At 33.9% G+C, this 115,343-nt stretch carries 88 protein-coding genes, 2 tRNA genes and 2 pseudogenes (1 of these 92 only partly in view); 49 read left to right on the top strand and 43 right to left on the bottom strand.

Annotated elements, in window-relative coordinates:
- The 6 genes from IRZ99_RS13600 to IRZ99_RS13575 form a co-directional block, all read left to right on the top strand.
- Positions 1–3,968, top strand: the 3' portion of a protein-coding gene (locus IRZ99_RS13600) for a S8 family serine peptidase (protein WP_194657778.1). 3,799 nt of this gene lie to the left of the window's left edge; only the last 3,968 of its 7,767 coding nucleotides appear in the window; the start codon falls outside the window, past its left edge; the stop codon is at positions 3,966–3,968.
- Positions 3,969–4,106: 138 nt separating this feature from the next.
- Entirely contained in the window at positions 4,107–5,264 is a 1,158-nt protein-coding gene (gene porV / locus IRZ99_RS13595) for a type IX secretion system outer membrane channel protein PorV (protein WP_194657777.1), read from the top strand.
- A 341-nt stretch (positions 5,265–5,605) separates the two neighbouring features.
- Positions 5,606–6,742 (top strand): helix-turn-helix domain-containing protein, encoded by a 1,137-nt coding sequence (locus IRZ99_RS13590; RefSeq protein WP_194657776.1) that lies wholly within the window; start codon positions 5,606–5,608, stop codon positions 6,740–6,742.
- A 95-nt stretch (positions 6,743–6,837) separates the two neighbouring features.
- Complete coding sequence (locus tag IRZ99_RS13585) at positions 6,838–7,377, top strand: DUF3575 domain-containing protein (protein ID WP_194657775.1); 540 nt, start codon at positions 6,838–6,840, stop codon at positions 7,375–7,377.
- A gap of 371 nt (positions 7,378–7,748) precedes the next feature.
- Positions 7,749–8,303 (top strand): porin family protein, encoded by a 555-nt coding sequence (locus IRZ99_RS13580; RefSeq protein WP_194657774.1) that lies wholly within the window; start codon positions 7,749–7,751, stop codon positions 8,301–8,303.
- 263 nt (positions 8,304–8,566) lie between these two features.
- Positions 8,567–9,265, top strand: coding sequence for a DUF1826 domain-containing protein (locus IRZ99_RS13575; protein WP_194657773.1), 699 nt, complete (start codon positions 8,567–8,569; stop codon positions 9,263–9,265).
- A 799-nt stretch (positions 9,266–10,064) separates the two neighbouring features.
- On the opposite strand, the gene IRZ99_RS13570 is transcribed toward IRZ99_RS13575, so the two are convergent.
- Positions 10,065–12,143: a hypothetical protein gene (locus tag IRZ99_RS13570; protein ID WP_194657772.1), complete on the bottom strand. Its 2,079-nt coding sequence runs from the start codon at positions 12,141–12,143 to the stop codon at positions 10,065–10,067.
- A gap of 467 nt (positions 12,144–12,610) precedes the next feature.
- Between IRZ99_RS13570 and IRZ99_RS13565 the strand changes: the two genes are divergently transcribed.
- From IRZ99_RS13565 to IRZ99_RS13510, 12 genes are all read left to right on the top strand, one after another.
- Positions 12,611–15,781, top strand: a complete 3,171-nt coding sequence (locus tag IRZ99_RS13565) for a TonB-dependent receptor (protein ID WP_228519086.1) — start codon at positions 12,611–12,613, stop codon at positions 15,779–15,781.
- Positions 15,782–15,817: 36 nt separating this feature from the next.
- Positions 15,818–17,614, top strand: coding sequence for a RagB/SusD family nutrient uptake outer membrane protein (locus tag IRZ99_RS13560; RefSeq protein ID WP_194657771.1), 1,797 nt, complete (start codon positions 15,818–15,820; stop codon positions 17,612–17,614).
- Between the two features lie 76 nt (positions 17,615–17,690).
- Entirely contained in the window at positions 17,691–19,079 is a 1,389-nt protein-coding gene (locus IRZ99_RS13555; RefSeq protein ID WP_194657770.1) for a discoidin domain-containing protein, read from the top strand.
- A 143-nt stretch (positions 19,080–19,222) separates the two neighbouring features.
- Positions 19,223–21,691: a glutaminase family protein gene (locus IRZ99_RS13550; protein WP_194657769.1), complete on the top strand. Its 2,469-nt coding sequence runs from the start codon at positions 19,223–19,225 to the stop codon at positions 21,689–21,691.
- Positions 21,692–21,703: 12 nt separating this feature from the next.
- Positions 21,704–22,828 (top strand): glycoside hydrolase family 76 protein, encoded by a 1,125-nt coding sequence (locus IRZ99_RS13545; protein WP_194657768.1) that lies wholly within the window; start codon positions 21,704–21,706, stop codon positions 22,826–22,828.
- A gap of 10 nt (positions 22,829–22,838) precedes the next feature.
- A complete protein-coding gene (locus IRZ99_RS13540) occupies positions 22,839–25,007 on the top strand; it encodes a hypothetical protein (protein WP_194657767.1) in 2,169 nt (722 codons plus the stop codon).
- Positions 25,008–25,033: 26 nt separating this feature from the next.
- Positions 25,034–27,319, top strand: coding sequence for a GH92 family glycosyl hydrolase (locus IRZ99_RS13535; protein WP_194657766.1), 2,286 nt, complete (start codon positions 25,034–25,036; stop codon positions 27,317–27,319).
- Positions 27,320–27,461: 142 nt separating this feature from the next.
- Positions 27,462–28,388, top strand: a complete 927-nt coding sequence (locus IRZ99_RS13530; protein WP_194657765.1) for an ROK family protein — start codon at positions 27,462–27,464, stop codon at positions 28,386–28,388.
- Between the two features lie 203 nt (positions 28,389–28,591).
- Positions 28,592–29,575, top strand: a complete 984-nt coding sequence (locus tag IRZ99_RS13525; protein WP_194657764.1) for a glycoside hydrolase family 43 protein — start codon at positions 28,592–28,594, stop codon at positions 29,573–29,575.
- A 233-nt stretch (positions 29,576–29,808) separates the two neighbouring features.
- Positions 29,809–30,015 (top strand): hypothetical protein, encoded by a 207-nt coding sequence (locus IRZ99_RS13520; protein ID WP_194657763.1) that lies wholly within the window; start codon positions 29,809–29,811, stop codon positions 30,013–30,015.
- A gap of 221 nt (positions 30,016–30,236) precedes the next feature.
- Complete coding sequence (locus tag IRZ99_RS13515) at positions 30,237–32,534, top strand: GH92 family glycosyl hydrolase (protein WP_194657762.1); 2,298 nt, start codon at positions 30,237–30,239, stop codon at positions 32,532–32,534.
- A 135-nt stretch (positions 32,535–32,669) separates the two neighbouring features.
- Entirely contained in the window at positions 32,670–33,782 is a 1,113-nt protein-coding gene (locus IRZ99_RS13510; protein ID WP_194657761.1) for an acyltransferase, read from the top strand.
- Between the two features lie 535 nt (positions 33,783–34,317).
- Here the strand turns inward: IRZ99_RS13510 and IRZ99_RS13505 are convergent.
- The 20 genes from IRZ99_RS13505 to IRZ99_RS13410 form a co-directional block, all read right to left on the bottom strand.
- Positions 34,318–34,402 (bottom strand) — tRNA-Ser (locus IRZ99_RS13505).
- Between the two features lie 144 nt (positions 34,403–34,546).
- Positions 34,547–34,631: transfer RNA gene (locus IRZ99_RS13500), tRNA-Ser, on the bottom strand.
- A 149-nt stretch (positions 34,632–34,780) separates the two neighbouring features.
- Entirely contained in the window at positions 34,781–35,170 is a 390-nt protein-coding gene (locus IRZ99_RS13495) for an acyl-CoA thioesterase (protein ID WP_072975970.1), read from the bottom strand.
- A 1-nt stretch (position 35,171) separates the two neighbouring features.
- A complete protein-coding gene (gene ribB, locus IRZ99_RS13490; RefSeq protein ID WP_194657760.1) occupies positions 35,172–36,302 on the bottom strand; it encodes a 3,4-dihydroxy-2-butanone-4-phosphate synthase in 1,131 nt (376 codons plus the stop codon).
- A gap of 5 nt (positions 36,303–36,307) precedes the next feature.
- On the bottom strand, positions 36,308–37,759 hold the full coding sequence (locus IRZ99_RS13485) for an LptF/LptG family permease (RefSeq protein ID WP_194657759.1): 1,452 nt from the start codon (positions 37,757–37,759) through the stop codon (positions 36,308–36,310).
- Between the two features lie 7 nt (positions 37,760–37,766).
- Positions 37,767–38,459, bottom strand: a complete 693-nt coding sequence (locus tag IRZ99_RS13480; protein WP_228519085.1) for an outer membrane lipoprotein carrier protein LolA — start codon at positions 38,457–38,459, stop codon at positions 37,767–37,769.
- A 7-nt stretch (positions 38,460–38,466) separates the two neighbouring features.
- On the bottom strand, positions 38,467–40,920 hold the full coding sequence (locus IRZ99_RS13475) for a DNA translocase FtsK (RefSeq protein WP_194657758.1): 2,454 nt from the start codon (positions 40,918–40,920) through the stop codon (positions 38,467–38,469).
- Positions 40,921–40,935: 15 nt separating this feature from the next.
- Positions 40,936–41,310, bottom strand: coding sequence for a diacylglycerol kinase family protein (locus IRZ99_RS13470; protein WP_194657757.1), 375 nt, complete (start codon positions 41,308–41,310; stop codon positions 40,936–40,938).
- Between the two features lie 10 nt (positions 41,311–41,320).
- Complete coding sequence (gene tpx, locus IRZ99_RS13465; RefSeq protein ID WP_026985956.1) at positions 41,321–41,818, bottom strand: thiol peroxidase; 498 nt, start codon at positions 41,816–41,818, stop codon at positions 41,321–41,323.
- Positions 41,819–42,423: 605 nt separating this feature from the next.
- Positions 42,424–42,681, bottom strand: a complete 258-nt coding sequence (locus tag IRZ99_RS13460; protein WP_017495510.1) for a hypothetical protein — start codon at positions 42,679–42,681, stop codon at positions 42,424–42,426.
- An 83-nt stretch (positions 42,682–42,764) separates the two neighbouring features.
- Positions 42,765–43,073 (bottom strand): co-chaperone YbbN, encoded by a 309-nt coding sequence (locus IRZ99_RS13455; RefSeq protein ID WP_007805605.1) that lies wholly within the window; start codon positions 43,071–43,073, stop codon positions 42,765–42,767.
- A 215-nt stretch (positions 43,074–43,288) separates the two neighbouring features.
- Entirely contained in the window at positions 43,289–43,927 is a 639-nt protein-coding gene (locus IRZ99_RS13450) for a peroxiredoxin (protein WP_026985957.1), read from the bottom strand.
- Between the two features lie 137 nt (positions 43,928–44,064).
- Positions 44,065–45,672, bottom strand: a complete 1,608-nt coding sequence (locus IRZ99_RS13445; protein ID WP_370527665.1) for a glycoside hydrolase family 3 protein — start codon at positions 45,670–45,672, stop codon at positions 44,065–44,067.
- Between the two features lie 8 nt (positions 45,673–45,680).
- Positions 45,681–46,130, bottom strand: a complete 450-nt coding sequence (locus IRZ99_RS13440; RefSeq protein ID WP_194657755.1) for a GNAT family N-acetyltransferase — start codon at positions 46,128–46,130, stop codon at positions 45,681–45,683.
- A gap of 25 nt (positions 46,131–46,155) precedes the next feature.
- Entirely contained in the window at positions 46,156–46,497 is a 342-nt protein-coding gene (locus tag IRZ99_RS13435) for a hypothetical protein (protein ID WP_194657754.1), read from the bottom strand.
- 22 nt (positions 46,498–46,519) lie between these two features.
- Positions 46,520–47,842 (bottom strand): MFS transporter, encoded by a 1,323-nt coding sequence (locus IRZ99_RS13430; RefSeq protein WP_194657753.1) that lies wholly within the window; start codon positions 47,840–47,842, stop codon positions 46,520–46,522.
- On the bottom strand, positions 47,829–49,400 hold the full coding sequence (locus tag IRZ99_RS13425; RefSeq protein ID WP_194657752.1) for a glycoside hydrolase family 10 protein: 1,572 nt from the start codon (positions 49,398–49,400) through the stop codon (positions 47,829–47,831). Before IRZ99_RS13425 ends, IRZ99_RS13430 begins: the two co-directional genes overlap by 14 nt.
- A gap of 287 nt (positions 49,401–49,687) precedes the next feature.
- Complete coding sequence (locus IRZ99_RS13420) at positions 49,688–50,896, bottom strand: anhydro-N-acetylmuramic acid kinase (protein WP_194657751.1); 1,209 nt, start codon at positions 50,894–50,896, stop codon at positions 49,688–49,690.
- A gap of 97 nt (positions 50,897–50,993) precedes the next feature.
- Complete coding sequence (locus IRZ99_RS13415) at positions 50,994–53,312, bottom strand: hypothetical protein (RefSeq protein WP_194657750.1); 2,319 nt, start codon at positions 53,310–53,312, stop codon at positions 50,994–50,996.
- Positions 53,309–54,511, bottom strand: a complete 1,203-nt coding sequence (locus tag IRZ99_RS13410; protein WP_194657749.1) for a hypothetical protein — start codon at positions 54,509–54,511, stop codon at positions 53,309–53,311. Before IRZ99_RS13410 ends, IRZ99_RS13415 begins: the two co-directional genes overlap by 4 nt.
- Before the next feature lie 532 nt (positions 54,512–55,043).
- On the opposite strand from IRZ99_RS13410, the gene IRZ99_RS13405 reads away from it, so the two are divergent.
- Positions 55,044–56,186 carry a DUF3800 domain-containing protein gene (locus IRZ99_RS13405; protein WP_194657748.1) on the top strand — a complete coding sequence of 381 codons (1,143 nt, stop codon included), beginning with the start codon at positions 55,044–55,046 and terminating at the stop codon, positions 56,184–56,186.
- A 308-nt stretch (positions 56,187–56,494) separates the two neighbouring features.
- Positions 56,495–56,716 (top strand): hypothetical protein, encoded by a 222-nt coding sequence (locus IRZ99_RS13400; RefSeq protein ID WP_035684497.1) that lies wholly within the window; start codon positions 56,495–56,497, stop codon positions 56,714–56,716.
- A gap of 83 nt (positions 56,717–56,799) precedes the next feature.
- On the opposite strand, the gene IRZ99_RS13395 is transcribed toward IRZ99_RS13400, so the two are convergent.
- The 3 genes from IRZ99_RS13395 to IRZ99_RS13385 form a co-directional block, all read right to left on the bottom strand.
- Complete coding sequence (locus IRZ99_RS13395; RefSeq protein ID WP_194657747.1) at positions 56,800–57,741, bottom strand: hypothetical protein; 942 nt, start codon at positions 57,739–57,741, stop codon at positions 56,800–56,802.
- Positions 57,742–57,809: 68 nt separating this feature from the next.
- A complete protein-coding gene (locus tag IRZ99_RS13390) occupies positions 57,810–58,670 on the bottom strand; it encodes a hypothetical protein (protein ID WP_194657746.1) in 861 nt (286 codons plus the stop codon).
- Between the two features lies 1 nt (position 58,671).
- Entirely contained in the window at positions 58,672–60,795 is a 2,124-nt protein-coding gene (locus IRZ99_RS13385) for a glycoside hydrolase family 104 protein (protein ID WP_194657745.1), read from the bottom strand.
- A gap of 483 nt (positions 60,796–61,278) precedes the next feature.
- Here IRZ99_RS13385 and IRZ99_RS13380 point away from each other — a divergent pair, with 483 nt between their 5' ends.
- Together IRZ99_RS13380 and IRZ99_RS13375 are read left to right on the top strand one after the other, a co-directional pair.
- Positions 61,279–64,185 (top strand): FAD-binding and (Fe-S)-binding domain-containing protein, encoded by a 2,907-nt coding sequence (locus tag IRZ99_RS13380; RefSeq protein WP_194657744.1) that lies wholly within the window; start codon positions 61,279–61,281, stop codon positions 64,183–64,185.
- 328 nt (positions 64,186–64,513) lie between these two features.
- Complete coding sequence (locus IRZ99_RS13375) at positions 64,514–66,448, top strand: amino acid permease (protein WP_194657743.1); 1,935 nt, start codon at positions 64,514–64,516, stop codon at positions 66,446–66,448.
- A gap of 212 nt (positions 66,449–66,660) precedes the next feature.
- Here the strand turns inward: IRZ99_RS13375 and IRZ99_RS13370 are convergent, their stop codons facing one another.
- Positions 66,661–67,863, bottom strand: a complete 1,203-nt coding sequence (locus tag IRZ99_RS13370; protein ID WP_194657742.1) for an aminotransferase class I/II-fold pyridoxal phosphate-dependent enzyme — start codon at positions 67,861–67,863, stop codon at positions 66,661–66,663.
- Between the two features lie 429 nt (positions 67,864–68,292).
- Here IRZ99_RS13370 and IRZ99_RS13365 point away from each other — a divergent pair, with 429 nt between their 5' ends.
- From IRZ99_RS13365 to IRZ99_RS13355, 3 genes are all read left to right on the top strand, one after another.
- Entirely contained in the window at positions 68,293–68,748 is a 456-nt protein-coding gene (locus IRZ99_RS13365; protein WP_194657741.1) for an Lrp/AsnC family transcriptional regulator, read from the top strand.
- A gap of 325 nt (positions 68,749–69,073) precedes the next feature.
- Positions 69,074–70,477, top strand: coding sequence for a dihydrolipoyl dehydrogenase (gene lpdA, locus IRZ99_RS13360; RefSeq protein WP_194657740.1), 1,404 nt, complete (start codon positions 69,074–69,076; stop codon positions 70,475–70,477).
- 161 nt (positions 70,478–70,638) lie between these two features.
- Positions 70,639–71,181, top strand: a complete 543-nt coding sequence (locus IRZ99_RS13355) for a lipocalin family protein (protein ID WP_194657739.1) — start codon at positions 70,639–70,641, stop codon at positions 71,179–71,181.
- Between the two features lie 63 nt (positions 71,182–71,244).
- Here IRZ99_RS13355 and IRZ99_RS13350 read toward each other — a convergent pair whose 3' ends face one another.
- Together IRZ99_RS13350 and IRZ99_RS13345 are read right to left on the bottom strand one after the other, a co-directional pair.
- Positions 71,245–71,619: a DoxX family membrane protein gene (locus IRZ99_RS13350; protein WP_194657738.1), complete on the bottom strand. Its 375-nt coding sequence runs from the start codon at positions 71,617–71,619 to the stop codon at positions 71,245–71,247.
- Between the two features lie 209 nt (positions 71,620–71,828).
- A complete protein-coding gene (locus tag IRZ99_RS13345; RefSeq protein ID WP_194657737.1) occupies positions 71,829–72,725 on the bottom strand; it encodes a DUF4349 domain-containing protein in 897 nt (298 codons plus the stop codon).
- 219 nt (positions 72,726–72,944) lie between these two features.
- On the opposite strand from IRZ99_RS13345, the gene IRZ99_RS13340 reads away from it, so the two are divergent.
- The 3 genes from IRZ99_RS13340 (at position 72,945) to IRZ99_RS13330 (ending at position 77,775) form a co-directional block, all read left to right on the top strand.
- Entirely contained in the window at positions 72,945–74,231 is a 1,287-nt protein-coding gene (locus IRZ99_RS13340; RefSeq protein WP_194657736.1) for an anthranilate synthase component I family protein, read from the top strand.
- 134 nt (positions 74,232–74,365) lie between these two features.
- Entirely contained in the window at positions 74,366–75,676 is a 1,311-nt protein-coding gene (gene tilS, locus IRZ99_RS13335) for a tRNA lysidine(34) synthetase TilS (protein ID WP_194657735.1), read from the top strand.
- Entirely contained in the window at positions 75,676–77,775 is a 2,100-nt protein-coding gene (locus tag IRZ99_RS13330; RefSeq protein WP_194657734.1) for a cytochrome c biogenesis protein CcdA, read from the top strand. The genes tilS and IRZ99_RS13330 overlap by 1 nt, the downstream gene beginning before the upstream one ends.
- A 400-nt stretch (positions 77,776–78,175) precedes the next feature.
- Here IRZ99_RS13330 and IRZ99_RS13325 read toward each other — a convergent pair whose 3' ends face one another.
- A complete protein-coding gene (locus IRZ99_RS13325; RefSeq protein WP_194657733.1) occupies positions 78,176–79,492 on the bottom strand; it encodes an ammonium transporter in 1,317 nt (438 codons plus the stop codon).
- A gap of 324 nt (positions 79,493–79,816) precedes the next feature.
- Here IRZ99_RS13325 and IRZ99_RS13320 point away from each other — a divergent pair, with 324 nt between their 5' ends.
- Together IRZ99_RS13320 and IRZ99_RS13315 are read left to right on the top strand one after the other, a co-directional pair.
- Positions 79,817–80,791 (top strand): Gfo/Idh/MocA family protein, encoded by a 975-nt coding sequence (locus IRZ99_RS13320; protein WP_194657732.1) that lies wholly within the window; start codon positions 79,817–79,819, stop codon positions 80,789–80,791.
- 77 nt (positions 80,792–80,868) lie between these two features.
- Positions 80,869–81,717 (top strand): annotated as a pseudogene (locus IRZ99_RS13315) (YifB family Mg chelatase-like AAA ATPase); the annotation flags it as partial.
- A 294-nt stretch (positions 81,718–82,011) separates the two neighbouring features.
- On the opposite strand, the gene IRZ99_RS13310 reads toward IRZ99_RS13315, so the two are convergent.
- The 4 genes from IRZ99_RS13310 to IRZ99_RS13295 all read right to left on the bottom strand — a co-directional run bounded on the left by IRZ99_RS13310 (position 82,012) and on the right by IRZ99_RS13295 (position 84,670).
- Positions 82,012–82,290 carry a hypothetical protein gene (locus tag IRZ99_RS13310; RefSeq protein ID WP_194657731.1) on the bottom strand — a complete coding sequence of 93 codons (279 nt, stop codon included), beginning with the start codon at positions 82,288–82,290 and terminating at the stop codon, positions 82,012–82,014.
- Positions 82,291–82,300: 10 nt separating this feature from the next.
- Complete coding sequence (locus IRZ99_RS13305; RefSeq protein WP_194657730.1) at positions 82,301–82,573, bottom strand: hypothetical protein; 273 nt, start codon at positions 82,571–82,573, stop codon at positions 82,301–82,303.
- Complete coding sequence (locus IRZ99_RS13300) at positions 82,574–83,872, bottom strand: BT4734/BF3469 family protein (RefSeq protein ID WP_194657729.1); 1,299 nt, start codon at positions 83,870–83,872, stop codon at positions 82,574–82,576.
- Positions 83,873–84,391: 519 nt separating this feature from the next.
- Positions 84,392–84,670 (bottom strand): helix-turn-helix domain-containing protein, encoded by a 279-nt coding sequence (locus IRZ99_RS13295; RefSeq protein WP_194657728.1) that lies wholly within the window; start codon positions 84,668–84,670, stop codon positions 84,392–84,394.
- A gap of 139 nt (positions 84,671–84,809) precedes the next feature.
- Here IRZ99_RS13295 and IRZ99_RS13290 point away from each other — a divergent pair, with 139 nt between their 5' ends.
- From IRZ99_RS13290 to IRZ99_RS13280, 3 genes are all read left to right on the top strand, one after another.
- Positions 84,810–85,133 carry a hypothetical protein gene (locus IRZ99_RS13290; RefSeq protein ID WP_194657727.1) on the top strand — a complete coding sequence of 108 codons (324 nt, stop codon included), beginning with the start codon at positions 84,810–84,812 and terminating at the stop codon, positions 85,131–85,133.
- An 18-nt stretch (positions 85,134–85,151) separates the two neighbouring features.
- Positions 85,152–85,463, top strand: a complete 312-nt coding sequence (locus IRZ99_RS13285) for a hypothetical protein (protein WP_194657726.1) — start codon at positions 85,152–85,154, stop codon at positions 85,461–85,463.
- Positions 85,464–85,596: 133 nt separating this feature from the next.
- Positions 85,597–86,223 (top strand): recombinase family protein, encoded by a 627-nt coding sequence (locus IRZ99_RS13280; protein WP_194657725.1) that lies wholly within the window; start codon positions 85,597–85,599, stop codon positions 86,221–86,223.
- Between the two features lie 74 nt (positions 86,224–86,297).
- Here the strand turns inward: IRZ99_RS13280 and IRZ99_RS13275 are convergent, their stop codons facing one another.
- The gene (locus tag IRZ99_RS13275; RefSeq protein WP_194657724.1) at positions 86,298–87,077 is read right to left on the bottom strand and encodes a hypothetical protein; all 780 of its coding nucleotides are present in this window, start codon (positions 87,075–87,077) and stop codon (positions 86,298–86,300) included.
- A gap of 638 nt (positions 87,078–87,715) precedes the next feature.
- Here IRZ99_RS13275 and IRZ99_RS13270 point away from each other — a divergent pair.
- The 15 genes from IRZ99_RS13270 (at position 87,716) to IRZ99_RS13200 (ending at position 104,141) form a co-directional block, all read left to right on the top strand.
- Positions 87,716–88,714 carry a hypothetical protein gene (locus IRZ99_RS13270; RefSeq protein ID WP_194657723.1) on the top strand — a complete coding sequence of 333 codons (999 nt, stop codon included), beginning with the start codon at positions 87,716–87,718 and terminating at the stop codon, positions 88,712–88,714.
- Positions 88,715–88,933: 219 nt separating this feature from the next.
- On the top strand, positions 88,934–89,860 hold the full coding sequence (locus IRZ99_RS13265) for a hypothetical protein (RefSeq protein ID WP_194657722.1): 927 nt from the start codon (positions 88,934–88,936) through the stop codon (positions 89,858–89,860).
- The gene (locus IRZ99_RS13260; RefSeq protein ID WP_194657721.1) at positions 89,860–90,318 is read left to right on the top strand and encodes a type II toxin-antitoxin system VapC family toxin; all 459 of its coding nucleotides are present in this window, start codon (positions 89,860–89,862) and stop codon (positions 90,316–90,318) included. Before IRZ99_RS13265 ends, IRZ99_RS13260 begins: the two co-directional genes overlap by 1 nt.
- Positions 90,319–90,532: 214 nt before the next feature.
- Positions 90,533–92,125: an N-6 DNA methylase gene (locus IRZ99_RS13255; RefSeq protein ID WP_194657720.1), complete on the top strand. Its 1,593-nt coding sequence runs from the start codon at positions 90,533–90,535 to the stop codon at positions 92,123–92,125.
- Positions 92,112–93,236: a restriction endonuclease subunit S gene (locus IRZ99_RS13250; protein WP_194657719.1), complete on the top strand. Its 1,125-nt coding sequence runs from the start codon at positions 92,112–92,114 to the stop codon at positions 93,234–93,236. Before IRZ99_RS13255 ends, IRZ99_RS13250 begins: the two co-directional genes overlap by 14 nt.
- Entirely contained in the window at positions 93,237–93,839 is a 603-nt protein-coding gene (locus IRZ99_RS13245; RefSeq protein ID WP_194657718.1) for a GNAT family N-acetyltransferase, read from the top strand.
- A 7-nt stretch (positions 93,840–93,846) separates the two neighbouring features.
- Positions 93,847–97,161 carry a type I restriction endonuclease subunit R gene (locus IRZ99_RS13240; protein ID WP_194657717.1) on the top strand — a complete coding sequence of 1,105 codons (3,315 nt, stop codon included), beginning with the start codon at positions 93,847–93,849 and terminating at the stop codon, positions 97,159–97,161.
- A gap of 194 nt (positions 97,162–97,355) precedes the next feature.
- A complete protein-coding gene (locus IRZ99_RS13235) occupies positions 97,356–98,165 on the top strand; it encodes a hypothetical protein (protein WP_194657716.1) in 810 nt (269 codons plus the stop codon).
- A 168-nt stretch (positions 98,166–98,333) separates the two neighbouring features.
- Positions 98,334–99,689 (top strand): hypothetical protein, encoded by a 1,356-nt coding sequence (locus tag IRZ99_RS13230; protein WP_194657715.1) that lies wholly within the window; start codon positions 98,334–98,336, stop codon positions 99,687–99,689.
- 205 nt (positions 99,690–99,894) lie between these two features.
- Complete coding sequence (locus IRZ99_RS13225) at positions 99,895–100,770, top strand: HNH endonuclease (RefSeq protein ID WP_194657714.1); 876 nt, start codon at positions 99,895–99,897, stop codon at positions 100,768–100,770.
- A gap of 138 nt (positions 100,771–100,908) precedes the next feature.
- Positions 100,909–101,208 (top strand): hypothetical protein, encoded by a 300-nt coding sequence (locus IRZ99_RS13220; protein WP_194657713.1) that lies wholly within the window; start codon positions 100,909–100,911, stop codon positions 101,206–101,208.
- Between the two features lie 192 nt (positions 101,209–101,400).
- A complete protein-coding gene (locus IRZ99_RS13215) occupies positions 101,401–102,237 on the top strand; it encodes a competence protein CoiA (protein WP_194657712.1) in 837 nt (278 codons plus the stop codon).
- Between the two features lie 197 nt (positions 102,238–102,434).
- Complete coding sequence (locus IRZ99_RS13210) at positions 102,435–102,815, top strand: hypothetical protein (RefSeq protein WP_194657711.1); 381 nt, start codon at positions 102,435–102,437, stop codon at positions 102,813–102,815.
- A 44-nt stretch (positions 102,816–102,859) separates the two neighbouring features.
- Entirely contained in the window at positions 102,860–103,300 is a 441-nt protein-coding gene (locus IRZ99_RS13205) for a hypothetical protein (RefSeq protein WP_194657710.1), read from the top strand.
- 367 nt (positions 103,301–103,667) lie between these two features.
- Entirely contained in the window at positions 103,668–104,141 is a 474-nt protein-coding gene (locus tag IRZ99_RS13200) for a hypothetical protein (RefSeq protein WP_194657709.1), read from the top strand.
- Positions 104,142–104,211: 70 nt separating this feature from the next.
- On the opposite strand, the gene IRZ99_RS13195 is transcribed toward IRZ99_RS13200, so the two are convergent.
- Positions 104,212–105,990, bottom strand: a complete 1,779-nt coding sequence (locus IRZ99_RS13195) for a recombinase family protein (RefSeq protein WP_194657708.1) — start codon at positions 105,988–105,990, stop codon at positions 104,212–104,214.
- 57 nt (positions 105,991–106,047) lie between these two features.
- Between IRZ99_RS13195 and IRZ99_RS13190 the strand changes: the two are divergent.
- Positions 106,048–106,749, top strand: a pseudogene (locus tag IRZ99_RS13190) (YifB family Mg chelatase-like AAA ATPase); the annotation flags it as partial.
- Positions 106,750–107,003: 254 nt separating this feature from the next.
- On the opposite strand, the gene abc-f reads toward IRZ99_RS13190, so the two are convergent.
- The 9 genes from abc-f to IRZ99_RS13145 form a co-directional block, all read right to left on the bottom strand.
- Complete coding sequence (gene abc-f, locus IRZ99_RS13185; protein WP_194657707.1) at positions 107,004–108,593, bottom strand: ribosomal protection-like ABC-F family protein; 1,590 nt, start codon at positions 108,591–108,593, stop codon at positions 107,004–107,006.
- Positions 108,594–108,761: 168 nt separating this feature from the next.
- Positions 108,762–109,442 (bottom strand): GNAT family N-acetyltransferase, encoded by a 681-nt coding sequence (locus tag IRZ99_RS13180; RefSeq protein ID WP_194657706.1) that lies wholly within the window; start codon positions 109,440–109,442, stop codon positions 108,762–108,764.
- Positions 109,443–109,625: 183 nt separating this feature from the next.
- On the bottom strand, positions 109,626–110,147 hold the full coding sequence (locus IRZ99_RS13175) for a hypothetical protein (RefSeq protein ID WP_194657705.1): 522 nt from the start codon (positions 110,145–110,147) through the stop codon (positions 109,626–109,628).
- A 16-nt stretch (positions 110,148–110,163) separates the two neighbouring features.
- The gene (locus IRZ99_RS13170; protein WP_194657704.1) at positions 110,164–110,763 is read right to left on the bottom strand and encodes a hypothetical protein; all 600 of its coding nucleotides are present in this window, start codon (positions 110,761–110,763) and stop codon (positions 110,164–110,166) included.
- A gap of 200 nt (positions 110,764–110,963) precedes the next feature.
- Positions 110,964–112,190: a porin family protein gene (locus tag IRZ99_RS13165; RefSeq protein ID WP_194657703.1), complete on the bottom strand. Its 1,227-nt coding sequence runs from the start codon at positions 112,188–112,190 to the stop codon at positions 110,964–110,966.
- A 174-nt stretch (positions 112,191–112,364) separates the two neighbouring features.
- The gene (locus tag IRZ99_RS13160; RefSeq protein ID WP_194657702.1) at positions 112,365–112,862 is read right to left on the bottom strand and encodes an SRPBCC domain-containing protein; all 498 of its coding nucleotides are present in this window, start codon (positions 112,860–112,862) and stop codon (positions 112,365–112,367) included.
- Positions 112,852–113,178 carry a helix-turn-helix transcriptional regulator gene (locus IRZ99_RS13155; protein ID WP_194657701.1) on the bottom strand — a complete coding sequence of 109 codons (327 nt, stop codon included), beginning with the start codon at positions 113,176–113,178 and terminating at the stop codon, positions 112,852–112,854. Before IRZ99_RS13155 ends, IRZ99_RS13160 begins: the two co-directional genes overlap by 11 nt.
- 111 nt (positions 113,179–113,289) lie before the next feature.
- Positions 113,290–113,760, bottom strand: a complete 471-nt coding sequence (locus IRZ99_RS13150; protein WP_194657700.1) for a DUF1572 domain-containing protein — start codon at positions 113,758–113,760, stop codon at positions 113,290–113,292.
- 164 nt (positions 113,761–113,924) lie between these two features.
- Positions 113,925–115,112 carry a hypothetical protein gene (locus tag IRZ99_RS13145; protein ID WP_194657699.1) on the bottom strand — a complete coding sequence of 396 codons (1,188 nt, stop codon included), beginning with the start codon at positions 115,110–115,112 and terminating at the stop codon, positions 113,925–113,927.
- Positions 115,113–115,343: the final 231 nt, after the last annotated feature.

Here is a 115,343-nt window from a genome sequence, read left to right as displayed (position 1 = left end):
CTGATGGTATTTTAATTAACAATTATTCGCATCCAACAAAAATTTATAGTGGATTGGCTTTAGGTTTTGATTATCCTGGTCCAAACATGATTACATCTATCAGTAATGCTGGCGGAATTTTATTGCCTGGGGAATCGGCTAAAATGGATGTTGTTATGGAAACGGCTGCTTTGCACGAAGGGACCATCAACAGATATTTGAATATTGTATCTACAGATCCATTAAATGCACAAATAAATCCTTTAATTCAGATTAATATCACAAGTGGTGGTAAAGCTGAATTGGCTGTGTCTCACACAGAGATTAATTATGGCGATGTATTTCAAGGTGCTATTGCATTAAGAAAATTCAGCATTAAAAATAATGGTACAGCAGCTGTAACTTTAACAGGTTTTGCTTTAGACAATAATAAGTTTCAGGTAACAGGAGAAACAACTGCAACAATTGCGCCTGGACTTAGTAAAGTATACGAAGTCACTATGCCGACAGACGTTGTTGCTGATTTAGCAGATGTACTACGTATTACAGATAGTAAAGGAGAAACTTATACTATTACACTTTCTGGAAAAGTATTAGATCCTCCTGGGATTAATGTTACGGATTTAGATCCACTAACCACGACTTTACAACACGGTCAAACTGCCAAATTTCCTTTAAAAATAGAAAATACAGGTATAGCTGATCTTGAAGTAGTAGCAACGGGCACAAATTGGCTTACTGCATCAGTACCAGTAACTACTTCATCGACTATTCCGAATTATACTTATAATTATGAAATGTTTAATGACGGAACAAACTATCAATGGATTGATATCCGTAAAACAGGAACTCAGCTTCCGTTAGCTGATGATATATTTGATGCTGAACAATATTGGCATAAAATGACGTTGCCTTGGCCAATTAATTTTTATGGAAAAGATTATACGGATATTCAAATTGGGACTACCGGATTGTTAACATTTGATACACCAGATGCTAGTGCTGCAATGAATGATATGATTCCGACAGATTTGTTTAAAACTCTTATCGCTCCATATTGGACGTTTGGTGCATTTGATACAACAACATATCCGGCAGATGAAGTAGGTGTTTTCTATTACAGCGATGCTGAAAAGATTATTATTTCATGGGAGTATTTTTCAAATTTCTTTGGAGGATTGGGAGATCCAACTTCAGCTGAAGTTATCTTTTACAAAAATGGAACGATGAAGTTTCAATATAAAGTAAATGGAACTTTAGATCAAACTACTAATCTTACTGCTATTGGACTTCAAAATGGTGATCATTCCGATTTTGTAGCCATATCAAATTATGCAAATGTAAATCACGGAACAGGTCTAGCTTATGTAATTAACCCAGCAGAAAAACTAGTAATTCCGGCAGGAACTACTTTAAATGCTCAGATTGATATTGACGCTCGTAATATATATAGTGGAGAATATTCATCTAAATTTAAATTACGCACTAATGTTCCAGGCAAGGAATGGCTTGAAAAACCAATTAACTTAACTGTTACTGGAGCACCAATTATTACTTCAAATATAGAAGAAATAAATTATGGCGAAATAATGGTTAATACTGCTGCGAGCTATACTAAAGAATTTTTAGTTCAAAATACAGGTGCTGAAAAACTTACTATATCTAATATTTCTATAGAAAGTGGTTCTACTGAATATACAGTTGAAACCTATGCATTTTTTGAAGATTGGTTTGGTGGAGGTTACTGGAGCTGGGCAAATATAAATGACCTTGCTGGGAATTACCCTTCAATATTACCAGGCGAAAATTCTAAATTCAGAATTACGTATGCTCCAACGGCAGCTGGTTCTGTAAGTGATAATGTTGTAATTGAAAGCAATGCAACAGTAGCACAAATGAAACTTCCAATAAAAGCAGAGGTCATATTACCTCCGGCTTTAGCGGTGCAAAGTGAGGCAGTTAACAGTGTGGTTAATTATTTGACAGACACAGATACACAATTTGCAACTTTCGATAATAGCAATGGTGGTGGTACTTTAAAATATGAATTGAGTATTGACTATTTAAGAAAAGCTGCAACTGGAGTTACTTCACGTTCGGAAGTAATGGTAAAAAAAGCAAAAACAGCCAAAGTATCTTCTATAGTAAGATCTTCTCCTGCTCCTAAAGGAGGAACTGTAGCATACGCCGATCCTAGTTTTAATAGAGTTTTAGCTCACGAAGAAAACACGGCTGCAGATACCCATTTTGGTTATGATGGTGCAGAACCTTTCACAGCAGCAACGCGATTTAATGCTGGGAAAGATGGATTTACATTGTCGCATTTTCAAACCTTTATGTTTGGTATGGATAAACCATCAGGAACTCTTACTTATGAAATACGTGCAGGTGGTTCTTCTGTTGCAGAAGCAACAATAATAGCTCAGGGTTCTGTTGATTATGTCTATGAAGGTGGAAAAACGGGAGCGTGGGTAACATTACCTATTAAAGAGCCTAAAGGACTTTATCCAAATGAAGATTTTTATGTTGTAATCACTTATCCTTATGAATTGCCTTTTGTACAAGGTGCAGTTGCCAATATTACAAACACGCCTGGTAGATATACACTAGTTGATGGTGAAGGTAATTGGTATGATTTGCAAGATGCTGATTTATATCCTGGTTACGGCTGGATGGTTAGAGCAGGAGAAGAGAAATATACTTCAAATGCCTGGGTTGCCATGAATGGAATTGCAAGTGGAGAAGTTGCTCCTGGCGGAAAAAAAGAAGTTCAATTAGACTTTACAGCTGCCAATGGAGTTCGCGGAGATCAACATGCGGTTTTAAAAGTTAGAACCAATGATCCTGTAAATACAGTGGGCCAGATTCCGGTTAACCTACATATTAATGAAGCTCCTGTTTTCTCTAATGTTCCTGTAGAAGTTACTGTTGTAAACGAAGCTTCTGAAGTCGTGGTGAACATTGGCTTGACCGATAAAGAAAACAATGTAATTACAGTTGTATCTCCAAATGCGCCAACATGGGCAACATTTGAAGTGATTGCAGGAGAAATTGCAATAAAATTGGCTCCGGGTTACGAAACTGCAGGAACATACACATTGAATTATGCTGCTACTGATGAACTTGGTGCAGCAACAGAAATGTCTTTAGAAGTTAAGGTTTTGAAAACCAATAGAGCTCCAGTAGCTATTAATGCAGAAGATTTAGTGTACTCTAAATTGAACTATTTTGATGTGAGACAATTTGCTGATTACTTTACTGATCCAGATAATGATAAAATGACATTTAATGCAACCGTAGCAAACGAAAGCATTGTATCTGTAACAATAGGTCAGGAATTGGGTCAATTCGTAATTGAAACACATACTGCGGGTGAAACAATATTAACCTTGACAGCGACAGACATTTTTGGATTAAGTACTGTACAGCAAATAAAAGTTACAGTTGTAAATAATAAAGCTCCTTTAGCACTTGGTGCACAATCAATTATATTTAACAGATTGTCTGTTCAGGAAGCCTTTACTTTTGATAAATACTTCAAAGATCCAGATGGAGATGCGTTGACTTTTCAAGCAAGTATGGTAGATTCTTCAGTTGCATCAGTAGTAATGACTGCGGATGGATTTACAGTTGAAAGTCTTTCTAACGGAGAAACAGAATTAATATTGACAGCAACAGATGTTTATGGAGCTAGTGTTGAGCAACGTGTAACGGTTATTGTAAATCAATCAGAAGTTATGGAGCTTAACATATTTCCTAATCCGGTTGTAAATGCAATAAATATCAAATGGACAAGCCGCTGGGCAGGAGATGTTGTTGTAGAAGTAGTAGCCTTCAACGGTTCAACGGTTCGCAAGTTTACTGTTGCGGATGTACAGCTTCAAACCTATAGTCAGTTTGACTTGAGTGCGTTACCACCAGGAGCTTATTTCTTAAATGTGAGCGGAAAGGAAGGTACATCTTCAGTATTCAAATTTATAAAGAGGTAAAGGAGTAAAAATAAGATGAATTGAAAAATGCTTAGCGGTACAATCTTAAGTTTTAGAGATTCTACATCATTACAAACAATCAGGATTGTATCGCAAGCATATTGTAGTTTCAATCAAAAAAATAATCAACAGATACACATGAAAAAAATAATTCTTTTATTTTCACTTCTCTTTGGAGTTGGAAATTTACTCGCACAAGAACAAATCAGGCCTATTGTTACCGGAGTTCCTTTTTTGCAAATCTCTGCAGATGCAAGAGCATCTGGTATGGGAGATATGGGAGTGGCAACATCAGCAGATGTTTATTCACAGCAATGGAATGCCGCGAAATATCCTTTTTCTGAAAGTAAACTAGGTATAGGAATGAGTTATACGCCCTACATGACATCATTGTCGAACGATATTGGTTTATTAAATTTAAATTTCTTTAATAAAATCAACGAAAGAAGTGCTTATGCATTCAGTTTAAGATATTTTGGACTAGGAGAAACCGTATTCAAGCAAAATGAAGATGACCCAGGTCAAATTGTGAAACCAAATGAATTTTCGCTTGATGGGTCTTATTCCTTAAAATTAAGTGAAACATTCGCGATGTCCGTTGCAGGAAGATATATTCACTCTAATTTAGAAATTCAGGATGCTGATCCGGATGCTCGTGCTGCAAGTTCATTTGCTGTAGATATTTCAGGATTCTACCAATCACCGGAAATGGCTTTTAAAAAATTTAACGGTATTTGGAGAGGTGGATTTAATGTTTCGAATCTTGGCCCGAAATTAAAATACAATGGAGATGCATCTACTGAAAGTTTTTTACCTGCTAATTTGAAATGGGGTGGAGGATTTGACTTTATCTTTGATCAGGATAATACATTGGCAACTTCGATAGAGTTTAATAAGTTGCTGGTTCCGTCGCCACAGGATAATCAAACGAATGTTCAATATCAGGAAGCCAGTTTTGTAAAGGGAATATTTAGTTCTTTTACCGATGCGCAAGATGGTTTAAGTGAAGAATTTAAAGAAGTTACGTGGGCACTCGGAATGGAATATTCATATCAAAAAAGATTTGCATTTAGAACAGGATATTTTAATGAAAATAACGAAAAGGGAAATCGTAAATACCTTACTCTTGGCGCTGGATTTAAATACAAGAAAGCCAATTTTGATTTTTCATATCTAAGCTCTACATCTAAGCAAAATGGTCCATTAGATAATGTAATGCGATTTTCACTATCTTTTAACATCGATGAAAAAGTTGCAGATCCTATAGAAGAAAAGGAAAAAAGCGCAAATAATTAAAGCAATTGTTTTTTTCTTCTTATTTGAAATTATAACATAGAATCTCTAAAGAGATTCATATAATGAATTACCCCCAAAAAGCTAAAGACTATTTGGGGGTATTTTTTTTAAAATTGATGAACAACCCTGTAAACTGTTGTCGCAAAAGCAACCAACTCCATTATTTTTTTTATAAAATTAATTAATCATTTTAGTTAATCATTTCTTAATCCCCTAAGAAAGTCATCAGCATTAATATAAATTCGCCTTGTAAATTAGTATGAAATAAGCTATGTTTTAAAAACAGCTGATTATCGTTATATCCCAAAGTAAATCTTAAAAACAACTCTTATATTAAAAAATTGATATATACAACACTTTTAAATATTGCGGTTTTTCAGGGAATAGTCTTAGGCTTAATTATTTTAAAGTCTTCTTTATTCAATAGTAGTTCAAATAAATATCTGGCATACCTACTATTTACACTTTCAATTATTTTACTGAATCATGTTTTTGAAATTGAAAACGCCTTTACTCCATATCCTTTTCTTCGGTTTATTGATCACATCGAGTGGGTATTTCTAATTCCTGCTTTCATATTCCTGTTTGTCATAAACCGGATTGATGATATGGTAAAAAGCAAACAAAAATTGTATTTGTATTTTATTCCATTTGCCTATTCCGCTGTTCTTAATATTGTACAAGATCTTGATCATGTTGCAGGAATTTATACTATTTCTGATTCAGGCATTGGTCTCATCGAAATACTTGGTTTGATACATCTTGCTTTAGCCGTTACCTTCATTCCATTCCTGCTTATTTACTCTTATTTTATGATAAGGCATTTAAAAGATTCACAGGAAAAAAAATGGATAATTACCTTATTGACAATTGTTTCTTCATTGGTATTCGCTTTTCTTATTACCGCTCTAGCTGGCTTATTTCTTCAATATGACATTTCTTCTGCTATGAGCATTCTGGCTTTATCTGCAACATTCATAATTCACTGGACAGCTTATATAGGCATTTACAAATACAAACTTGCCAAAAACAAGGATGCTGTTTATAATTTTCTAAATACAGATTTAACTCTTTCATATAGCAATCTTCAAATTGTAGACAATAGTACGTTACAAGAATATAGGGAATCTATAACGGCAGACAATCTTTATTTTCAAAAACTGGAACTTCTTTGCAAAGAGCAGCACATTTATACTGACAGTGACTTAAACAGAGAAAAGGTTGCAGAAAAACTAGGTATAAGCGCAGGATATGTGTCGCAAATTATAAACATTATAACAGGAGACAATTTTGCCAATTACATTAATCAATACCGGGTTGAAGCTGTTAAGGGAATGATCTTAAATTCTGAATATGATAACTATAATTTGCTCGCGATGGGACTAGAATCTGGGTTTACTTCAAAAGCAACTTTTTACAAAGCCTTTAAAAAACATACAGGACAGACACCTAATGAGTATAAAAACACCAGTAAATAATAAATAAGTATTAATTTATCGATTTTTAAGCTTTTGAGACCTTTTCTAATTTTTCTTACATGAATTTTGGATTTAAATAATTCAAATCATTTTTTATGAGAAAAACCTTTTTACTACTCATCATTTTGTTTACTTTTTATTCTGTCAATGCTCAAAATGAAACTGATCCTTATCAGAAAAATAATGAAATTAAGTTAAATGCAATTGCTCCCTTATGGCAATCTTTTCAGGTTGGTTACGAAAGGCATTTAAATCATAATTCGTCATTAGGGCTTTCTTTTTATTATGTGTTTGACAATACAAAGAGTGAAAAAGATTTGAATTATTCAATATCTCCGTATTACAGAAGATATTTTGGTGAAAAATACGCATCAGGCTGGTTTGTTGAAGGATTTTTAATGCTGGCTTCAACAGATGGCAAAAAAATATACGCTTCAGAAGATCATTCAATATATACCGAAAATCCTGACGTTATTAATTTTGCTCTCGGTGCCGGCGGAGGCTGGAAATGGGTCAGTAAAAGCGGATTCCTTTTTGAAGCAAATGTTGGTTATGGCGGTATATTAATCAATGCAGATAAAACCGATCATACTATTGTTACAAAATTTGGACTAAGTGCCGGATATCGATTTTAGCAGAACTTATTATTCAATCAAAAAAAAATCGAATTCTTACTACAACATTATAAAAATCAGGCATAAAGTGGTTAGCTATTTTAATGCTTTCCGCTACTAAGATAAAGCTTCGGAGAAATCTGAAGCTTTTTTATTTTGGATAAATACCCCTCAAACAAATTCAACGGAACATTGCACCATTCGACGGATTAGAATGTGGGTTTACTTCAAAAATAATTTTTTATAAAACCTTTAAAAAAGTGATTGACAGACACTGAACTAATATAAAAACACCAATAAATAGGTACCGATTTATACAATTTTAAGCTTTTGAGACCTTTTGTAGTTTTTCTTAAACGAATTTTGGATTCAAATAATTCAAATCACTTTTTATGAAAAAAATTTTATTAATAGCTGTTGTTACAGTTTTAGGATTTGCAAATGTTACTGCCCAAGAGATTAAATTTGGTGCTAAAGGAGGTTTAAACTTTGCAACTATTAACGGAGATAATACCGAAGACATTGATATGGTAACATCTTTTAATTTTGGTGTTTTATCAGAAATTCCCATTTCAGACAAATTTTCTTTTCAACCTGAAATAATGTATTCCGGGCAGGGTTATAGTTTTAATGATAATACAATCGCTTTAAGTTATCTGAATGTTCCTTTAATGGGGAAATACTATGTAACTAAAGGCTTGAGTGTTGAAGCCGGACCACAAATAGGTTTTTTACTTGCTGCTAAAAATGAAAAGATAGATGTAAAAGATTCCTTTAATACTGTTGATTTTGGTGTTAATTTTGGCTTAGGTTATAAACTTGACAACGGAGTTAATTTCGGTGTACGATATAATGTGGGATTAACGGATATTAATAATGTCGAGGGTTATTTCGTTAAAAATAAAAATGGCGTACTTCAATTATCTGTTGGTTACTTCTTTTTCTAAATCATAATAATCTCATCGCTTAAAAAAATGTAAATATTTAAACTAAAAAAAAACTTATTCAAAAAAGAATAAGGTTTTTTTATGATCCATATTGGTTCTGTGATTAGATCATAAATTTTGTTATAAATACAAAAAAACACCTTAGCCTTTTTATGACAGAAAAGGAAGCAACTCCAAAAGTTTAAAGTCATAAAAATGCCGTAACTGGGTACTATTATATATTTTTGTAATACATTAATTAACTTGTCTCTTAATATTATACAATGAGTACTATATTTTCTGTCAGTAGCCAAATTAGCTCGGTGTCTACTTTTTCTGACCTTGTGAATACCGATTTCAGGGGAGAAATAAATGCGCTATGCTGGTACAGAGATTTAGATGGTGATTTTAACGAGATCGTAGGCAAACTGTATATAAAGGAAAATATAACGGAAGTTTATCCTGAAGATCTAATCGCACTCCAACTATCCGAAAAAGGAAATATAGCGAGGGATATAATCTTAAACGATATACAATTACTAGCTGATTTTGGTGCTTCACCCTCTCTTAATTTACTAAAGTGTTATGAGCGTGATGATGAATTTGATTTCATATCCACTGATGTATATTCTTTTCATGTTGACCGTTCGCCTATTGCAACAGATACTTTTTTATGTACCTATCACGGAGCGGCAAGTGATATTATTTCTAATTCGCAGGCGGAGCAAAAGATATTAATTCCAGAAATCCGGGCAAAGCTAAAAGAACTGCATAATGGAACAGAACAAGAATTCGAAAACTTTTTGAAGGAAAATTACTTTGATTTGCATTATCAGGCACATGCAGATGTAGAACCTATTAATTTAGGTTTAGGGCATCTTTGGCGACTGGCCGTCGATCACCCAAAACAACAAGTATTACCATGTATTCATAGAGCGCCATTAGAAAATGAAGGCGAATATCGGTTATTGTTGATTTGTTAAAGAAATTGTTGGGGCAATTCCGTAAGGGGAAACTTTTTTAAATCCCTGAAAACTGAATTGATTTGGTAATAAACCAATATTTAAAAACCTAAAGAAACTCGAAACACCGTCCTTCGAAGTATTGTTATGAAAAGCTATGCTTGCTCGTCTGATTGTGCATAATTTTTTTGCTTTTTAGAAATTGTAAACTTGATCCGTTACCTTTTAAAAGGATTCCCTTGGAATGCAATTCGATAAGTTATAAAAAGACAAAACCCTTAACTTTGTTAAGGGCTTAGAGTTTCGCGGAGAAAGAGGGATTCGAACTGTAAATCCAAGACCTCCCTTATATACCACATTTTAATATTTTACTCGAGTTCGAAATGTACTGCCCCACGATTCTGCCACGAAAATAAAAATAATTATCTTTTTATGTTAACTTGTTTAAAATGAGCGTTTTAGTTTAAAACGAATGAATTGCAAAAATAAAATATTTTAATATTTTTTAAATTGAAAATTTCGAAAAAACCGCCTTAAGTTTTTGTGGCAAATTAGAAGGCAACTCCAAACCTTCAGTATAGAAAAGTTTTGGGCGTTTTTTGTAAACCTTAATTAATGTTTTAGGAGCAGAAACCATAAGTTTTATAATAACCTTTAGTCCCGCTGCTCACTAAATCGGGAGATATCGCTCCCATCGCGGCTAGTGTAGAAACTCTATCATTTATGACAAATCCAATGCCCAGTTTGGTAGGGGATAGAACAGGAATTTTACATTAAACTGTCAAAACACTCCCTCATTCAAAATTTACTCTTCGTATTTTTACTCCAGCCAAATCATCTGTGTAAAAGCACCATTGGTGGCAATATCCCAAGCTTCTACTCTTACCCATTTTTTGCCTTTTAAATTTACAGACCAGCTAAAATTCTGCTTACCAAAGGCTAATGTATTATTTAGATTTATGTGTTCGCGATAAACTTTATTGCCATCACCAGAAATAATTTCGGCTAAACTTAAGGGGAAAGTCCAGTTAAGAGATATTTTAATTTTAGCATCGCCTTTTTCTGTAAGTTTTAATGTTTCGCCAGCTCCTTTTCCATTGATAGTAAATGCTGGAATTAGAATTTCTCCGGTACTTACAAAAAATTTACCGTTGCTTATAGCATCTAAAACGGGCTGCCAGCCATCTTCGTAATTAGGCAATTTATCTAACTGGAGATAGTTTACATTTAGATGAGCATACATTTCGTTTTGATGAGTAATGGTAAAAATATCGGCCTCAGAAATTACATGCTTTTTATAACCCCAATTGGCCATATCATCCATTAAATTAAGCACCCGCTTGCTCAAAGTTGGTAATGCCAAATCGCCGGGAATAGCTTTCCATGCCGCACCCATGTAGGTGTCAGATTTAAAAAAAGCTTCGTCTTTGTATTTATCAGGGTAACCTGTTGATGCTTTTGTACGGGCATGCGCTACCCAGGCTAAACCCTTCTCGGTTTCCAGGAGTTTAAGCATTTCGTTTTTATCGCCTACATGGTAAACTTTACCATATATAGGATCGTAGGTCATAAAAGGCATTTCGGCTTTTCGATCCATTATCCAATACACTGGTTTTGGAAAAAAGGCCAGCCAATGGCCACCATAAAAGTTATTGGCCTCTTCGCCCGGGAGTAATAAAAAATTAGAATCGGATAGGCGTTTAGTTTGCTCGAATAAAGAATTAAGTTCTTTTAGTCTGGTGGTATCCGGACCTTTCGGATGACCTGGGCCATGAAACTCTGCAAGTTTTACGATGTCAAGTCCCGCAGTTTTTAAAACATCTACAAATTCTGGTTTTTCTGGCACGGGTTTACCGCTCAGGACAACATCAGAAATAAACTCGTTATGAAAATGGGTAGCCATCGTTTTGTACCCAGGTATAGGCAAGTAAGAATCATCATGGGTGAATTTTTTTACTTCTGCCAAGGCCACTGCAGCATTATCGGTACTTAATAAACAGAAAAAATTAAGTCGCTGTTCTGTATTTGGTGGCGAATTAAACCATGGCACATATCGGTTATCTCCTTTTGGATCTTGACGAATACCTATTCCATATTCTGGAAACATGTCTAAATAATTACTTCCACACCAGGTAAATTTCAAATTAAAAGCCTCGTCTAAAGGATAAAAATATTGATGAGGTGCAGGAAAAACTGCCAAACTGCCCGATTTATTCTCTCCAATTACACTACGGTATTTCACTTCTAAATTTTTAGCCAAATTGGTTTTAGCAGGTTTTATGTATTGTATATTTTTTTGCACATCAGAAAATGCAATGTTTTGCCATAGTTCCTTTTTGTTTAGTAAGCCAGCATCGTATAAAATGGCGGTAGAATCTGTTTTTGTACTAAGCACCGATGCAACATTAAATAAAGGACTGCCATTATAAAGCGTGATTTCTAAAACTCCGCTAAAATTCGCTGCATTCATTTCTGAGATTCGAATTATTGTTTGGGCACCTGACGTACTTACACTTGTTTTACGCTTATCAAATGCTACTTTATAAGTTTGGTACGGGCTATTGGGTACTTTATCAAAAAAGACATCCCAACCGCCGCTATTTGGACTTAAAGTTCTCTTACCTATCCTAAGGATAAATGCTGGATCTAAATTATTGGCAATTTCTTTAAAACCATTTGCATTGCTTAATTGAATACTGTTGAATAATGGTTTCTGATTATCTAAATCTAAAATTAATTTACCAGTACTCGCTTTACCTGTAGGCCAGGTCGCGGTGAGGATTTTCGCTTTTACAGAAACTTTGGCGCCATTATTTTTAAAAGCTGATAAATTAACTGGCACTTGTGCCTTGAGCACCAGAAAGGATAAAATACAAAGGACGAGAATGATTTTTTTCATTTGGTTTGATTAGAAGTTTGAAAATGCAATATAGCAAATCTATTTAGTAAAACGATTTAGTAACACGATTTAGTTTAAAAAAAGATGTTCGTCAAAATAATATTTCTGCGATTTTGATATTTATTTAATAATGTATTCTGTCTTAAATTATCGATAGATAAATAATGTTTTATCAAGTAATTGCCAATAAACAAATGATAAATCATTTTAGTAATATTTTTACTATAAATTTTTATTTTTTTATAAATTTAAGACTTGTTTTTTTGTATTAAAAATCCTCTTTTTGGCTGTTAGTAAAACGATTTAGTAAATAATTATCATTAAAATAATGATTTATTTAAAAAATATAGAAAAAAACAGCATTATATGAAATTATATTTTTTTTACTAAAACGTTTTAGTATGTTTGCAATGTTAACGAAACTTTAACCTAGCTATAAACCAAAAAAATTAATAACACAAACATTTATGAAAACGAAAGATTTCTTGGAGACTGTTTTTAAAATGACATGTCATGTTCTTTTTAAGGTCAATTGTAAATTGAAATTGAATAAGATCGCGTTAATGTGTCTGCTCATTTCCTCTTGTATGATAAATACAGTTTCTGCTGCAAAATTATCCTTTCAACAGGATCCGATAACTATTACCGGAACAGTTACAGATTCTGATAAATTAACATTACCCTTAGTTTCTATTTTAGAAAAGGGAACAAAAAACGGAACTCAAACTGATATGGATGGAAATTATTCTATAAAAGTGAGTTCAAAAAATGCAATTTTAGTTTTTACTTATCAGGGATTAAAAACAGTTGAAGTTGAAGTTGGAAATAAACAAAATATAGACGTTCAATTACTTTCAGATTTAAATTCACTTAATGAGGTTGTAGTAGTTGGATACGGAAAACAGAAAAAAGTAAGTGTTGTTGGCGCTCAATCTTCCGTTGATGTAGACGAATTAAAACAGCCGGTGGCAAATGTAAGTACGATGTTGGCGGGAAGAATATCTGGTTTGACAGGCGTACAGCGTTCAGGTCTTCCGGGTGGAAACAGCGCTGATTTATGGATTCGCGGTCTTTCGACTTTTGGAAGTTCAAGCCCGCTTATTTTAGTAGATGGAGTTGAACGTACCATTGACGATTTGAATCCAATTGATATTGCTTCGTTTTCTATTTTAAAAGATGCTTCGGCAACTGCGGTATATGGTATTCGTGGTGCAAATGGAGTAATTCTTATTGAAACTAGAAAAGGAAAGGTTGGAAAACCACAAGTTATGGTTGATTACAATCAAGGAATTACCACGTTTACAAAAGTACCAGATCTCGTAAATGGTGTTACTTATATGCGTTTGGCAAATGAGGCTTTGGTTACCAGAGGACAACAACCTAAATATTCTGAAGAAACAATAAACCGTACAGAAACGAAATATGACCCGTTATTGTATCCAGATGTAGACTGGCTGGATTCAGTTTACGACAAATATGGGCAAAATCGTCAGGCAACTGTAAACGTAAGTGGTGGAGCTGAAGCTGCTAAATATTATGTTTCGTTAGGCTATTATGATGAAAAAGGATTATTCAAAACAAGTGATACTCAGAGTTACGATTCTGATACACGTTTCAAAAGATATAATTTCACAACAAATTTAAATGTAGATATTACCAAAACAACAAGTATGGTTCTTGGAGTTCGTGGTTATCTTTCTGAAGGAAATTATCCAGAAGTTGGAGCAGATGCTGTATATAGTGCGGCACTTGAAGCTTCTCCTGTTGATTTTCCAGTAATGTATCCAGGTGGATTTATTCCGGGAAAAGGACCGACTTCAGTATTTAACCCTTACGCACAAGTTGCTTTAAGAGGATATAAAACAAATACTAAAAACCAAATAAACTCGAACTTAAGAGTAACACAAAATTTAGATGTCTTGACAAAAGGCTTGACTTGGACAGGAATGTTTGCTTTTGATGCTTACAATGAGCAAAATGTGAACAGAGGAAAAAGACCAAGTACTTATTTTGTAGATCAAAATACGCCTTATACACAAGATGGTCAGCTGATTTTAAATCAAACATATGCTGGAACTGATTATTTAGGATACAGCAGATCAAACGGAGGTAATAGAAGAATTTATTTAGAAACTTCTTTCAATTACGATCAAACTTTTGGCAAACACACTTTTGGTGGATTATTATTGTTCAACAGATCTGATTTTGTTGATGCTTTTGCCAATGATTTTACAGCTTCTATTCCGTATAGAAATCAAGGACTTGCAGGTCGTATTACTTACGGTTATAATAATCGCTATTTTCTTGAGGTTAACGGTGGTTACAATGGTTCTGAGAACTTTGCTCCTGACAACAGATACGGATTCTTCCCTTCTTTTGCTGCTGGTTGGATCGTTTCAAACGAAGAGTTTTTTGCACCTCTTGCCTCAACAATCAATTATTTGAAATTTAGATATTCTGATGGTAAAGTTGGAGCTTCATCAGGTGCAGGGCGTTTTGCTTACTTAAGCCGTGTAGAAGATGGTCAGCCAGGATATGATTTTGGAGAAGATCCACAATATACTCCAGGTATTCGCGAAACATATTACGGTTCAGATGTGACTTGGGCTACTTCAAGAAAACGTGACTTAGGTATTGAGGTTAATGCTTTCAATAATAGTCTTAAAGTAATTTTTGATTTATTTAAGGATCGTTCTTCTGGAGCATTTTTACCAAGAGGAGATGTGCCTATTTATATTGGTCTTGCTGCTTCTCCTTACGGAAATATTGGAATTGTTGATAATAAAGGTTTTGACGGAAGTGTAAATTATACTCAAAACATTAGTGATTTAAAACTTTCGTTTAGAGGAACATTTACATATAATGAAAATAAAATTGTTGAAAACGGAGAGCCGGAACAACTTTACCCTTGGCAGGATAAAAGAGGTACACCTTTAAATTCTCGTTTTGGATATGTGGCAGAACGTTTATACACACTTGCGGATGATGTTAATAAAGATGGATTTATTTCGCCTGCAGATGGAAGCCAATATCCATCTCAATTTGGACAAATCATGCCTGGAGATATTAAATATACAGATTTAAATGGTGACGGTAAAATTGATTCTTATGATCAAAAATTAATTGGTAGAGGAGATGTTCCATCCTTTACATATGGTTTTGGTCTAACAGCAGAATACAAAGGTTTTGATTTGAGTATGTTTTTCCAAGGGCAGTCTGATGCTGACATTATGCTTAACGGACAATCTGTACAGCCTTTTGTAGGTGGTGGAGGTATTGGTAATTTATATACTTCGGCTATTGATCGTTGGACTCCGGATAGTGATGATCCTTATGCAATGTACCCTAGATTATCTTATGGAGATTCAGGAATTGGACAAAATAACAACACACAAATAAGTTCTTGGTGGTTAAGAGATGTTAGTTTCTTACGATTGAAAACAGCAGAGTTAGGATATAATCTTCCTTCTAGTATTTCAGATAAGGCAAGTATAAAAAATACCAGATTTTATATTAGAGGGGTTAACTTATTGACATTCTCAAAATTCAAATTGTGGGACCCTGAATTAAATACCAGCAATGGTAGAGCATATCCAAACATTACAACAGTAGCTGTTGGTGTTAACGTACAATTCTAATAAAAATAAATAGTATAATATTTAAATAATCAAGTGATGAAAAAATTAATATTAATATTTGCGGGACTTTTATTCTTTTCCTGTAATGATGATTTTTTAGATCAAGTACCAGACGATCGTTTGACTTTCGACGAAACTTTTTCTCAAAGAAGCACTGTAGAAAAATACCTTGCAAACATTTATTCACGTGTACCAAGTGAATTAGATCAGAGAGATACTAACTCTCATTCTGGTCCTTGGCTTGGTGCTTCTGATGAGGCAGAATATTGGGTATCCTTCCATTTTGGTAACTTTATGGACATAGGTGACTGGAATGCTGATAGCGGCGAAACGTATGATCAATGGTCTAACTTTTACGGAGGTATCAGAGATTGTTCGACTTTAATTCAAAATATAGGAAAATGTGCTGACTGTTCAGACGACAGAACCAATCAATATATTGCTGAAGCGAGAGTTTTAAGAGCATATTGGTACTATAATTTAATTAGAATTTACGGTCCGGTTATCCTTATGGGAGAAAAACCAGTTCCAGTTGATGCTGATTTAGTTGCACTGAATTTACGCAGAAACAGTATGCAGGAATGTGTGGATTATATTGTAAGTGAATTGAATATTGGAGCAGAAGCTTTGAAAACAGTTTCGTTTACAGATGACAATGCCGGTAGAATGAGCAGACCTTTTGCTTTAGCAATTAAAGAAAAAGCATTGTTGTTAAATGCAAGTCCGCTTTTTAACGGAAATACTGATTATTCAGGATTTGTTGATGAGGAAGGTAAACAATATATTTCGCAATCAGTTGATGTAAACAGATGGAAATTAGCTGCTGACGCTTCAAAAGCATTCATCGATGAATACGTTCCTACAACCTATGATTTGTTTAAAGAATACAATTCTGATGGATCTTACAATCCTTATTTATCAACGCGTGATGTAATGTTGAAAGATTGGAATAAAGAAATGATTTATGCACGACCTCGTGGTGGAATTTCATACCATTATGATGTAACGCCTTATCATTCAGGCTATCCAGATGAAGTGCATGGAGCAGGCGGACTAGCGGTAACGCAGGAAATGGTTGATGCTTATTTTACCGCAAACGGCCGTTCTATTGATGATCCGGCTTCAGGTTACCAAACAACAGGTTTCTCAAATTTTCAAGCACCGTTTGATTATCAGCAAAGACAAACTTACAACCAATGGGCAAACAGAGAACCTAGATTTTATGTTGGTGTTACTTATAATGAAAGCCTTTGGTTAAACCGTGATTTCGGAAATATTATTACAGCAACTTGGTACGGAGGTAACTCGGGACGTAAAGTTGGTGCAAACGATTATACGCCAACAGGATATATGGTTAGGAAAACCATGATTACGGGTAATAAGAACAATACAAACAGAAGTATTCCAATGTTGCGTCTTGCTGAGATTTACTTGGATTATGTTGAAGCCTTGAATGAATACGACGCATCAAATCCTGATATTTTGATTTATTTGAACAAAATCAGAGAGCGTGCTGGAATTCCGCAATACGGAGATGCTGGCTTGCCAGTTCCTGCTAGTCAATCGCAAATGCGTGATGCTATTCACAAGGAGCGTAGAGTAGAGCTTGCTTTTGAAAATGTACGTTATTTTGACGTTCGCAGATGGAAAGAAGCAGAGCAAAAATTTGGTGGGCCTTTCCACGGTATGGATATCAATGCAGTTGAAGAAGTTAACTTTTACAAACAAATAATTTTTGAACAAAGGGTTTTCAATCAAAGACATTATTTATGGCCAATACCACAAAAAGAATTGAACACTAATACTAAGTTGATTCAAAATCCTGGATGGTAATTTAAGTCTGGAACTATTTTACAGCGCTGTTTTTTACTAAAAAACGGCGCTTAAATAACCTTTAAAACGTAAACCTATGAATAAAAATATCGTAAAAATTATTTCATTAATTTTTGTTACAAGCTTACTTTGCTCTTGCAACGATGATGAGACTTCGCTTATTGAAGGACTTCCGGATGCAATTGTAAATACTGATCCTGCGGGAGCGCCTCCAAGAGAAATAAATGAAAACTGGGGCGATCATAAGGACAAATTATACCGTCAATTTTTTGATAAAAATGTCGCTGTATATTATGATAATGACGTAAAAAGACCTTTAGACTGGCCAAATGATTTTTTCAAAAATACATGGAAACAAGTAACGAATACTTACGGAGACTTTGGCGGAGACAACAGATTATATGTTGTTTTTCATGACAAAAGCAAAGGTACCACTTATGTAGGAACTACTTTTAACGACGAAAGCGGAAACAGAAGTATTTTTGACCTTGCGTTTGAAGGTTATGAAATGAAAGGAAACAATATTGACAATCCGCTTTTAGCAATCAGTCAAATTGTTGAGACTTCTTCTAGAGGAATAAACGGTTCTCCTGCACAAGCAGTTTGGGGAAATACTTTTGGAGAAATTTTTACTTATGACATTTACACGACATTGCAAATGCAGGCTGATGCTGATCGTATTGCTGCTGTTTACAATGCAAAAACAGAAAACTTTCCTAAAGAAAATACCTATTGGTTTAAAGATTGGTATTTGCCAATATACAAAGATCACGGTGGAAGTTTAGTACTTGGAAACTTCTTTAAACTAGCTGGTCAATTTTTTCCAACAAATGGGAACTCTTATGATCATCAAATGAATATGGGAGAGTTTGTACACTTTTTTAGCGGTGCAACTGGAGACGATTTACAACCGCTTGCAGAAGCTGCTTTTGGATGGAGCGATGAGTGGCAAGAACAATTATTAGATGCTCGAGCTGATTTCCCAACTTTAAATTACCCTTTTGAACCTGTTGTAAATATAACAGATCTAACTACAGGTGCTAAATTAACAGTAAGTAAAGACAACGGAAACGGAGCTGAAGGAGGAGAAGGATCTTTGAAATTAATTGATAATGACCTAAATACTAAGTTTTTAGTTGGTGGTTTAGATACTAATAATATCAATTTCTGGATGCAGCAAGAACTTACAGAAGCTGCCGTAGTAAATAAATATAATTTCACTTCAGGTAATGATGCGCCGGATCGTGACGCTAAAAATTGGGAATTGCTAGGTTCAAATGATGGTTCTGCATGGACTTCTTTGGACAAAAGAACTAATCAGGTTTTCAGCGGAAGAAATCAAACCAGAGAGTTTGTCGTAGAAAATGAAACTGCTTACAAATATTACAGAATTAACATCACAGCCAACTATGGTAGTGATGCAATTCAAATAAGTGAATGGAGACAGTATTACGTAAGAAAATAAAAGTTTGGATTAATTAAGCTTAGTAGTGATAATGGGGGCATTCTGAAATTGGTTAGTCAGAATGCTCCATTATTTAAAACTCGCAGAATTAATCTTCTGAATAATAATATTTCTTTTTTAAGTAAAATTTGAATAAACGAATAATGATAAAAAAATATCTATCGATCATGGCCCTTACTTTGGCCGTTGTCAATACAAGCAAAGCACAAGAATTAAGAGCACCATCTTACCCATTAATCACACATACGCCTTACCAAAGTGTTTGGTCTGCAGGAAATGAACTGAATACCGTAGCAACGCAACACTGGACAGGGGCAGAACAGTCTCTAACGGGATTAATAAAAATTGACGGCGAAGTGTATCGTTTTCTTGGAGTTGAATCAACAGCTTACAAAACAGTTTTGCCTACTGCTGATGAAGAAAATTATGCTGTAAAATATACAGAAGAATCTCCTTCATCAAATTGGAATAATGCTGATTTTAATGATGCTGCATGGAAAACCGGAAAAGCACCTTTTACTGATGACGATTCAAAAGCAAAAACAAGCTGGAAATCTAAAAATCTTTGGACAAGAAGAACATTCGATTTGAGCGATAAAAAATTCGATAAATTATTTTTAAAATTACGTCATGACGATAATATTCAGGTGTATTTAAATGGAGAGAAAATTTATGACGTAAGCGGTTGGAAACACCAATACAAATATATCGCAATTGACAAGTCAGTTATTAAAAAACTAAAGGCAAAAAATAATGTATTGGCTGTTCATATTGAAAACTCAGCGGGAGGACAATGGCTTGACGCAGGTTTAGTTACTGAAGATGTTTCAATGAAAAATGTTACTGTTCATCAAGCAGTTCAAACAAATGTAACGTTGGAAGCAACGAATACAAAATATGTTTTTGATTGTGGAAAAGCAGAGCTTAAAGTAACTTTTACTTCTCCTCTTTTACTGGATAATTTAAAAGTATTAAGCCGCCCGGTAACTTATATTTCATTGGCAGTAAATTCTAAAGATGGCAATAAACATGATGTTCAGGTTTATTTAGGTGCATCTAGTTCTTTAGCAGTTGATTCTCCTGCTCAGGAAGTTGAAGCATGGCATTATAACCAAAACGAATTGGCAATTTTAAAAGCAGGTACGACTGAGCAGCCAGTTCTTCAAAAGAAAGGTGATGATGTTCGTATTGACTGGGGATATGCTTATGTAGCAACTCCATCTTCTAAAAATGTAAAACAGTACATTTCTTCTGCCAATACTGGTTTTGAACCTTTTTTAACCAATAAACCCGCATCAGAAGCTGTAAATCAAAAAGGGAATAATTTAAATCTAAATACTATTGTTGATCTTGGTTCTGTAGGTAAAAAAGAAGCTAAACAGGTATTTATGATGGGTTATGACGAATTATTTGCCGTAAATTATTTTGACACTAATTTAAAACCTTGGTGGAAAAAAGACGGAAATACGATGGAAAATGCACTTTCAGAAGCAAAATCTGAGTATGAAAAATTAATGACAAAAACTGCTGCTTTTGATGAAAAATTAAAATCAGACGCAACAAAAGCAGGCGGAAAAAAATATGCTGATTTATGTATTTTAGCTTACAGACAAGCTATTGCAGCACATTCTATTACACAAGCTCCAAACGGTGATATTCTTTTCCTTTCTAAAGAAAACCACAGTAACGGATCTATAAATACAGTTGATTTAACGTATCCATCTGCGCCATTATTCTTGATTTACAATCCAAAATTAATGGAAGGAATGCTAAACGGAATCTTTTACTACAGTGAAAGCGGAAAGTGGAAAAAACCTTTCCCATCACACGATTTAGGAACTTATCCAATTGCAACTGGGCAAACTTACGGAGAAGATATGCCGGTTGAAGAGGCTGGAAATGCAATTGTTGTTGTAGCGGCAATAGCACAACAAGAAGGCAACGCAGATTATGCTAAAAAACACTGGGCAACTTTAACAGAATGGGCCAACTATTTGAAGAAAAGCGGATTTGATCCTGAAAACCAACTGTCAACAGATGATTTTGCCGGGCATTTAGCTAGAAATTCAAATCTTTCAATAAAAGCAATTGAAGCTTTGGCAGCATACGGAAAACTTGCAGGAATGTTAGGCGATAAAAAAACAGAGCAGGAATTTTCCTCTTCCGCAAAAGAAATGGCTTTGAAATGGATGGATTTAGCGAAAGATAAAGATCATTATAGTTTAGCTTTTGGAAAACCAGGAACTTGGAGTCAAAAATACAATTTGGCTTGGGATACAATTTTAGATTTGAATGCGTTCCCTGAAAGTGTGAGAAAAACAGAGGTTGCATATTACTTGACCAAACAAAATAAATACGGTATGCCACTAGACAGCCGCGAAAATTATACTAAATCAGATTGGATTATCTGGTCGGCGACTTTAACAGATAATCAAAAAGATTTTGAGTCAATTATTGACCCAGTTTGGTTGTATGCAAATGAAACACCAGATAGAGTTCCTTTAAGTGACTGGCACCAGACTGTAGATGGACACATGGTGAATTTTAAAGCAAGATCTGTCGTTGGAGGATATTATATGCAACTTTTAAAGTGGAAAACAACAAAAAAATAAAATACGATTAGTATGAAAAAATTTAAAATAATTTACCTGGTTTTAGCAAGTGTTCTTTTTTCATTCTGTAGCAATGACGAGCCTACAGGACCGCCTTTATGGACACCGGACACCTCTAATGTTGTTCCTTATACATCTGAAGATGCAACTGTTGCCTATGAAGCGTTTAACATGCAATTTTATAATAAAGATGCTAAATTATATTACAGTACTACTGAAAAAAGCGGGCTGGGATCTATTTGGACTCAGGCTATTTTTTGGGACATTTCAATGGATGCCTACAAGCGTACCAACGATGCAAAATACCTGACTTTGATCAATGATATTTACCAAGGTGCTTATAAAGAGTATGATGGCTTTAATTATAGCAACAAGGTAAAATGGTTCATTTATGATGATATGATGTGGTGGGTAATTTCACTAAGCAGAGCATATGAAATAACTAAAAATGACGAATATCTACAAAACTCGATAAAAGGTTTTGAATATGTTTGGAATGGTTCATACGATCCAATCAACGGCGGAATGTTCTGGGATTTTCAGCATTCGGGTAAAAATTCATGCATCAATTATCCAACCGTAATTGCAGCTATGGAATTGTATAAAATTACCGGCGATGCTGCTTATTTGGAAAAAGCAAAAAGTATTTATGACTGGTCTAAAAATAATTTATTTCAAAAAACAACAGGCCGTGTAGCAGATAATAAAATTGGAAATAATCCGGGCTGGTCCGATTATACTTATAATCAAGGAACTTGTATTGGCGCTGCAGTGGCACTTTACAAAGTAACAAAAGATGAATCATATCTAAATGACGCAAAATTAGCAGCTGATTATACTAAAAATGTAATGTCAAGCACTGAGGGAATTCTTCCTGCTGAAGGAGATTGGAATGAGCAAGGTGTTCTAAAAGCCATTTTTGCAAGATATACAATGGCATTGGTAAACGACGGAGGACAAGACCAATACCTGACATGGCTTCGTAAAAACGGAGATGTTGCATGGAGAAACAGGGATAAAAACAGAAACATCATGTTCCGTGACTATGATATTCCATGTCCGGTTTTAACAGTTCAGTCATTTGAGGCTTGTAGTGCGGTAGGTATTATGCAGATTGCACCTCCAGCTCAAAAATAAAAAACAAAGCATGAAAAGTTATTCTAAATTGATAATCCTTTCTGGTCTTTTTATTTTGCCAACGCAATTTTTCGCTCAGCAAAAAGAACCAAAAACAGTATTCCAGGTATCAGATGCCTGGAGCCCTGCTTATGATGTAAGAGCAGATGCCGCCATTGTTTATGGTATAAATGATGCCGGCGGAAACTTTAAGGAAAGGGCAAAAAGCTGGAAAGACAACGGATATACCATTCAGTTCATGACCGGTATTGCCTGGGGACAATACAAAGATTATTTTAAAGGAAAATACGACGGCAAACAACATTTTGACGAAGGGCAGAAAATGAAAAACGGAGACATTATCTGGCACGGTGAAGACGTGCCTTATACTGTTCCGACTGCCGGATATATTGAGTATATTAAAGGATTGGTCAAACAGGCAATTGATGCCGGATCAACTGCTATTTATCTTGAAGAACCTGAATTTTGGGCAAGAGCCGGTTATAGTGATGCCTTCAAAAAAGAGTGGCAAAAGTTTTATGGTTCGCCGTGGCAAGCTCAGGATGAATCTCCTGAAGCGACCTATTTGTCTTCAAAACTAAAGTATGATTTGTATTTCAATGCCTTGAAAAATGTATTTGAATATGTGCACACCTATAGTAAGAGTGTTGACAAAAAAGTAAAATGTTATGTACCAACACACTCGTTAATTAATTACGCTTCTTGGGAAATTGTTAGCCCTGAAGCAAGTCTGGCACAACTTCCACACATGGACGGCTATATTGCACAGGTTTGGACAGGAACTTCTAGAGAACGAGTTTATTTTAATGGAGAATTTAGAGAGAGAACTTTTGAGAATGCCTTTCTAGAATACGGTTCTATGGTTTCAATGACGGCACCTACAGGGCGCGAAATGTTTTTTCTGACAGATCCAATTGAGGATAGAAGCCAGACTTGGGCAGATTATAAAAAAAATTACCAAGCCACTTTTACCGCACAATTACTGTATCCAACAGTTGCAAATTATGAAGTGATGCCTTGGCCGCCACGAATTTATTTAGGTAAGTTTAAAATGGAAGAAGGGCAGGAAAGACAACCACTTTCTAAAGCTTACGGAACGCAAATGCAGGTTATGATTAATTCATTGAACAACATGCCGCTTTCAAAAAATGAAATCAATGGAACAAAAGGAATTAATGTCTTGCTTGCCAACTCTATTATGTTTCAGCGTTTTCCAATTCATGATGGCTATACAGATCCTTCGCTTTCTAATTTTTACGGGATGGCGTTGCCTTTGTTAAAAAGAGGAGTTCCCGTTGGAACCGTTCACATGGAGAATCTGGATCTAGTTTCCGGTTTAAAAGATACCAAAGTCCTGATCATGTCGTATGCGAATATGAAACCGCTTTCGCCTGAAAATCATGAGGTTTTGGCAAAATGGGTTAAAGAAGGCGGAATGCTGATTTATTACGGAAGAGATGATGATCCATTTCAAAAAGTAAGCGAATGGTGGAATAAGGACGGTAATAATTATGCAGCTCCATCAGCGCATCTTTTTGAATTGATGAACATTAAAGTGGAGAATTCAAAAACAAGCTATACGTACGGAAAAGGTAATGTATTTGTAGTTCGTGAAAATCCAAAAGAATTGGTTTTGAAAAAAGACAACGATAATTTCTTTTTGGATATGGTAGCAACAGCGTATCACAATATTGCTCCAAAAGAAGAATTGGAACTTAAAAATTACTATTATTTAGAAAGGGGACCCTATGATATTGTGGCAGTTTTAGATGAAAGTACAAGTAAAGAACCACTTCATATCAGTCGTGATGTAATTGATCTTTTTGATCCTGAATTGCCTGTTTTACATGAAAAAATAGTGTATCCGGGAGAACAAGCCTACTTGTACGATTTAGACCGAATTGAAAATAAAAATCAACCTCAGGTTTTATGTGCCGCTTCAAGGGTTTATAAAGAGAAAACGAGCAGAAAAAGTTATTCTTTTTTAACAAAAAGCCCTTCAAATACAAAAAATGCAATGCGTGTTCTTTTGCCTTCAAAACCAATTGAAATCGTATTAAAAAACGATGCAAATCAAATTATTAAAGAATTTACCAGCAGCTGGGACGAAGGAAGCAGAACCTGTCTTTTACAGTTTGAAAACAGCAGTAAAGGCGTTCAGGTAGAACTGAAATGGTAAATTAAAATAGGAATAAAACAAAAATCATGAAGTATAATAAGTATCTAATCTTTTTTCTTTTTGCGCAATTTTTCAGTCATGCTCAGGCACCAGGCACAAATGCCGATTTGGTGGAGTATGTCAACACATTACAGGGAACAAATTCAAAACATGAACTGACAAAAGGAAACACCTATCCAACAACTGCCTTGCCTTTTGGAATGAATACCTGGTCTCCTCAAACAGGAAATAATGGCGACGGCTGGAAGTATCAATATTTTAAGGAAACAATAAGAGGTTTTCAACAAGCACACCAATGTAGTTCATGGTCAAATGATTATGCTGTATTTTCTTTAATGCCAGTAACGGGAACATTAGAATTAAACGAAGATAAAAGACAGGCAAAATTCAGTCATGCTAATGAAATTGCAAAACCACACTATTATAAAGTGCAGTTTGAAAACAACATAACAACTGAAATGTCTCCAACAGAAAGAGGTGTTCACATGCGTTTTTCGTTCCCAAAAAATCAATCTTCCTTTATAGTATTGGATGGATATACCGGAATGAGTGGTGTAAAAATCGATATCAAAAACAAAAGAATAACCGGTTTTGTTCAAAACGGAAAAGGTTTTGATCAGGTAAAAGAATTGAAAAACTATTTTGTAATTCAATTTGATAAACCTTTTAAAACTCAGGGAACCTGGGAAAACAGAAATAACGAAAAATGGGACAATAAACTTTCTGCTGAAGGTAAAGGTGTAGGAGCATACCTTGAATTTAAAGCTGGAGAAACGGTCAACGTTAAAATTGCCTCTTCTTATATAAGTGATGAACAAGCTCAACTTACTTTAGATAAAGAATTAGGAAACTTCAAAAAGTTAGAAGATACAAAAGAAGCTGCCAGAAAAGTCTGGAACAAACAATTAGGAAAAGTGGTGGTTGAAGGTGGTACTGAAGAGCAGATGAAAACATTTTACTCTTGTTTGTTCAGAGCAAGTCTTTTTTCAAGAAAATTTTATGAAGAAAAGAAAGATGGAAGCCCAATTTATTTCAGCCCTTATGATGTAAAAGTACATGACGGATACATGTACACAGACACTGGTTTTTGGGATACTTTTAGAGCACAATTTCCTTTAAACGCATTATTGTCTCCGCAAATGCACGGCCGTTATGTTGGTGCTTTGGTTGATGCCTACGATCAAATGGGATGGCTGCCTTCATGGTCATTTCCTGCAGAAGCCGGAAGTATGATTGGAAATCATGGAATTTCACTTTTGACAGATGCCTGGGCAAAAGGTTTTAGAACTTTTGATCCTAAAAAAGCATTAAAAGCATATTATCACGAAGCAACTAATAAAGGTCCGCAAGGTCCATCAAACGGAAGACATGGCTGGAAAGAATATTTTACTTTGGGCTATGTGCCTTATCCTGAATATGGAGAAGCTACCGCCAAAACATTAGAATATGCATATGATGATTTCTGTGGATATCAATTGGCAAAAATGACCGATAATCAATTTTATCAGGACGTTTTTTCGAGACAAATGTACAATTACAAGAATGTGTACAATGCCAAAGATGGTTTCATGGAAGGACGAAATATCAATGGCGACTGGAAAACAAATTTTGATCCTTACGAATGGGGAGGTCCATTTACAGAAGGAAACGCTTGGCATTATCTATGGTCTGTTTTTCAGGACCCACAAGGTTTGATCAATTTATTGGGTGGAGAAGATAATTTTACTAAAAAATTAGATGCTGTTTTTTCAAGTCCAAATACGGTAAATGTTGGAACTTATGGTGGAAAAATTCACGAAATGACAGAAATGGAAGTAGGGAATATGGGACAATACGCTCACGGGAATCAGCCAATTCAGCACATGATTTACATGTACGATTATGCTGGACAACCTTGGAAAGCGCAATATCATGTACGTGATGTCATGGAAAAATTATACAACTCGACAGAAAATGGTTATCCAGGTGATGAAGATCAGGGTCAAACTTCTTCTTGGTATGTTTTAAGCGCACTTGGTTTTTACAGCGTTTGCCCAGGAACAGATCAATATGTTTTGGGAAGTCCGGTTTTTGCAAAGACAACCATCAATTTAGAAAACGGTAAAAAGTTTGTAATTGAAGCGAAGAACAACGACAAAAACAATGTTTATATTCAGTCGGCTACGTTGAACGGAAAAGAATATACACAAAACTTTTTGACGTACGGAGATTTAGTCAATGGGGGCGTTTTTAAGCTGGAGATGAAAAACACACCAAACGAAAAAAGAGGGATAAAAGATTCAGATCGCCCATTTTCGCTAACAAAAAAATAAATTTAAAAGATTATTTAATTCAATTTGCCAGTTGGAATACCCTAAAAAATATAGATTTAAGAAATGTGGATTTTGAAAAAAAATACAGCTTGAATTAACTAAAAAATGTAGCCAAAATATTTAAAATATAAATAATTTAAAAATGCCAATAATAATAGGAGTCGATATAGGCGGAAGTCATATAAGCAGTGCGGCAGTAAATCAGGAAAATCTGGAAATAGTTAACAAAAGTTATTTTAGAGGATTTGTTGACAGTAAAGCATCTAAAGAAATAATTTTACAAAAATGGGCAGAAATCATTAATAAAACTCTAGCCGAAATTGATGTTGATACCACAGTTGGAATTGCTTTTTCTATGCCTGGACCATTTCATTATGAAACTGGAATTGCTATGTTTGAAGGCAATGACAAATACGAATCGCTTTATAATGTAAATATCCCTTTGGAATTAGCACGTTATCTAAACAATGAAAATGTTGCCTTTCGTTTTTTAAACGATGCTACTTCGTTTGGGATTGGAAGTGCCTTGCATCAAAAAGATGGCGGAGTAGATCAAAAAGTAATTGCTATTACTCTTGGAACAGGTTTTGGAGCTTCATTTCTGAATGATATTATTCCAGTAATAAACGGCGATGATGTTCCGCAAAACGGCTGTCTTTGGGATAAACCTTTTAAAAGTAATATTGCTGATGATTACTTTTCGACAAGATGGTTTTTGAGAAAATATGAAGAGTACAGCGGTAAAAAAAGTTCTGATGGGGTAAAAGAGATTGCCAGTATCAAAAATGAATATTCTACTAAAATATTTGATGAATTCGCTGCAAATCTCAGTGAATTTCTGCTGCCTTATATTTTAGAATTTAAAGCTGATTCATTAGTTATAGGTGGTAATATAGCCAAATGCAGCGAACTCTTTTTACCAAAAGTACTTCAGAAATGGAAAGAAAACGGTGTGGAGCTTTCAGTAATAATTCTTGAAAACACAGAGGAATCAAGCATTATTGGTTCAAGCTACATGTTTAATGAAGTTTTTTGGAATAAAATAAAAGAACAGCTCCCTAATTTTTAAGAAGATAAAGAAAGATGTATAATCATGAAATTATACTCAAGAAGAGCAAATTATGCAAATAATCTGAGATTAAACCATTTGGTTTTTAGGGAATTACTCAGTTTGATAAGCAAAATTTCTTAATAATTACATTAGCCGAAACAAGACCTTAAGAAAGTGTTTTAATATGTCTGTTTTGCCTTTAATTTCAAAAAAATAAAAACATGAAACGATTTTTAATATGTCTATCTATTATTTTCTGCTCAAAAACCATTGCTCAAAATATTATTTCAGATCAGCAAAAAAATAATAACCCTATTTTTAAAGGTTGGTATGCCGATCCTGAAGCAATTGTTTTTGATAAAACCTATTGGGTGTATCCCACTTTTTCTGCTCCTTATGAAGATCAGGTTTTTTTTGATGCCTTTTCTTCTCCCGATTTAGTACATTGGACAAAACATGCCAAAATTTTAGATACTACAGCTGTAAAATGGGCTAAAATAGCGATGTGGGCGCCCTCAATTGTCAAAAATAAAAACAAATATTTCTTGTTTTTTGGAGCAAATGATATTCAGAATGACAATCAAGTTGGCGGAATTGGTGTTGCTATCGCATCAAAACCTGAAGGCCCGTACAAAGATTATTTAGGAAAACCATTAGTGGATAAATTTCATAATGGAGCACAACCCATCGATCAATTTGTTTTTAAAGATAAAAATGGAGAATACTACTTAATTTATGGTGGTTGGAGACATTGTAATATAGCAAAATTAAAACCGGATTTTACAGGTTTTATTCCTTTTAAAGATCAAACAGTATTCAAGGAAATTACTCCCGAAAATTATGTTGAAGGCCCTTTTATGTTTATCAGAAATGGCAAATATTATTTTATGTGGTCTGAAGGAGGCTGGACCGGACCCGACTATTGCGTAGCATATGGAATTGCAGATTCTCCGATGGGACCTTTCAAACGAATTGGAAAAATTTTACAACAAGATCCAAAAATTGCTACTGGAGCAGGTCATCATTCAGTTATAAAAACACCAAATTCTGAAAAGTATTACATTGTTTATCATAGAAGACCCATTACAGAAAACAAACGGGATTCTAGAGAAACTTGTATTGAAGAAATGCATTTTGACGAGAACGGTTTTATAAAGCCGGTTACCATAACAAATGAAGGTGTAAAAGCACATTTGCTTAAGTAATTAGAACGGAATCCGATGAATACATAACTTTGGTTCCGTTTGTTTCCGGAAGAATCCGATTGACTTATTTTTCTGGTTATTGGAAAACCAAAAGTTCAGAAACCAGTTATTTTTAAAAACGATTTTGTAACAAATGGTATGAATAATTGGGTTAAACTAGTTGGAAGCTGGCAACAGCAAAATGGAAAATATTAAGGGCATTCCACAGGAATTTAAAATAAAAATGAGTTGTAATGGCTACTGATTGTTCTAACCTGACTTTTGATGCAACTGTCAGAATTAAAAAAGCTGTTGCCTATCATTTGCCCGTTACTTTAAAAATATCAAAAATGCAGATTTTTGCTGATGACATGATTAATCCAAAATTAGAAACAACAGATAGAGCTTTAAAAAGCGGTTCGATAGGTTTGAGGTTATGGTGGAGACCGCATTATTTTTAAAAATGGTGCTATGCAGCCGTAATTTATTTAAATTTTTAATTATTGTTTTTTATGAGAATGGAAAGTCAAAATTATTATGGCAGCACTAAACGTTTTAGTTTGTTTACTTGGATTTATTTACATCAATATAAAATCATATCTAATTTAAAATACTAATTATCCACTTTAAGAGCTATTTGTGAGACAAAAGAGTTCTTAATTTTTTTATCAAAAAATAATTTATGAAAAATTTCTTTATTAATTCAATTGCATTTTTTTTGGTCTTTCAATGCTTATCGGCACAAGAAGGCATCATAAACAATATTGAAAACCCTATTGACTGGGTGAATCCTTTAATTGGCAGTGATTCCGATCATACACTTTCTAACGGGAATACATATCCTGCAATTGCTATGCCTTGGGCCATGAATTTCTGGACACCGCAAACCGGAAAAATGGGAGACGGGTGGGCATATACTTATTCCGCTAAAAAAATAAAAGGATTCAAAGAAACGCATCAGCCATCACCATGGATTAATGACTACGGACAATTCTCGATTATGCCTGTTACGGGTAAATTACGTTTTAAAGAAGCGGAAAGAGAAAGCTGGTTTTCACATAAATCAGAAACTGTGACGCCTTATTATTACAGTGTTTATTTAGCCGATCATGATGTAACTACTGAAATAGCTCCAACAGAAAGGGCTGCAAGATTTAGATTTACTTTCCCTGAGACAAATGATGCCTATATTGTAGTTGATGCTTTTGATAAAGGTTCATACGTGAAAATAATTCCTAGCGAAAATAAAATTATTGGTTACACCACTAAAAACAGTGGTGGTGTTCCTGAAAATTTCAAGAACTATTTTGTAATTGTTTTTGATAAAGGTTTTACAGTTACAAAAACTTTTGACGGAGATAAACTTTTGGATGTTATAGAAACTCAGGCTGATCATTCAGGAGCAGTAATTGGATTTAAAACATCTAAAGGAGAAAAAGTAAATGCAAAAGTAGCGTCCTCATTTATCAGTTATGAACAAGCTGAAAGAAACCTTAATGAACTTGGTAAAGATAATTTTGATCAAGTAAAAGAAAAAGGCAGAAATGTATGGAATACTGAATTAAGCCGAATCAAAGTAGGTGGAGGAACAGCAGGACAATTCACGACTTTTTATTCAAGCTTGTATCGTTCGCTTCTATTTCCAAGAAAATTTTATGAATTTGACGCCAAAGGAAAAGCAGTTCATTATAGTCCTTATAACGGAAAAGTTTTGCCGGGATATATGTTTACCGACACTGGTTTCTGGGATACTTTTAGAGCATTATATCCCTTCTTAAACTTAATGTATCCCGAATTAAATCAGCAAATGCAGGAAGGTTTATCAAATGCATATAACGAAAGTGGCTGGCTTCCTGAATGGGCAAGTCCGGGTTTAAGAGATTGTATGGTAGGAAATAATTCGGCATCAATTGTGGCAGAAGCTTATTTAAAAAGCGAAACTAAAAACAATAAGGAAATAGAAAACTTATATAAAGCTTTGATTCATGGTGCTAATAATGCAGGACCATTCGGGTCTATTGGGCGCTCAGGAGTTGATTATTATAATTCTTTAGGATATGTCCCTTATGATGCTGGCATCAATGAAAATGCTGCCAGAACATTAGAATACGCGTATGATGATTTTGCTATTTATAAATTAGGATTAGCCTTAAATAAGCCAAAAGCAGAAACCGATTTATACAAAAAACGCAGTTTAAATTATAAAAATCTTTTTGACCCAGAAAATAACTTAATGAGAGGGAAGAATAAAGATGGAAAATTTCAGACACCTTTTAGTCCTTTTAAATGGGGAGATGCTTTTACAGAAGGAAACAGCTGGCATTATTCATGGTCTGTTTTTCATGACATGCAAGGTTTGATTGATCTTATGGGCGGTAAGGATGTTTTTGTAAATCAATTAGATAAAGTATTTGCGTTAGCGCCAGTTTTTGACGAAAGTTATTACGGAAGCGTGATTCACGAAATCAGAGAAATGCAAATTGCCAACATGGGACAGTATGCACATGGAAATCAGCCTATTCAGCACATGACGTATTTATACGATTATGCCGGAGAACCTTGGAAAACGCAATATTGGGTAAGAGAAACAATGAACAGAATGTACAAGCCAACTCCGGATGGTTATTGTGGAGATGAGGATAACGGACAAACTTCTGCTTGGTATGTATTCTCTGCAATTGGGTTTTATCCTGTAACTCCTGCAAGTGATCAATACGTTATTGGTTCGCCATTATTCAAAACTGTGAAATTAAAATTGCAAAACGGAAAAGAAGTTTCTATCAATGCACCTCAAAATAATGCTGAAAATAAATATATCAAAAGCATGAAATTCAATGGAAAAGCAGATACCAATAACTGGTTAAGCCATTCAGAATTATTAAAAGGTGCTACAATTGATTTTGAAATGAGTAATACAGCAAATAAAAATCGAGGAACAGAAAAAAAAGATTTTCCATATTCACTTTCAAACGAAAAATAAAAATAAACTTGTTTTTCTTCAAATTATTTTATCAATCTAAAATTGTGATTCCATATAAAGATATTCCTTTCAAAGTTGAACAGAGTATGAAGAAAATTTAAAAACAGCAAGACCTGAATATAATAAATTAAAATAATGGACGATAATAAACTTTCCACAAAGCCGCATTATCAAATTTTAGATGGACTTCGGGGCGTAGCAGCTATTATCGTGGTATTTTTTCATCTGGCTGAGCCGCTTGCCAGCGGCCACTTTGACAATGTTGTAAACCATGGTTATCTGGCAGTTGATTTTTTCTTCCTGCTTTCTGGTTATGTAATTGGTTATGCGTATGACGACAGATGGAGCAAATTAACTATCGGCAGTTTTCTTAGGCGCCGGTTCGAGCGCTTACAGCCACTTGTAGTATTAGGCATGACGCTTGGCGCCATCGGTTTTTACTTTACCGACTCCACCATATGGCCGCTTATTCATACAGTTCCTGTATGGAAGTTGATTGTGGTGATGCTAATAGGTTATACGATTTTGCCCATACCACTTTCTATGGATATACGTGGTTGGGAAGAAATGCACCCGCTCAATAGTGTTGGCTGGTCGTTATTTTTCGAGTACATCGCCAATATTCTTTATGTACTTGGAATAAGGAAATTATCTAATAAAGGATTAACTTGTTTTGTAGTAGTGGCTGGTGCAGTGCTTTTGCATTTTGCTGTTACCAACCCTAACGGAGATGTGACAGGTGGCTGGACGCTGAATGCTGTACATATGCGCGTGGGGATCACGCGTACAATATTTCCATTTTTTGCTGGTTTGCTTTTATTGCGAATTGCACGGCCAACTTATATAAAAAAAGCTTTTTTATGGTGTAGCCTACTGGTTGCGGTGGTGTTGTTTATGCCAAGAATTGGTGGTGCAGAACATCTTTGGATGAATGGTTTGTACGAAGCTTTTTGTATTATCATTGTGTTTCCCCTAATTGTATATATTGGTGCTAGCGGTGTAGTGCATGACCAAATGGAAGATAAAATTTGTAAATTCCTGGGCAACATCTCCTATCCACTTTATATGACTCATTATGTGTTGGTCTATTTTTATGTGGCATGGGTAAGCAATCACAAGGGCATTACATTAGCACAGACTTGGCCTTATGCGCTGCTCACATTTTCAGGAGCCATCGTTTTAGCTTATGCAAGTTTGAAGTTGTACGACGAACCGGTAAGAGCTTGGTTGCGAAAAAAGCTGAAGTAGTGAAAAGTAAAATAATTATACACTGTCTCGTGTGACTATCGTCAGCATCCTGTTATTTGCAGGATGTGCTGAACGACAATCTACGCAACTACTGCTAGGCGCTTCATCGTGAAAAGTTTATGGAAATGCCTGCGCTAAGTGCACTTTCACCGGAAAATCAAAAAGCTACGTTTAGTAGGACTTTAGATAGCAGCAATTTTACGATCAAACTAAAAGGCATTAAATAATCTTTTTCCAATGATTTTTTAAATAGAAAATAAGTAAACTAACTGTAAGAGGTTTATTTTAAAAAATATTGAAATGACTACGTTTAATACACATTCGAATCTAAATTCGATAGGTATTGATTTTACTTGATTTATAGTTGTCAATAACGCCATGTGCCACAATTCTGGCACGAAAATTTTGTTCGATTTTATAAATATTGAAAAGCGGTATAAAAGAAAAAACCCTGAAAATCGTTTGATTTGCAGGGTTTACCGCTCTTTTTGGCCTTTTTTGAAAACTTTGAAAAGTCTCTTTTTTTAGCCTTCAGCGGAGAAAGAGGGATTCGAACCCCCGGACCTGTTACAGTCAACAGTTTTCAAGACTGCCGCATTCGACCGCTCTGCCATTTCTCCAGTATGTCGCTATCATTGGCTGATTGCGAGTGCAAATATAAGGGGTTTTTTCGATTGTGAAAATTTTTTTGGAACTATTTTACAAAGAAAATAATATAGTAAAAAAAAGAAACCCTTAACAAAAGTTAAGGGTTTCAAGTTAAGCGGAGAAAGAGGGATTCGAACCCCCGGACCTGTTACAGTCAACAGTTTTCAAGACTGCCGCATTCGACCGCTCTGCCATTTCTCCAGTATGTCGCCATCATTTGCTGATTGCGAGTGCAAATATAGTGCGCTTTTCCGATTATAAAAACTTTTTCCTTGATTTTTTTAACTTAATTTTCAAGTGTCTAATAATCAGTATTTACTAAAAGGATATTTTTGTGTTAAATAATATAATTAATCCAAAATAGGCATTGGTTTCTTGTTTTCATCGACTGCAACAAACGAAAAAGTTCCCGAAACTACGGTTTCGCGAAGTTCTGAATACATTTGTTCCATGAAAATATCAACGTGAATTTTACAACTTGTTCTTCCAACGCTAATCACTTTTGCAACTAATTCTATTAAAGTTCCAGCCGGAATTGCTTTTTTAAAATCAATTTGGCCTGTAGAAATGGTTACCACTTTCTTTCGGCTGAATCTTGTAGCACAAATAAAAGCGACTTCATCCATTAAATGAAGCGCAGTCCCTCCAAATAAGGTATCATAATGATTCGTTGTGCTTGGAAAAACTGCTTTAAATATATGAGTTTCGGATTTTGAAATTCGCTCTTCTAATGTACCCATATTAGTAGTTTACATATTCAGTTATTTCAAGCCCGTAGCCGATCATTCCGACACGCTTTGTTTGTTCTGTATTCGAAACTAACCTAATTTTTGAAATATCGATATCATGTAAGATTTGAGCACCAATTCCGTAGTCTTTACTGTCAATAATTACTTTTGGAGCTTTCATTGTTCCTTCTGACTGTAATGATTTAAGCTCAGAGATACGACTTAATAGATTTACTGCCTGCATATCCTGATTGATAAAAACTACAGCACCTTTTCCATTTTCATTAATAACTTTAAACATACCGTCCAATTGCTGTTCGGCATTGTTGGTTAGAGTTCCTAATAAATCATTATTTACCTGAGAAGAGTGAATTCTGGTTAAGATTGGCTCTCCAAGATTCCACGTTCCTTTGGTTAAAGCAATATGAATTTGTTTATTGGTAGTTTGCTCGTAAGCTCTTAATCTGAAAGTTCCAAAACGGGTTTCGATATCAAAATCTTCTTTTTTAACAATCAAACTATCGTGCTGCATTCTGTAGGCAACTAAGTCTTCAATTGAAACTAATTTTAAATTGAATTTCTTCGCCACTTTTACCAATTCAGGTAAACGAGACATAGTTCCGTCTTCATTTAAAATTTCGCAGATTACACCGGCAGATTTAAATCCTGCTAATCTCGCGAAATCAATTGCAGCTTCTGTATGACCAGTTCTTCTTAAAACACCACCTTGTTTTGCGATTAAAGGGAAAATGTGTCCTGGGCGTGCTAAATCATGTGGTTTTGTATTGCCATCAACTAAAGCCTGTACTGTTTTAGATCGGTCAGCTGCTGAGATTCCTGTTGTAACACCATGGCCTTTTAAATCTACAGAAACAGTAAAAGCGGTTTCCATATGATCGGTGTTATTGCTCACCATAGCGCGTAAATCAAGTTCCTTACAACGGCTTTCAGTAAGTGGTGTACAGATTAATCCGCGTCCGTGAGTAGCCATAAAATTGATCATTTCCGGAGTTACTTTTTCGGCTGCAGCCAAAAAATCACCTTCGTTTTCGCGATCTTCATCATCGACTACAATGATTACTTTACCTTGACGAATATCTTCTATAGCTTCTTCAATGGTATTCAGTTGTATTTTTGTTGACATAATTATTATTGTTTTTGAGCAGGAGTAAACCGCTCAGAAATTTTTTGAAATAGTTGTGAAATCGGAGTTGTAATTGCATCAAAGTTTATTAATCCGTTGTCGTTTGTAGCACGATACGTTAATAATACTGCTAATGGAAGTAATATAAAGGAGGACATCCATGATCCCATAAACGGAGTCATTCCGCCTTCCTGCGAAAGTCTTTTTCCAAAAGTATTGATGAAATGAAAAGTAATAAAAATTAATACCGCAAAGACAATAGGTAAGCCCAGTCCGCCTTTACGAATGATGGCACCTAATGGAGCACCAATGAAAAACATTAAAAAGCAGGCAAAAGCAATCACAAACTTTTCGTATAAAGCAGTTAAGTGTTTGTTGATATCTCTTTGTTTGTCTTTTAATTCTTTTTGAGTAGCTTCTATGGAATAAATGTTACTGGTAACGTTGCTGGTTGCCATTTTAAGTATGTCCAGCTTTTGTTTATTATCATAAAGAGATAAAAGATTGTTAGGTAAAGATTTTTTCTTTTTAAGGTTTTTGATTACTACCGGAGGTTGTTTTTTAAATCCAACACGCTGATTTATATTTTCTGAAAAGGATAAGATTTCATTATCCAAATTTTTATTTAAAGAGTCTAATGTATAACGAAGTTCGTTTACGTTCAGCATTCCGTTAGTACTGCTGATTTCCTGATTATCATCAACCTTATTAAGTTCAGATAAATCAATATTAATGATTTGTTTTTTGAAAGAGGCTTTTACAAATGGCAATTTAGCACGATCCTCATATTTTTTTGGTGTGACATCCTGATAATAATATCCGTCATTTAAAACGAGTTTTAAAATACTGGATTTCTCATTACTGATTAATTTACCGTTTTTAGCTTTAATTACCGTTTTATTTTCGCCAACGTTAGTAGCTTTTTCGTGAATCGTAACTCCGGTTAAGATATTGCCGTTTTCTCCCGATTTTTTATTTACTTTAATGTTGTAAGTTCCGACATCGTTAAACTGACCCTCAGCAATAGCCATGGCGGGTTTTGCCTGAGCGATGTTTTTTCGGAAATTAACAAACTTATATTCAGCGAACGGAATCACGTTATTGGCGAACCAAAAAGCTACAATACTCAAAACAAAAATAAATGCGATTAAAACACGCATTGCTCTTTGCAGTGATATTCCGGAAGATTTCATAGCTGCGAATTCATAATTCTCGGCCAAATTTCCGAAAGTCATAATGGAGGCCAATAAAACCGATAGTGGTAAAACCAACGGAATAATTCTCGGCATGGAGAAAAGAAGGAATTTTACAACCAATATCAAATCAAGGTCTTTACCTGCTAATTCAGAGATAAAAAGCCATACGGTTTGAAGTATGAATATAAAAAAAAGGATTACGAATACCGTAGTAAACGTAATCAGAAATGTTTTTAGTAAGTATTTGTCTAAAATTTTCAACCTTGGTTTAATCTAATTTGTTGATGTAGTATTTTGGATATTTGCTCGCTACAAAGGTAAATTGATTTTTTGATAAAGGCTGATTGGTTTTAAAAGAATTAACGGTTAAAGTGGTTTTTGTTCCATTTTTTCCAGTTTCAATCAAATTATAGATGTGTTTTGTTTGTACATCAATTCCTAAAAGAATCTCTTTTCTTTGATCCTTAGTGTTTGTTGGCGCTAATTTGATGTATTGAATTTTTCTTCCTTTAATATTTTGAACGATGTCCATATTATATTTGTATCCGGAATTGAAAAAAGTCAACATTTTTGAAGGGGTAATGGCATTGTCATCTTTCTCATTAACTTTAGAGATAGTAACTTCTTCGTCTTCAGGATTGATAGTGTAGCTTTTTTGCCCGTCAAATATTTTAGTAACACCCATGAAATTCAAAACATATTGATTGCCTTTCATGATCACGTTTCCTTTGCTGTCCTGATTAATGTTTTCTTTAGCGTTATTTAAAGAGTATTTAAAATCAATAGAAATATTATCGTAGCTTTTTATTTTTGCTGTTACCTGGTTCAATAAATCTTTGGCTTTTTTATCCTGTGCCTGAATAGAAGTAAAGCTCAAAAGCAATAAAATTGCCATTTGAAAACACTTTTTAGTCATGTTAGTGATAGAATTGTTGTTGATTTCCTGAATTTTCGTTTTCATGATGGGATTAATTTTGTTCATTGTTAAAAAATTGATCAAGAGCACTTAAGTCAGAAATGTTTACGCTTCTTGCCTTACTGCCTTCAAACGGACCAACAATTCCAGCTGCTTCCAGCTGATCGATCAAACGACCGGCTCTGTTGTAACCCAATTTTAATTTTCTTTGCAGTAATGAAGCGGAACCTTGTTGTGCATTAACAATAATCTCTGCAGCTTCTCTAAATAAAGTATCTCTTTCGGAAATATCCATATCAAGATTGATGCCAGTTTCTTCTCCAACGAACTCTGGAAGCAAATAAGCCGTGGCATATGCTTTTTGTGAACCAATAAAATCTGTAATTTTTTCAACCTCAGGAGTGTCAATGAAAGCACACTGAACACGAACGACATCATTTCCGTTTGTGTACAATAAATCTCCACGACCAATTAACTGATCAGCTCCTTGTGTATCTAAAATTGTTCTCGAGTCAATTTTTGAAGTAACTCTAAAAGCAATTCTCGCAGGGAAATTCGCTTTAATCAAACCTGTAATTACGTTAACAGATGGTCTCTGAGTCGCGATAATTAGGTGAATACCAATAGCACGGGCTAATTGTGCCAAACGCGCAATCGGAATCTCAACTTCTTTACCAGCCGTCATAATCAAATCGGCAAACTCATCGACAACCAGGATAATGTATGGTAAAAATCGGTGTCCGGCTTCGGGGTTTAATTTTCTTGCTCTGAACTTTTCGTTGTATTCTTTAATATTACGAACCATCGCGTCCTTCAATAAGGAATAACGATTGTCCATTTCGACACAAAGGGAGTTTAATGTATTAACTACTTTGGCATTGTCTGTAATAATGGCATCTTCAGTATCAGGAAGTTTGGCTAAATAATGTCTTTCGATTTTATTGAATAAAGTTAACTCTACTTTTTTAGGATCCACCAAAACGAATTTTACTTCGGCCGGATGTTTTTTGTATAAAAGCGAAGTTAAAACCGCATTCAAACCAACCGATTTTCCTTGTCCGGTAGCACCCGCCATCAAAAGGTGAGGCATTTTGGCTAAATCGACAACGAAAGTTTCGTTCGAAATGGTTTTTCCCAGAGCGATTGGCAGTTCCATTTCAGCTTCCTGAAACTTAGCGGATCCAATAACACTTTTCATAGAAACCATAGTTGGGTTCTTATTCGGAACCTCAATACCAATTGTTCCTTTACCAGGAATTGGCGCAATAATACGAATTCCTAAAGCGGATAATGACAATGCGATATCATCTTCTAAACTCTTAATTTTAGAGATTCTGATTCCGGCTTCCGGTACAATTTCGTATAAAGTTACCGACGGACCAACCGTTGCTTTAATCTGTGCAATTTCAATTTTGTAGTTACGAAGTGTGTCTACAATTTTGTTTTTATTTTCTTCTAATTCTTCCTGATTGATTGTAATTCCACCCGTCGAATATTCTTTTAATAAATCAATGGTTGGGAATTTATAATTCGATAAATCTAAAGTTGGGTCGAATAAACCAAAATCAGCAACAAGGCGAGAAGCCAGGTTTTCTTCGATGATATCTTCTTCTTCAGGTTTTTCAACAACAAATTCTTCGGTATGAACCGGAGCAGTTACTGTTGCAGGCTTGATATCCATTTGAACAGGTTTCAAAATCGGATTCAAATCAATTTCTGATGAATTTGAAATGGTTGGTTTTAAAGCCTCTTTGTTGATTTCGAATTGCGTGTCTTCTGTTTTTAAATGAATGTTGTCTAATTCAGGATCTTCTTCCTCAATAGCAAATTCTTCTAAATTGTAAGCACTTTCAGGTTGTTGCGGCGTTTTTAGAGCATCCAGTTCAGATTTGAATTCATTTTTGGTTGAATCAAAATAAGATTGAATTTTCTCCGGCGATAGTTTTATTTTGAAAATTAAATACACAATTAATCCAAAAAGCAAGGCCAGTAAAGTTCCTGTTTTTCCGATATAATCTTGTGAAAATAAATTCAGTTCGTACCCAATAGTTCCACCTAATTCTGGTGCTGAAGTGGCGAAAAAACCAAATAAGACAGAAACAATAATAATCGCAAATAAATCCCAGAACCAAATGCTTTTTAGTCTTTTGGTTGACATTTCTAAAGCCAGAAATAATCCGGTTAAGAAAAACAAACGAACTAAGATAAAAGAAGCAAGACCGAAACCTCTGTATACAAGCAGATCGGCAAGAAAAGCTCCGAATTTTCCGAGCCAGTTTTGCACTTCTTCAGAGCGATCGCCAAGATGGCTTACCGCGCTTTGATCTGTTTGCCATTGTCCGTTGACATAAAATGAAATAAATGCCACTAATAATGCAATAGAAAAGAGTACCAAAAGACAGCCTAAAACAAATTTTTGTTGTTTGGTTATCTTCCAAGATCTTTTATTCTCGGTGTTTGGTTCGTTTTTTTTATTTACAGTTTCTTTTTTGGTTGTTTTTGCCATTCTTGCGTTCCTTGCCTATATAAATTTGGGTAAATAAATAATCAAGCCTATTGCTATCGCTGTCATTGCAGCAAAAAATACTGCACCAGCTGCAATATCTTTAATAAATCCGATTCGTTTGCTGTAATCAGGATGAATAAAATCGGCAATTTTTTCAACTGCCGTATTCAATCCTTCAATACCTAAAACTAAACCGATTGCCAATGTTTGACAAAGCCATTCGGTTTGTGAAATATGAAAATAAAACCCAGCAATAGTCATTATGATTCCCAATGAGAACTGAACCATAATGCTATGCTCTGTTTTTATAAGTTTAACAGCTCCGTTAAAAGCATATGTCATGCTTTTTAACCGACCTGTTACAAAAGTATTATCTTTTTGAAATGCCATTTAATGGATATTATAGTGCTGCTAAAGCTGCTTCGTAATTTGGTTCGTTTGCAATTTCAGCAACTTGTTCTGTGTGTAAAACTTTACCGTCAGCATCAACAACAATGATTGCTCTTGAATGTAAACCTGCTAAAGGTCCGTCAACGATTTCTAAACCGTTTGTTTTACCAAAATCTCCAGCCTGGAAATCAGATAAGTTTACGACATTTTCTAATCCTTCAGCGCCACAAAAACGTTTTTGAGCAAATGGTAAATCTCTTGAAATACAAAGTACAGTAGTGTTTTCTAAGTTGCTTGCACTTTCGTTGAATTTTCTAACAGAAGTTGCACAAGTTCCTGTATCGATACTTGGGAAAATATTTAAAACTAATTTTTTACCAGCAAAATTACTTAATGAAGCAACTGATAAATCATTTTGTACTAATTTGAAATCAGCTAGTTGTGATCCAACTGTTGGTAATTCTCCTGAAGTATGAATAGGATTTCCTCCTAATGTTATTGAAGCCATGATATTTGTTTAAATTATGAGGTTCAAAAGTAAGGATTAATATTTGAATCTAAAAGTATTTGTTGTGGGTTGTAAGCACAATTAGGCGAGTTTTAAGAGTAACGGGAAATCCTATATTTTATTATTTGATTGGAGTACAATGGCACGCGGATGACACGGATTTTGGGGGGGTTTTTGTCATCCTGACGAAGGAAGGATCACACTAGGAGATCGACAAAGATTGGCAAATACTGTGCGGAGTTTCGAGTGTGGTCCTTCGTTTCTCAGGATGACAAGTTTGTGGTGATTACGTTATGCATAAAAGTTGAACTGAAATCGGGTCGCCGCGAGAGGGATAGGAGTTAACTGCCGAAGCAGTACGGATAGCCCGACAGCATTAGGGAAAGGGGCGAATAAGCGCAAAGTGAAGTAGCCCCTTTTTCTAATGCTGTCTCGCCCTAATAATTTTAGATTTTAGAGTAGAGATTTTAGATTTACTTTGCGGAAGAAAAAATTGTACAAAAATCTTAATACTTAATACATTGCGCATAAAAAAGCGTCTCTAAATATAGAAACGCTTCCTCTGTCTTTGTTTTTTGTTTGCTTTTGAAAATATAGTGGTATTCTTATTTATCAATTGAACCTAAAACACGTTTCATGAACGCATTCAAAGCTTCTTTTTTATCTGTGCCCTGAACTACCATTTTGTGTACTTCAAGCGCACCATACATGTTGGATATCAATTCGCCAATTACATCTAACTCCTCATCTTTTAGAGACGGAATTTCAGTCATCGCTTCCAGAACTTCAATCGTTTCAATGATATAATCCTGATCGTTTTCTTCGATAAATTGGGTCAATTGCTTTATTACGGGTAATTTCATTTTGTTGATTATTAGATTGTTGGATGATTGGATTTTTAGATAAAGATTCGAAAAATCTAACAGTCTAAAAATCTAAAATCTATTTACGCAATTGCGTTTACCAGGTCGATTAAAACTTCTTGTTTGTTGGTTTGAGTTTCACCAACCAATTGTCCGTTTACGAAAGTCGCGAAAGTAGGCAAGTTGCTTACATTGGCTAATTTTCTTGATTCCGGAGAATTTTCAGCATCAACCAAAACAAAAGTGATAGCTTCATTTTCTGTTGCTAATTTTTTGAATTTTGGTTTCATAATACGGCAATTTCCACACCATGAAGCTGAATATTGTACTACTACTTTTTCGTTTTTAGCAACTAAATCTGCTAACGTATCTTCGTTTAAGTCGATTAACATTTGTTTTGTTTTTAAGGTTCAAAGGGACAGAGGTTCAAAGGAACAAAGGTTTTGAAACTTCGTTTATTTTTTTCGCTCTTTCGCTTTGTATGTTTTTGAAAAATTTTAAAGTAGCAAAGGTTCAAAGGAACAAAGGTTTTAAAACCTTTGTAAAACATTCGCAGCAAAAACCTTTGCTACTCTGTACCTATGAACCTTTGTACCTTTATAAAAAATTAGTTTGCGCTCAAGTACTCAGCTGTACTTAATCTGTCTGCAGACATAGCTTCTTTACCAGCTTCCCAGTTTGCAGGACAAACTTCACCTTTAGTTTGAATGTGTGTGTAAGCGTCAACCATACGTAAGTACTCGTTTACGTTACGTCCTAATGGCATATCGTTAACACTTTCGTGGAAGATTTTTCCAGTTTCGTCAATTAAGTAAGTAGCTCTGTAAGTTACGTTTGAACCTTCGATGATAACTGAATCAGTTTCTTCGCTGTATTCTGTAGAATCAATATCTAAAATTCCTAAAATGTTAGATAAGTTACGGTTTGTATCCGCTAGGATTGGGTACGTTACACCTTCGATTCCACCGTTGTTTTTTGGAGTATTTAACCAGGCAAAGTGAACTTCGTTTGTGTCGCATGAAGCTCCAATTACGATAGTATTTCTTTTTTCAAATTCTGGTAATGCAGCTTGAAAGGCGTGTAATTCAGTTGGGCATACAAAAGTGAAATCTTTTGGGTACCAAAACAATAATACTTTTTTGTTGTTGTTTACTGCTTCTTCAAAAATGTTGATTTTTAAGTTATCACCCATTTCTGAGATAGCATCTACTGCAATACTTGGGAATTTTTTTCCTACTAAAGACATCTTATTCGTTTTAAAGTTAAAAATTTATTTGTGGTGCAAAAGTAGGGTATAAGTAGAGTTACTTACAATAAGATGTAATTATAAATATTTATTAAGTAATAGTATTTAGTTATAGTTATGAATTGTGTTTTTGTAAGTTATTGAAGGTCAATATTTACAGGAAGAATTCCGTTGCAGATTTTATTTTCTAAAAATTGAATTCCTGCATTTTTTTGAAATTCTTCAAAATCCTGATACACCTGAATTAGTCCTGAAGCCTTAGAAAGATTCGGAATAATAGGTAAAACATACGGATTTCCGAAAACGTAAACAATACATTTTTTGGTTTGAAGCAATTCTGAAAGCAATGCTAAAACTTCGTCATTTATTTCGAAATTGTTCATTGGTTTTGCCTTTGGTACGAATAAGGAAATCAAAATGGTTTCGAAATTTTCCAGCTCTTTTTTGATTTTGGAAATATCAGAAACTTCTAAATTTTCAAAAGCAAATTCCGGCGATTCTAATTTTGAATTTATAGTTTGGAAGAAAGTATTTTCGACATTTTTGTACAAACTTAATTTTGCTAACTGATTGTTTTTCTGCGCTTCAAAAGCCAATTCTGTATTTGAATTGTCAATGATTTTTGTGATGGAATCCTGAGCGATTTCTAAATTTAGTTCGGCTGCTTTTTTGAAGTTTAATTCTCCCGAAGTAAAGTTGTTTTCAGATAAGATTCCAACTTTTTTCTTGGCTTTCATGATTCTGTTGAAGCTTTCTTCAATTCTTTCCGGTGAAGCATTTTTAAGAATCGCCTCAATTCCTTCGGGAACATTTTCGGCGAAACACAAAACATCGTTTCCGGCGTTGAACGCTTCCCATTCTAAATCGCCTTTTGTTTCGTACAATTTAGAAACGCTGTGCATGTTCAAGGCATCAGAAATAACCAAACCATCATAACCCAATTTCTCACGCAAAAGATCCTGAATAACCGCTTTTGATAAAGTTGCCGAAGTATCTTTTCCGTCATTTAAACTCGGAACGGCCAAATGTCCAATCATAATCGAATCAACATTATTTTCGATTCCTTTGATGAACGGATATAACTCGTTTTCTAATAATTCTTCTAAAGTTTCTTTTAAAACCGGTAGTCCTAAATGCGAATCGACACTGGTATTTCCGTGTCCGGGAAAATGTTTCAGACAGCCTAAAACACCAACTTCTGACATTCCGTTTAAATATTCAACAGCAAAATTGGCTACTTTTTCTTTGTTTTCACCAAAAGAACGATAACCAATAACCGGATTATTCGGATTGTTGTTGATGTCTGCCAAAGGCGATAAATTATAATGAATTCCGGCTGCTTTTAAGTCTAAACCAATTTGTTTTCCAACTTCGTAAACCAACTCCGATTTACTTTCCGGCAAAGCGCCAAGTGTAATGGCGTACGGATATTGCGGTGTTTTTTCGATGCGCATGGCTAAACCCCATTCGGCATCAATGCTGATTAAAAGGGGAGTAGAAGCAGACTTTTGGTAACGAACAATAAGTTCTTTTATTTTTTGATAACTGTCATCATTAAAAACAACCTTTTTCTTGCTTTCATAATTTGTTGCCGCGCTCGCACGGCTGTGAAAAAAAGTCAGTCCGCCAATATTGTGTTCTTTTATTAAACGTTCGGTTTCCTGAATATTTTCTTCGGTATCGTTGATGAAAACTGCGGGAAAAAAGAATTGTCCCACTTTTTGTCTTAATGCTTCAGCTGTCATTTTCATTATTATAAAGTCTTTTTCATGCACACACTATTCTCCATTGCTTCGTACGGCGGATAATTTGGAATGATAGTATATTCTTGTTTTTGGTAGAGATTAATAGCTTCCGGCTGATTTTTCCCGGTTTCTAAAATCGTGTACGCGTAACCTATTTCTTTCGCCCAAATTTCTAATTCTTTTAGAATGGCGGATGCAAATCCCTTTTTTCGATGATCAGGATGAACGAACATACGTTTGATTTCGACTGTATCAATTTCTTTTTCTCTAAAAGCGCCACAGCCTACAGCGGTATCATTTTCATAAAAAACAATAACGTGTTTTATTTTATCGGTTTTATTAAACTGATTGTAAAAGGCGTGATCTTCTCCGTCTGTGATCGCTAAATCCTTGTCTAATAAAACCACCAGATTTTTGAAATCAGTATTGTCAGAGTTTGTTCTTTTTAGCGTAATCATGATAAAATGCGTAAAAGTTTAGGCTTTATTTCAACTTTGCTTTCTTTAGCTTAGCCAGTTGTTTTTTGGTTTCAATTGCTTTTTCTAAACGGTTTTTGAAACGGAAAAGTTTCGGTAAACCTTCTAGTCGGTCTTCGAGTGTGATTTCTTCAAAAACAATAATTGCTTTTTCGAGTACCCTAATTTCGTTGTCAATATCATTTTGGTTTTTGTAGATCGTAGCTAACCGATCATAAGGATGATTTCCTTTAAAGCTTTCCGCGACATTTTCTTCATATACTTCAATTGCTTTTTCAAAATCTCCTGTTTTCTCGAACTCAGCTCCTTTTAGGTTGCGTTCGGCTTGCAGATTTTCGTTGAATTCCATATTTAAGATGTTTGATTTGGGGTTAAACTTCTTCAGATTTTTTCCCAAAATCTTTCGGGAAAATTAAAAAACGTGATACAATAAGACCTGGAATTGTAGCTATGAGAACCCAGATAAAAAAGTTCTGATAGCCTAAAAATTGTTGTATATAACCACTTAACATTCCCGGCAGCATCATTCCTAAAGCCATGAATCCGGTTGCCAATGCGTAATGTGCTGTTTTTGATTCTCCTTCGGCAACATGAATTAAAAACATCATAAAGCCGGTAAATCCAAAACCGTATCCAAACTGTTCCAATATAACAGTGATACAGGTATAAAGGTTAAGCGGTGAATTTATTTCGAAAAAATAAAAGTTTAAATGCAGATGGAAAAGCTCTTCCGGCTGAAAATGAGCCAACCCAATAAAACCAATAATTGGTAAATGCATAGCCAAAAACATCGGAAACATCCATTTGGTAAGTCCTTGTTTAGAGATTGCAATACCTCCCAAAATGCCTCCAACGGTTAAAGCGAAAATCCCTAAAGTTCCATAAATGATTCCAACAGCTTCAGTGTCCAGTCCCATTCCGCCTATTTCTTTTTTGTCTAATAAAAACGGACTAAGCATTTTAAGCAATTGCGATTCGCCTAAACGAAATAACAAAATAAAAGCCAATACTAAACCGATTTGTTTTTTCTTAAAGAAACTGATAAAGATCGTGGCAAAATTTTGATGATGAATTTCTGCAGTATTTTCACCGGCATTGATTTCATTTTTTGGTGTAAAAACGAAATTATAAATGGTAATGAAAGTCATTAACAAACCAACAGCAATCATCGTGTATGACCAGGCTTTGGTATTGTCGCCATATTTATGTTCCAGATATCCCGCAAACAAAACAATTAATCCGTTTCCGGCTAAAAGTGAAAGTCGATAAAAAGTACTTCTGATTCCGAGGAAAAACGATTGTTGCTCTTTTGGCAAAACCAGCAAATAAAAACCATCGCTGGCAATATCGTTAGAAGCCGAAGCAAAAGCCGCAACCCAAAAGATCGCCAATGTCATAATGAAAAAGCCACTAGCCGGAATCGTGAAACCGACTAACAAAAATGCAATTGAAATAAGTAATTGCATCGATAAAAACCATTTTCTTTTGGTTCCGTTTAATTCAATAAATGGGCTCCAAAGTGGTTTGATAACCCAGGGCAGATATAATAAACTGGTGTAAACTCCAATGTCTTCATTAGAGATTCCGAGATTTTTGTACATGATAACCGAAACGGAAATGATGACAGCGTAAGGTAGTCCAGACGCAAAATTTAAAAGCGGAATCCAATACCAGGGTTTATTATCTGTTTTCATTTGGTTGATTAGGGTAAGCTATTTTAAATGGCTTTTTTAAGTCAATAATAGTAGGTGTACTTTCGTTTGCAAAATAATCAATAAATGTTACAGCGCAAGCTTTATAAGGATTCATTTTTGCAGCAGTAGCCGAAATTAAAATATCCCCGGTGTCCTGGCGTACTACCACTTTGTCTATGATTTGGCGGGCATCATTAATATCGATTTTCGAAATATGATCGGCACCATAAAGTACCATATAGCGCACTTTGGTATTCAACGGATCCTTAATAGTGAACCTGTATTTCAAACTGTCCTGTGCAAATTCTGTGACTACCGGAGTATCAATAATAACATGTTTTAAATTCGGAACCGGAGACGGAAGCGCAGGATATTTATATTGATTTTCTTCTAAAAGACGAACAATATCAAAGTTTTTGTCTGTAAACCATTTGGCACTGAAGTACGCACTTCCGCCTACTTTTTTGAAACTTCTGGCATAATCAATCTGGGTTGGAATTTCAGTCAAATAATTCCAGCTTTTATCAGCATCGCCTCTGATTTTGTAGGATGCGTGACCAATATAAAGAGCCGTGTTATTGGAGTTTTCAGACCACCATTTTACCAATTTAGAGTAAGAAGCTCTCGGATTATTCATACTCCAGTACAATTGCGGCATAATATAATCGATCCATTTTTGGTCCATCCATAAGACAGGATCTGCGTATAAATCGTCGTAGTTGGATGTCGATTGTGTTTCAGAACCTTTTGGATCCTGTGATTTGTTTCTCCAAACCCCAAACGGACTGATTCCGAATTGCACCCACGGTTTGCTTGCTTTTATAGTCGTAGAAATAGTATGTACAAAGTTGCTCACATTCGCACGACGCCAATCGGCAAGGCTTAAACCTGACCCGTATTTTTTGTATGAGGCGTTGTCGTTAAATGTTTTTCCCGGAACCGTATAAGGGTAGAAATAATCATCAAAATGAATCGCGTCGATATCATATTTATCCACGACTTCTTTTACGACTTTCGTTAAATGTTCCTGAACTTCAGGCAACGCAGGATCGTAATATATTTTTCCGGCGTATTCAATCATCCATTCCGGATGTTTGAAAATGTCGTGAGTTGGACTCAATTGTTGTTTGTTTAAATCGAAAGTGGCACGATATGGATTCAGCCAGGCGTGAAATTCGAAACCTCTGGTATGTGCTTCCTCAATCATCCAGGCTAATGCATCGTAATACGGATTTGGAGCCTGACCTTCTTTACCCGTTAAAAAACGCGACCAAGGAGCTAATTCTGAAGGATAAAAAGCATCTCCAACACTTCGAATCTGAACGATTACGGCGTTATAATTTAGTTTTTTATACGCTTCTAAAGTGGCAATGTAGTCTGCTTTTTCTTTGTTAACACCGTCTTGCGCTGTTTTTGGCCAGTCGATATTGACGACGGTAGCGATCCACACCCCTCTAAATTCGTTTTTAGGATGTAGTAGTTTTTCCTGCGCGTTGGATGTCAATCCTAAGAAAAGTAAGAATATGATAGAGAATAGTAGTGGCTGATTTTTATGCATTGCAATCTTTTTTAACAGAAACCAAAAATAGTTTTTTTAGCTGATTATAGTAAATAATTAATAGATTATAATTTTAACGGTATTTATTTGAATTTCATATGTGTGATTCAGGTTTTTGTTGAATAGTTTTTCCGCCACGAATTCACGAATTATTTTTTTTAAATACTTGCACATAATAAAATTGCTGACGATTTTTTTAAATCTTTTTTTTCCGCCACGAATTCACGAATTTTTTTTAAAATACTTTGCGAAAAAATAATTCGTGAATTCGTGGCTATTTTTTTCTCTCAATCTGGAAATGAAATTTTTCCCATTGTGACGGAGGGAATTCCTTTTTTTGTGCCGAAATTATAATCGCCGCCGGCAACCGTTTCGTTTGCTAAAACGGCAAATAAAACTGCTTCTTTGGCGTCGCCTGAAATGCCGATATCGTCACTTTTTTTGAACGGGCACGACAATAATTCCTTTAATCCCTTTACCAATAACGGATTACTTGCGCCTCCGCCCGACATATAAACCGTGAAATTTTCGATTGGCGTTCCTGTGTTTTTTACGACAAACAGAATCGCTTCGGCAATCGTTTCGGCGCTTAGTCTTGTTAAAGTGGCAAGCAAATCTGGTGCCGAAATGTTCTCGAGTTTGGTTTTTGCCAAAGCCGAATCGACAAAAGCTTTATTGAATAATTCCTGACCGATGGTTTTTGGGAAGCTTTTCTGGAAGAAAGCATTGCTTTTTAATTCCGTTAAAAGGGTTTGGTTTACGGTTCCGGTTTGGGCGATTTCGGCATCTTTATCGTAACTTTTTTCAGGAAAAAAGTGTTTCGTGAAAATGTCGATTAAGGTATTTGCAGTTCCGGTATCGGTTACAAAAACTTCCTCGGCGTTTTGAGAAGCGGGTAAATAAGTAAAATTCGCGATGCCGCCCATGTTGAGCATAATTCGGTTTTCGCCTTTTTTGCTGAACAATAAATAATCGCCATAAACCGCCAAAGGTGCGCCTTCGCCACCGCCAGCCACATGTTTTTGCCTGAAGTCTGATAACGTTATAATTCCGGTTTTTACCGCAATATGATCGCCATCGCCAATTTGTAAAGTCGCATTGGGGAATTTTTCCTGCTGATGCAAAAACTTCGGAGCGTGCAAAACTGTTTGTCCGTGCGAGGCAATTAAGTCGACTTCATGCGCGGGAATATTCCATTTTTGAAGACAATCGTTGACCATGCCGGCGTGCAAAAGACCGATCCATTCGTTTAATAAGGCCAAATGCTGAAAATCGATCGTTTTCTGGGCAAACACTTTACGGATTTCGGTTTTAATGTCTTCGGTATAATTGATAGTTTCGAATTCCAGAATTTTTACAGCGGTATTTTCGCCCGCGCCAGAAATAGCACAAAGCGCAATATCCAATCCGTCAAGCGAAGTTCCGGACATTAAACCTATTATTTTTCGGGTCTCTTTTTGAGCGATTTCAAAAAGGGCACTTATATTTTTATTCATTAAAATGCTGTTTTAAGGAAGTGTTGTATTTGGTAATGCTAAAATGAGATTTATTTGGGGATACTGCATCTGATGATTTATTAGTAAACTAAATAAGTTAAATTGTTTTTTTTATTAATATTTTATTTTCTATATATAATACAAAACACTCTAAAATTTGATAGTTAGTTTTGCTTTTTAGTAATTGTATAATTTCAGATAAATGGTCTTCTTTGAGAGATAGTTTGCCAATTGCAATGGCATATAAAAACTCGAGTATTGCTTCTCCTTGGTCTTCATCGTAGTATTTTATTATCGTTTCCAATAAATTTTTCATTTCTAATGATAAACCAAAATCTATAGAATAACTGAGTTCCCCGGGAAAAGCACTTCTAAGTATTGAAGCTTGAATAATCCCATCATTAAAGCGATTAAAATTATTTGGGGATAATAGATTACGAACAAACGATGTCTGAATTAATGATTTTTCAATTTTTTTAGAATTTCTTAAACTATTTATTACATTATTAAAGGTAAAATAGATATCCGATTGTGTTAACTCTTCAACATATTTGTCAAAATCAAAAAAAGCAAAATTATTTCTAATATGCATTTCCTCATTTAAATTAGTTTTTAATTTTGGGAAAAATAAATTAGTTGAAAGGCCCTTAACACTATCAGAATAACTGTGTTCTATATCTTTTTTTCTGGTTTTAAAAAAAATTATTGATTTGGAATATTTAGTATTATAATTATTAAGAAGATCGATCATTACATTAAGAAATTCTAATTCCTGTTGCCAGTTGTTATTTTTTGAAATACTTGTACAAAATATTTTATCAACTTCAATATAGGTGCTGGTTTCGGCACCAAAATTTCCTTGTTTTAAATTCGTTTTCAATCCTATAAGTGAATCTGAATTGCACATTCTCGAAATGCCGACAAAATAAATAATCCTCAATCCTTCGTAATTACGTAGTGCTCTGCTTAAATATAATAAATTTTTACCGTTTGAAATGCAAGATCCAACAACTAGTGTTGAACCTATAGTATCTTTGGGTATCTCTTTTGTAATTTCGTCTTGACTGATTTTTTTGGGTTCAAATCCAGAAGCATAATTGCTTATTATTTTTTCCATTATATAGTCAGCTAATTCAGAAGAAGATTGATCATTTAAATGGATTATAAATTTTAAGTTGCTTGGGACAAATTGATTAATATACGCATCTAACTTCTTTTTATAATCTTCAAATCTTCCTTCCGATAGACCTTTTAATAGTTCAGAATAATCAATATAAATGTCATATTTTGAATTTAAGGAATTTGACTCTTTATAGTTTGTTTTAAGAATGGATTTAGTTCTTTTTTGAGATTTGAACTGTTTAACGAATTTGGATAAGTTTTCGTCAGCATCTTTTATACCAATCAAAACAGAATTAATTTTAGGCTTTTCTAATAAAAACACATCCCCAGAAACTTCAACAGGATGAGAGCCTTTTTTACATAATTTACAATTTCTATCATCATAGGAATCGTATGGAATTATACCTTTCGGATTATCAGCTGTATAAGTTAAATTACACAGAACGTTATCTTTAATGTCATTATAATTATTTTTGATGTCTAAAAAATATAGAACTAAAATATTAGATCTACTAATTTGAGTATGTTTTGCGGTTATATAATTTAAAATATTACCTGAAGTGGATGCCGAAATTAATAAAAGAGCATTATTTTTATAACTAAGTTCATTGTTGTATAAACCATTATAAGAGCTAAAGCTTTCAATTGGAATAGCAATTTTTGTTTCCAGAAAACGGTTTTTGAGTTCGGACAATGCTATTGCAATTGAATTTATTGATGAGGTATCACAATAAATTTGATTGTGTCTTTCATTATCGTAATGTTTCATTAAAGTAAAAGCAATGAAATAAATTTCACTACTAAATAACAAAATGTTTCCAGTTCTTAAAAATTTATCACAATGCTTTCCGGATGGAAAGACATAATGATGTGATCCTTCAGTTTCAACTAATCCTCCTCTTAAAATAAAAATATTTTGCAACCCATGATTGAGAAAACTTTTAAAAAAGGAAGAAGAAATCTCTTTTGTATTACCATATAGAATATCCAATTCTCCTGAAATTCCAAACGTATAAATGTAAATGTTTTTAGAAAGCGAAGTCTCTTGACGTTTTGGGATTTTTTTGAATGTTGATTCAATGTTCGTTACAAAAATCTCAATCATCCTATCTTTCAAGTATAATCCACCAATTATAATTATTTTATCAGTTTGAGAGTGATTCTCGTAAAAAGAACCTATTTCACTAATTAAAGCATTCTCATTTATTATTGTATTGTCACAAAATATAATTGTCGATGAAATGTTTTTTGTTCTTTCTTTATATTCGAATTTGTATATGTAGAAGTTTCTCATAAACTTTGATTTATTGACAATGGATAAATAATTGTAATAACGGAACCTGAAACATTAGAAATATCTGAATATTTATTGTTGTCATTGAGGATCCAGTCGAATAATATCATTTGTTCAGTACTGTTTGATTCTACATTTTTATATTGATCATTAATTAAATTTCTATATAAAGATTTTGTTCCTGTTCTTATTCTTAAAAATCCTTTTCCATTTAATATTTTTAATATTCTATCCAATCCTAACCCTTTTTCATCTTTATCTAAACTTTTTGCTATAGTATTATGCTTAATCAAGCATCTTTTAATTATATCTACATCATTTGAATTTTCATAATTTTTATTAGAAGACCTAAATTTATTGACAAATCCAGCACCACTATCAAATACTGATATTTCTAAAAAACGAATTTGTTGTAGATTATTTTCTTTAAATAGACTTGAATTGAAATATTCAATAATTGCCTTAATATCTTTGTTCTCCTTAATTAATGCTGACCTTGTTTTTTTGTTATGCTTTACTAATAACCCCCTAATATTTGTTTCAAAAGGAACACCGTTTTGATCATCTCTTGCCCATTCAAAAGTATTCTTCATTAATTCATGTATAATTCCAATTAATTCGATTTCGATTTTTTTAAATTCTAATCGGCTTTCAAAATAATTACGAAATACCTCATTTTCGAGCGTGTCCTTTAAACTTTCCATCAGATCGGACTCATTTGAGACAAAAAGTCCATTTTTTTCGAAGCAAGGTAAGATGCCATTTTCTTTGGGCAAGTGATCTAGATTTGTTAATAATAATTTCTCTCCTCTGTAGGCTTCAACACGTTTCATTTTCGCAAAAACTTTATTTTGAGATTCAGATAATAAATTTCTCAAATTATTTCCTTCTCGATCAAAAATTCCGTTATGATTCCATACTAGTCCCGCAATAGGGAAAATAAATTCATTTTTATATAAATTAATAATTTTCTCAGAATCAGGTTTTACGAGATCTAACATTAACTTGCCAGATTTATTATATCGAATCCATGTAGATATAAATTGAATTAGTGCCGGAGTGATTCCTAAGTAATTAACAGTTAGCTCTATTGGAAATAATATGTCAATTTTTGCTTTTATAGAAATCCCGATTTCTAGTTGCTTATATAAATTTTCAACTCTAGTTAAATTGATGTTTTTGTGAATTTTTATTATCATGACTGAATTAATTTTTGTCGTCTATCAACTATTGTAGTTATACTAAAGATATTTAGAAATGAAATTTTTACTCGTAAGTAATTATAAAGATGTAAAATAACCGCGAAAATTTAAAAAATCTCAAATCTCAAATCTCAAATCTCAAATATACAAAACTAAAAACCTAAAAAAACGAGGACAATTCTAAAGAGATTAATTAATATCATAATTTTTAAATTATATATGAAAGAAATTTTAGCCAACTACGTCAATTTTATAACACATTTTGTAACTTTATTAGAAGCTAAATATAGACAGGATATAAATCCGTGTTCATTCACGCCCTGTATTGGCGCGAGCGTCTCAGTCGTGCCACCAAACTTTTAAACAAAAGACTTGAAGTGTTCACAAGAGAGATGCTATGGCTAGCTGTGTTATGTTTGCATTAAGAACTAAAATGCTTAAATTGCTAAATAATTTCATATTACAATGTTGATAAATTATATAGATTTTGAAACAGATATGAATAAAACACCTCATTTTAGGGAACAATATGCTACAAAGTATTACTGCTTTTGCCGATGAATTTGGAAATAATTCTTTTGAGTTTAAAACACAAGGGAGTCATTTTATAGTGGCAACAGTTATTTGCAAAAATGAGAATTTAGAAAAGCTTCATGATGGTATTGATTTTATAAGAAAGAAACATGGTTTTCAAACCGGCGAAATGAAATCAAGTGGCGTTGCTCAAAATCATTCAAGAAGAAAGAGGATTCTGGAAGATATTGCAAAACTCGATATTTCAATCTATGCAGTAATTGTAGATAAAACAAAACTAGCTGGAAAAGGATTTGCAATCAAAAAGTCTTTTTATAAATACTTGAATAACTTAGTTTATAAAGAACTCTATAGAACATTTCCAAGACTAGAACTTTATGTTGATGAACATGGGGGAAATGATTTTATGAGGGAATTCAAAAAATATGTTGAAAAGAATCATGAAATGAATTTATTTTCAGGTTCAGAGTTTAATATTCAAAATAGTCAACAAAGTTTTTATATACAATTAGCTGATTTTGTGGCTGGAACGTTAGGATATATTTTTGATGAAACAAAAAAATCAGAACACAGTGACGACTTTCAAAGATTGCTTGCACCAAAAATTGCAAGCTTAGACTTTTTTCCTAATAATTATTCTTTCGAAGAACTAGTTGCTACAAATTTAGATGAGAACTTTGATCCACAAATTGCTTCAGTTTGCCATCAAAGGATAAAAACATTTATTGAAACAGAAAAAGGAACTGATCAACAAAAAATTGATCAGATTAACTTGCTCAAATTACTTTTATTATTTCAACGTGCAAATATTAAAAATAGATATATAACGACTAAAGAAATCTTCAGCCACTTAAATCCAAGTCGTCATGAAATTTTGAGGCCAGAATATTTCCGTAGTAAAGTTATTGGGAATCTTCGAGACCAAGGAATCTTAATTGCTTCTGGTAGAGATGGATATAAAATCCCTTCCAGTTCTAAAGATCTTGATAGTTTTATAAACCATGGGAAAAGAATTGTTTTGCCGATGCTTAATAGAATAAGGGAGGCTAGAGAGGCTATTAAACTTGCTACTGGTAATGAATTAGACATATTAGAAAAAGAAGTATTTATAGAATTTAAAAAGTTATTGGATAAGTAAAGCTAGATATGATCTCTTGCTGTGTTCTACTTGATCAAGTGTATGGGTCGTACTGAAATCAAACAAAAAAACCTCGATCTTTTTAAAATCGAGGTTTTCTATTTATTATAAAATCATAATCTTATTCCAAACTCAAATTAAGGATTTAAAACTTCGGCTAATTCATTCAACCAAAAAAAGCTATTTTCCAAAGTGTTTATTTGGGATTGAAGGGTTTCATGTTCCCTCATCAATTAGGATAAAATGAATATTATCATCTGATTGAAAAATATTTTTCTTAAATTAGAGAAACAATTAAATTCAAAAACATGAATCCATCAAAAATAATAGGAATAATTCTAATCGTTATTAGTCTCGGTGTGGGATATATAGGTATCAACAAAATAGCTGATAATACAAAAGAAATTAATTTTTTGGGACTAAAAATTAATGCGTCCAACGAATCAGGTAAACAACAGGGATACCTTTATTTAGGGCTGGGCGTCATTTTACTTGTGGGAGGAATTTACACTGTCAACAAATCAAAGTAAAGTGCTGTAAGTAGGGAATGTAAATATTGCATGAGGGCTCCTGCTGGCGCGAGCGTCTCGCGCCAGTAGAGGGTTTAATAATTTTAATTTTTTAAAATCTCATAACCTAATTCTTTTGGTTTTGTTATGATATCACTGTCAATCCATTTTGTTTTAATAAAGTATTTTCCTTTATTTTCAATTAGTACAAATTCAGGATTCATTTTTGATCCTAAATTATAACCATTTAAGTTTTTGAAATGATTTAATAATAATTCATTCCCATTTTCTTTAGCAATTAATAAATCTGTAAAACCTATTTGATATCCATCTCCAGAAGCTATAATGCTATCATTTGAGATTTTTATATCTAAAGTCCAACCTGCATTTTCTCCTCCAATTTTTCCATAACTATAATAAGCACTATACGTTCCAAACCATTTATTTGAAGGTGTTACTTTTTGAAGAGATGAAAAATCTTTATTTTCATCTTTCTTGATATTGGATTGATCAATTATATCCTGAAGTTTTGTTTGTTTCCATGTGAAAGATTTAATTCTATCATCATCATCATTTTTTAGCGAATAACTGTCAATTTTTTGCCAAGTCTTTTCTCCCGATTTTAAATAGTATAATTCGATTATTCCTGGGATTTTAGGACCAAGACTTCCGTCTTCAAGTTCTGTTAAATAATTTTTGTCGGTATAAAATATCCAAATGTCAAAATCAGAACTAATTTTTTGAGGAGATAATTGATTAATTGCTTTCAAAGCAGAATCATAACTTTGTTTTTTAATTACGTTATTGTACCAATTTTTAGCACCAATTTTAGAAACTAAATATATTTCAAATCCTCCTTTTTTTAGATCTGAATTTCCAGTTTCTAATAATCCATCGTCGCCATATATTTTGGTAAATTGCTTAAAGAAATTGTTTGTAACTGATTTATCATCAATATTTATTGCCTGATTTTTTTCAGGGGTTTGTTGGCAACTTACAAGTTGTAGAGAAAATAAAAATATTACAAAGAGGGTTATTTTATTCATTTTTAATTTATTTTTTATAGAATAAAGTCAGGAGCGTATCTTCAAAAACAAATATTTATTATTAAAATTTAATTTTTACATTTTTCTAATAAAATAGGATTGTAATCACTAATAATTGGGTCTGTATATTGCCTTTCTTTGTTAACCTTATTATAAAAACCGAGCCAATTAAATTCTATTTTATCATTCTCCAAAATTTTGATAGTTGCAATTTCATTATCATTTAAATAGCTTTCTGAGTAAACATCCTTTGAGCTAACACCTTCAAGTCTATTCAATTTATATTTTAGGGTTTTGTCTCCTGTTTTTTCATTAACCTTAGTTAAATGAATATAATAGTTATTTGGTTCAACGCATATTATTAATTCATTTTCTTTTACTGTTATCCCTATTGGATTATTACAATTTGTTCCCCATTTTCCATTAATAGAACTAACTTTTGTCTCTTTTTCTTTACCCTCACAACCCTCATAACATTCTTTACACGACTGTTGCTTATGTATAATCGTATTAGCGTAAAGGCTGTCTATGAATAATTCATTGTTAATTTTCCAATATTTTTTGTTATTATCAATTGCTTCAAAAGTTATACTTTCTTTGCTGATTGCAGTCTTACCAAAAATATACTCGCCAGAATATTTGTATTTATTATTTTCATTCTTCTGTGATAAGACTTTAAACGTATAAAATTCTTGCCCTAAATCATGAAAGATACTATCATGATAAACTATATATTTTTCAATATTTGCATCACAAGGTTGATAAATTACCCTTTCTTTTCCATTTTGAGTTACACGATAGAATGTATGCTTTTCAATATTTGACAAAATCTGACTGTCGTTAATATTGTTTTTATTTGTTTGTTTTTTATCTTGACATGAGGATGCCAATAATATTAATATAAAATATAAAATTGTTGTTTTTCTCATTTTAATTGTTTCTTCTGACTTCTGTTACTGTATAATTATGGGTGTTTCCGTAGCTTTTGCCTACTAACATTAAATTATCTTGTAAGTATAATTTATTCTTTTCAGCTGTTCCTTCTTCACTAATTTTTGAACCTACATCAAAAAAGCGATAATATATATTCCCATCTTCACAACCTTTACCCACGATTACAAAAAAATGATCCGTGGCTTTATGAGTATTGTAAGTGCTCTTTCTTAAGTTATCATCTAGTCCAACAATTACAGGTTTACCAAGTTTAAGTTGAGAATCAATATAATCTAAACCAGCTTGAGCATTTTGTACGTTTAATTTATTTCCTTTTTGGTCAACAGTATAAATAGGATTAATATTAGTTCCTCCAATTATGCCATAATTTTTAAGTATTTTAACGCTTGCTGCCCAACATTCGTGAGGCTTCTGAGTAATCCAATGTTCAGTTTTTGCTACATCATAATGATTTTCATTGCACTTATCACAAGAACCGGATTGAAATTCTGTCTGTTCTGCACAGCAGCTATATCCAAATTCTTTTAAAAAACCTTCTTTTAAGTGTAATTTCCATGTTTGTTGATTGGTAAGTTCTTCTTTTAAAAATTTCTCATAATTTGCTTTACATTCCTGTATTGTTTTTGTAGGTTGACCATATGGAGAATCTGGTAAGCTAGCCCAACATAGACTTGATAGTAAGGTTGCTTTTTTGATATCGTTATCAATTATTAATTTAATGATATCAGCTTGTTGACCTTTAAATTTTTTTCTCCTATCTTTTATTTTAGTTTCCTTTTCTACATCCCGAATTGTTTTATCCTTATTTTTCCAATAAATAGGATTATAAAAACTATTTGGCCTATCAGTAGTATAATTATGTTTTAAAATTACAATGCATAATCTATCCTGTGATTCCTGATTAAAATTTAAAATATTATATTTAGTTCTGTATGTTTCCAATCCGTCATAAGTATCTGACATAATTTGATATGCTCCAGCAGCTGAAGAGAAATATCCATTTGCCGATATAATTTCATGAGGATGGTTGCTCATATTTGAAAATTGCTTTCCACTAAATTGTGTAGTGTAACCTCTTTCAGAATCTGTTCCTTCGCCAACACGTAACATTCTGAGAAATGCTTTTACTCTGGCTTCATATTCACAAATTTGATGTTTTTTTTCCTCTTTCGTTTTCCACCAATCAGGATCCACACTAACCGTCATCAAACTATTAATGGGATCCATATGATTAAATACAACTTTATTTTGCACAGTTACCTTCTGCTCATGATAGTCATGAACTTTTTGCTCAGATTTATTTATTCCTTTTTGCTCTTTTTTTGAAGGTTCTTTATTAGAGGCGGGAATTTGAGGTTTTGGTTTTTCAATTTCAGGTTTATAGTCGGGGTTGGGCACATTTGTATTCATGCTGGCAACTCTTTTTGGGATTTTTTCAAGAAATTCTGCCGTTACGTAATATTCATGAGTTGCACCTTCGTTTTTATCTCCGGGCGCTAATTTTGCATTGGCAAGCCAGACATGACTTGGGTTTAAATAAAATGAAACTTCAGCGGTTCCATTTAAAACATTGCCTTTTTTTACTTCTATTTTTACGTTGGTGGTATCTTGCTTAGCCTTATCTCCATCGTCTTCCCATAAAGTAACCGTAATGGGATATCTTTCCATCGCTACACAATGTACACGTGCAATAATCCAATCGCCATAGGCAAATGGTTTGTCAGGTGTTCTTTTATCATAATTTGAATCTAAGAGATCAATCTTTATTATTTTGGATTGTGATGTTTTTTGTGTTGTAATATCAAGAACAGCTTTTTCGCCATTAGCGTCCACCAGCATTCTTATACCTTTTCTATTGAGACTTTTTTGAGAAAAAGTATAATGTACAGTCTTTCCTGTCTTATTGTTTTCTGTTATTTTTAGCCATGAAACTCCATCTAAAATCCAAATGGACCATTTAATTTGCTCATCAGATAAACTTTGAAAGTGTGATGGATCCAATGAAGCAGGGTCGGAGCTACCAAAAAAATCATGAATTGAATAATATTCTTTTATACCGACTACAGGATTGGCTTTTCCAAATATTTTTAATTTCGACATATTGTATTTATTTGTAAATAAAATCTTATAATCAACGAATATAATATTTTTCTTAAAATAAAATAATTTTCTTACAAATTTTAACTTTAGATAAACTTTCTTATGAAAAAGAATGCCCTAGCCCTGATAGCAGTGGAAATCCTTTTTTGCCGGGGTTCGGTACAAAAGATTGAAACGGATAGCAGGAAATAGCTTCTAAAACTTCCAATAAAAAAAGTGCTGTGCCTGTTCGCTAGGGCTCAAGTCCAAATTCCAAACTTTTTCACGTATTAGTTAATATGAAGTGTAGTTTTCATAAGCCTTCGACTCCGTTCAGGGTGACATTTGGGGTAAATACCAATAAAAAAAATCCCAAATTCCAATTTTCAAAAGCCTTCGACTCCGCTCAGGATGACAATCGTGGAAAAAACCTCTGAACCTTTGTCCCTTTGCACCTCTGAACCTAAAAAAAAACTTATTTTTGTCAAATCATATTCAGCAAAAATGTCACTACTTAAGGATTTAGAACAATTATCAGCATCGTTGGAAGGAACACTTTTATACGATGATCTTCATAAAACACTTTATTCGACCGATGCTTCGGTGTACCGGATTAAACCAAAAGCGGTTGCCGTGCCTAAAACGATCGCAGATATTAGTAAACTGATTCGGTTTGCGGGGGAGCATCAAATTTCGATTACGCCAAGAACAGCGGGAACTTCGCTGGCCGGACAAACCGTGGGTGACGGAATTGTAGTCGATGTTTCGAAGAATTTTACCAAAATCCTGAATTTCGATCCGATTAAAAAAACAGTTACGGTCGAGCCCGGCGTGATTCGCGATGAACTGAATTTGTTTCTGAAACCACATGGCGTGTTTTTCGGCCCGAATACTTCTACATCCAACCGCTGTATGATTGGCGGAATGGTGGGGAATAATTCTTCGGGAACGACCTCGATTCGCTATGGCGTGACGCGCGATAAAATTGTGGAGATCAAAGCGATTTTGAGCGATGGATCGGAAGTGGTTTTTAAGGAACTGACTTCGGCGGAATTCATCGAGAAAACCAAAGGCGATACCTTAGAAAATAAAATATACAAAAGCGTTTACGACGAACTTTCGGTAAAAGCAACGCAGGATGAAATTGTAAAAGAGTTTCCGAAACCGGAGATTCACAGACGAAATACGGGTTATGCGGTTGATATTTTACTGAAATCGGATTTGTTTGGCGGAACGGAACCAACAATCAATCTAGGAAAATTACTTTGCGGAAGCGAAGGAACTTTGGCCTTTACTTATGAAATCACTTTAAAAGTAGACGATTTACCGCCGGCTAATAATATTATGGTGGTGGCGCATTATCATAGCATTCAGGAATCGCTGGAATCTGTTGTGGTAGCGATGAAACATCATTTGTACACCGCAGAAATGATCGATGACACGATTCTGGATTGTACGAAAACGAATCGCGAACACATTAAAAACCGTTTCTTTTTGGTTGGAGAACCGAAAGCGATTATGATGTTTGAAGTAGCTTCGCACGACGCGCAAGATGCGGAAAATCAGGCGAATGCTTTAGTTTCCGATTTAGAAAAAAATAACTTTGGCTACGCACTTGTAAAAATTTACGGAGCGGATATTGAAAAAGTAAACGAACTTAGAAAAGCCGGCCTTGGACTTTTAGGAAGTATAGTAGGAGACGACAAAGCAGCCGATTCTATTGAAGATACAGCGGTTGAATTGAGCGATTTACCAGCTTATATTGCGGAGTTTTCGGCGATGATGCTGCGTCACGGACAAGGTGCGATTTATTATGCACATGCGGGTGCGGGCGAACTGCATTTGCGTCCGGTTTTGAATTTGAAGAAAACATCTGACTTAAAACTCTTTAGAACCATCGCGACCGATGTGGCGATTTTGGTGAAGAAATATAGAGGTTCGTTAAGCGGGGAACACGGCGACGGAATTGTGCGCGGTGAATTTATTCCGTTTATGATTGGCGAAATGAATTATGAATTACTGAAACGTATTAAATTGGCTTTTGACCCGAATTCGGTTTTGAATATCGGTAAGATTGTGAACGCTTTAAAGATGGATGAAAACCATCGTGTGGTTTCGGGCAGGGTAGAACCGGATATTAAAACGTTTCAGGATTTCTCAGACAGTTTAGGGATTTTGCGTGCGGCCGAAAAATGCAACGGTTCCGGAGATTGCAGAAAATTGCCATCGGCTGGAGGAGCGATGTGTCCGAGTTATCGTGCGACCAAAAATGAAAAAGAAACCACGCGTGCAAGAGCGAATGCGCTACGTGAATATTTGACGTATTCTGAGAAAGAAAATAAATTCGACCAGAAAGAATTATACGAAGTTTTTGAGTTGTGTGTGAGCTGTAAAGCCTGCGCCAGCGAATGTCCGAGTAATGTGGATGTTGCTACTTTAAAAGCCGAATTTTTATACCAATACCAAAAAGCAAACGGTTTCTCAACCCGAAACAAAATTTTTGCACACAACGCAAAACTTAATAAGATGGGAAGTTTGTTTCCGTCGATCACCAACTTTATTTCGAATCAGTCGCTGGTTAAAAAAAGTATGGGAATTGCGCCGGAAAGACAAGTGCCGCTTTTGGCAAAAAAAACTTTCAGAAAATGGCACGAAAATCATAAACCTACAAGTATGAATTTTCCGAACGGAAGATTGTATTTGTTTGTAGATGAATTTACCAATTATTATGATGTAAATATCGGAATCGATGCTTTCGAATTATTAACCAAATTAGGTTATCAGGTTCTGGTTATCGACCACGAAGAAAGCGGAAGAGCTTATTTATCTAAAGGTTTTTTAGAAGAAGCAAAAAAAATAGCCAATCACAATGTCAACATTTTTAAAGATTTGGTTTTAGGCAATGCGCCTTTGGTTGGTATTGAACCTTCTGCTATTTTAACTTTCAGGGATGAATATCTTCGCCTGGTTGATGATAAGGAAGAAGCTGAGAAGTTATCCCGAAATGCTTTTACGATCGAAGAATTCTTTAAAAAGGAAATTATAGATGGTAAAATTAAACCGGATTCATTTTCGGATGAAAAGAAAGAAATCAAAATTCACGGACATTGTCATCAGAAATCATTGAGTTCTGTTGAAGCGACTTTCGCGATGCTGAATTTGCCAACCAATACTACGGTTACGATTTACAATTCGGGCTGTTGCGGAATGGCAGGATCTTTCGGTTACGAAAAAGAACATTATCAGGTAAGTATGCAAATGGGAGAAGATACTTTATTCCCAAAAGTGCGAGCTACGGCTGAAAATGTAAAAATCGCCGCTGCAGGAACCAGCTGTCGTCATCAAATTTATGATGGAACGAGTAGGGAAGCACAGCACCCGGTTAGTATTTTAAGAAGCTGTCTTAAATAATTTTAGATTTTAGAATGTAGATTTTAGATTTTTGTCTAGCCACAGATTAAAGGATTAAAAGGATTTTTTCACGCAGTCCCGATAGCCATCGGGAGGCATTTTAGCAGATTTTTTTAAGTTTAGCAAATAAATAATCTGCGCTCATCTGCTAAAATCTTTTTAAAATCTGCGTGAAACAAAAACTCGTGTCTTAGCGCCTTAGTGGCAAAAAATAATTCCCATTAAAACAAAATCGTTTTATATATTTGAAATCAGGATAATTTTTGCATTATTTGCAAAATAAAACCACAAAGACCGACATAAATTAATTTTAAAAGCAAAACCACATATGGCATTATCAGGTTTATTCCGAAAAAAAACGGTACAAGATATTCTCAAGCAAGTTGCAAAGAACGAAGCAGATGGTCATAATGCATTAGGAAAACATTTAACGACCAGAGATTTAACTGCATTTGGAATCGCAGCAATTGTTGGTGCGGGAATTTTTAGTACTATCGGAAAAGCAAGTGCCGATGGTGGACCAGCTGTTATTTTCTTGTTTTTATTTACCGCATTGGCCTGTAGTTTTGCTGCTTTTGCTTACGCCGAATTTGCGTCAATGGTTCCGGTTTCAGGAAGTGCTTATACCTACTCTTATGTAGCTTTTGGAGAAATTATTGCCTGGATTATTGGTTGGGCTTTAATCATGGAATATGCCGTCGGAAACATAACCGTGGCGATATCGTGGAGTGATTATTTTACAGGACTGCTCCAGAGTGGCGGAATACATCTTCCGCAATGGGTTCAGATGGATTATCTAACCGCTTCAAACGGATTTAATGATGCCACAGCTTTAATGCAAGGCGGAAAAACATACGAAAACTTAGGTGCAGGATTACAGGCCTCTTTTACCGCCTGGACAACAGCGCCAACCATTGGTTCTTTTCATTTTGTGGCAGATTTACCGGCATTATTCATCATTGTTTTGATTACAGCTTTGGTTTACAGAGGAATGAAAGAATCTCGTAACGCGAGTAATGCAATGGTTGTTGTAAAACTTTGCATCGTACTTTTAGTTATTGCAGTGGGTGTATTTTATGTAGATACAGCCAACTGGGATCCGTTTGCTCCAAATGGCGTTAGCGGTGTTTTAAAAGGAGTATCAGCCGTTTTCTTTGCTTATATTGGTTTTGACGCGATTTCTACCACGGCGGAAGAATGTAAAAATCCACAACGTGATTTACCTCGCGGAATGATGTGGGCGATTATTATCTGTACGATTTTATATATTGCCATTGCCTTGGTTTTAACCGGAATGGTGCGTTATAACGAATTAAATGTTGGAGATCCTCTTGCATTTGTTTTCGATAAATTAAATTTAAAATGGATGTCGGGAATTATTGCCGTTAGTGCAGTAGTTGCGATGGCGAGCGTTCTTTTGGTTTTCCAAATGGGACAGCCTCGTATCTGGATGAGTATGAGCCGTGACGGTTTGTTGCCAAAGAAATTTTCTACAGTGCATCCAAAATTCAAAACACCCTCTTTTGCAACTATTGTAACTGGTTTTGTCGTTGCCGTGCCTGCTTTGTTTTTAAACTTAACAATGGTTACGGATTTATGTAGTATCGGAACCTTATTTGCCTTTGTATTGGTTTGTGCAGGAGTTTTGGTTTTGCAAAATAAAACGGATATCCCAAGAGGAAAATTTAAAACACCTTATGTGAATTCGAAGTATATTTTACCGGTTTTAATGATTGCCGGAATCTATTATGCTTTTGCTTTTAACAACAAAGCGACAATGGCTTTTATTAATAATGAAGCACAAACAAACGACGCAACAACAATTATTACCTCTTTAGATAAAGAAGAATCGGCGAAAGTTTTCAATTATTTAGAAAGCCTCGATGTTAAAAATAAAACTGCCGAATCCTCAGATTTAGAACATTTATTAAGCCAATACCAGGACGACGACGCTAAATATGCCGAAGTTGTAAAAGGTTTACCAATTAATGATTCCCTAAAATACGAGTCAGGTTTCAGTTTATTCAAACACAAAATTCCAATGTGGATTTTCCTTTTTGTTTTAGTTGGATTAGCCGTTTGGTCATTCATACAAAATCTGTCCTTAATTCCGCTTTTGGGATTAATCTGCTGTCTGTACATGATGGCCGAATTAAGCGTTTGGAACTGGATTTACTTTACGATCTGGTTGTTAATCGGGTTGTTTATTTACTTTACTTATAGTAGAAAGAATAGTAAGCTAAACTTCGTTGAGAAAGCGTAGATAATTATTAATTGTGAATTATAAATTATAAATTATAAATTGGAAAGCCGTTCTGATCTCAGAACGGCTTTTTGTTTTTTTATCGCATTTTGTGTCATTTGACAAACTGGTGTGTATCGTAAAAAAAATCGCCACGAATTCACGAATTTTAAAACAAATTAATTCGTGAATTCGTGGCGAAAAAAAAATCTTTTTAATCTTTTAATCTGTGGCTAAAGAATCCCAAGCTCCATCATACAAGTCTTCATCATCTCATAAGTACGCTGAATATCATTATCCAAACCAATAGAAAAACGAATTAAACCGTCTGTCAATCCCATTTCAACTTGTTCCTCTAACGGAATTTCACTTGAAGTTGAGGTACCTGGTGCACTGAAAAGTGTTTTGTAAAAACCTAAACTTACCGCCAAATAACCTAAGTTTCTTGCCTGCATTAATTCCATTAATTCATTCGCCTTCTCTAAAGTTCCAACATCAATGGTCATCATTCCACCAAAACCATATTCCGGATTAATCATCGTTTTATAAAGCTCATGACTCGGATGGCTTTTCAATCCTGGATAAACGGTTTTCAAACCATCCGCTTCAAATTGATCTGCAAGAAAATGTGCATTATGGCTGTGTTGTTTGATACGAATATGAAGCGTACGAAGATTTTTCATTACCGAAGCCGAACGTAAACTGTCCATTGTTGGTCCCAAAAGCATGCTCGCGCCGGAGTTTACATTTTTCAGTGAATTGATAAATTCTTTAGAGGCACAAGTTACACCACCAACGGTATCACTGCTTCCGTTAATGTATTTTGTCAAACTGTGAATCACAATATCAGCACCTAATTTTGCAGGAGAAACAGATAAAGGCGAGAAGGTATTATCAACCACCAATTTCAAATTATGCTTTTTAGCAATTTTCGCCAAGCCGGCAATATCAGCAACTTCTAATAATGGATTACTTACTGTTTCACAATAAATAACTTTAGTATTTGGTGTAATCGCGGCTTCTACAATATCCAATTTTGTGATGTCTACAAAGCTCGTTTCAATTCCGAATCGAGGGGTGAAATTCTTCAAAAAAGCATACGTTCCGCCATAAATAGTTCGGCTTGACACAATATGATCGCCCGCACCACACAACTGCAATAGGGTAGGCGTAATGGCTCCCATTCCAGAAGCTGATACGTTTGCCGTTTCCGTTCCTTCCATTGCCGCCAAAGCCTGATCCAAATACAGGTTACTTGGAGAAGAATGGCGCGAATACAAATAACAACCTTCCATATTCCCTTCAAAAGTATCGAACATCGTTTTAGCCGAAAGGAACGTATAAGTAGAAGAGTCAGAAATCGAAGGATTCACACCTCCAAATTCCCCAAAGTATTGCAAATCCTGAATTTTATCTGCTGGATTAAAGTCTTTCATATGTTTTTTTGTTTCAAGTTTTTATTTGTTTCAAGTTTCAAGTTCTAGCGCGTATAATTTAAACCTTGATTTTGAGAAGCTATTCCAGCTTTCCGTTTCAAGTCCTCATAAAAAAGGCAAAGTTTCTAATGGTCTAAAAAGAGCTTCCGCTGGTCGCTTTTTTAGACCAGGAAACTTTTGCCTTTTTTACTCCGGGCTTTACTCTTCAATCTGGGCTAGGGCACTCGTTTTCAAAAGAAAATCAGTTCAAAATAACATATATTTAGAAAATTAATCAATGATTGTTTTAATAATTAGATTTTAAAACTATAAAGCATTCTTATGATAGATTTTTAATTTAAATTTGTTTGATAAAACCTAAATCACTAGATTTTTTTTCGTTACAACAACAAACAACAAACAACAAATAACAATCAACAATCAACAATCATGACCTTAGACGCCACTGATAAAAAACTCCTGGTTCTATTACAAACCGACAGTAAAAAAACAACCAAAGAATTATCTTTAAAACTGAATCTTTCGGTAACAGCAGTTTATGAAAGAATCAAAAAGCTAGAACGCGAAGGAATTATCAAAAACTACGTTGCACTTGTAGACAAAACCAAAATTGAAAAAGGCTTTGTGGTTTTCTGTCATTTAAAACTCATCCAACACACCAAAGAATTCCTAACCAAATTCGAAAGCGAAGTCATTAAACTAAACGAAGTTTTAGAATGCCACCACGTAAGCGGAGATTACGACTACATATTAAAAGTATTAGTAAAAGACATGGAAGCATACAGGGAATTTCTAGTAACCAAACTGACAACCTTACAGCATATTGGAAGCACGCAAAGCACTTTTATGATTAGTGAAGTGAAGAATTCGACAGTAATTTTTTAAAGGTTCTGAGGTACTAAGTTGCTGAGGTTCTAAGTTTAGGTTCAAAGGCTCAGAGGAGCAAAGGGACAAAGTTTTTTTTGTTTCAGGTTTCAAGTTTCAGGTTGCTCCGCCTTGTGGACTTAACTTTGCTTATCAAAAATCAAAAAAAAAACTTTGCGACTTCGCGAGATTAAAAAACAAAAAACTTAGCGAACCTTGCGTAAATCTTAGCGCTCTTTGCGGTTAAGCCCTCCCCGCAAATTTCACACAAAAAACATTGAAATTTAAACTTTAAACAAAACTTTATTCCTTAATTTTGTATCGCTAAAAATAAAATAGACAAACTATGAGTTCATTTGACGTAGTCATTATAGGTTCAGGTCCTGGCGGATATGTATCAGCAATTCGTTGCGCACAATTAGGTTTCAAAACAGCAATTGTAGAAAAGTATAACTCTTTGGGCGGAACTTGCCTTAACGTAGGTTGTATTCCTTCAAAAGCATTACTTTCTTCTTCTCATCATTATGCAGAAATTGCTCATTTCGCAGATCACGGAATCGAAGTTTCTGGTGATGTGAAAATCAATTTAGAGAAAATGATCGCGCGCAAACAAGCAGTTGTAGATCAAACCGTAGGTGGAATCAACTACTTAATGGATAAAAATAAAATCACTGTATTCAATGGTTTAGGTTCTTTCGTAGACGCAACGCACATTGTAGTTGCAAAAGCTGATGGAACTTCTGAAACTATCGAAGCAAAATATACTGTAATCGCTACAGGTTCAAAACCATCTTCTTTACCTTTCATTAAAATTGATAAAGAAAGAATCATCACTTCTACTGAAGCGTTGGCTTTAAAAGAAGTTCCAAAACACTTAGTAATTATTGGTGGGGGCGTTATCGGAATCGAGCTTGGACAAGTTTACCTTCGTTTAGGAGCGCAGGTTTCTGTAGTAGAATTCATGGACAGAATCATTCCTGGAATGGACGGAGCTTTGTCTAAAGAATTGACTAAAGTATTGAAAAAACAAGGAATGAAATTCTACGTTTCTCACAAAGTAAAATCAGTTGAAAGAAACGGTGATGCTGTTGTTGTTCAGGCTGAAAATGCAAAAGGAGAAACGATCACTTTAGAAGGAGATTATTCATTAGTTTCTGTTGGTCGTCGTCCTTACACAGACGGATTAAACGCTGACAAAGCAGGAGTAAAAATCTCAGACAGAGGACAAGTAGAAGTAAACGATCATTTACAAACTAACGTTCCAAACATTTACGCAATTGGAGATGTTGTTCGTGGAGCAATGTTGGCGCACAAAGCAGAGGAAGAAGGAACTATGGTTGCTGAAATCTTAGCAGGTCAAAAACCACATATCGATTATAACTTAATTCCTGGTGTAGTTTACACCTGGCCAGAAGTTGCTGCTGTTGGACAAACTGAAGAGCAGGTTAAAGCTTCAGGAACTGAATATAAAGTAGGAAGTTTTCCATTCAAAGCTTTAGGCCGTGCAAGAGCAAGTGGAGATTTAGACGGATTCGTAAAAATCATTGCTGATGCTAAAACGGATGAAGTTTTAGGAGTTCACATGATTGGAGCACGTACAGCTGATTTAATTGCTGAGGCGGTTACGGCAATGGAATTCAAAGCTTCTGCTGAGGATATTTCAAGAATGAGCCACGCGCATCCAACTTTCGCGGAAGCGGTAAAAGAAGCAGCTTTGGCAGCAACAGAAAATAGAGCTATACACGTATAATATACGTACAATCATAATTTTTAAACCCTTCAAAATTAGATTTTTGAAGGGTTTTTCTTTGCTGTAATTTTTTGGTTCATATAATATAAAATTCAAAAATAATTTTGTAAATTAGATGTGTAATTCAGATGTTACCTTTACAGTAATAAAAAGATAACATTATGAAAAGTAAATATATAGCTCCAATTCTAATAGGAGCAGGAATTGCATTTGTACTTACTTCGTGCAAATCAACTATTCCAAAAAAAGCGGTTGCAGTCACTAATTTTGACAAAGCAAAGTATCTTGGAAAATGGTTTGAAATTGCAAGATTAGATTATAAATGGGAGAAAAATTTAAACAACGTAACGGCCGAATATTCTCTTAAGGATGATGGCACGATTAAAGTTGATAACAGGGGCTATAATGTCAAAAAAGACAAGTGGGAAGAAAGCATCGGGAAAGCCAAGTTCGTCAAAAAGGACAATGTTGGTATGCTTAAGGTCTCATTTTTTGGTCCTTTTTATTCCGGTTATAACGTAATTGCCGTTGATCCGGATTATAAATATGCACTTGTAGCGGGAGAAAGTTTAAAATACATGTGGATTCTTTCCAGAGAAACTGCAATCCCTGAAAGTGTAAAAGCAGATTATCTTATAAAAGCACAGGAAATTGGCTATAATGTTACAGATCTAGTTTGGGTCGAACATAATAAAGCCAATTAAAAGCAAACCCGGCAAGTTTTTAATTTGCCGGGTTTGTTATTTACAGTTCTAAGGTGAAATTTTTTATGCTGTGAAGATACTTTTATAATTATCCCAATATCTGTAAATCAAAAATAAGTTAGCCAGGAATAATAATGCTGCAATTGGCAAACCTTCCGGCGCTAAGAAATAATTGATAAACAAAATGTTTACCGTAATGGGTAAGATCAAAATATTAGCCAATGTTACATAACGTCCTGTTACAAATGCAATTCCGCAAAGTAGTTCGATAGATTTAGCTAAAGGCATTAAATACGTCGAAGCCATTAAACCTACATTAAAGGCTTTGAAATTCCCTGTAGTTTCTGGTTCAGGCATTAGGTGGAAAAAATAACTGATCGAAGCAAAAAGCAGCAAAAGACCAATTAACACACGGACAATAATTGTAGCAATTTTCATAATACTTAGGATTTTTAAGAGGTTAAAAAATATAATTATCTGCTGGAAATCGTATCTATTGCATGTCCTTATAAAAATGAAATTCAATTTTAAAGATCATTTTATTGAGGATTTTGTAAACAAAACAATCCTATTTTAGGATTAATTGAATGCTATATCAAAGATAACGCTTTTTTCATTATGATATTGCTATTTTATTAACACTTTTCTTATTTCTTAAGGTATCTTTTATAAAGAAAAAATCCACCTAAACTAAGTAATATAAAAGGCCATAGATTAATAAAGAACACTAATATCGACTGTAGAATGTACCAGCCACTTTTTAGAGAATCAATAATTTGAATTCCTAAATTAGGTTTGTAATAAGCAGCATCTTTTTCGCCTGCTGTTATTTCCTGTTTGATCGTTTCGTTTTGATAAAGCTGTAAAGTAACGGTGCTGAAATTAACTTGATCCTGCATCGATAAATGCTCGATGGTTTTGTTGTCATTCGCTTCTTTTTGGCTTGCCAAAGCATTTTCGGCTTCCATAATGTCATTTATTTTTTTGCCTTTAGTATCGATTGCTTTTTCAACTCTTTTTTCATTTGTAGTACTTCTTTTTTGTGAAAGCTGATTGGCTAATAACTTTAAAGAAACATCATCAGCTTTGATCACTCTGAAATCCAGGAAGTCGATTTGTCTGGCAATGCTTTTAATTACGGTATCAAGCTGCGTGTTGGGAACGCGAATCGTAATGTTATTTTCTACTGAAAATTTAGTGGTTTCCAGTGTGCTGTCCTGGCTGATTTTAGTTTTAATCTGATCGTGAATGTTACTTTGAAGATTGGTGTACGTAACAAAACCTCCAAACTTTGCTACGGCGTTTTCAATTGCATAAGTAGATTTGACGACATTTTTAACCTTGAATTTAATATCAGCGGTTCGAATAAATTTCTGTTTGCTGTCTTTCTTTTCGACTGCTGCCGATGAGGAAACAGCCGTGCTGTCTGCCGTAGATTCGTAATTTGCAACATCTGCCGTACTGGTAGAATCTGCTTTTTTACAAGAAAATAGTAATGCGATAATCACCAAGGTAGTCAAACCTAATTGTGCAATTGTTTTCATAAAGGTTATAAAATTTGATTAATAAATAGACTATTTACGCGATGCAAATAGGATTTTGTACGTAATAAAAGCGCGAGTAATTTTTTAATCAAATGGCAAGAAAAGTTTTAATAATTAGCACTAATTCGATGTACTAAAAAGTGTGCCAATAATTTTTCGGGATAATTTTATTGAAGGATTTTTTTTGTCGTAATTTTGAAGTCTAAAATTTATACTTTTTTGAGAGTTTCCATTCATAAACCTATTTCAAACCCAAAGCAGTTTAAACAGCAGCTTTTAACCTGGTCACAGCAATTTCGTGAGGTTGTTTTTTTAGACAGCAATTCGCATACGCAGCAATATTCGAGTTTTGATTGTGTACTGGCGGTAGACGCTTTTACTTCTTTAAAAACCGATTACCAGAATGCTTTTGATGATTTAAAACAATACCAACAAACTACAAAAGACTGGCTTTTCGGTTATTTGACGTATGATTTAAAAAATGATGTTGAAGAGTTAAAATCAGCTAATTTTGATGGATTGAATTTTCCGGATTTGTTTTTCTTTCAGCCAAAAAAAATATTTTTATTGAAAGGAAATCAACTTGAAATTCGATATTTATTGCTGTGTGATGATGAGGTTGAAGAGGATTTTAATGAGATAGCCAAAAGTCAAAAGTCAAAAGTCGAAAGTGCGGCAGCTTTAAAGATTGAACAGCGTATTTCTAAAGAATTTTATATTGAAAAAGTAAATAAAATGCTTCATCATATTCAAGTTGGTGATATGTATGAAGCGAATTTCTGTATGGAATTTTATGCTGAAAATGCGGTTATTAATCCACTGGAAAAATTTCTGAAATTAAATGAAATTTCAAAAGCACCATTTTCGGTTTTCTTTAAAAATCGCAAACAATATTTACTTTCTGCTTCTCCGGAACGTTATCTGAAAAAAGTGGGTGAAATGATTATTTCCCAACCAATAAAAGGAACTTCAAAACGATCTTCTGATCCAATTGAAGACGAACAATCAAAGCAATTTCTGGAATCAGATTCAAAAGAACGCGCTGAGAATATCATGATAACCGACTTAGTCAGAAATGATTTGTCTCATACTGCACAAAAAGGTTCTGTAGAAGTTGAAGAGCTTTGCAAAATTTATTCGTTTCTGCAGGTGCACCAAATGATTTCGACTATAACATCAAAACTAGATCCACAATATGCTCCGGTTGATGTTTTAAAAACGACTTTCCCAATGGGAAGTATGACGGGAGCTCCGAAGGTTTCAGTAATGAAAATTATTGAAAACCTCGAGGAAACAAAACGTGGTTTATACAGTGGAGCAGTTGGTTATTTTACTCCTGAAGGCGATTTTGATTTTAATGTTGTCATCAGAAGTATTTTGTACAATCAGGAAAATCAATACGTTTCATTTTCAGTAGGAAGCGCCATTACAGCACAATCTGATCCTGAAAAAGAATATGAAGAATGTTTGTTGAAGGCGAAGGCAATGCATGAGGTTTTGCAGTAATTTTTTCCGCCACGAATTCACGAATTAATCTCCGGGACATATTAAAAATAATTCGTGAATTCGTGGCGGAAAAAAAATATCCACTTAACATTTCATTTAAAAATTGATAGAATTTAATTCTTTACATTTATCAAATGTTTTCAAAATTTCAAAATCACATCATTTCGAGGTTTCCATTTCTGGAAGATAAAAAACTATTTCTGGCGGTTAGCGGAGGTTTGGACAGTATGGTTTTATTGCATTTGCTGCAGCAGTTACCATATGAAATTGCTGTTTTGCATTGTAATTTCCAACTACGCGGATTAGAAAGTTTTGGTGATCAGAGTTTTATTCAAAACTATTGCGATCAGAATAATATTCAAATTTTTACTACTCAATTTGATACCGAAGCTTTTGCAAAAGATTATAAATTATCAACTCAAGTTGCGGCACGCGAGCTACGTTACAGTTGGTTTTATGAGCTTTTGGAAGCCGAAAATTTCGATTACATTCTAACAGCTCATCATGCTGATGATAATTTGGAAACTTTCATTATCAATTTAACCCGTGGAACAGGTTTGGATGGTTTAACTGGAATTCCAGAACAAAATGATAAAATTATCCGCCCACTTTTGCCTTTTTCAAGAGATGAAATCCTGAAATATGCAGAAGAACATAATATTGAATGGCGTGAAGACAGCAGTAATGGATCCAATAAATACCTGCGAAATAAAATTCGTCATGATTTAGTTCCGATGTTGAAGGAAATCAAACCTAACTTTTTGACTGCTTTTCAGAAAACGCAATCGTATTTACAGGAATCAAAAGAGATGGTTGAAGATGCTTCTATTATGATTTATCAGCAGGTTGCGAAAGAGGTCGGTGATGATATTCATTTTGATTTAAATCAGCTTCAAAAATTACCCAATTATAAATCGTATTTGTATCAATGGTTAAATGAATTTGGCTTTTTGGCATGGAATGATATTTATGATTTGGTTGATGGGCAATCCGGAAAACAAGTGTTTTCTGAGGTATTTAGATTGCTGAAAAACAGAAATACACTGATTTTAAGTCCACTTTCAGAAGAGGATGAGCAAGACGAATATCACATCAATAAAGAAGATCAAGACGTTAATTTTCCCTTAAAATTGAGGCTTTGTCAGGTAGACGACATTACAATAGATTCAAATAAAGCTATCTTTGTTGACGCTGAAAAAATCCAGTTTCCTTTGGTTTTGCGTAAATGGAATGAAGGTGATGTTTTTCATCCGTTTGGGATGAATGGGAAATCAAAAAAGGTCAGCAAGCTTTTTAAAGATGAAAAATTATCACTGATTGAAAAGGAAAAAACATGGATTTTGTGCTCTGATAATCAGATTGTCTGGGTTATCGGAATCAGGCAAGATGAACGTTTTAAAATAGAAAATACCACAAATAAAATACTTAAAATAGAACTACAATAATGAACTTTACTCAATCTTATCAAACGATAACTTCCAAAAGTATCTGGAATAAAACCATTGTTTTTTTGTTATTTTTCATTTTTGCTTTTGCAAAAGGTAATGCGCAGATTTTAGAGCCGGTAAAATGGACAGCTAAAATTGAAAAGAAATCAGGAACAAATGCTGTTTTAATTTTTGATGGAACAATTGAAAAAGACTGGCATATGTATTCACAATTTACGCCGGACGGAGGACCACTTCCGTTGGAAATTGTGTTTAAAAATCAAAAAGGAAATTACAATTTGGTTGGTAAAGCCAAAGAAGGAAAAACTAAAACAGCCTTTAACGATGTTTTTGGTGTAAACGAAACTTTCTTTGAAGGAAAAGCCCATATTGAACAGGAAATCACGATTACAAATCCGGATTTGAAAACGGTTGATGTCGATTTTGACTTTCAGGTATGTAAAGAGGTGTGTATCAATTCGAATAAAAAATTCTCTATTGTAATTCCGGCATCTTTCAAAATGGAAGCTGTTGCAACTGTTTCTGAGGCAAAAAAAGATGAAACAAAAGTAACGGGAATAGCTATTGATACTTTATCAACTGTAACAAATGAAGTTAAAAAAGAAACAGCAAAAGCTGAAGTTGCTGCGGTATCAGAAAATGATGAAATTCCGGCACCAGCACCAACAAGAAGTTTATGGTCGATCTTTTTTATTGCTTTTATTTCAGGATTCGCTGCTTTGTTAACACCTTGTGTTTTCCCAATGATCCCAATGACGGTAAGTTTCTTTACCAAACAAAGTAAAAGCAGAGCAAAAGGAATTCGTAATGCGGTTATTTACGGATTAGCAATTATCGCCATTTATGTAATTTTAGGTTTGATCGTAACAAAAATATTTGGGGCAGACGCATTGAATGCTTTGTCTACAGATGTTTGGTTTAATTTGATATTCTTCGTTTTATTGATTGTATTTGCTGTATCCTTTTTAGGAGCGTTCGAAATTATGCTTCCAAATTCATGGGCAAACAAAGCAGATCAACAAGCAGACAGAGGAGGGATAGTTGGGATATTGTTCATGGCATTAGCTTTGGCAATTGTATCGTTTTCTTGTACAGGACCAATTGTTGGAACCTTATTAGTTGAAGCCGCTTCAAATGGTGGAATCGCTCCGGTTATTGGAATGTTAGGATTTTCATCTGCTATGGCATTGCCGTTTATGTTGTTTGCTATGTTCCCGGGTTGGTTGAATTCTTTACCAAAATCAGGTGGCTGGTTGAATACGGTAAAAGTGGTTTTAGGATTTTTAGAACTGGCTTTGGCTTTCAAATTCTTATCAAATGCTGACTTGGTTTTACAATTGCATTTATTAGAAAGAGAAGTATTTTTAGCGATCTGGATTGCAATTTTCGGAACTTTAGCATTGTATTTATTTGGAAAAATTACATTGCCACACGATAGTCCGACGAATCATATTTCAGTTGGAAGATTATCATTTGGATTATTGGTTTTAAGTTTTACGGTTTATTTAATTCCGGGACTTTGGGGAGCGCCATTAAAATTAATTAGTGCTTTTCCGCCACCACCAACCTATAGCGAAAGTCCTTTAGGAGTTGGAGGTTCGACAAACTCAAATGTTGGAACAGGTGAAATAGAAGGCTTGCCAGAAGGAGCAGAATTAGGTCCTCATGGGATTATGATTTTTACTGATTACGAAGATGGACTAGCCTATGCGAAATCAATCAATAAGCCAATAATGCTTGATTTTACAGGTTATGCTTGTGTAAACTGTAGAAAGATGGAAAACAATGTTTGGTCTGATGAAAAAGTTTTGCCAATCTTAAAAAATGAAGTTGTTTTGATTTCGCTTTATGTAGATGACAAACGTGAATTACCAAAAAAAGAACAATTTGTTACCGCAAAAGGAGATAAAATTGAAACAGTTGGTGATAAATGGACAGACTTTATGATCTCAAAATACAAAACAAATACACAGCCTTTATATGTTATTACTGACTTGGAAGGAAAGAATTTAAACAGTTCAAAACCAACAATCAGTTATGTAGATGTGGAAGAGTATTTGACTTGGTTAAAAACCGGGATTTCGAATTTTAAGTAGATTCTTGAGAAAATAGAAAATAGAAAATAGAAAATAGAACATAGAAAATAGAACATAGAATAAGGAGGGTAGAAATCTAAAACCTACAGTCTAAAAATCTAAAATAATTCAGGGGAAAGTTAATTCAAAACAAAAAGCACTCTAAGTAAAACCTAGAGTGCTTTTTTATTGATTGAGCAAATCGGAATTAAATTCTTAAAGGTATTCTTCGTATTGAGAGATATCTAATCCTAATTCTTCTTTTCTTGATTGACTCTTGGAGAAGTAATTTTACCTACAACAAAGTGTTAGAGTAAAATCTATTCTCTTTGCTCTTTACTCTATATTCTTGATGAAAAATCCCTCTAAGTGTGAGCTTCTTAGAGGGATTTTTTTATTAAGGCAAAAGGGGGGTAAATTCTTATAGGTATTCTCCGTGTTGAGAGATATCTAATCCTAATTCTTCTTTTTCTTCAGTAACTCTTAGAGGAGTAATTTTATTTACAACGAAGAATAAAATATATGAAGCAACAAATGCGAAGATAGATACGATTACTAAGGCAATTAATTGGTTAATGAATAAAGTTGGAGTTCCGAAGATCAAACCTTGATTGTCACCAACTACAGGATTAACAGCTTTTGAAGCAAAAACTCCGGTTAACAACATACCTACCATACCACCAACACCGTGACAAGCAAAAACATCCAAAGCATCATCGATTTTTCCTTTAGGGAATTTACTTACTACTAAGTTACTTACGATAGCGGCAAAAGCTCCAATGAAAATTCCGTGAGGAATGCTTACGAAACCAGCAGCAGGAGTAATAGCAACAAGACCTACAACAGCTCCAATACAAGCTCCAAGTGCAGATAATTTGTGACCTAATATTTTGTCAAGGAAAACCCATGCCATTGCAGCAGCTGCAGCAGCTACAGTAGTAGTTCCTAAAGCTTGTACAGCTAAACCATTTGATCCTAAAGCAGAACCTGCATTGAAACCAAACCATCCGAACCATAATAAACCAGTTCCTAATAATACATAAGTAATTCTTGCAGGATTAACTTTTTGAATTTTTCTTTTTCCTAAGAAGATTGCTCCAGCCAATGCAGCCCACCCAGCACTCATGTGTACTACAGTTCCTCCAGCGAAGTCTAATACTCCCATTTTGAAGAAAACTCCATCAGGATGCCATGTCATGTGACATAACGGTGCGTATATTAATAATATAAATAAAACCATGAATAATAAATATGCCCAGAAACGTACACGCTCTGCAAAAGCACCTGTAATTAATGCCGGTGTAATGATGGCAAATTTTGCTTGAAATAATGCGAATAACATAAAAGGAATTGTAGGGGCAAGACTCCAGGCAGTATTTGTACCAACACCCTGAAAGAATAAATTAGAAGTTGGATCTCCAATGATTCCTCCAATAGTAGGGCCAAAAGCTAGACCAAAAGCAACAACAACCCATAAAATAGTAACAATTACCATTGCCATAAAACTTTGCAGCATGGTACTGATAACGTTTTTCTTACCTACCATACCTCCGTAGAAAAATCCTAAACCAGGTGTCATTAGCAATACAAATGCAGTTGCTACGATCATCCAAGCGGTATCTCCGGTATCAAACTTTACAGCTTCTGCTGGAATTGGGTTGTCTGATAAGATGAAATTTGATACAAAAGTCAGTACCAAAATAGTGATAAGAATCACACTTAAAATAATTTTTCGCATAGTTATTTAGTTTTTAAAATTTTTATAAAAATATAAAATCATTCGACACCCCTATTAAAAATAGAGTGTAATGTTTAATTTTTGTTAATTTTTAAATTTAACCCCCTATATTTTACGTGTATTTGTTAAAAAGAACTTAAATTTTACAATTTATTAAACTGAAATCAGAAATGTGTAGGTTTTTTCGGCTGTGTTATCAGAAAACAATGAAAATAATTCTAATTTTAAGAGTAATTATGGTCAGATATTTATAAAAATAGTCAAATCGCTTCATTTTTAATCTTTTTTTTTATTTTTAATTGATAGAAGTTTAAAAACAACATTATGAAAAATAAGGACAGAATAAATTGGGGAATTATTGGTTTAGGAAACATTGCAAATCAATTTGCAACCGATTTATTATTGATAGAAGAGGCTAATTTGATAGCCGTTGCTTCCAGAGATTTTGATAAGGCAAATGATTTTGCAAAACAATATAAATGTCCAAATGTATATGATTCGTATGAAGCACTTTTTGCCGATGATCAGGTGGATATTGTTTATATAGCAACTCTGCACGATTCGCATGCTGAATTATCAATTAAAGCATTAGAAAACGGTAAACATGTTTTATGCGAAAAACCCCTTTCACTTTCTTATAAAGATGCGGTTAGAATGACTGAAGCTTCTAAAAAATATAATAGATTTTTTATGGAAGCTTTCTGGACGCGTTTTATTCCGTCTGTGAAAGAAGTTTTAGAAAAAGTAAATCAAGGAATAATTGGCGATGTAAATTATGTAAAAGCTGATTTTGCTTTTTATGCAAATGAAACAGCAGGAGGAAGGCTTTTTGATAAAAAATTGGGTGGAGGAGCACTGTATGATATTGGCGTTTATCCCTTATTTCTCTCCTATATAATGCTCGGAATTCCAAAGGAAATTATAGCAAAATCGGTTTGTAATGAAAATGGAATTGATTTGCAGACTTCCATGATTTTAAATTACGAAAAAGCACAGGCAATTTTGAATGCTTCAATAGTTTCGGAGTCTGATATGAAAGCGGTGATCGGTGGAACTCAAGGACATATTCAATTGAGCGCTCCTTGGTTTATGGCTGATGGCTATTCGATTGTAAAAGATAATCAGGATGAAACATTTAATCTTCCAAATCTTGGAAAAGGCTATGCACATGAAGCAATTGAATGTCATCAATGTATTCGAAACAATCAGATTGAAAGTGAGCTTTGGTCACATCAAAATAGTTTAGACTTGAGTAAAATAACAGAAGAAATCAAGATCCAGATTAATTTATTTTTTTAAAAATATTTTTTTGTAGTAAAATAATTACAATATAATTATTTTCATTAGATTTAGAAACATTTAATGAAATTGAAATTATGTTAGTAAAAGTTTACGGAAGTGCCGTATTTGGAGTTGAAGCAACCACCATTACCATTGAAGTTCATATGGACAAAGGTATTGGTTTGCACTTAGTTGGTTTGCCGGATAGTGCGATTAAAGAAAGTAGTTTCAGGATTGCGGCCGCTCTTAAAAATAATGGATTAAATTTTCCCGGAAAAAAAATAACCATCAATATGGCACCGGCAGACCTTCGAAAAGAAGGTTCTGCCTACGATTTGCCTCTCGCTATGGGAATATTAGTAGGTTCGGATCAAATTAAAGCTCCGGAAATTGAACAATATATTATAATGGGTGAGCTTTCTTTAGATGGAAGTTTACAGCCTATTCGCGGTGCGTTACCAATTGCTATAAAAGCAAAAGAAGAAGGATATAAAGGTTTCTTTCTTCCGATTCAAAATGTAAAAGAAGCGGCAATTGTAACAGGTTTGGATGTTTATGGCGTAACTAATTTACAAGAAGTAATTAACTTTTTTAACGGAAAAGGAGAACTCCAACCGACCGTTATTGATACAAGAACAGAGTTTTATAAAACCTTAGATTTTCCTGAATTTGATTTTTCCGATGTTCGCGGACAGGAAAGTATTAAGCGTTGCATGGAAATCGCTGCGGCCGGAGGCCATAATATCATTTTAATTGGTCCGCCGGGAGCCGGAAAAACAATGTTAGCCAAAAGGGTTCCGAGTATTTTACCACCAATGACATTACGTGAAGCTCTTGAAACTACTAAAATTCATAGTGTTGCCGGGAAATTAAAAGAAGTTGGTTTAATGAATCAAAGACCGTTTCGCAGTCCGCATCATACGATTTCGAATGTTGTAGTTGTATAATTGGTGGTGCTTTAAATGAATTTTAATTGGCTAGTGTTTAATGTTTTAATACTATTTTTTAATCAATATTACCACCGTTCTTCGAACTACTATAAGGATTACAATCAGTTGTCGGATTCCACGAAACGTGCGTCCGCTCTATATTTTATTCAGTCATGATTTTATATTTTTTTTTCAAATATAAAATCATAATTCTTACTGAATTAATTTTGAATCTAAATCTTCAATTCAAGTTTGAAGCTTTGGCCAAATAGTCAAAGGTTATATTTGGTTTGTAAATTTACTTGATCCTTATTTTTTATTATTCATCAACAACATAAATTCTGGTGTTAATTCGGTTGTTCTTGAATAACATTCTGAAACTACTTTGCTTTTAATATATCCAACTACAAGTAAGTTATTTATCGCTTCAAGGATTATTTTTCTGTTACTTCCAAGCTCTTTTGCCACGTCTCCAGCTCTTAGATTGAATATTCCAATGGAAGGATAATCCATTATAAGCATGAGTATTAATTTTTCAGTACTTCCAATAGTTTTAAGTTTTAATAATTTTGAGTTCATTTTTTTCATCTTTAATTTATTATTTTAATAGTTGTAATTTTATGTAAGAACCATCTTCATTTGAATAGTCAATTTGTGAGTTGATAAAGCTTCTGATTTCTTCAGTAACATCACTCATGAATTTCAGGTTCCAAATTTCTTCTAGGTCTTTTTTAAGTGTATCAAATCTTCTATCTGCAACATAACTACCAAATTTGTACTTGCAATTGTATATGAATCTTTCAACACTTATTGTTGAGTTTACTACTCTTGGTACATCTTCGTTTATTGGTTCTTTATGATTAGGGGCCAATTACTGAATATTTTGAATTTGGTTGTCTATTGCTATTTTAGAATCGATTTTAAGCACTTCTAAAGAATCTCTTTTTGTTGGTATTATTAGTTTATCCATAATTACCAAGTCTTCTTTAGAACTATTATTTAGTTCTGAAACTAATTCTTTAAATGGGGACCAGTTACGTTTAATAGTAGCTAGACTTTTGTTAAGCTTTTTAGTGATTTTTTCTTGGGTTATTTTTCCATCCCTTTGAAAATTCCAATCGTCAATAATGTCATTGATGGACTTTTGTGTCATATCTGTTTTAATTTTTCCCATTAATACAGCAGTAGTTTTTTGTTTTTCCTCTTTTGTTATTTTTTTATCTGGATTGAAGATGATTCTTCTTTCCTTGTTCAAGTATGGTTCCAGTGTTCCTTCGTTACGTTTTTTAATAACCCCAGCTACTATTGATTTGATTTTATCTTCCTCATATTTTTGAGTAAAATGTCTATTGATTTCGTTGGCACATGCTGTTAGGAAACCATTTTCCATAGTTGGGTTCAATAGTGCATATTGAGACAATACACCAAACATGGTTCTGTTCCGTTGGCCGACTTCAATTCTTTTTGGTATAAATGGGATGCATAATTTTTTCTTATTATTAAATACAATACAATCATCATCACTACCATTAAAGTAATCATGAATGTTATTGAATCTTACTTTATCTGATGGTAAAAAGGTGTCATCTACTGTTATAAGTCTTTCTCTCTTCTCTCCCTCCTGTATAGGAGTAAATGATACCTTTTTATTAATTGCTTGAAATGTAAGTGAACCTTTGTTCTGGTAGAGATTAGCATCATAAGACAATATGTTCTGTTGTGTAGCTTTGCGTGCACCTACATCAGTCTGAACTCCTAGTAAGTCACCAATGGCTTGATATGTGTCTTTAAAGTTAGTAAGTGACAGACCATCGATTTTAACTAAGATGCCTAATCCTGTTTCTGAAAGTGATTTCCAACATGCAAATATGTAAGGATTGGTTAAATCAATATCAGTAGTATCGTCAACGTCAATGTATATTAAACCAGTAGGCATATCTATTGTTTCGTTTGAAGCTTTACCGCTGAATTTGAAGTTAAATCGGAAAGTTGGGAGCTTACTTGTTTTTATGTTTTGGTAAACTGGAGATGTTTTACCAAGTTTTCTGATGTCTAAAATTGCTTGCAAATTAGAGTCACCATGTTTGATTGTTGAAAGGGCCTCATCAATCGTTACGTTTTTGTCTATTAAAGGGTTTTTACCATTTTTAAACTTGTTAATAGTTAGCATTAAAAGTTAATATTATTCTCTCGTTATTGTTCTCTCATTTTTACTTGGTGAGAGAAGCTGGGAGATATGCCTATCTTTATCCCAGCACCCAAGGCAATCATTTCTGACTACTTTTATAAATATCTGAAGATTTATCCAAATCCAATTTTTTCTAATTTTTGATAAAAATTGGGATCTAAATGAGACAAAATCAAATATACCCTAATATACGAATAATTGCTAATCTTATCAAGTGTTAACTAATAAAAATCATTACTTTTTGTAATAAATTTTAACTTTTTGGCTATTTTATTTGTACCATTTTGCACTAGATGCTCCTGTATTTACTAGGTAACGAAAAGGGAAATTAGCTATTTATAGCTATCTAAAGATGGTTTATTTCAATGATCACCCAATTACATAGTACTGTGTTCAAACTATCTCCTATTTTGGTTTCATTTTTTGAGTAAATGACTTTCTTTGGACTTCGATGATCTGTTTTAATTAAAAATATCTGAAAGTGGCAAATGAAATTGACACTTAAATATTCCCTTTTAAAATATGAAGGCTTTTCTCTAATAAAGCTTTAGCTTCTTCTACTTCACTTTCTGTAATTATACTTCCTTTTGTTGGAATAAACATTTCCCTTATATCAACATCCAGCGCCTCTGCCAACTGAATCAGTAGACTTATAGTTGGCAGATTTTTCTCTGATGAAATATTGGATATTGTGGTCACGCTAACACCAACCTTATTAGAAAGCTCTTCTCTTGAAATTCCTTTCAAATTCATCAATTGTTTTAGTCTTAATATTTCCATTTTAGTTTTTTTTATTATCCAAAGATACATAAAAAGTAAGTTATACTTGCTTTTTTTAAATAATAAATCAAGTATTACTTGCTTGTTAATAAAATATAGCTTTACTTTGCAATGTAATAATAAAGCAATACTTGATTATATGACTGCAACAGACTTTAAAAAAGAATTAAAAGAAATCAAAGAAAACTTGAAAGGTCTAACACTTCAATTGGTCACCAACAATGGTTACAGACCGTATTTTAACTTGAAAGATTTTGGCACTGCTATTTTAAATGAAGAGTCAAAGGGAAATGATTTCAGAATAAATCAAATTTGGACAATTGGAGGAACTCGATCAGTAAAATCAATTAAGAACCTTGCGGAGCTAATCAAAACTGAAACTGTTACTGCGATTCAATTTGAGAGCTTTTACAATTATAAAACAACAGAAGGATTCATCAAAAGCTTTGGGGCATTGGACTAATACTTAATCATAAACAAAATGGAAACAACATCAAGATCAATGGAAATAGCTCAAATAATTTTAGACCAAATAAAATATGCTGACAGAAGCGCTTTAATGTCTTGGGGGGCTAATAACTTTTGTGCGTTAAGTGAAACTAAAGAATTTCAAGGTGGCTTATCATTCAAAGTTAATGGGCTTACTCACAAGGGGTGGGTAAAGGTTTGTCTAAGATGGGTTGATGACTATACAATAATATTCATCAACAAAAATCGTGAAGTAGTTAAAATTTCGGAAGGAGCTTATTGTGATATGCTAGTAGATGTCATAGATTGGATCGAAAAGAAGTAATCTCAATCCTGTGCAAAAAGTGTTATAAATAAAGGTTTACCTTTTTGTATAACAGCAAATGAACAACAAATAACCTTTGAGACCAGTAAAATGACCCCAAAATCCAGCAACCCTTTTTTTATAACAGTAAACCATGAAAACACCAGTAGCAATTTTCGGAAGAGTAAGTTTAGACTCTATGGATTTCCAAAGACAAATTAATGATTTAGAAAAAGTGGCCAATAAATTCGATTATGAAGTTGTAAGCATAATTACAGAAAAAATATCAGGAGTCAAATCAAATCAAGAACGATTGGGCATCCAACAATTATTAGAAGAAGCCAAGCAAGGAAAATTCAAAAAGGTGCTATGTACTGAGATTTCGAGATTAGGAAGGTCGAATATCCAAACATTAAGTCTTTTAGAGGAACTACATCAGCTAGGAATCAGTGTTTATTTTCAAGACTTAAATTCTGAAACTTTAAATGAAAAAGGAGAAGTGTCCTTTCAAACTGAAATATTAACAAATCTATTAAGTCTTTTTGCTAAAAATGAAAGACAAACTTTAATAACGAGGATCCGTTCAGGGATGCAACAAGCCAAAGCAAATAATATCCATTGCGGAAGGCCAAAGGGCCTCGAAGAGAAAGTTAACTTCTTATCAAAATACCCAAAAGTTGTTACTGGCCTAAAAAAAGGATACAGTGTAAGAGAATGTGTTAAACTGTATGATGTGTCACTGGGGACTGTTGCTAAGGTGAAGAAAATGGTAGATTTATAACAGGATTTTTATTTGTTTATTTTTCTTGTGATCTATGTTGAAATTTAAAAAAAAGGGGCTTTTAGCCCCCATTTTTATTCTACTATACTTTTAAATTGTCCCTGAGTATATTTAAACACTGTATCCTCCAATGAAAAATCAGGAATATATTTTGCTATTTCTTTGCCATCTTGCATAGCCCAAGTATAATCAATTTCATTTCCCCATTTATGAGTAATTGCTAACCATTCGTAATATTGTTCAATAAGTTTTAAATCAACTTGGTCAACAGAGTTTAAAAATGGTTTAGATTCAAAAATATGTGGAAAATTATTCTTTTCACGCACATACATTTCTAATCTAAGCTTAAATTTTTCTTCAAAATTGATACAGCTTGCATATACTTCATAAGGCTGAAGATTTGATACAATGCCTAATTTATTTACAAATTCCAGAAGTAGCTCCCTTAAAGGCTCTCTAATTTCATCGAATTCTTGTTGGTAATAAAAGTATTGTAAAGGGCCTTTAAAGTTTGTCCCATAAACCTTGTTTTTACGAGTTAAATCAATAACTCCAGCCTTTGGAAAATCTATTTGAAATTCATCATGTAATGAAAAGCATGCTCTTCGAAATTCTTTCGGGAACTCATTTAAGGTTTTTCCAAATTCATTATTTAAGAAGTTAAAATCAGATTGAAGTAAAATGTCTTCAAGCATGTTGTGGTCGATAATGCAATCTTTTAATTCATCAGGAAAGTTATTATTCGCAATAATAACATCTAAGATTAATGGTGCATATTTACTTTTTATCCCATCATAGGTGCGGTTTTTTAATTCTTTTAATATAACTGGGTTTAGATTTATTTTGTTTTTCATGTTTGCTTTTTTTATGTAATTGTTATGTGCAAGTAGTCAACTATTTGCAACCAATTTCAAAAAGACATAAATAGTTATTGCCAAATTCAAAATTGGATTTTTTAGACAATGGTAAATTGTCAGTTTAGGAACTAATGTTCCAACGATAAAATTTAATGTGTTGTTGACCTATTCTTTAAGACAGAATAGAAGGGTTTGTTATCTCAAATAGCAAATAGCCATCCCCCATGAAGTTCGGGGTATAATTATTAATGGAGCTGTTTTTAAGCAGTTTTTTCCAAAAAATAATTACTTAAAGCAAAGGTACTATTTTTTCATGAATTATACAAGTCCTCTGATGTAAAAAATTGGAAGAAAACCTGTTACAGTGCATTGGCTATTTCAAAGTTGTGCTATACATTTTTCAGAAATCTTAACAGATTTAAGGTACATTTAAGATTAGAACATAAGAGTAGCAAGATCACCGAAATTTTCACCAGAGTTAGTATGAAAAGCTTACAACAGATAAAGAATACTTTTGATGATTTGTAAGAAAAAAAAGAATATATTTGATAATATAAAAGCGAAACAAAACTTCGCCAATCTACCCATATTTGAGTCTGTAAGCGAAGCTTTGTTTCGCCTATATATGATATGTTATGAACTACGACCAAGAAATACAAAATTCCACAACAATTAAGCCTGCAGAACTTGCAGCAGTTTTCGATTACAGAGATACGCCTATGGAGGATATTTTCCATAATTATTATCTTTTCTGTCGAGAAAATTTAGATTTACATTCAACAAGGGAAAATATTAAGCCTAACGTATTTGCCTTTATAAGCGGACTTTCTTCAAATGCTGCCGCAGTGAGAACGTCTGAAAATGAATTCGGAATCTTTGTTAATACTGGACTAATCAAATATTGTTTAGACAACTTTTCAAATAACCCTGATTTAGATGATTATTTATTTGAAAGATTTCCAGAAACTGTAATTTTTTTTGACTTACCAGTCAGTGACTTGGCATTTCAACTTGCAACACAATTCACGTATTACCACGAACTTGCACATCTTGTACAGTATAGCAAAAAGGCTGAGAAACTAACACTACAAGAACGAAATGAGGATTGCAATACGTATAATGAATTAAAACACATTCTTGAAATCAATGCGGACACTTACGCATCAATTGCAATTACTAGTCACATACAACAATATATAGCGAATAGCTTTAAGGAGAATATTACTCAAGAACATGTTGAAAAAACGATAATTATAATGTGTTCTTGCTTATTAAATTATATTACTAGCTTTTACCACGACTTAACTAAGGTGTATTTTAAAGAATACTGTCATCCACATCCTGTTATTCGTTTGTTTAATGTTGTTCTTAACATTACCTACAATTTAAATCGATCTACTTTTTTCAAACAAAAAAATATTAAAGTAGATTCAAAAAATCTTTCAAAACAAATTATTGAATTCTATATAGAACTAGAACAACAAGTAATTTTCCATACCAAGTTCCAAACGGCTTTAGAATCATCATTCGATTTGAGAGATCAAATTGTAGCATATTTAGGAGAATTAATTCAGTTCAAAACGGAAGAATATTATAATGCAATGGATCGTTGGAATAATCAACACATCACATAACAGCCGTTTGGTGCGATTGGGGTTTTAGACTTAATTTAATGATGGTTTTGTATTTGGAAAAATGTGCTTAACCGAAAGATAAATCTTAATTCAGTTCCCAACCTCGCCAAGCATCAGGACGTTATACCTCACAAATTCAGAAACTGGGAGATTAAAATAGAATTCAACAAATTAGAAAATATTAAACTAAATTTGCGACACAACTCTTAATACAATGCAATGAATTATGATATAAAAATAATTGGTGAAGATGACGACAATGGCTTGTTAGAATTTGATAGGCTCGCAACTTTAACAAAGTCCACTAAAGACATTGCAATTAAGGCATTAATGTTAAAACTTCGAGGCTTTAGCGACATCACTCCTGATAAAAATTTAAAAAAAACCTTAGAATTAAGATTACAAAGTATAACAGGGAATAAATCAGAGGGAACTTCGTTGACGATTGATTGCGATTATTTTGGGGATACACTTAAAGGTCTGCAGTATGAATTATTTAAACCAAAAGAGGAAGTTTTGGCAATGACACCAATGGCACTTGTTATTGACTCTTTTCATAATGCTTTAGGAGAAGGTAGTGAAGCTGATTTAGACAAACCATTGCTAAAATCATTAATGGGGTTTAAAAAAAATTTTATAAGTAATAATGAAATTTTTTATTTAGCAAATCGCGGAAGTATACCAGAGGTAAAATTAACAAAAGATGTTTTCCATAAAATTAGTTTGCTTGAAGACAGCATTCCAGAATCGAAGAAAGTAATTGTGAATGGACAATTAGATGAAATGAAAGTTTCGAAAGGAAAGTTGGGTCTACAAACAGATCATGGATTTGTAAATGTTATTGCGCATGATGTTAACGTAATTAATGGTATTTTAGAATTTATGGGAAAAGAAGTGACTATTTCTGGAATGGCACATTTCAAACCTAACGGACAATTAAGTTTTATAGATATTCATGAATTTGGACCACCTAATTCGACTGACAAGTTCTTTTCAAAACAACCTAATGCAATGACAGCAAATCAACAATTAATGTTTGAGATAAAAGCTAGTAAAAAAAGAACTTCACTTAGAGAAATCTTAGGAAAATGGCCTGGTGACGAAACTGATGAAGAATTCAAAGAACTTTTAAAAGGAGTCAAATAATGAAACATATTGTACTTGACACCTGCATAATTTTACACATTTTGCGTGCAAATGAACTTGGAAAAAAATCTTTAGATATAATTGAAAACTTAGGAGATGATGTAATTATAATAATTTCTGTAGTTACTAAAGCAGAACTTGAATCTTTAAAAATTCAACAAGCTTGGGGAGCTAACAGAGTTCAAAAATTAAATGCATTTTTAGCAACAGCAATTTATATAGATATAAGCAGTTCAGATTCTATCTTGTTAGAATGTTATGCTAAAATAGATGCTTATTCAAAAAGAAAGGGAACAGATAAAAATGGTAATATATTGCATGGTTCTGCTCGTACCATGGGTAAAAACGATTTATGGATTGTTGCAACTGCATATTCTTTAAATCTAACTCTATTGACAGCCGATGGAGATTTTGATCACTTACACAATACTTTCTTAAACATTATAAAAATCGCATGATAAATATGTGGGCGAAGGCATAACACACACTACAAGCAATTTTGGTATTAGGCTTAATTTAAAAGTTAGTCTTATATCAAATAAATTTGTGCTTATCCGAAGATTAGTCTTCTTTAATCTCAAACCGCTTGTAGCGACAAAACGTAGGCAGGCAGTGTTAAAAGACAGCGACATCCTGATACGAAAATTATAAAATTGAATTGAAAAATTAAATATGGCCAAGAAACAAAAAACGACAGACACACTAAACTTAGAATCCATACTATTTAATTGCCGAGAGTATTTAAGAAGTAATGCATCACTAAACGATAAAAGAGACTTGCTTTTAACGCTGGTTTTTTTGCGATTTATAGGCGAGAAGTTTGAAAATACGCAAAATGATATGAGGCAAGAATGTCTCAATAATGGAATTACAGATGAGGAAGTAATAAGTTCGTTTCTTAATAGCCCAAGTCGTTACAAAGGGATAGCTTTTGTGCCAGAAAAAGCACTTTGGTCGATGATTATAGATCAGCCAGCTTCTAAATTAAATGCCACACTTGATGATGCAATTCAAGAGCTTGAAAACAGTGGAGATGAGTTAAAAGGTTGTATTCGTATAGGATTGTTTACCTCAATTAATCTCGAAGCTAACGTTATTAAGAAGGTTGTTGACGAGGTGAATAAGATATCGCACAAGACTTTTGGTGAGGAGAAAGATTTAATTGGTCGTGTGTATGAGTATTTCCTTAAGTCTTTTGCGGTAAATGCAACTAAGGAAGAAGGCGAGTTTTATACGCCACATGATGTAGTTGAGTTGATAGCTGCTTTTGTTGAGCCGTTTGATGGAACTCTTTATGACCCTTGTTGTGGTTCGGGAGGTATGTTTATTCAGTGTGCAAAGTATGTAGAAGCAAAGCAAGGTGATATCAAAATGGTAAATGTTTATGGCCAAGAGAGAGACCCTGCTACTTATCGTCTTGCAAAAATGAATCTTGCTATGCGAGGCATCTCACATCATTTAGGCGAAAAGAATGCCGATACATTTTCAAATGACTTGCATAAAGGTTTGACCTTCGATTACATTATGGCAAATCCGCCATTTAATCTTAAGAAATGGTATGATATTACACTAAGCAAGGATGCACGTTGGGCGGACTACTCCGTGCCACCCGAGGGCAACGCCAATTATGCATGGATATTACATATGCTTTCCAAGTTGAAGGCAGGTAAAGGCATAGCAGGATTTCTACTTGCTAATGGTGCTTTGGGCGATAGTGATGCCGTGGCAATTCGCAAAAAGTTAATTGAAAATGATAAAGTAGATGCAATTATAGTACTACCTCGCGAACTATTCTATACTACTGATATATCTGTAACTCTTTGGATATTGAACGAGAATAAAAAGGGCGGTATGTGGCACGGTCGAAAACTGCGTAATAGACAAAAAGAAATTCTGTTTATGGATCTACGCCAGTGGACTGAAAACCCAATTAAACCAGAGCAGAAAAAGAAAGTGGAATTGAAAGCTGATCAAATAAAGCGAGCTTCGGAAATATACTTCAAGTGGCAAAGTGAGGGAACGGATGGTGCAAAATATGCTAAACCTGAACTATATCGTTCTGTTGGCTTTGAAGAGTTAGATAAAAATGAATATACCTTTATACCAAGCCAATATATTGAGTTTGTTGACCGTGACTCAACAATCGATTATAATCAAGTATTGACCGAAACAGCAACAACCGTTTCGGAACTGTTGAATCGCCAACAACAAAATAACAAAACATTGCGTAACGCCCTAAAGAAACTTGGTTATGAGTGCAAATAGCAACACGACTAAATGGGTTCGATTGGGAGATTATATTCAACGTAGTATGGCGAATAATAATAATCTTGAATATGGAATTGAACTGATAGAAGGTGTTAACAATAAAGGCGAATTTTGCGCCCCAAAATCTGCTCTTAAAGGTATCAATTTAAAACCATACAAAATTGTGCAAAATGGTGATTTTGTCTATAACCCTTCACGTTTAAATATTGGGTCATTAGCTTATAGGCAAAAGGGGATGTGCATTGTTTCTCATCTATATGTCGTCTTTAGATTAAATGATATTGGCAAAAAGTTATTTATACCCGAATTTTTGTATTTATTTTTTAATAGAAATGACTTTTTAAGGCTAGTTACTTATCTCAACTTTGGTAGTCAGCGGCCTGAATTTAATTTCTATGATATGAGCGAGATCCAAATTCCACTTCCCGATATTAATATTCAGCAGGAATTAGTTGATACTTATAATGGACTCAAAGCATTAGCTGAACAGAACGAAGTTTTAATAAAACCTCTTTCTGAAGCTTGTCAAGCCTATATGGTAGATTGCAAAAAGAAGTATCCCGAAGTTGAACTAGGTGAATATATAGATGAATACGATAAAAGAAACTCTGACAAAAAAATAAAAGCAGTAAAAAGCGTATCGGTAACTAAGGAATTTAAAGAAACAAATGCAAAAGTGAACAAAGATGAATTGGGGGGATACAAATTAGTACCACCAAACCATTTATCGTATGTTCAAACCACTAAGAATGAAAAATGTTTTGCAAATGCACTTAACACTACTAACGAAACTTATGTAGTTACTCAGGTTAATAGAGTTATTCGTTCTAAAGATGAGTCTGTATTAAATATTGGTTTTTTACATCTGATTTTCAGAGGGGTTGAGTTTGATAGATATGCAATTTTTAACTCTTGGGGGAGTGCACGAGAAACTTTTGATTGGAGTGAACTACGTAGAGTTCGTATACCACTCCCTCCACCTGAAGTCCAGCAAGCGATAGTAAACATATACAACTGTGCCGAAGAGGCAAAAAATATTGCAAAAGAAGCTCGTGAAAAAATTAAAACACTGTGTCCTGCACTAGTGCAAAGAGCAATAAATGGATAAATGATGACAATTATAGAACAATTCAAAAATGATGTTACTTTTAATGCGAATAAAATTCTGTTCTCAATGACAGATGATCAGGTCATGGGAAAACGAGAGCAAGGATATTACATAAAAGACATTATTGATAATGGTCGCGATTGTCTTAACTACATCTTCGACAATGGTCATCACTATGTGCTTGATATAGAAGAACAGATACTATATATTTGTGAACCAATTCCAACTGAGTACTTTATCCATAAATATCTTGAAAAAATAGTGCGTGATTTTATAGATAAATGGTTAATTGATGAGTCAGATGACGAAGCATTCATTTTCTGCTCAAATGACGAAGTTGAAGTAGGTTCATTAATCAGATTGCTTCCTTATCGAGAAGATAGGATTGTTTACATCACTAATATTATGATACCGAAGAATCTTAAGCATAAAGGACTTGGGAAGTTACTAATTAAGCAGATTTTTGATATTTGTCAACGCTTAAAATACCGCCTGATCCTTCTTGATGTAATGGATTCTTTTAGCAAATCGTTAGAAAAAAGGAATGCAAAGTTCTTAGACTTCGACAAGATAGAAATAACTAAAGAAACTAATTTGACTTGATACAGATATGAATGGTAAGTATTATGAGAGTGACTATGAAAAATCCCTAGTCGAACTGCTTGTTCAGCAGGGCTGGGAGTATAAATATGGTGGTAGTATATCACGCAATAATAGAGAGGTGCTACTTACAGAAGATATAACACTATATCTTCAGCAGCGATATACCGATTTACAGCTCAGTGACATAGAAGAGGTTATCAACCGTTTGCGCCATATGAGCGGTCAAACCCATTTCGAACTCCTTCGCAATACCTATTATCTTTTACGTGATGGTTTTCGTTATACACGAAACCAAGATGGAAAAACATTTGATATAGAATTTATTGATTTTGAGGCGCAAAATAAAAATAATATTTATCGCTGTGTAAATCAGTTTGAAGTAGGATATGGACTAAAAGATGACATTCGCATACCTGACGTGTTACTCTTCGTCAATGGTGTTCCACTATGTATCTTCGAACTAAAAAACCCAACAGACTTCAATGCCACTATCGCAGATGCTTACGACCAAATTCATATTCGATACAAAAGAGATATTCCACATCTTTTGCGTTACTCTCCGCTCTCTTGCATTAGCGATGCCTCGATAAATAATACAAAACTTGGTACAACCTACACACCATACAATCATTACTATGTATGGAAAAAGGTTAATAATGAGGACGAATCTGCTAAGCGAGGTGCCGACCAGGTGAAAACCATAGTTGCAGGCGTGTATGAGCCTAACCGCTTTCTAGAGATTATTCGTGACTTCGTTTACTTCCCCGACAAAAAACACGACAAAGACGAAGAGGTGGTGTGTCGATATCCTCAATTTTTTGCTACCCGAATGCTTAGAGAAAGCATACTAAAGGCACACGCTACAAACAGTAGTAAGGGTGGTACTTACTTTGGCGCAACGGGTTGTGGTAAAACATATACTATGATGTTTTTGGCACGTCAACTATCATTGCGTTGCAAGGAGCTTGGCTCACCTACTATTGTGATGATTGTAGATAGAGATGATCTACAAACTCAAGCAGGCAAATTATTTCTTCGTTCAGAGGAGTTTTTATCATTGGGTATTTCAAAAATAATTGCTGATAGAGAAAATCTTAAAACAGAACTATCCATCAGAGAGTCTGGCGGATTTTTTATTTGTACTATCCAAAAATTCTGCGAAGCTATAGGCGAACTTAATACCCGTAAAAACATTATATGTTTCTCTGACGAGGCACATCGCAGTCAGATACGATTGAATACGCAGTTGAAAGTAAAGGATCAAAAAGCAGATAGTCAAGGCAAAAAAGAGACTTCTATCGGAGCTTTTATAACAAAGCCTTATGCTGAGCATCTGCGTAGCGCATTCCCCAATGCTACATTTGTTGGTTTTACAGGCACTCCTATCGAAGAGACTATTCAGGTCTTTGGTGAGGTAGTGGATAAATATACGATGCAACAATCTGTTGAAGATGATATCACAGTTGAACTAAAATATATACCTCGTATAGCAAATGTTACTCTCGATAGTGAGAAAGTAAAAGAGATAGACACCTACTACAAGCAATGTGCAGATGAGGGTGCAACGGAAGATGATGTGGCTACTAGCAAAAAAGCAATGAGTGCAATGGAGGTGATTCTTGGTGATGACGAACGTTTAGATCGCCTTGCCAAGGATATTATAGTACACTATACTAATGCTTGTGAAAACAAACCTGATATAGTACAAAAAGCAATGATTGTATGCAGCAAGCGTAAAATTGCATACAGATTACTCCAAAAGTTCAGAGAACAAAAGCCTGAATGGTTCGAAGAAAAGAAGTCACCTGACGATAGTGAATTAACTTCTGAAGAGTTAAAGAAACTATCTCCCTTGCCGACTATAGCAATGGTTGCTACACGTGGTCCAAATGATCTAGAAGAAATGTATAACTACATAGGCGATAAAGCTCGAAGTAAAAAGCTTGATGATGCGTTCAAAATGGAGTATTCAAATTTCCGCATAGTTATAGTTGTTGATATGTGGATTACGGGCTTTGACGTTCCTTGTCTATCATTCCTCTATAACGACAAACCACTGCAAAAACAAACGCTTATTCAAACAATTAGCCGTGTCAACAGGAAGTACGAGGGCAAAGAGTTCGGTTATATTATTGACTATATCGGTATTCGAAGTAATATGATGGAGGCAATGCGTAAATTTGGAGGTGATTCATTTGGTCCAAGTGAGGATGATGTTCAACAAGCATTAGAAGCTCTAATTATTGAGTTAAAATTACTCAATGATGTATTTGTCGATTTTGATATAATTCCATTCACTGATTCCAAAACAACTCCATTAGAAAGATTAGAGTGCTTGTCTTCGGCAGCCGATTATATAATCACATTGACTGAGAAACTGAATCTCAGCAATGAAAAATATAAGCCAAAAAACGTTAGTGCAAAAACATTTTTCTTGGCTCACGTTAAGCGAATGAGGACTGCTTATGACATTTGCCAGCCATCAAATGTGCTTACTAATGAGCAACTTTCCTTGTCGCAGTGCCTAATGGCGGTAGCATCTTACATAAGAAAAACTTCTGGTGAGAAACACGATGCAGAAAGTATGAATCGTGCGGTTGAAAAAATGGTTGCTGAAGCCTTGAAATGCAATTCTGTGGTAAGTATTCTACAAACCGATATAGAAGAGAGTATATTTAGTCCCGAGTTTGTTGCTCAGTTGGATAACATTAAATTACCAGCGACCAAACTCGAAGTCTTGATTAAGATGCTTCGTAAATCGATCATAGAGTACAAGGATACAAATAAAATAGCAGCTGAAAAATACGAAGAGTTGCTTAATAAAACACTTGAAGAATATCATAGTAGAAGAGAGAGTTTATCATCTGCAGAAGCCACTGCAACACAAGCAGAGGCAGTAAATGCAATTATCAGAAATGCGACTCAACAGGCATTGGATATACTGTCAAAATTAGGGGAAGACAAAGATAGTTTCAGAAAACTGGGGTTGACTTTTGAGGAAAAAGCTTTCTATGATATTCTTATGCATCTACGAGACAAGTATAACTTTGAGTTTGGTGAAGATAAAAGGGTGGGTAGTCTAATTATAAATGATAAATGTAAACTCTTAGCTCAGAAAATTAAAAAGCTAATAGATCTGCAATCGTCGTTTACGGATTGGCTCAACAATACAAATGTTAAAGCAGACCTGAATCAAAAAATATTCTTCTGTTTGATAAAAAACGGTTACCCACCACAACATAATGACGAAGTGTTCGATCAAGTAATGGAACAGGTAGAAAATTTCAAACACAAAAAATTAAAAACACACCACACAATCTGAAACAGACAGAAAATAAATAAACAATGGCACTAAAACCCAATACTGACAATGTTTTAGAAGAACGAACAACAGAATACCAGCTGCCAACAGCAGTTTGGCGTAATGGTGGGTTCAGTGCTTCGTATAAACATTTGTGGTGGAAATCTACTACTACGCCAAGTCGCAAGACGTTAGGCGATATTTGAAGCAAAATCATGACATTAGACGAACTGTTGCAAATTACAAATAATCATCAAGCAGAAGTTAGAGAATTAACTTGGCATGAAGATGACGTCCGTCATAGTTTTTTTGGGTTGTATTATTCAACACTCTACGATTTCTATTTAGGAAAATCTACCTTTCGACTAATGCAATTAATCGTTCAAGGTGATGTAATGTTTACCCAGAATATTATAGATTATCATCCTCATGCTCAACGACTCCATGAAATTCCAAGATCTATAATACTATCTACAGGATATCACGGAGATTTAAGCAGAAATATAATTTTAGGTAGTTGGACAACTTTCGAACTTTCTATTTCTTTAATTTTTGATTTTTTAGTCGATGATTTTGAATATGATAACATTGTAAAATCTCTAAACGCAAAACTCGTGAAAGCAATGTCATCGCTCGAGGAAAATAACAAAGCGGTAATAATGGAAATCTTAAGAAAATCTTCTTTTGTTCCATTAGTTAGAAAAATGAATTTTATAATTAAACATAATAAAGAAGCATATGGTGGTAATTTAGCTGAGGATCGTGAGTTTATCGAATTTGTAAACAAATTGCGAAACTGTATGGTTCATTCTAATGGTTATTATCACGGTCAAGAATATCACTATGAATTTAATGAAACCGTTTTTGAATTTAAAAACAAGCAAATTTTTTCGGAAGTAGGCGAAAACAGGGATGTTTATCTTGCTATTTCGTTAAGATTAAAGGAGATTTTCACTAATCTTTGCCTTTGCGTTTCTGATGTTGAATTCATTCCTTATCCTGATGATGGTGCAAACATCGTCTAACAGCAATTACAATAGATTTGGGCATTAGGGTGAATTTAAAGATGGTTTTGTATTTGGAAAATTTGTGTTTAATAGAAAACCTTGCATCTTTAATCCTAAACCTCATGTAGAGCCAAAACATTAGTGGTAACTTTCGTGATGTGACAAATAAAACGAGCATAAACAATAATGGATTCAGTATTATCTATCAATCAAAATGGGTATAAGGTTTTTGAATTAGTAAAATCAAGACCTATAATCAAAACCTCAAGAAGTTTAGAAGAAGAACGCAGAGATAATGAAGCAGGTATACCAACGCTTCAAATGGCTGACGATTCCATTTCTCAATTTTCAAACCTTGATATTTTCAATAATAATGTAAACATTGGAGCTAGATTACCGAATGAAGAAATCATAATTAATGAATCGGATTACAACCAGTTTAAATTTTTGGTTGAACAATTTTTATCTATTGACTTTATTAATCGTGTGGCAGATTATAAATTCATTGTAAAAGTTACATTTGATTGGATGATTGGGATTTATATCTCTAAGATTGCAACTGTCGAACTGTATGATTTTGTAGTTACTAAAATAGAGGAAAAAGCTAAACAACGCCATTATGACTTTATAATTAAAGCTCTAGAAATACAAACTTCTTTTCAAGTCGGTAATTGTCATTTTCATCAACTGTCCCAAAACGATAGTTTAAAAATCTTTGAAACAACAAGTGCAGAGGCTAAAAAAAACGGTAGAGATATGAAGGTAGAGGATTGGAATAAGATCTTTAATTCATTTGTAAGCACACCACTTGCTACAGTTACTGTTTTCGGAGTAGAAAGTAAATGTGTAGAACTTGCTAAAAAAGAGATTAGGTTATCCGTAAACTCTCTAAAATGTTTTCTTTTTCCGCAGATGCTGAGGACTGGCGTTGATACATTTAATGTAGATTTTGATTATAGAGTTGTCGACAAAGTAGAATATTTAAGTCATATTGGAAACTTTCAAAATATTGGATTCAATGTAGAATTTCCAACAAATACACAACCTATTTCCATTGGTCAAGCTGAACTTAACAAAGTAATGAAAGATGGATTATTCCTTTTTCACCAGTTCATAATATCAAAACGAAACGTAGAAATATATTACGACATGGAAAATGCAATTATTCAATTTGGCTCACTAAACAGCTTTTCAAATCTTTATGAACGAATAATAAACTTGATTTCGTTCTTTGAAACATTAATAATTCCAAAAAACAATTATAAAGCTAAAGGAGAAACGATATTAAAAAAAAATGTCATCCCGAAATTACACGTAGGAGATCAAGAAGTAATGCGTACAAACATCAGACGACTTTATGATATTCGGGATAAATATGTACATAATCGCATTGAGTTGGCAATTGATGTGGAAAGTTATTACAGTGTCACATTGTGCGGACTAGTTTTTTTAATACATTGTATCAATACAATTAGTACAATGAATACAATTGACGATTTGCACCGTCATTTCGATATTGTGAAGGATAAGAAACAAGAATAGCATTTAATATTGAAATTTGCGTGAGATAAAAAAGCTACCACTATTTGTTACTCGAGATTTAAGTATTTGGCTGAATTTAAAAATGGTTTTGTACTTGAAAAATTTGTGCATAATGGAAAAAGCGAGCATCTTTAATCCTAAACCTTTTGTGACGCTAGGAAGTTAGCGGAAATCGTAAAAAAAAACAGCAATAAAAACTAAATTTATGTATAAATCCTCAGACATAAAATGGATTAAAAGTGTCACTAGAGACAAAGGAAATTCTTGGGCATATATGGAATATAAATTGGGTGATACTTTTAATTTAAATTTTTCTAAAAACCCAAAATGGTACCCTACAAATTATGAAAAAGCGAAGCCTGGTGAATTAATGGTTATTTTTCAAACATTAAAATCAACTCCAACTTTTGGTGGCGGAACATTCATAACGCATCTGGTAACTCCATTAGATAATTTGATTGGGAAGGTTTCTAATCCTGACCATCCATATATAAGGCTGGTTGGCGTTGTAGGTATCCCAAAAGTTAATTTGCCACTTGATTCGACTTGGACATTGTTTAAAGCTAATCGTGGCCAAATTTGTTTTGTCGATACACTCGAAAGCCACAGAGGAGATAAAACAATTTTACAAAAACAAAATTTCCTTTTCGAACTTTTTAATATTGACAACAACCTGATTACAGAGATATATGATGAAAAAGATAATGATGAAGGTTTAGAAGAAGGTGCTGATAAATCTGTCTATAAATTACATAAATTTAAGGAGCGTAAACCTGAACTTATAGCCAAAGCGAAAGCAATAGCTAAAGAAGAAGATCGCTTATTTTGTGAAGCTTGTGGCTTTAATTTTGAAACAGAATATCCATTACTAGGTTTAGGTTTTATTGAATGTCACCACAGAGTTCCAATCTCAATTGGAGGGATTAGAAAAACGAAGTTTGAAGATTTGGCTTTGGTATGTTCAAACTGTCATAGAATGCTTCATAGAAAATATGTAAATGGAAATTATTTATTAGTTGAGGAACTCAGGAAACTTATATTGGAAAATAGAGCGACATCCGATAACATCCGTTTATCATGATTGGGCGTTAGTGAAATCAACTTTTTTATTTATATATTCGTTTAGCTGAAAATAGTCGGCTTCGAAATCCACAACAACACTAGCGCCAAAACGTTAGCAGTAACCGCGAACCAAAATCTAAACTTAAAAGTGAAAATAATGAGAATAAATCTGAATACAGGAGAATTTACAATTGAAAGTTTAAAGAAATTAATTGCCTCAGAAGACGATAGTGTAAATACTCAATTTCGCGTAACAAATGATGGGTATTTGTTCATTTCAAAAGTTGTTGATGATAACGAATTAGATGAAATAAAATTTAGGTATGACACAAATAGAAAGGGAAGAGGGTATGTTGGAAAAAAAGCATCAGAAGATGAAAATTGGGTAAATCTATTATTTAATTCTGTTAATGAAAATTGGCCAAATCCTTATTCACCACACATAGAAAGCTTATAATCGACTACTGCTAACAGCTAAAAGATATTTGGGTTTTAGGCTGAATTTGAAAATGGTTTGTACTTGGAAAATTTGTGTTTAATGAAAAGATCTCATATCTTTAACTCTCAACCTTTTGTAGTGCCAGAAAGTTAGTGGCAAGCATTGACCAAAGCTGTGAAAAAACAAGCAAACCTTAAAACAGTCTAAAATATGCGTTTTGCTTTAATAGGTAATAATCGGACAGAAGCTCAACCGAAACTTAACGGATTGTGTTGCTGTTGTTCTAAACCAGTTATTGCAAAATGTGGCACAAGAAAAATTTGGCATTGGTCACATAAAAGCAAAACAGATTGTGATAATTGGTGGGAACCAGAAACAGAATGGCACCGAAATTGGAAAAATAATTATCCCGCTGATTGGCAAGAAGTATCATTGCTTGATAAGAGAACAGGAGAAAAACATATTGCAGATGTTCTTACAGCTCATAATCTCGTTGTAGAATTTCAACATTCGCATATTAAACCTGAAGAACGAACTTCCAGAGAACAATTTTATAAAAATATGGTTTGGGTAGTCGACGGTACACGCCTGAAATATGATTATCCTCGTTTTCTCAAAGGTAAAAAGAACTGTTTTGAAAATACAATTTTTTATAATACAGACAATCCGAAAATATTTGGAGTTGATCTTGTAGATTGGTGTTTTCCGTCAGCTTGGCTCGAAAGTTCTGTACCTGTAATCTTTGATTTTCGTGGAGACGGTTCTATGGAGGACTCCGAAGGTTTGAGAAATACTCTTTATTGTTTATTCCCACAAGTTGGAACATATGCTAAAGTTGCAGAGATTTCACGTAAAGCATTTATAACAACAACCACTAACGGAGAATGGACATCAAGAGTTCAAGAGTTTATGAGCAACTTCCGAAAGCAAGATGAAATAAATCGACGACTAGAGCATCAACAAACCCTGTCTCGTAATGTAAATTTTAGACAATTTGGGAGTCCGCTAAACCGATTTATTTATAGAAATAGACGACGTAGATTTTAAAATATATCGTTGAAATAGTCGAAAATAATTCAAGTGGCTCATAAAATTGCCTGCATATAACAGCCACAACAACGGATTTACACAATTTGCTTAATGAAAGATAGTTTTGAATTTGAGATGATTTAGCAAATCCGAAAATTTACGTTACTTTAGGCCCAAGCCTCTTGTAGCAAGGGAACATTAGCACACATTTTAAAATGACATTAGTAATCGGAAAAATAGTTCAAGGCTCATTAAGAATTGACAGTGATTCAAAAATCACTGATCCAAATATTCCCTCTAATAGAAAAAATATTTTTTCAGGCTTATTAAAAACAATCATTTTGCATCCAAGACTTTGCTTTTCATATGCTGGCGGAGTTGACACCGCTCAAGAAGCAATTGAACAAGTTTATAAACTAGAAGAACTAACTATAGAAAAAGTAAAAAAGTTACTCCACGAAATAAATAAAAGTTCAAATTATGAAACTGACTTTTTAATTGGCGCATTAGAAAATCAACCTTTACTTTATAAAATTTCAAATGGTGAGATTGTACCTTCAAATCAAAATCATTGGATTGGGATGTTTCTGGGTTAAATTTATATCAACGAAACTTTTTACCAAATTTGAAAAGTACTGATATGAAACACATTCTTGACATCCATTCTAAAGCATTCGAAGAAGTTGTTTCAAGCAGAAGTATAGAAAGTATTGGAGGATTTCATATAACTGTACATACAACTCAAAGAGGATTAGAATATTTAATGAAAATGTCAATTTTCATTGGGCAACCAACTTCAATGACTATCCATGGAAATCAATCTATCCCTTTACCATTTGGAGATGCTAAAACAGGAGCTTATTCATATAGTTATTTAATATCCAATAATCCTTTTCAGCCAGCTATTGGAATACATTTTCCGATGGGTAATTTTGGAACATTATATTATCCTCGTTTAACAAGACAAATTTTAATATTAAAAGATGTTGATCCTTTTCAGTTTGCAAAAAGAGTTAAAGAAGATTTTAAAATAGACTTGACTGGAATGGTGAAAAATGGGGATCACATGACAATGATTTAGAAAAAACTTGTGCTAACTCTTGCTACAAGAGATTTGAGAAGTTGGTTTAATTTAAAAATGGTCTTGTATTTGTGATGATTTGGCAAATCCGAAGGCTTTGGTCCCAAACCATAGATATAGGAAAGAATCTCTTTCTCCAGAGAATCCATGACTCCACTTTTTAAACACTCATTTAAAAATGTACACCTACGATTAGGTGTTTGAACAATTTTTTGTTTTTAAATCACCATTTTAAAATTTAATTTTCTTTCCAGAATTTTCTAAGATCACTTCATAAAATTCAAATTTCCAAAATTTTTTTTTTGGATTTTTTTGAATAAAAAAACGGCTATTGTTTTCTTTTGAGATATTTATATTAAAGAGTAATATGGAACAAACTGATTTAATTACGATACCGCCAAGCGTAATAGACCAACTTAAAAAAAACGTAAACAAGTATATTTTAAAAGACAAAAAGCCAGAAGGCTTTGAAGAAGCTTTGAGATATATAGCCCTAGAAAAAGCCAGCAAATCACAATTGGCAAAGCTTAATTCATTTTCAAATCATCATTCTTTATCTAATGATGAAGACAAAGAGAAACTTGAGATTTTAGATAAAATGATTGTGTTTGCAAAGAATTGGACTAAACATGAAAACACGAAAAAGGAGTTTTCTAATAAAATAAGAGCAAATACGGACCATCCAACTGGAGCATCTACTAAAAAACAATCTGGACGAGAAGTTGACAGACTTCAGCCTAGTCTTTCATCAGTAAAGCCATATTCAACGGCACAATTAAAAGATTCAGCTTTAATGCGTGAATGTTTTCGAATTATCGCAATTATGAAAATGATGGATTAAAATTTATGAACAGGTTATTTAAATAAAGAGAATCATATGAGTGAAGTAATATGAATTCTTTTGTTTTGTTTTAAACAGTGATGGGGTAAGTGTTTTCAATAAGTATTAAATTTTCAGTTGGAATATTAATTATAAAAAAATCATAGTGATCATCTAAGGCATCGTAAACAGCTTTATTTTCTTCAACTTCTAATAATAATTTATGTGGATTATTAAGTAAAATATTGTTTCTATATATTGGTCTATAGTTCATTCCTGTAACTGATACATATTGATATTTCATTGGTCTAGACGCTAATCCCCTTATATTTAAAAATAATTTAAAAGGATGTCCAATCTCTTTACCGCCGTAAGTAATAAAAACGCTTGCTAGTACAGTTTTAGCATCTAATTTGTTTATTATGACCTTTGATATAAATTGATTAAAAAGTGTCTTTAGTTCAATTCTATTGTCTTTAGCATCAATAAGCATTTGAGTTGTGGCTTGCTTGTCGTTTTGTTTATCAAATATTTTTTTATTTTGAAATATTTCTTCTTTTAATAAATTAGCCTTGGTTGTAAGTTCAAATTCACTTTGATTAATTTCGGCCTGTTTTTTTTCAAATCCAATGGAATCAATTTTGTCAGCAAGATACAGGTCAAGCAAACGATTTTTTTCATTTTCTTTTTTTGCGAAATCGGTTTGAGCAATTTTTAATTCAATTTCAAGTCCGCTTATTTTTGTTTTTAATTCTTCAAAAATATCGAGCTTGTTCATGTGTATATATTTTGCTAGACGACCACTACTAATAAATTCTTCATATATTGCTGATTCCAGCAAGGAAATATTAACACCTACATTACCACAGTTTCCACCTTTGGTTAATCTTGATGAACAAATATAAACCTTGTCACCTCGTTCAACTGGTTTAAACTTTGCAAAGTAGTTGCGACCACAACACCCACAAATAAGCAAATCTTTCAGAAGATATGTGTACGTAGTGAGATAATTGCGATGTGTTTTAGTTGCTGTAATTTCATTGCATTCCCTGTAAAGCTGTTCTTCAATTATCGCTGGTGCTGGATAAAGATTACCTTTAAATCTTCTTTGTCCATAATATAAGGGATTTTTAATGATTTTATCAATTGTAACATCGGTCCAAGTAACTTTGTCAGCTGTTTTTTCTGTCTTGTATTTCATCAACTGGTTACCAAATGCCTTTTGGGTTCTAGTTGGTATTTCTCTATAATTGAAAATATTTGCTATTGCTTTAAATCCATTTCCTTTTTTATAAAGGTTAAAGATTTCCTTTATTATTTCAGCTTCTTCATCATCAACAATTAGCTTTTTGTTTTCATCTTTAGCATATCCGTACGGTAAATTTTTTGAACCGCCAGCATTTCCGTTGACCACACTTTGAAGTAAACCTGATCTAGACCTTTTTTTCATTGTTTTAGATTCACTATCTGCAAATTCCATAAGTACCTGCAAAACAATATTCATAATTGAATCACGCTCACCATTTTCATCAAGTGTTTGCCTATTGATTGATGTAATAAATACAGGGATTTGCTTATCTGTTAAGTCATCTAATAGTTTTCTGGTGCTTCTTGGGTCTCTTCCAAGGCGACTCAGTTCTGTGCAATATATCCTTGAAAAATACTTTGGGTCATTTTCAATTATTGAGAGTAGCTTGCTTAGTTGAGGTCTAGATTCATTTTCCTTATATCCAGAAATTTGCTCAGCAAAAATTTCAATGTTATTTTCCGTATATTCGTTTCCGATTGCTGTTTTACAATCTGAAATTTGCCTTTTATAATCTTGCTTTTCAAGCGTCGAGACCCTAGCATATATAGCAACTTTTCCCATTTACTTCTCTTAAATTAGATAGATCAAATATAGACCACATATTTTACATAAGCAAGAAATGTAGCATTAGTAGGCGGCGGAAGTTACCCGCAACCTGGCGAAATCTCGATGGCGCACAATGGCGTTTTGTTTTTAGATGAATTACCGGAGTTTAAACGCGATGTTTTAGAAGTAATGCGCCAACCGCTCGAAGATCGCGAAGTAACCATTTCACGTGCTAAATTCACGGTTACTTATCCGTCTTCTTTTATGTTGGTGGCGAGTATGAATCCGAGTCCGAGTGGATTTTTCAACGATCCAAGTCAGCCCAATACTTCTTCGCCACACGAAATGCAACGTTATTTGAGCAAAATTTCCGGACCCTTATTAGACCGAATCGACATTCATATTGAAGTAACACCTGTTCCGTTTGAAAAACTGGCCGACGACCGAAAAGCCGAAAGCAGTGTCGAAATCAGAAAACGTGTTACCGCAGCGAGAGAAATTCAAACCAAACGATTTGAAGAAGTCGAAAATATACATTACAATGCACAGATGAGCAGCAAATTAATTCGCGAATATTGCGCGTTAGATGAACAATCTAAGGAATTATTAAAAACTGCTATGGAACGACTAAACCTATCCGCAAGAGCCTACGACAGAATCCTAAAAGTAGCCCGCACCATAGCCGACTTAGATGCTGCACCAACTATAATCACCCAGCACATAGCCGAAGCCATTCAATACCGAAGTCTTGATCGTGACGGATGGCTGGGATAGAATTGTGAATTAAAATATGGAGCACATTATTCATTTTCAAAATACCTCTAGTCCCGCTGTCCACTATATCTTTTGTGCCTCCCGATAGCTATCGGGACCGGCACAAAAGGATATTGCTCATCAGGGCTAAATAAGAGGTTCATACTTCAAAATAATGTAAGAACTAAACTTTGCGCCGTTGCGACTTTGCGTGAATATTTCACACCAGCATAAAAAAATAACGAACTTTGCGTAAACCCTTGCGACCTTTGCGGTTAAGAAAGTTCAACGTAACGCCCAATATTAATTTGCTCCAAGAAAGTCTCATCATGCGAAACCACAATCAAAGTGCCCTGATATTCATTAACAGCCGCTGTAAGAATCTCAATATTCTGAATATCTAAATTATTCGTAGGTTCATCCAGAATAATAATATCTGGTGCGTGATTGTTAATCGTCAAACAACAAAGCATCAAACGCATTTTCTCACCACCACTCAAAGCACTGCAAGGTTTTTCCAATTCTTTTTGTGAAAACAAAAAACGATTCAATCGCATCCTGATATCATGTTCCTGCAAACCTAAAACATTGAATTTTTGCGCCTGTTCGTAAACGGTAAGTTGATTTTCGATTAACGAATAATCCTGATCGATATAAACAATTTTAGCTTCAGTTTTATAAATTTTCCCTTGTGTTGGAATCAATTTTCCTGTAATTATTTTTATTAAGGTCGTTTTCCCGGAACCATTTGATCCCTTCAAAACAAGGCGTTCACCACTTAAAATTTGGAAACTTAGATTTTCCCTCCAAAGCAATTTTTCATCATAACTAAAATTAATATCAGTAGCCGTAAAAAGTATTTTACCCTTGTGTAATTGGGTATTGTCAAAACCAAATTTCATTTTATCAATAGCTGGCAAACCCGAACGGAGCCCTTGTAATTCCTCCGAGATACCACCAATTTTTTCAGCATGCATACTTTTTGCTTTCGAAGTGCTGTTTTCGGCATTATTCCGTAAAGTATTCATCATGATTCGGGATACGCCTGCTTTTTCCTGTTTCTTTTTTCCGCGTGCGTCCAGTTTTTGCTGACGTTCCAGCGTTTCCCGTTCTTTTTCTTTAGCTTTTCGCAACGCTTTTTCCTTACTATGAATATCCTGCTGTAAAGTGTTGTTTTCTATTTGTTTTTGTTGGGCATAAAAATTATAATTGCCACCATAAATCGTAATAGCATGTTTACTTAATTCATAAACTACATTCAAAAGATTCAGTAGTTTGCGATCATGGCTAACGATTATCAAAGTGCCCGAAGTGTTTTGAATGAAATTGTATAACAATTTTCTCGCTGCCAAATCCAGATGATTACTTGGTTCATCGAGTAAAATAAGTTCAGGTTGGTGAATAGAAATTCCGGCAAGAAAAACTTTTGTTTTTTGGCCGCCACTTAAGTTTTCCAGTTTTTGTGATAAATCTAAATCGGTTAACTGCCAGTATTCCAGTGCTTCATTGCAGCGATCCTCAATAGTCCAGTCATCATTTAAGATTTCCAGATTTTCTTGGGTTACATTTCCTTCCAGTATATTTTTAAGTGCATTGAGTTTGTCTTCAACTCGCAAAGCTTCAGCAATAGTAAAATGATTGAATTGACCGAAAATCTGAGGCACATAATAAGGTGTTGCATCAGTTTTAAGCGATCCTGTGGAAGCTTGTACTTCACCAGCAATGATTTTTAAAAGTGTCGATTTTCCAACACCATTATTTCCAATTAAGGCAATTTTTTCCTGCTGATTCGCAGAAAAAGTAATTCTATCGAATAGCAAATCTCTATTCGTATGTAAATAGGATATATTTTGTAAAATAAGCATAATTTCTTTCTTTTGGGAATAAACAAATAAGCAAACTGTTTTGCAGCTGCCTTTATAATTGTCTGAAAGAAATTTTATTTCACATGGAATTTTCTAATTAGTTGTGGTTGCAAAGATAAAAAATATTTTTAACTCTATTTCATTGCTTACAAAATGGAGTTATACATTCTATTTGATGATATTCCAGAAACTCATTTTACGTCTCGTAGTAAACCCCAACTTTTCATATAAGGCAATAGCGCCAAGATTGTGTTCTGCGACATGCAAGAACGGAATTTTACCCTGATCAAAAATGGCATTTACAACATGCGCAATAAGTTGTTTGGCATATCCTTTTCCGGTATGTTCAGGATGTGTAATTATCGCGCTGACTTCTGTAAAAGCATTCATTTTCATGCGTTCTCCGGTGATAGCAATCAGCTGATGGTCTTTAAAGATTCCATAATAATTTCCGAGCAAAATGGTTTTGTTTTTAAAGTAACCTGGCTGTACCAAATTAACCAGATCACACAAAATTTCATTATGATCTATAGTCAACTTTACAATTTCAACATCGATTGGAAGCTGAATTTTTTTATAAATAACCATTTGAAGGCAAACTAGTTCTTTTACAATTTTTAAAGTACCAGCTATTTCAGGTTTTTCTCCAACAATAAAGAAATTATCTATTAAGGTTGAATATTCTTGGGTTGCCATTGCAGTTTTTTCCAAATCTGTAAAACTTCCAAACGGACCATAATCTGGATGGTAGAATTTAGTATTACCATAGTCCAAACTAAATTCCTGATGATTTTCAGATAATGAATGCCAAATAGGATTGTCTAATTTATTTTCTTCTGAGATTGTCATTCTGGTATTTTTTTAAATCTGGCAGAGCCCACAAGTTTTGAAATATAAAAGTAAGAATTTAAAAGAAATTAGTTAATTACGACGGATGCAAATCAAACATCTTTTCAACCAAATTGTCTAAAATGAAGAATGCTGTCAGTAGCAATAGAATTATGAATAACACAATTATAAAATTTCTATTTTTCATTCTTCAATCACTTTCGCCTGCAAAATTTCTTCTAAATCTTTTATACTTTTTTGACTTTCAGTTTTAAATCCAAAAGACACCATTGCAATTCCAAATAAAAGCATTGCAAAAGGAATAAATATAAAAGGGCCCGTTTCTGAATTTATTGCGTCTGCAAAAAACAAACTGTATATTCCTCCAATGCAAGCAACAGAAACACCACCTAGCCAAAGAATCATAAATGCTTTTATAAAATCAGGCAAACCCATATTTATATTTATTTTTGAGCCATTAATGTCATTTTTAATATCTCCTTTTATTATAGGCAAAAATGAATTTCGATAATTAATGGCTTTTTTAATTTCGAACCTGGCAGCATAAATTTTACCAATGTAAGGTTTTGAATATGATGTTCTGTGGGCACCAAAACCAAAAGATTTTTCAGGTTCAATTTCATTTTGAAGATGATTTATAAGTTCTTCTTTGCTTAATGTTGAATGATAAACTAATTTTTCAAATGGCAGTAGTTTTTTGATCATATGTTTTATGAATTTTTCAGGAATCAATTCCTAATGTTATTATAGTATTTCCCTTTTTGGTTTTGTAAACCTGGATTTCAGTTAAAACTAAATCAGCAATATCATGGCCCCATATACCATATTTTCCATTTGTTTCATTTCTATTATACATTGTTCTTTTTTCCATCGGAATGGTTTTTATTGTTGCTGTTTTTTCTTCTTCAGCATAAAGTTTAAAATAATGTTTGCTAATTTCAGTAAGAAGCATTTCTCTGCTAAATCCGTTTTCCGATTTCAAATCAAATTGATATCTGTTTAGAAGTGGATAATCAATAATTATGGTAATAAAATGTTCTGAAATTACAGTTTCAGTTTTATTAATAAGGCCTGGTAAATCTTTTTTTGGCTTTTCAACACTTGCCCATGGTTGAATTCCACCAGCAAAATCTTTGGCATTTGCTTTTACTTCAAATGTTATTGTTTTTTGTAAATCGCCAGCAACGGTTATTGGTGTTTCAGCAGCTTTATTTTCGCGTTCGACAAGAATTTTTTCATAATTGTCTCCTGTTTGTACTGGTTTATTTTTGCAACTAATACACACTAAAACAATGATAATGATAAATAAGTTTGATTTCATAGAGGGAATTTATGACTGTGGAGGTTTGTTGTTAGTACAATTGAAATTAAAAGCCCTAATTGAGTATAAATTCTTGCTAATTGAAATTTAAGAAGATTAAAAAATCCCGCTTAAAAAAAAACGGGATTTGTAAAAAGAATAATCGTATTAGGAATAAAATTTGCTTTAATCTTAACATAAAGAATCACTTAGGCAATTAATTAGAAAAATGAATACCCTACAATTAATGCAGTAGTTTGATAAGACGATCCCCAGTTTGGATTTTCGGCTAAAAGCCCTCTGGTTGTTTGGTATCTTAATTCTGCACTAAATTTATCCATGAATTTACAACCTATTCCAAATCCGAAGTTGGTACCAGATTTAATTTCTAATTCATTTAATGGTGAGCCATCTTTTCTAACAACACTTACTGATGAGTTTGTACTAAAATCTACTACAAATGAAGCATTTGCAAATATTTTTACTGCGTTATTTACAAAAAAGTAGCGTCTGACACCAATTGGTAATTCGATTGATGTATAATCTACTTTACCTGTTAAGGTGCCGCCTACAACATCTGAACTTTGTATAGTTTGTTCGCCTTTGTAATAATTATAAGTTGGTTCTACTATAATTGACCATCTGTTTTTGTTAAATGGTAAAATAAATTCGGCCTCAATCCCTAAGCTAAAAGCAGACTTCGCTCCATAATCAAAACTAAGTCCTTCAAAAAGTGAATTGTCTAAAGATAAAGAACTGTTATTATATCTTGGTCTAATAGTTAAATTGAATAAATCTTTCTTTTCTTTTACTTCAAAATCAACGACCTCAGAGTTATTGCATTTGTTATATTTTACAAAGAATCGCGTTAAGCTATTTTTGGTATAACTTAGTGTTTCGTATTCATTTTGTAAAATATCGTCACATTTTAAATCAATAAAAAGCTGCTCTCTAAAATAATTGTTTTTAGCAATATTGTCATCATCAGCGAGGTAGGTTTTATAAACCAGTTGTTTTATTTCCGAATTATCAATTTTGTAAAAAAAACGTCTTACAGTTCCATCATCAAATAAATATAAAGAAGCTTTTCCCTCTAAAAGAACCTGCAAGAATATTTTTTCCTGAGAAAAAACAGGGTCTTTACCCTTAGTCATATTCTGTAAATTTTTTGTTGAACGGTCTATTTTTACAATTGCTCTAATGAATTTGTTTTGTCCAGTTAAACCAAATTCTTTTATAGTTTTGACATCTGCATCGACTATTGATTGGCTATCAGTCAATTTGTATCTAAAGTTAGCAGGAGTGTTTTTCCAATCCATATTTTCAATTAAGCAATCAGTTTTGATATTGCTTTCAGTGATAATATAGCCATTTTCAAAAGTTATTTGAGAATAACTGTTAAAACCTAAGATTAGGGTTAAGGCAATAAATAAAATTTGTTTTCTCATCGAGATTAATTTGGGTTTTGTTAGTGTTTTTATTTTAGGAACCAAATATAGTTGATGATAAAATGACTGCATTACGTGAAACCGTAAAATTTTATTTTATTATCTGTTTTAATTAAGAAAGCGCAAAGTTGCTCACTTTGCGCTTTCTTTTTGGGTTAAAATTCTTTTAGCTTTTTATTTTGAAGCAAAAATAGCATCCAAACCTTCCATAGCGATTGTGAAACCTTCTTTGAAACCCATTTCGATTATTTTTTCCAAATCAGAAAGGTTTTCATGTTTAATCGCAATATCTACAATAGTTGAATCACCCTGCTCAGAGAAATTCAGATTCCAGTCAGAACGTGGAAAATCTTTGTTCAAATTACCTTCGCTATCGCTAAAAGCGTCCAGATATTTAAAGTTAGATTTTGGTGTAATCGAAGTAAAATCAGCAATAGCCCAATGTTCTTCACCCTGAGGTCCAACCATAGCATAGAGTCTTCGTCCCCCTTCTTTAAAAGCCATGCTTTTTGTTTTGGCTTTCCACGGAGCCGGGGCCCACCATTGGTCCAGTATTTCAGGCTCTGTCCAGGCTGACCAAACATTGTCAAGTGAGGCATTAAATTCGCGTTTTACATTTACCGTGCTATTTTCTTTGTCTACGGTAAAATTCATCAATAGATTAGATTTCATTTTCTTTAGATTTTAGATTCATTAATACTTGATCCAATTGACTGAAACGTGTTTCCCAGATTTCCTTAAACTGAGCTAACCATTTGTCAATTTCTTTCATTTTGTCAATTTTTAACTGGTAGTAGATTTCTCTACCCACTTTTTTTTCGTCTAGTAATTCACATTCGTTGAGAATTTTTATATGTTTAGAAACGGCTTGCCTGGTCGTGTTAAATTGCTCCGCAATAGCATTGGGTGTTAAAGCATTTGTAGCTACTAATACTAAAATAGCCCTGCGGGTCGGGTCGGCAATGGCCTGAAAAATATCTCGTTTCATTTTGATTTATGTAAATGCGCAACTAATCAGTTGCAAATATAGGCAACTTTTTGGTTGCGCAAAATGTTTTTATGAATTTTTTTTAAAATATTGTTGAAGTAGAGAAGAAGTTTATTGATCTGTTACGATTTTTTTTATCAAAACAATTTGCCCCAAATGATAATAACTATGTTCAATCATGGCTTCAATGTTTCTTTTGTAGGTTCCGTATTTTTCATCTGCAAAAGCGGCTTCCAATTTTTCATCGGGCATCTGTTCGGTCAAAACAGCAAACTCTTCGCTATCATGCCAGAATTTGTGCAAAAAAGTTTCCCATTCTTCCTGCGATTCAATAGGCGAGAAATCAAAACTATATTTGTCTTTAATATCTAGATTTCCACCTTTAAAAACAATATTTATACCGTTTATATAATAGTGAATGTGTTGTGCTAAAAGTGCAATAGTATTCAGATTTTTTATTGGAGTAATGGCAATTTTCCAATCTAAATTGGCTAACTGATCCTTGTAATTAGTATTCGCAACCCAAGTTCCATTCAGAATAATTTCTCTAAAACGATTTGCTATTTCAAGAGTATTTTTCATAAGTCAGTTCCAATTTTGTTTTGTAATTATTTGATTTTTAATATTTTGATATTACTAAAATACTGTTTTTTGGAAAATTTAGAAAAAGTATTTTTAAATTTTGCGCAAAAAAAAAAGACGCACTATTGTACGTCTTAAGATGTCGATTTTTTTAGAAATCTAAATTAACCTCTAAACCTGTTCTTGACAATAATATCCTTAAGTCTGGCCTTTAAGTCCTCACCAGTATCATAAACCATTTGTTCGTTATTCGGAAAAGGCACAGCACGTTTATTAAAATAAGTCATATAACTATCTTCACAAGCACTTTTATCGCCTTTGTAAGTAGAATAAATATTCTCAAAAATAAATTCACTAGTTATTGGGAACGTTTGTACTAAAGCATTTGTCTTGCTGTCTACATAGTCCACTTTTGCAGTTACCTGGCACGATTTAAATTGTCGAAACTCGTATATATTCGCACGAAGCGTTCTATAATTATCCACTTTTATTTCCTTGCCCAAACTATCTTTCACAGGTTTGCCTCTGCTGTCCAAAAGCGTTTTTACGCCATCTTTAACTTGTCTTTCTTTGATGAATTCTTTTTCTTTAATTTGCTCTGGCGAGATGTTTATCTGTACAAAATTCACAATCAGACTATAATCGTACTTTACATTTTTTTGTCTGACACTATGGTAAACCGTCCATTTATCATTTAATCCGTAAGTCTTAATATCCAATAAATCATCCTGAAGCTGTTTCGGAATCACCATATTGGTTTGATTTTTAGCATAAACATCTACAAAATCAGTTCCTTTAAATTGTGCATCATCCATCAGTTTTTTGGTATTCTGATATCCCGGATTAATACTTTCCAAATAAAATAGGTCATCGTATGCTTTTCTGAAATCCAGTTTGTTAGTCGATTTTAAAAGTGCTGAAGCATTTCCATATAAATATTTTGACAAGGCAATTTTGCTCTTCACAATCTGATCTGAGTAATTATCAAATGCAAAAGAAGCATTTTTCCCTTGCTTAAGTAGTGGCAAAGGCAATAAAGGCCTGATTTTTTCCTGACGATTATTCAATTGCAAATACGTGTTATAAACACGTTCCGCATTCGCCGGATTAGCCTCTTTCGTCATCAGATCCAGATCACGCAAATCCCTATCTTTCGCTTTTGCAAAAGCCTCTTCCAGCAAATACACATAATCCTGTTTTCCTTTCGAATCTTTTTTAGTTTTTAAAGCCTCTACAGCTTTATCAATTGCAGCATCATAATTTCCATCGCTAATTAAGGATTGTGTGGTTTTTACACCACAAGAAGAAAGCGTTAAAAATAATATTGAAAAGAAAACGGTAATTTTTTTCATTCTAAAGACCTGTTGATTTGAAGGCGTAAATATATTGGTTTTGAAATTGTATTACACCTTTTTTTGAATGAAAAACTTCGGATATTATATTTCCGATTTTAATTTTTAGAAGCAGAAATTTTCCTTTACATAAGAACGACCCGTCCCGCTGTTCCTTCCAATTTTTTGTGGTGAACCCCACCACAAAAAGATTTTCCCTCCCATCGGGGCTAGAGTAGAAATTTAGTATTT

The organism is Flavobacterium sp. LC2016-12 (assembly GCF_015351595.1).
GTDB lineage: Bacteria > Bacteroidota > Bacteroidia > Flavobacteriales > Flavobacteriaceae > Flavobacterium.
Note: the sequence above shows the minus strand (reverse complement) of the source record. Positions and strands in the feature narration are given on the sequence as shown.

Excerpts from the sequence above, each read along its gene's own strand:
- IRZ99_RS13405 (WP_194657748.1), top strand. The coding sequence starts at position 55,044 with ATGCTACAAAGTATTACTGCTTTTGCCGATGAATTTGGAAATAATTCT.
- IRZ99_RS13535 (WP_194657766.1), top strand. The coding sequence starts at position 25,034 with ATGAAGTATAATAAGTATCTAATCTTTTTTCTTTTTGCGCAATTTTTC.
- IRZ99_RS13475 (WP_194657758.1), bottom strand. The coding sequence starts at position 40,920 with ATGGCAAAAACAACCAAAAAAGAAACTGTAAATAAAAAAAACGAACCA.
- IRZ99_RS13255 (WP_194657720.1), top strand. The coding sequence starts at position 90,533 with ATGGCCAAGAAACAAAAAACGACAGACACACTAAACTTAGAATCCATA.
- IRZ99_RS13180 (WP_194657706.1), bottom strand. The coding sequence starts at position 109,442 with ATGACAATCTCAGAAGAAAATAAATTAGACAATCCTATTTGGCATTCA.
- IRZ99_RS13400 (WP_035684497.1), top strand. The coding sequence starts at position 56,495 with ATGAATCCATCAAAAATAATAGGAATAATTCTAATCGTTATTAGTCTC.
- IRZ99_RS13245 (WP_194657718.1), top strand. The coding sequence starts at position 93,237 with ATGATGACAATTATAGAACAATTCAAAAATGATGTTACTTTTAATGCG.
- IRZ99_RS13410 (WP_194657749.1), bottom strand. The coding sequence starts at position 54,511 with ATGATAATAAAAATTCACAAAAACATCAATTTAACTAGAGTTGAAAAT.
- IRZ99_RS13520 (WP_194657763.1), top strand. The coding sequence starts at position 29,809 with ATGGCTACTGATTGTTCTAACCTGACTTTTGATGCAACTGTCAGAATT.
- IRZ99_RS13415 (WP_194657750.1), bottom strand. The coding sequence starts at position 53,312 with ATGAGAAACTTCTACATATACAAATTCGAATATAAAGAAAGAACAAAA.
- IRZ99_RS13550 (WP_194657769.1), top strand. The coding sequence starts at position 19,223 with ATGATAAAAAAATATCTATCGATCATGGCCCTTACTTTGGCCGTTGTC.
- IRZ99_RS13215 (WP_194657712.1), top strand. The coding sequence starts at position 101,401 with ATGCGTTTTGCTTTAATAGGTAATAATCGGACAGAAGCTCAACCGAAA.
- IRZ99_RS13440 (WP_194657755.1), bottom strand. The coding sequence starts at position 46,130 with ATGATTACGCTAAAAAGAACAAACTCTGACAATACTGATTTCAAAAAT.
- IRZ99_RS13175 (WP_194657705.1), bottom strand. The coding sequence starts at position 110,147 with ATGATCAAAAAACTACTGCCATTTGAAAAATTAGTTTATCATTCAACA.
- IRZ99_RS13225 (WP_194657714.1), top strand. The coding sequence starts at position 99,895 with ATGTATAAATCCTCAGACATAAAATGGATTAAAAGTGTCACTAGAGAC.
- IRZ99_RS13355 (WP_194657739.1), top strand. The coding sequence starts at position 70,639 with ATGAAAAGTAAATATATAGCTCCAATTCTAATAGGAGCAGGAATTGCA.
- IRZ99_RS13320 (WP_194657732.1), top strand. The coding sequence starts at position 79,817 with ATGAAAAATAAGGACAGAATAAATTGGGGAATTATTGGTTTAGGAAAC.
- tilS (WP_194657735.1), top strand. The coding sequence starts at position 74,366 with ATGTTTTCAAAATTTCAAAATCACATCATTTCGAGGTTTCCATTTCTG.
- IRZ99_RS13455 (WP_007805605.1), bottom strand. The coding sequence starts at position 43,073 with ATGTTAATCGACTTAAACGAAGATACGTTAGCAGATTTAGTTGCTAAA.
- IRZ99_RS13545 (WP_194657768.1), top strand. The coding sequence starts at position 21,704 with ATGAAAAAATTTAAAATAATTTACCTGGTTTTAGCAAGTGTTCTTTTT.
- IRZ99_RS13300 (WP_194657729.1), bottom strand. The coding sequence starts at position 83,872 with ATGCTAACTATTAACAAGTTTAAAAATGGTAAAAACCCTTTAATAGAC.
- abc-f (WP_194657707.1), bottom strand. The coding sequence starts at position 108,593 with ATGCTTATTTTACAAAATATATCCTATTTACATACGAATAGAGATTTG.
- IRZ99_RS13430 (WP_194657753.1), bottom strand. The coding sequence starts at position 47,842 with ATGAAAACAGATAATAAACCCTGGTATTGGATTCCGCTTTTAAATTTT.
- IRZ99_RS13275 (WP_194657724.1), bottom strand. The coding sequence starts at position 87,077 with ATGAAAAACAAAATAAATCTAAACCCAGTTATATTAAAAGAATTAAAA.
- IRZ99_RS13540 (WP_194657767.1), top strand. The coding sequence starts at position 22,839 with ATGAAAAGTTATTCTAAATTGATAATCCTTTCTGGTCTTTTTATTTTG.
- IRZ99_RS13260 (WP_194657721.1), top strand. The coding sequence starts at position 89,860 with ATGAAACATATTGTACTTGACACCTGCATAATTTTACACATTTTGCGT.
- IRZ99_RS13365 (WP_194657741.1), top strand. The coding sequence starts at position 68,293 with ATGACCTTAGACGCCACTGATAAAAAACTCCTGGTTCTATTACAAACC.
- IRZ99_RS13530 (WP_194657765.1), top strand. The coding sequence starts at position 27,462 with ATGCCAATAATAATAGGAGTCGATATAGGCGGAAGTCATATAAGCAGT.
- IRZ99_RS13280 (WP_194657725.1), top strand. The coding sequence starts at position 85,597 with ATGAAAACACCAGTAGCAATTTTCGGAAGAGTAAGTTTAGACTCTATG.
- IRZ99_RS13200 (WP_194657709.1), top strand. The coding sequence starts at position 103,668 with ATGGAACAAACTGATTTAATTACGATACCGCCAAGCGTAATAGACCAA.
- IRZ99_RS13290 (WP_194657727.1), top strand. The coding sequence starts at position 84,810 with ATGACTGCAACAGACTTTAAAAAAGAATTAAAAGAAATCAAAGAAAAC.
- IRZ99_RS13325 (WP_194657733.1), bottom strand. The coding sequence starts at position 79,492 with ATGCGAAAAATTATTTTAAGTGTGATTCTTATCACTATTTTGGTACTG.
- IRZ99_RS13350 (WP_194657738.1), bottom strand. The coding sequence starts at position 71,619 with ATGAAAATTGCTACAATTATTGTCCGTGTGTTAATTGGTCTTTTGCTG.
- IRZ99_RS13390 (WP_194657746.1), bottom strand. The coding sequence starts at position 58,670 with ATGAGAAAAACAACAATTTTATATTTTATATTAATATTATTGGCATCC.
- IRZ99_RS13420 (WP_194657751.1), bottom strand. The coding sequence starts at position 50,896 with ATGAATAAAAATATAAGTGCCCTTTTTGAAATCGCTCAAAAAGAGACC.
- IRZ99_RS13250 (WP_194657719.1), top strand. The coding sequence starts at position 92,112 with ATGAGTGCAAATAGCAACACGACTAAATGGGTTCGATTGGGAGATTAT.
- IRZ99_RS13425 (WP_194657752.1), bottom strand. The coding sequence starts at position 49,400 with ATGCATAAAAATCAGCCACTACTATTCTCTATCATATTCTTACTTTTC.
- IRZ99_RS13515 (WP_194657762.1), top strand. The coding sequence starts at position 30,237 with ATGAAAAATTTCTTTATTAATTCAATTGCATTTTTTTTGGTCTTTCAA.
- IRZ99_RS13570 (WP_194657772.1), bottom strand. The coding sequence starts at position 12,143 with ATGAAAAAAATCATTCTCGTCCTTTGTATTTTATCCTTTCTGGTGCTC.
- porV (WP_194657777.1), top strand. The coding sequence starts at position 4,107 with ATGAAAAAAATAATTCTTTTATTTTCACTTCTCTTTGGAGTTGGAAAT.
- IRZ99_RS13510 (WP_194657761.1), top strand. The coding sequence starts at position 32,670 with ATGGACGATAATAAACTTTCCACAAAGCCGCATTATCAAATTTTAGAT.
- IRZ99_RS13150 (WP_194657700.1), bottom strand. The coding sequence starts at position 113,760 with ATGAAAAATACTCTTGAAATAGCAAATCGTTTTAGAGAAATTATTCTG.
- ribB (WP_194657760.1), bottom strand. The coding sequence starts at position 36,302 with ATGTCAACAAAAATACAACTGAATACCATTGAAGAAGCTATAGAAGAT.
- IRZ99_RS13560 (WP_194657771.1), top strand. The coding sequence starts at position 15,818 with ATGAAAAAATTAATATTAATATTTGCGGGACTTTTATTCTTTTCCTGT.
- IRZ99_RS13525 (WP_194657764.1), top strand. The coding sequence starts at position 28,592 with ATGAAACGATTTTTAATATGTCTATCTATTATTTTCTGCTCAAAAACC.
- IRZ99_RS13160 (WP_194657702.1), bottom strand. The coding sequence starts at position 112,862 with ATGAAATCTAATCTATTGATGAATTTTACCGTAGACAAAGAAAATAGC.
- IRZ99_RS13480 (WP_228519085.1), bottom strand. The coding sequence starts at position 38,459 with ATGAAAACGAAAATTCAGGAAATCAACAACAATTCTATCACTAACATG.
- IRZ99_RS13395 (WP_194657747.1), bottom strand. The coding sequence starts at position 57,741 with ATGAATAAAATAACCCTCTTTGTAATATTTTTATTTTCTCTACAACTT.
- IRZ99_RS13330 (WP_194657734.1), top strand. The coding sequence starts at position 75,676 with ATGAACTTTACTCAATCTTATCAAACGATAACTTCCAAAAGTATCTGG.
- IRZ99_RS13575 (WP_194657773.1), top strand. The coding sequence starts at position 8,567 with ATGAGTACTATATTTTCTGTCAGTAGCCAAATTAGCTCGGTGTCTACT.
- IRZ99_RS13205 (WP_194657710.1), top strand. The coding sequence starts at position 102,860 with ATGAAACACATTCTTGACATCCATTCTAAAGCATTCGAAGAAGTTGTT.
- IRZ99_RS13565 (WP_228519086.1), top strand. The coding sequence starts at position 12,611 with ATGAAAACGAAAGATTTCTTGGAGACTGTTTTTAAAATGACATGTCAT.
- IRZ99_RS13310 (WP_194657731.1), bottom strand. The coding sequence starts at position 82,290 with ATGAAAAAAATGAACTCAAAATTATTAAAACTTAAAACTATTGGAAGT.
- IRZ99_RS13385 (WP_194657745.1), bottom strand. The coding sequence starts at position 60,795 with ATGTCGAAATTAAAAATATTTGGAAAAGCCAATCCTGTAGTCGGTATA.
- IRZ99_RS13145 (WP_194657699.1), bottom strand. The coding sequence starts at position 115,112 with ATGAAAAAAATTACCGTTTTCTTTTCAATATTATTTTTAACGCTTTCT.
- IRZ99_RS13155 (WP_194657701.1), bottom strand. The coding sequence starts at position 113,178 with ATGAAACGAGATATTTTTCAGGCCATTGCCGACCCGACCCGCAGGGCT.
- tpx (WP_026985956.1), bottom strand. The coding sequence starts at position 41,818 with ATGGCTTCAATAACATTAGGAGGAAATCCTATTCATACTTCAGGAGAA.
- IRZ99_RS13285 (WP_194657726.1), top strand. The coding sequence starts at position 85,152 with ATGGAAACAACATCAAGATCAATGGAAATAGCTCAAATAATTTTAGAC.
- IRZ99_RS13220 (WP_194657713.1), top strand. The coding sequence starts at position 100,909 with ATGAGAATAAATCTGAATACAGGAGAATTTACAATTGAAAGTTTAAAG.
- IRZ99_RS13240 (WP_194657717.1), top strand. The coding sequence starts at position 93,847 with ATGAATGGTAAGTATTATGAGAGTGACTATGAAAAATCCCTAGTCGAA.
- IRZ99_RS13460 (WP_017495510.1), bottom strand. The coding sequence starts at position 42,681 with ATGAAATTACCCGTAATAAAGCAATTGACCCAATTTATCGAAGAAAAC.
- IRZ99_RS13435 (WP_194657754.1), bottom strand. The coding sequence starts at position 46,497 with ATGGAATTCAACGAAAATCTGCAAGCCGAACGCAACCTAAAAGGAGCT.
- IRZ99_RS13195 (WP_194657708.1), bottom strand. The coding sequence starts at position 105,990 with ATGGGAAAAGTTGCTATATATGCTAGGGTCTCGACGCTTGAAAAGCAA.
- IRZ99_RS13235 (WP_194657716.1), top strand. The coding sequence starts at position 97,356 with ATGACATTAGACGAACTGTTGCAAATTACAAATAATCATCAAGCAGAA.
- IRZ99_RS13450 (WP_026985957.1), bottom strand. The coding sequence starts at position 43,927 with ATGTCTTTAGTAGGAAAAAAATTCCCAAGTATTGCAGTAGATGCTATC.
- lpdA (WP_194657740.1), top strand. The coding sequence starts at position 69,074 with ATGAGTTCATTTGACGTAGTCATTATAGGTTCAGGTCCTGGCGGATAT.
- IRZ99_RS13265 (WP_194657722.1), top strand. The coding sequence starts at position 88,934 with ATGAATTATGATATAAAAATAATTGGTGAAGATGACGACAATGGCTTG.
- IRZ99_RS13295 (WP_194657728.1), bottom strand. The coding sequence starts at position 84,670 with ATGGAAATATTAAGACTAAAACAATTGATGAATTTGAAAGGAATTTCA.
- IRZ99_RS13445 (WP_370527665.1), bottom strand. The coding sequence starts at position 45,672 with ATGACAGCTGAAGCATTAAGACAAAAAGTGGGACAATTCTTTTTTCCC.
- IRZ99_RS13585 (WP_194657775.1), top strand. The coding sequence starts at position 6,838 with ATGAGAAAAACCTTTTTACTACTCATCATTTTGTTTACTTTTTATTCT.
- IRZ99_RS13375 (WP_194657743.1), top strand. The coding sequence starts at position 64,514 with ATGGCATTATCAGGTTTATTCCGAAAAAAAACGGTACAAGATATTCTC.
- IRZ99_RS13345 (WP_194657737.1), bottom strand. The coding sequence starts at position 72,725 with ATGAAAACAATTGCACAATTAGGTTTGACTACCTTGGTGATTATCGCA.
- IRZ99_RS13580 (WP_194657774.1), top strand. The coding sequence starts at position 7,749 with ATGAAAAAAATTTTATTAATAGCTGTTGTTACAGTTTTAGGATTTGCA.
- IRZ99_RS13270 (WP_194657723.1), top strand. The coding sequence starts at position 87,716 with ATGAACTACGACCAAGAAATACAAAATTCCACAACAATTAAGCCTGCA.
- IRZ99_RS13230 (WP_194657715.1), top strand. The coding sequence starts at position 98,334 with ATGGATTCAGTATTATCTATCAATCAAAATGGGTATAAGGTTTTTGAA.
- IRZ99_RS13210 (WP_194657711.1), top strand. The coding sequence starts at position 102,435 with ATGACATTAGTAATCGGAAAAATAGTTCAAGGCTCATTAAGAATTGAC.
- IRZ99_RS13170 (WP_194657704.1), bottom strand. The coding sequence starts at position 110,763 with ATGAAATCAAACTTATTTATCATTATCATTGTTTTAGTGTGTATTAGT.
- IRZ99_RS13555 (WP_194657770.1), top strand. The coding sequence starts at position 17,691 with ATGAATAAAAATATCGTAAAAATTATTTCATTAATTTTTGTTACAAGC.
- IRZ99_RS13165 (WP_194657703.1), bottom strand. The coding sequence starts at position 112,190 with ATGAGAAAACAAATTTTATTTATTGCCTTAACCCTAATCTTAGGTTTT.
- IRZ99_RS13380 (WP_194657744.1), top strand. The coding sequence starts at position 61,279 with ATGTCACTACTTAAGGATTTAGAACAATTATCAGCATCGTTGGAAGGA.
- IRZ99_RS13370 (WP_194657742.1), bottom strand. The coding sequence starts at position 67,863 with ATGAAAGACTTTAATCCAGCAGATAAAATTCAGGATTTGCAATACTTT.
- IRZ99_RS13470 (WP_194657757.1), bottom strand. The coding sequence starts at position 41,310 with ATGGCATTTCAAAAAGATAATACTTTTGTAACAGGTCGGTTAAAAAGC.
- IRZ99_RS13495 (WP_072975970.1), bottom strand. The coding sequence starts at position 35,170 with ATGGGTACATTAGAAGAGCGAATTTCAAAATCCGAAACTCATATATTT.